108 protein-coding genes and 1 pseudogene (2 of these 109 running past the window's edge) are annotated in these 111,359 nt (G+C 68.3%); 74 read left to right on the top strand and 35 right to left on the bottom strand.

Translation table 11 applies throughout. The annotated features are described in order from the left end of the window. The 4 genes from dnaG to BM013_RS07765 form a co-directional block, all read left to right on the top strand. A protein-coding gene (dnaG, locus tag BM013_RS07780; protein ID WP_093125235.1) for a DNA primase crosses the window boundary here: on the top strand, window positions 1-2,003 show its 3' portion. Its footprint begins 22 nt before the window's first position; 2,003 of the gene's 2,025 nt are visible here — the last part of the coding sequence; the start codon falls outside the window, past its left edge; its stop codon occupies window positions 2,001-2,003. Window positions 2,004-2,301: 298 nt separating this feature from the next. Then, a complete protein-coding gene (rpoD, locus tag BM013_RS07775) occupies window positions 2,302-4,647 on the top strand; it encodes an RNA polymerase sigma factor RpoD (protein ID WP_093124892.1) in 2,346 nt (781 codons plus the stop codon). Window positions 4,648-4,754: 107 nt separating this feature from the next. Beyond that, entirely contained in the window at window positions 4,755-5,990 is a 1,236-nt protein-coding gene (locus BM013_RS07770; protein ID WP_093124890.1) for a multidrug effflux MFS transporter, read from the top strand. A 19-nt stretch (window positions 5,991-6,009) separates the two neighbouring features. Then, window positions 6,010-7,137 (top strand): HPP family protein, encoded by a 1,128-nt coding sequence (locus tag BM013_RS07765; RefSeq protein WP_093124888.1) that lies wholly within the window; start codon window positions 6,010-6,012, stop codon window positions 7,135-7,137. 51 nt (window positions 7,138-7,188) lie between these two features. Here BM013_RS07765 and BM013_RS07760 read toward each other — a convergent pair whose 3' ends face one another. The 3 genes from BM013_RS07760 to BM013_RS07750 are packed head-to-tail and all read right to left on the bottom strand — an operon-like array spanning window position 7,189 to window position 10,385. Continuing rightward, window positions 7,189-8,181 carry a Bug family tripartite tricarboxylate transporter substrate binding protein gene (locus BM013_RS07760; RefSeq protein WP_093124886.1) on the bottom strand — a complete coding sequence of 331 codons (993 nt, stop codon included), beginning with the start codon at window positions 8,179-8,181 and terminating at the stop codon, window positions 7,189-7,191. Between the two features lie 42 nt (window positions 8,182-8,223). Continuing rightward, window positions 8,224-9,426, bottom strand: a complete 1,203-nt coding sequence (locus BM013_RS07755; RefSeq protein WP_093124883.1) for a CaiB/BaiF CoA transferase family protein — start codon at window positions 9,424-9,426, stop codon at window positions 8,224-8,226. Continuing rightward, window positions 9,423-10,385: a hydroxymethylglutaryl-CoA lyase gene (locus BM013_RS07750; protein ID WP_093124881.1), complete on the bottom strand. Its 963-nt coding sequence runs from the start codon at window positions 10,383-10,385 to the stop codon at window positions 9,423-9,425. Before BM013_RS07750 ends, BM013_RS07755 begins: the two co-directional genes overlap by 4 nt. A gap of 111 nt (window positions 10,386-10,496) precedes the next feature. Between BM013_RS07750 and BM013_RS07745 the strand changes: the two genes are divergently transcribed. From BM013_RS07745 to BM013_RS07735, 3 genes and pseudogenes are all read left to right on the top strand, one after another. Then, window positions 10,497-11,399: a LysR family transcriptional regulator gene (locus BM013_RS07745; protein WP_093124879.1), complete on the top strand. Its 903-nt coding sequence runs from the start codon at window positions 10,497-10,499 to the stop codon at window positions 11,397-11,399. A 120-nt stretch (window positions 11,400-11,519) separates the two neighbouring features. Continuing rightward, a pseudogene (locus BM013_RS07740) lies at window positions 11,520-12,431 on the top strand (MBL fold metallo-hydrolase); the annotation flags it as partial. Further along, entirely contained in the window at window positions 12,425-13,099 is a 675-nt protein-coding gene (locus BM013_RS07735; RefSeq protein ID WP_093124874.1) for a DsbA family protein, read from the top strand. The pseudogene BM013_RS07740 and the gene BM013_RS07735, both read left to right, overlap by 7 nt. Here BM013_RS07735 and BM013_RS07730 read toward each other — a convergent pair. The 8 genes from BM013_RS07730 to BM013_RS07695 form a co-directional block, all read right to left on the bottom strand. After that, entirely contained in the window at window positions 13,096-13,800 is a 705-nt protein-coding gene (locus BM013_RS07730; protein ID WP_093124871.1) for an ABC transporter ATP-binding protein, read from the bottom strand. The two genes, BM013_RS07735 and BM013_RS07730, sit on opposite strands and share 4 nt — an antisense overlap. Continuing rightward, entirely contained in the window at window positions 13,793-14,554 is a 762-nt protein-coding gene (locus tag BM013_RS07725) for an ABC transporter ATP-binding protein (RefSeq protein ID WP_093124869.1), read from the bottom strand. Before BM013_RS07725 ends, BM013_RS07730 begins: the two co-directional genes overlap by 8 nt. After that, window positions 14,551-15,567, bottom strand: coding sequence for a branched-chain amino acid ABC transporter permease (locus BM013_RS07720; protein ID WP_093124867.1), 1,017 nt, complete (start codon window positions 15,565-15,567; stop codon window positions 14,551-14,553). The genes BM013_RS07725 and BM013_RS07720 overlap by 4 nt, the downstream gene beginning before the upstream one ends. Next, entirely contained in the window at window positions 15,567-16,439 is an 873-nt protein-coding gene (locus BM013_RS07715) for a branched-chain amino acid ABC transporter permease (protein WP_093124864.1), read from the bottom strand. Before BM013_RS07715 ends, BM013_RS07720 begins: the two co-directional genes overlap by 1 nt. Window positions 16,440-16,480: 41 nt before the next feature. Next, window positions 16,481-17,665 (bottom strand): ABC transporter substrate-binding protein, encoded by a 1,185-nt coding sequence (locus tag BM013_RS07710; protein ID WP_093124861.1) that lies wholly within the window; start codon window positions 17,663-17,665, stop codon window positions 16,481-16,483. Between the two features lie 169 nt (window positions 17,666-17,834). Then, window positions 17,835-18,851, bottom strand: a complete 1,017-nt coding sequence (locus BM013_RS07705; protein ID WP_093124859.1) for a PDR/VanB family oxidoreductase — start codon at window positions 18,849-18,851, stop codon at window positions 17,835-17,837. A gap of 39 nt (window positions 18,852-18,890) precedes the next feature. Then, window positions 18,891-19,664 (bottom strand): GntR family transcriptional regulator, encoded by a 774-nt coding sequence (locus BM013_RS07700; RefSeq protein WP_093124856.1) that lies wholly within the window; start codon window positions 19,662-19,664, stop codon window positions 18,891-18,893. Further along, a complete protein-coding gene (locus tag BM013_RS07695) occupies window positions 19,661-20,806 on the bottom strand; it encodes an aromatic ring-hydroxylating dioxygenase subunit alpha (protein ID WP_093124854.1) in 1,146 nt (381 codons plus the stop codon). The genes BM013_RS07700 and BM013_RS07695 overlap by 4 nt, the downstream gene beginning before the upstream one ends. Window positions 20,807-20,952: 146 nt before the next feature. On the opposite strand from BM013_RS07695, the gene BM013_RS07690 reads away from it, so the two are divergent. The 4 genes from BM013_RS07690 (at window position 20,953) to BM013_RS07675 (ending at window position 26,269) form a co-directional block, all read left to right on the top strand. After that, window positions 20,953-22,074, top strand: coding sequence for a 5-methyltetrahydropteroyltriglutamate--homocysteine S-methyltransferase (locus BM013_RS07690; protein ID WP_093124852.1), 1,122 nt, complete (start codon window positions 20,953-20,955; stop codon window positions 22,072-22,074). A gap of 36 nt (window positions 22,075-22,110) precedes the next feature. After that, on the top strand, window positions 22,111-22,800 hold the full coding sequence (locus tag BM013_RS07685) for a glutathione S-transferase family protein (protein ID WP_093124849.1): 690 nt from the start codon (window positions 22,111-22,113) through the stop codon (window positions 22,798-22,800). Window positions 22,801-22,846: 46 nt separating this feature from the next. Then, a complete protein-coding gene (locus tag BM013_RS07680) occupies window positions 22,847-24,235 on the top strand; it encodes a phospholipase D-like domain-containing protein (protein WP_093124847.1) in 1,389 nt (462 codons plus the stop codon). A 234-nt stretch (window positions 24,236-24,469) separates the two neighbouring features. After that, window positions 24,470-26,269, top strand: coding sequence for an Ig-like domain-containing protein (locus BM013_RS07675; RefSeq protein ID WP_093124844.1), 1,800 nt, complete (start codon window positions 24,470-24,472; stop codon window positions 26,267-26,269). Here BM013_RS07675 and BM013_RS07670 read toward each other — a convergent pair. Then, a complete protein-coding gene (locus BM013_RS07670; protein ID WP_256221419.1) occupies window positions 26,205-27,398 on the bottom strand; it encodes an ROK family protein in 1,194 nt (397 codons plus the stop codon). The genes BM013_RS07675 and BM013_RS07670 overlap by 65 nt on opposite strands. A 111-nt stretch (window positions 27,399-27,509) precedes the next feature. Here BM013_RS07670 and BM013_RS07665 point away from each other — a divergent pair, with 111 nt between their 5' ends. Beyond that, the gene (locus BM013_RS07665) at window positions 27,510-29,087 is read left to right on the top strand and encodes an ABC transporter permease/substrate-binding protein (protein ID WP_093124842.1); all 1,578 of its coding nucleotides are present in this window, start codon (window positions 27,510-27,512) and stop codon (window positions 29,085-29,087) included. A gap of 13 nt (window positions 29,088-29,100) precedes the next feature. Here the strand turns inward: BM013_RS07665 and BM013_RS07660 are convergent, their stop codons facing one another. The 6 genes from BM013_RS07660 to BM013_RS07635 form a co-directional block, all read right to left on the bottom strand. Next, window positions 29,101-30,537: an aldehyde dehydrogenase family protein gene (locus tag BM013_RS07660; protein WP_093124839.1), complete on the bottom strand. Its 1,437-nt coding sequence runs from the start codon at window positions 30,535-30,537 to the stop codon at window positions 29,101-29,103. 95 nt (window positions 30,538-30,632) lie between these two features. After that, complete coding sequence (gudD, locus tag BM013_RS07655; protein ID WP_093124837.1) at window positions 30,633-31,967, bottom strand: glucarate dehydratase; 1,335 nt, start codon at window positions 31,965-31,967, stop codon at window positions 30,633-30,635. An 8-nt stretch (window positions 31,968-31,975) separates the two neighbouring features. Next, window positions 31,976-32,425 carry a nuclear transport factor 2 family protein gene (locus tag BM013_RS07650; protein WP_093124834.1) on the bottom strand — a complete coding sequence of 150 codons (450 nt, stop codon included), beginning with the start codon at window positions 32,423-32,425 and terminating at the stop codon, window positions 31,976-31,978. A gap of 101 nt (window positions 32,426-32,526) precedes the next feature. After that, the gene (kdgD, locus tag BM013_RS07645) at window positions 32,527-33,438 is read right to left on the bottom strand and encodes a 5-dehydro-4-deoxyglucarate dehydratase (RefSeq protein WP_093124832.1); all 912 of its coding nucleotides are present in this window, start codon (window positions 33,436-33,438) and stop codon (window positions 32,527-32,529) included. Between the two features lie 156 nt (window positions 33,439-33,594). After that, window positions 33,595-34,611, bottom strand: a complete 1,017-nt coding sequence (locus tag BM013_RS07640; protein ID WP_093124829.1) for a Bug family tripartite tricarboxylate transporter substrate binding protein — start codon at window positions 34,609-34,611, stop codon at window positions 33,595-33,597. 113 nt (window positions 34,612-34,724) lie between these two features. Further along, entirely contained in the window at window positions 34,725-35,594 is an 870-nt protein-coding gene (locus tag BM013_RS07635) for a FadR/GntR family transcriptional regulator (RefSeq protein WP_093124827.1), read from the bottom strand. A gap of 123 nt (window positions 35,595-35,717) precedes the next feature. Between BM013_RS07635 and BM013_RS07630 the strand changes: the two genes are divergently transcribed. From BM013_RS07630 to BM013_RS07520, 23 genes are all read left to right on the top strand, one after another. Next, complete coding sequence (locus BM013_RS07630) at window positions 35,718-36,479, top strand: amino acid ABC transporter permease (protein ID WP_093124824.1); 762 nt, start codon at window positions 35,718-35,720, stop codon at window positions 36,477-36,479. Then, a complete protein-coding gene (locus BM013_RS07625; protein WP_093124821.1) occupies window positions 36,476-37,132 on the top strand; it encodes an amino acid ABC transporter permease in 657 nt (218 codons plus the stop codon). The genes BM013_RS07630 and BM013_RS07625 overlap by 4 nt, the downstream gene beginning before the upstream one ends. 64 nt (window positions 37,133-37,196) lie before the next feature. Next, window positions 37,197-37,934, top strand: a complete 738-nt coding sequence (locus BM013_RS07620) for an amino acid ABC transporter ATP-binding protein (RefSeq protein WP_305728010.1) — start codon at window positions 37,197-37,199, stop codon at window positions 37,932-37,934. A gap of 63 nt (window positions 37,935-37,997) precedes the next feature. Then, the gene (locus BM013_RS07615; RefSeq protein ID WP_093124816.1) at window positions 37,998-38,792 is read left to right on the top strand and encodes a transporter substrate-binding domain-containing protein; all 795 of its coding nucleotides are present in this window, start codon (window positions 37,998-38,000) and stop codon (window positions 38,790-38,792) included. A gap of 14 nt (window positions 38,793-38,806) precedes the next feature. Continuing rightward, window positions 38,807-39,622 (top strand): NAD-dependent epimerase/dehydratase family protein, encoded by an 816-nt coding sequence (locus tag BM013_RS07610; RefSeq protein WP_093124814.1) that lies wholly within the window; start codon window positions 38,807-38,809, stop codon window positions 39,620-39,622. A gap of 22 nt (window positions 39,623-39,644) precedes the next feature. Continuing rightward, window positions 39,645-40,535, top strand: coding sequence for an SMP-30/gluconolactonase/LRE family protein (locus tag BM013_RS07605; RefSeq protein WP_093125232.1), 891 nt, complete (start codon window positions 39,645-39,647; stop codon window positions 40,533-40,535). A 52-nt stretch (window positions 40,536-40,587) separates the two neighbouring features. Continuing rightward, window positions 40,588-41,580: a TRAP transporter substrate-binding protein gene (locus BM013_RS07600; protein WP_093124811.1), complete on the top strand. Its 993-nt coding sequence runs from the start codon at window positions 40,588-40,590 to the stop codon at window positions 41,578-41,580. A gap of 12 nt (window positions 41,581-41,592) precedes the next feature. Next, entirely contained in the window at window positions 41,593-42,087 is a 495-nt protein-coding gene (locus BM013_RS07595; RefSeq protein ID WP_093124809.1) for a TRAP transporter small permease, read from the top strand. Beyond that, window positions 42,078-43,430 (top strand): TRAP transporter large permease, encoded by a 1,353-nt coding sequence (locus BM013_RS07590; RefSeq protein WP_007836432.1) that lies wholly within the window; start codon window positions 42,078-42,080, stop codon window positions 43,428-43,430. Before BM013_RS07595 ends, BM013_RS07590 begins: the two co-directional genes overlap by 10 nt. A gap of 19 nt (window positions 43,431-43,449) precedes the next feature. After that, window positions 43,450-45,039 (top strand): galactarate dehydratase, encoded by a 1,590-nt coding sequence (gene garD, locus BM013_RS07585; RefSeq protein WP_093124806.1) that lies wholly within the window; start codon window positions 43,450-43,452, stop codon window positions 45,037-45,039. Between the two features lie 61 nt (window positions 45,040-45,100). After that, entirely contained in the window at window positions 45,101-45,862 is a 762-nt protein-coding gene (locus tag BM013_RS07580) for an SDR family NAD(P)-dependent oxidoreductase (protein WP_093124804.1), read from the top strand. A gap of 82 nt (window positions 45,863-45,944) precedes the next feature. After that, the gene (locus BM013_RS07575) at window positions 45,945-46,922 is read left to right on the top strand and encodes a tripartite tricarboxylate transporter substrate binding protein (protein WP_093124801.1); all 978 of its coding nucleotides are present in this window, start codon (window positions 45,945-45,947) and stop codon (window positions 46,920-46,922) included. An 11-nt stretch (window positions 46,923-46,933) separates the two neighbouring features. After that, window positions 46,934-48,016 (top strand): lactonase family protein, encoded by a 1,083-nt coding sequence (locus tag BM013_RS07570; RefSeq protein WP_093124799.1) that lies wholly within the window; start codon window positions 46,934-46,936, stop codon window positions 48,014-48,016. A gap of 46 nt (window positions 48,017-48,062) precedes the next feature. Continuing rightward, window positions 48,063-49,058 (top strand): Bug family tripartite tricarboxylate transporter substrate binding protein, encoded by a 996-nt coding sequence (locus tag BM013_RS07565; protein ID WP_093124796.1) that lies wholly within the window; start codon window positions 48,063-48,065, stop codon window positions 49,056-49,058. 147 nt (window positions 49,059-49,205) lie between these two features. Next, the gene (gene asd, locus BM013_RS07560) at window positions 49,206-50,057 is read left to right on the top strand and encodes an archaetidylserine decarboxylase (protein WP_093124794.1); all 852 of its coding nucleotides are present in this window, start codon (window positions 49,206-49,208) and stop codon (window positions 50,055-50,057) included. A gap of 189 nt (window positions 50,058-50,246) precedes the next feature. Continuing rightward, window positions 50,247-50,723, top strand: a complete 477-nt coding sequence (locus BM013_RS07555) for a winged helix-turn-helix transcriptional regulator (protein ID WP_093125229.1) — start codon at window positions 50,247-50,249, stop codon at window positions 50,721-50,723. Window positions 50,724-50,808: 85 nt separating this feature from the next. Beyond that, a complete protein-coding gene (locus BM013_RS07550) occupies window positions 50,809-51,159 on the top strand; it encodes an FKBP-type peptidyl-prolyl cis-trans isomerase (RefSeq protein ID WP_013540334.1) in 351 nt (116 codons plus the stop codon). A 161-nt stretch (window positions 51,160-51,320) separates the two neighbouring features. Then, window positions 51,321-51,893 carry a nucleotide exchange factor GrpE gene (gene grpE, locus BM013_RS07545; RefSeq protein WP_093124791.1) on the top strand — a complete coding sequence of 191 codons (573 nt, stop codon included), beginning with the start codon at window positions 51,321-51,323 and terminating at the stop codon, window positions 51,891-51,893. 116 nt (window positions 51,894-52,009) lie between these two features. Next, complete coding sequence (gene dnaK / locus BM013_RS07540) at window positions 52,010-53,947, top strand: molecular chaperone DnaK (RefSeq protein WP_093124788.1); 1,938 nt, start codon at window positions 52,010-52,012, stop codon at window positions 53,945-53,947. A 109-nt stretch (window positions 53,948-54,056) separates the two neighbouring features. Further along, window positions 54,057-55,202 (top strand): molecular chaperone DnaJ, encoded by a 1,146-nt coding sequence (dnaJ, locus tag BM013_RS07535; RefSeq protein ID WP_093124786.1) that lies wholly within the window; start codon window positions 54,057-54,059, stop codon window positions 55,200-55,202. 731 nt (window positions 55,203-55,933) lie between these two features. After that, a complete protein-coding gene (locus tag BM013_RS07530; protein WP_093124783.1) occupies window positions 55,934-57,856 on the top strand; it encodes a PrkA family serine protein kinase in 1,923 nt (640 codons plus the stop codon). A gap of 78 nt (window positions 57,857-57,934) precedes the next feature. Next, the gene (locus tag BM013_RS07525) at window positions 57,935-59,227 is read left to right on the top strand and encodes a YeaH/YhbH family protein (RefSeq protein ID WP_093124781.1); all 1,293 of its coding nucleotides are present in this window, start codon (window positions 57,935-57,937) and stop codon (window positions 59,225-59,227) included. After that, the gene (locus BM013_RS07520; protein WP_256221418.1) at window positions 59,224-60,795 is read left to right on the top strand and encodes a SpoVR family protein; all 1,572 of its coding nucleotides are present in this window, start codon (window positions 59,224-59,226) and stop codon (window positions 60,793-60,795) included. The genes BM013_RS07525 and BM013_RS07520 overlap by 4 nt, the downstream gene beginning before the upstream one ends. A 151-nt stretch (window positions 60,796-60,946) precedes the next feature. Here BM013_RS07520 and aroQ read toward each other — a convergent pair whose 3' ends face one another. Together aroQ and BM013_RS07510 are read right to left on the bottom strand one after the other, a co-directional pair. Beyond that, window positions 60,947-61,393, bottom strand: coding sequence for a type II 3-dehydroquinate dehydratase (gene aroQ, locus BM013_RS07515; protein WP_093124778.1), 447 nt, complete (start codon window positions 61,391-61,393; stop codon window positions 60,947-60,949). A 38-nt stretch (window positions 61,394-61,431) separates the two neighbouring features. Beyond that, the gene (locus BM013_RS07510) at window positions 61,432-62,403 is read right to left on the bottom strand and encodes a LysR family transcriptional regulator (protein WP_093124776.1); all 972 of its coding nucleotides are present in this window, start codon (window positions 62,401-62,403) and stop codon (window positions 61,432-61,434) included. A 122-nt stretch (window positions 62,404-62,525) separates the two neighbouring features. Between BM013_RS07510 and BM013_RS07505 the strand changes: the two genes are divergently transcribed. The 6 genes from BM013_RS07505 to fghA all read left to right on the top strand — a co-directional run bounded on the left by BM013_RS07505 (window position 62,526) and on the right by fghA (window position 67,881). Then, on the top strand, window positions 62,526-63,272 hold the full coding sequence (locus tag BM013_RS07505; RefSeq protein ID WP_093124774.1) for a Rieske 2Fe-2S domain-containing protein: 747 nt from the start codon (window positions 62,526-62,528) through the stop codon (window positions 63,270-63,272). Window positions 63,273-63,281: 9 nt separating this feature from the next. After that, window positions 63,282-64,148, top strand: coding sequence for an aromatic ring-hydroxylating oxygenase subunit alpha (locus BM013_RS07500; protein ID WP_093124772.1), 867 nt, complete (start codon window positions 63,282-63,284; stop codon window positions 64,146-64,148). Next, window positions 64,145-64,816, top strand: a complete 672-nt coding sequence (locus tag BM013_RS07495; protein WP_093124769.1) for a glutathione S-transferase family protein — start codon at window positions 64,145-64,147, stop codon at window positions 64,814-64,816. The genes BM013_RS07500 and BM013_RS07495 overlap by 4 nt, the downstream gene beginning before the upstream one ends. 40 nt (window positions 64,817-64,856) lie before the next feature. After that, entirely contained in the window at window positions 64,857-65,963 is a 1,107-nt protein-coding gene (locus tag BM013_RS07490; protein WP_093124767.1) for an S-(hydroxymethyl)glutathione dehydrogenase/class III alcohol dehydrogenase, read from the top strand. A gap of 122 nt (window positions 65,964-66,085) precedes the next feature. Then, window positions 66,086-67,006: an alpha/beta fold hydrolase gene (locus BM013_RS07485; RefSeq protein WP_093124764.1), complete on the top strand. Its 921-nt coding sequence runs from the start codon at window positions 66,086-66,088 to the stop codon at window positions 67,004-67,006. Continuing rightward, window positions 67,003-67,881: an S-formylglutathione hydrolase gene (fghA, locus tag BM013_RS07480; protein WP_093124761.1), complete on the top strand. Its 879-nt coding sequence runs from the start codon at window positions 67,003-67,005 to the stop codon at window positions 67,879-67,881. The genes BM013_RS07485 and fghA overlap by 4 nt, the downstream gene beginning before the upstream one ends. Window positions 67,882-67,905: 24 nt before the next feature. Here fghA and BM013_RS07475 read toward each other — a convergent pair whose 3' ends face one another. Then, window positions 67,906-68,850, bottom strand: a complete 945-nt coding sequence (locus tag BM013_RS07475) for a LysR family transcriptional regulator (protein ID WP_177225430.1) — start codon at window positions 68,848-68,850, stop codon at window positions 67,906-67,908. Between the two features lie 94 nt (window positions 68,851-68,944). Here BM013_RS07475 and BM013_RS07470 point away from each other — a divergent pair, with 94 nt between their 5' ends. From BM013_RS07470 to BM013_RS07450, 5 genes are all read left to right on the top strand, one after another. Next, window positions 68,945-69,787: an NAD(P)-dependent oxidoreductase gene (locus BM013_RS07470; protein ID WP_093124756.1), complete on the top strand. Its 843-nt coding sequence runs from the start codon at window positions 68,945-68,947 to the stop codon at window positions 69,785-69,787. An 83-nt stretch (window positions 69,788-69,870) separates the two neighbouring features. Then, window positions 69,871-70,365 carry a GNAT family N-acetyltransferase gene (locus BM013_RS07465; RefSeq protein WP_256221417.1) on the top strand — a complete coding sequence of 165 codons (495 nt, stop codon included), beginning with the start codon at window positions 69,871-69,873 and terminating at the stop codon, window positions 70,363-70,365. Window positions 70,366-70,385: 20 nt separating this feature from the next. Continuing rightward, entirely contained in the window at window positions 70,386-70,775 is a 390-nt protein-coding gene (locus BM013_RS07460) for a VOC family protein (protein WP_093125224.1), read from the top strand. Then, the gene (locus BM013_RS07455; protein WP_093124751.1) at window positions 70,772-71,215 is read left to right on the top strand and encodes a TfoX/Sxy family protein; all 444 of its coding nucleotides are present in this window, start codon (window positions 70,772-70,774) and stop codon (window positions 71,213-71,215) included. Before BM013_RS07460 ends, BM013_RS07455 begins: the two co-directional genes overlap by 4 nt. Then, entirely contained in the window at window positions 71,212-71,826 is a 615-nt protein-coding gene (locus BM013_RS07450) for a 3'-5' exonuclease (RefSeq protein WP_093124748.1), read from the top strand. The genes BM013_RS07455 and BM013_RS07450 overlap by 4 nt, the downstream gene beginning before the upstream one ends. A gap of 24 nt (window positions 71,827-71,850) precedes the next feature. On the opposite strand, the gene BM013_RS07445 is transcribed toward BM013_RS07450, so the two are convergent. After that, window positions 71,851-72,579 (bottom strand): alpha/beta hydrolase, encoded by a 729-nt coding sequence (locus BM013_RS07445; RefSeq protein WP_093124746.1) that lies wholly within the window; start codon window positions 72,577-72,579, stop codon window positions 71,851-71,853. Window positions 72,580-72,714: 135 nt separating this feature from the next. Here BM013_RS07445 and BM013_RS07440 point away from each other — a divergent pair, with 135 nt between their 5' ends. From BM013_RS07440 to arsH, 4 genes are read left to right on the top strand one after another with little or no spacing between them, the layout of a single operon-like run. Next, entirely contained in the window at window positions 72,715-73,056 is a 342-nt protein-coding gene (locus tag BM013_RS07440; RefSeq protein ID WP_093124743.1) for an ArsR/SmtB family transcription factor, read from the top strand. Further along, complete coding sequence (locus tag BM013_RS07435; protein WP_093124740.1) at window positions 73,050-74,342, top strand: arsenic transporter; 1,293 nt, start codon at window positions 73,050-73,052, stop codon at window positions 74,340-74,342. Before BM013_RS07440 ends, BM013_RS07435 begins: the two co-directional genes overlap by 7 nt. Continuing rightward, on the top strand, window positions 74,339-74,782 hold the full coding sequence (gene arsC, locus BM013_RS07430; protein WP_093124737.1) for an arsenate reductase (glutaredoxin): 444 nt from the start codon (window positions 74,339-74,341) through the stop codon (window positions 74,780-74,782). Before BM013_RS07435 ends, arsC begins: the two co-directional genes overlap by 4 nt. Further along, window positions 74,739-75,485 carry an arsenical resistance protein ArsH gene (arsH, locus tag BM013_RS07425; protein WP_093124734.1) on the top strand — a complete coding sequence of 249 codons (747 nt, stop codon included), beginning with the start codon at window positions 74,739-74,741 and terminating at the stop codon, window positions 75,483-75,485. Before arsC ends, arsH begins: the two co-directional genes overlap by 44 nt. Before the next feature lie 30 nt (window positions 75,486-75,515). On the opposite strand, the gene BM013_RS07420 is transcribed toward arsH, so the two are convergent. Beyond that, window positions 75,516-76,505: an AraC-like ligand-binding domain-containing protein gene (locus tag BM013_RS07420; protein WP_256221414.1), complete on the bottom strand. Its 990-nt coding sequence runs from the start codon at window positions 76,503-76,505 to the stop codon at window positions 75,516-75,518. 153 nt (window positions 76,506-76,658) lie between these two features. On the opposite strand from BM013_RS07420, the gene gnd reads away from it, so the two are divergent. Beyond that, window positions 76,659-78,080, top strand: a complete 1,422-nt coding sequence (gene gnd / locus BM013_RS07415; RefSeq protein WP_093124730.1) for a decarboxylating NADP(+)-dependent phosphogluconate dehydrogenase — start codon at window positions 76,659-76,661, stop codon at window positions 78,078-78,080. 16 nt (window positions 78,081-78,096) lie between these two features. Further along, the gene (locus BM013_RS07410) at window positions 78,097-78,687 is read left to right on the top strand and encodes a GNAT family N-acetyltransferase (RefSeq protein ID WP_093124727.1); all 591 of its coding nucleotides are present in this window, start codon (window positions 78,097-78,099) and stop codon (window positions 78,685-78,687) included. 3 nt (window positions 78,688-78,690) lie between these two features. On the opposite strand, the gene BM013_RS07405 is transcribed toward BM013_RS07410, so the two are convergent. Next, the gene (locus BM013_RS07405; protein ID WP_093124725.1) at window positions 78,691-79,218 is read right to left on the bottom strand and encodes a thioesterase family protein; all 528 of its coding nucleotides are present in this window, start codon (window positions 79,216-79,218) and stop codon (window positions 78,691-78,693) included. Between the two features lie 69 nt (window positions 79,219-79,287). Between BM013_RS07405 and BM013_RS07400 the strand changes: the two genes are divergently transcribed. Then, on the top strand, window positions 79,288-79,818 hold the full coding sequence (locus tag BM013_RS07400; protein ID WP_093124724.1) for a MarR family winged helix-turn-helix transcriptional regulator: 531 nt from the start codon (window positions 79,288-79,290) through the stop codon (window positions 79,816-79,818). On the opposite strand, the gene BM013_RS07395 is transcribed toward BM013_RS07400, so the two are convergent. Further along, a complete protein-coding gene (locus BM013_RS07395; RefSeq protein ID WP_256221412.1) occupies window positions 79,808-80,314 on the bottom strand; it encodes a gluconokinase in 507 nt (168 codons plus the stop codon). The genes BM013_RS07400 and BM013_RS07395 overlap by 11 nt on opposite strands. Before the next feature lie 109 nt (window positions 80,315-80,423). Here BM013_RS07395 and BM013_RS07390 point away from each other — a divergent pair, with 109 nt between their 5' ends. The 4 genes from BM013_RS07390 to BM013_RS07375 all read left to right on the top strand — a co-directional run bounded on the left by BM013_RS07390 (window position 80,424) and on the right by BM013_RS07375 (window position 87,509). Next, window positions 80,424-83,651, top strand: coding sequence for an efflux RND transporter permease subunit (locus BM013_RS07390; RefSeq protein ID WP_093124717.1), 3,228 nt, complete (start codon window positions 80,424-80,426; stop codon window positions 83,649-83,651). A 93-nt stretch (window positions 83,652-83,744) separates the two neighbouring features. Continuing rightward, window positions 83,745-85,034, top strand: a complete 1,290-nt coding sequence (locus BM013_RS07385; protein WP_093124714.1) for an efflux RND transporter periplasmic adaptor subunit — start codon at window positions 83,745-83,747, stop codon at window positions 85,032-85,034. Continuing rightward, the gene (locus BM013_RS07380; RefSeq protein ID WP_256221411.1) at window positions 85,031-86,521 is read left to right on the top strand and encodes an efflux transporter outer membrane subunit; all 1,491 of its coding nucleotides are present in this window, start codon (window positions 85,031-85,033) and stop codon (window positions 86,519-86,521) included. The genes BM013_RS07385 and BM013_RS07380 overlap by 4 nt, the downstream gene beginning before the upstream one ends. A 55-nt stretch (window positions 86,522-86,576) precedes the next feature. Then, window positions 86,577-87,509, top strand: a complete 933-nt coding sequence (locus tag BM013_RS07375) for an alpha/beta fold hydrolase (RefSeq protein WP_093124712.1) — start codon at window positions 86,577-86,579, stop codon at window positions 87,507-87,509. 31 nt (window positions 87,510-87,540) lie between these two features. On the opposite strand, the gene BM013_RS07370 is transcribed toward BM013_RS07375, so the two are convergent. Continuing rightward, a complete protein-coding gene (locus BM013_RS07370) occupies window positions 87,541-88,635 on the bottom strand; it encodes a PA0069 family radical SAM protein (protein WP_093124709.1) in 1,095 nt (364 codons plus the stop codon). A 121-nt stretch (window positions 88,636-88,756) separates the two neighbouring features. Here BM013_RS07370 and BM013_RS07365 point away from each other — a divergent pair, with 121 nt between their 5' ends. The 6 genes from BM013_RS07365 to BM013_RS07340 are packed head-to-tail and all read left to right on the top strand — an operon-like array spanning window position 88,757 to window position 92,958. Continuing rightward, a complete protein-coding gene (locus BM013_RS07365) occupies window positions 88,757-89,359 on the top strand; it encodes a GbsR/MarR family transcriptional regulator (RefSeq protein WP_093124707.1) in 603 nt (200 codons plus the stop codon). A gap of 60 nt (window positions 89,360-89,419) precedes the next feature. Further along, window positions 89,420-89,842, top strand: coding sequence for a thiol-disulfide oxidoreductase DCC family protein (locus tag BM013_RS07360; RefSeq protein WP_093124705.1), 423 nt, complete (start codon window positions 89,420-89,422; stop codon window positions 89,840-89,842). A 59-nt stretch (window positions 89,843-89,901) separates the two neighbouring features. Next, complete coding sequence (locus BM013_RS07355) at window positions 89,902-90,870, top strand: SAM-dependent methyltransferase (RefSeq protein WP_093124703.1); 969 nt, start codon at window positions 89,902-89,904, stop codon at window positions 90,868-90,870. Between the two features lie 36 nt (window positions 90,871-90,906). Beyond that, a complete protein-coding gene (locus BM013_RS07350; protein ID WP_256219792.1) occupies window positions 90,907-91,977 on the top strand; it encodes an SRPBCC family protein in 1,071 nt (356 codons plus the stop codon). Continuing rightward, window positions 91,974-92,603 (top strand): DUF4166 domain-containing protein, encoded by a 630-nt coding sequence (locus BM013_RS07345; protein WP_093124700.1) that lies wholly within the window; start codon window positions 91,974-91,976, stop codon window positions 92,601-92,603. The genes BM013_RS07350 and BM013_RS07345 overlap by 4 nt, the downstream gene beginning before the upstream one ends. Window positions 92,604-92,610: 7 nt before the next feature. After that, complete coding sequence (locus BM013_RS07340; RefSeq protein WP_093124697.1) at window positions 92,611-92,958, top strand: DOPA 4,5-dioxygenase family protein; 348 nt, start codon at window positions 92,611-92,613, stop codon at window positions 92,956-92,958. Here BM013_RS07340 and BM013_RS07335 read toward each other — a convergent pair. Both BM013_RS07335 and BM013_RS07330 read right to left on the bottom strand, forming a co-directional pair. Then, window positions 92,955-94,307, bottom strand: a complete 1,353-nt coding sequence (locus tag BM013_RS07335) for an aromatic ring-hydroxylating oxygenase subunit alpha (RefSeq protein WP_093124695.1) — start codon at window positions 94,305-94,307, stop codon at window positions 92,955-92,957. The genes BM013_RS07340 and BM013_RS07335 overlap by 4 nt on opposite strands. Before the next feature lie 22 nt (window positions 94,308-94,329). Next, on the bottom strand, window positions 94,330-95,316 hold the full coding sequence (locus BM013_RS07330; protein ID WP_093124693.1) for a tripartite tricarboxylate transporter substrate binding protein: 987 nt from the start codon (window positions 95,314-95,316) through the stop codon (window positions 94,330-94,332). 121 nt (window positions 95,317-95,437) lie between these two features. Between BM013_RS07330 and BM013_RS07325 the strand changes: the two genes are divergently transcribed. After that, a complete protein-coding gene (locus tag BM013_RS07325) occupies window positions 95,438-96,265 on the top strand; it encodes a helix-turn-helix domain-containing protein (RefSeq protein WP_093124690.1) in 828 nt (275 codons plus the stop codon). Between the two features lie 18 nt (window positions 96,266-96,283). On the opposite strand, the gene BM013_RS07320 is transcribed toward BM013_RS07325, so the two are convergent. Further along, window positions 96,284-96,940: a glutathione S-transferase gene (locus tag BM013_RS07320; RefSeq protein WP_093124687.1), complete on the bottom strand. Its 657-nt coding sequence runs from the start codon at window positions 96,938-96,940 to the stop codon at window positions 96,284-96,286. A gap of 80 nt (window positions 96,941-97,020) precedes the next feature. Between BM013_RS07320 and BM013_RS07315 the strand changes: the two genes are divergently transcribed. The 3 genes from BM013_RS07315 (at window position 97,021) to BM013_RS07305 (ending at window position 100,160) form a co-directional block, all read left to right on the top strand. Beyond that, the gene (locus BM013_RS07315; RefSeq protein WP_093124684.1) at window positions 97,021-98,241 is read left to right on the top strand and encodes a polyhydroxyalkanoate depolymerase; all 1,221 of its coding nucleotides are present in this window, start codon (window positions 97,021-97,023) and stop codon (window positions 98,239-98,241) included. 357 nt (window positions 98,242-98,598) lie between these two features. Further along, window positions 98,599-99,486, top strand: a complete 888-nt coding sequence (locus BM013_RS07310) for a universal stress protein (RefSeq protein WP_093124682.1) — start codon at window positions 98,599-98,601, stop codon at window positions 99,484-99,486. 44 nt (window positions 99,487-99,530) lie between these two features. Then, window positions 99,531-100,160 carry an N-acetyltransferase gene (locus tag BM013_RS07305; protein WP_093125219.1) on the top strand — a complete coding sequence of 210 codons (630 nt, stop codon included), beginning with the start codon at window positions 99,531-99,533 and terminating at the stop codon, window positions 100,158-100,160. Between the two features lie 5 nt (window positions 100,161-100,165). Here the strand turns inward: BM013_RS07305 and BM013_RS07300 are convergent, their stop codons facing one another. Then, window positions 100,166-101,149 carry a LysR family transcriptional regulator gene (locus BM013_RS07300; protein WP_093124681.1) on the bottom strand — a complete coding sequence of 328 codons (984 nt, stop codon included), beginning with the start codon at window positions 101,147-101,149 and terminating at the stop codon, window positions 100,166-100,168. A gap of 105 nt (window positions 101,150-101,254) precedes the next feature. On the opposite strand from BM013_RS07300, the gene BM013_RS07295 reads away from it, so the two are divergent. Next, complete coding sequence (locus BM013_RS07295; RefSeq protein WP_093124678.1) at window positions 101,255-102,376, top strand: adenosine deaminase family protein; 1,122 nt, start codon at window positions 101,255-101,257, stop codon at window positions 102,374-102,376. A gap of 8 nt (window positions 102,377-102,384) precedes the next feature. Continuing rightward, window positions 102,385-103,371 carry a Bug family tripartite tricarboxylate transporter substrate binding protein gene (locus tag BM013_RS07290; RefSeq protein ID WP_093125217.1) on the top strand — a complete coding sequence of 329 codons (987 nt, stop codon included), beginning with the start codon at window positions 102,385-102,387 and terminating at the stop codon, window positions 103,369-103,371. Window positions 103,372-103,546: 175 nt separating this feature from the next. Here the strand turns inward: BM013_RS07290 and BM013_RS07285 are convergent, their stop codons facing one another. Continuing rightward, the gene (locus BM013_RS07285; RefSeq protein WP_093124676.1) at window positions 103,547-104,002 is read right to left on the bottom strand and encodes a CBS domain-containing protein; all 456 of its coding nucleotides are present in this window, start codon (window positions 104,000-104,002) and stop codon (window positions 103,547-103,549) included. Between the two features lie 207 nt (window positions 104,003-104,209). On the opposite strand from BM013_RS07285, the gene BM013_RS07280 reads away from it, so the two are divergent. Together BM013_RS07280 and BM013_RS07275 are read left to right on the top strand one after the other, a co-directional pair. Further along, window positions 104,210-105,520 carry an O-acetylhomoserine aminocarboxypropyltransferase gene (locus tag BM013_RS07280; RefSeq protein ID WP_093124673.1) on the top strand — a complete coding sequence of 437 codons (1,311 nt, stop codon included), beginning with the start codon at window positions 104,210-104,212 and terminating at the stop codon, window positions 105,518-105,520. Between the two features lies 1 nt (window position 105,521). Beyond that, on the top strand, window positions 105,522-106,328 hold the full coding sequence (locus BM013_RS07275) for an alpha/beta fold hydrolase (RefSeq protein ID WP_093124670.1): 807 nt from the start codon (window positions 105,522-105,524) through the stop codon (window positions 106,326-106,328). Between the two features lie 28 nt (window positions 106,329-106,356). On the opposite strand, the gene BM013_RS07270 is transcribed toward BM013_RS07275, so the two are convergent. The 3 genes from BM013_RS07270 to BM013_RS07260 are packed head-to-tail and all read right to left on the bottom strand — an operon-like array spanning window position 106,357 to window position 108,432. Next, complete coding sequence (locus BM013_RS07270; RefSeq protein ID WP_256221410.1) at window positions 106,357-107,346, bottom strand: Bug family tripartite tricarboxylate transporter substrate binding protein; 990 nt, start codon at window positions 107,344-107,346, stop codon at window positions 106,357-106,359. Window positions 107,347-107,374: 28 nt separating this feature from the next. After that, window positions 107,375-108,037 (bottom strand): NAD-dependent epimerase/dehydratase family protein, encoded by a 663-nt coding sequence (locus BM013_RS07265; protein WP_093124667.1) that lies wholly within the window; start codon window positions 108,035-108,037, stop codon window positions 107,375-107,377. An 11-nt stretch (window positions 108,038-108,048) separates the two neighbouring features. After that, the gene (locus BM013_RS07260) at window positions 108,049-108,432 is read right to left on the bottom strand and encodes a thioredoxin family protein (RefSeq protein ID WP_093124665.1); all 384 of its coding nucleotides are present in this window, start codon (window positions 108,430-108,432) and stop codon (window positions 108,049-108,051) included. A 102-nt stretch (window positions 108,433-108,534) separates the two neighbouring features. On the opposite strand from BM013_RS07260, the gene BM013_RS07255 reads away from it, so the two are divergent. Continuing rightward, window positions 108,535-108,873, top strand: a complete 339-nt coding sequence (locus BM013_RS07255) for an Mpo1-like protein (protein ID WP_093124663.1) — start codon at window positions 108,535-108,537, stop codon at window positions 108,871-108,873. A 21-nt stretch (window positions 108,874-108,894) separates the two neighbouring features. Here BM013_RS07255 and BM013_RS07250 read toward each other — a convergent pair whose 3' ends face one another. Continuing rightward, window positions 108,895-110,106, bottom strand: a complete 1,212-nt coding sequence (locus tag BM013_RS07250; protein WP_093124660.1) for a YihY family inner membrane protein — start codon at window positions 110,104-110,106, stop codon at window positions 108,895-108,897. A 75-nt stretch (window positions 110,107-110,181) separates the two neighbouring features. On the opposite strand from BM013_RS07250, the gene BM013_RS07245 reads away from it, so the two are divergent. Together BM013_RS07245 and BM013_RS07240 are read left to right on the top strand one after the other, a co-directional pair. Next, window positions 110,182-110,607 (top strand): DUF2069 domain-containing protein, encoded by a 426-nt coding sequence (locus BM013_RS07245; protein ID WP_093124657.1) that lies wholly within the window; start codon window positions 110,182-110,184, stop codon window positions 110,605-110,607. Further along, on the top strand, window positions 110,604-111,359 hold the 5' portion of the coding sequence (locus BM013_RS07240; protein ID WP_093124654.1) for an FAD-binding oxidoreductase. 672 nt of this gene lie beyond the right edge of the window; the window shows 756 of its 1,428 coding nt (coding positions 1-756); the start codon lies at window positions 110,604-110,606; its stop codon lies beyond the right edge, outside the window. The genes BM013_RS07245 and BM013_RS07240 overlap by 4 nt, the downstream gene beginning before the upstream one ends.

The raw sequence follows: 111,359 nt of genomic DNA, 5'->3' as shown, positions 1-111,359 counted from the left end.
TCCAGGAACTCATCGCGCGCGCCGATGTGGTCGAGATCGTCGGCCGCTATGTGCAGCTGAAGAAGGCCGGCGCCAATTTCATGGGGCTGTGCCCGTTCCACGGCGAGAAATCGCCGTCTTTCTCCGTCAGCCCGACCAAGCAGTTCTATCACTGCTTCGGCTGCGGGGTGCACGGCAACGCCATCGGCTTTCTCATGGAGCACGCCGGCATGGGCTTCGTCGAGGCGGTGCACGACCTGGCCGGCCAGTACGGCCTGCAGGTGCCGGAAGACGACGCCTCGCCCGCCGAACGCGCCCGCGCCGCCACCCAGCGCCAGAAACAGGCCACGCTGACCGACGTGCTCGAAAAGGCCGGCGACGCCTACCGCAAGCAGTTGCGCCAGGCGCCCGGCGCCATCGAATACCTGAAGGGCCGGGGCGTCTCCGGCGAGGTGGCCAAGCAGTTCGGCATCGGCTACGCGCCGGCCGGCTGGCGCTCGCTGGCCAGCGTGTTCCCCGACTACGACGACCCGCTGCTCGCCGAAAGCGGGCTGGTGATCGTCAACAACGAGGAAGGCCAACTCAGCGAGGCCGACGCCAAGCGCTACGACCGCTTCCGCGACCGCGTGATGTTCCCCATCCGCAACGTGAAGGGCGAATGCATCGGCTTCGGCGGCCGGGTGCTGGGCGACGAGAAGCCCAAGTACCTGAACTCGCCCGAAACGCCCGTCTTCAGCAAGGGCCGCGAACTCTACGGCCTGTACGAGGCCCGCGCCGCCTTCCGCGACCGCGGCTTCGCGCTCGTGACCGAGGGCTACATGGACGTGGTGGCGCTGGCCCAGCTCGGCTTTCCGAATGCGGTGGCCACGCTGGGCACCGCCTGCACCACCGAACATGTGCAGAAGCTCTTCCGCTTCACCGAATCGGTGGTGTTCAGCTTCGACGGCGACGCCGCGGGCCGGCGCGCCGCACGCAAGGCGCTGGACGGCGCCCTGCCCTACGCCACCGACGTGCGCAGCATCAAGTTCCTGTTCCTGCCGGCCGAGCACGACCCCGACAGCTTCATCCGCGAACACGGTGCCGACGCCTTTGCGCGCTTCGTGAACGAGGCCACGCCGCTGTCGCGCTTCATGCTCGAAGCCGCCCGCGAAGGCTGCGACCTGACGACCGCCGAGGGCCGAGCCCACATGACCAGCAACGTGCGCCCGCTCTGGAGTGCCATGCCCGACGGCGCGCTCAAGCGGCAACTGCTGAGCGAGATCGCGACGCTGGTGCAGCTCGACGCGCCGGCGCTGTCGGAACTCTGGGCGTCCACGCCCGGCCCGCGCAAGGCCGGCGGCGCGCCCGCGCAGCAGCGCCACAACGAACCCGGCGGCTACAACGGAGGTGGTGGTGGCGACGACTACTACCCGGACATGCCGCCGCCGCAGGACTACGAGCCGCCGCGCTACGAAAACGATAGCAAACCGAAATTCCAGCAGCGCAAGTTCGTCAAGGGCAAGCGCTGGGGCGGCAAGTTCGAGGAGCCGATCGAGCCCCTGCGCGGCCGCGGCGCGCCGCCGAGCCGGCCCGACGTGGCGGTGCGGCTGCTGCTGTCGAACATGGCGCAATGGGAGGCGCTGTCGCACGAGCTCCACGTGATGCTGTGCGACCAGTCCGGCCCGCACGGCGCGCTCTTCACCTGGCTCGACAGCCAGCTGCACGAGCACGGCGTCCAGCCCTGGGCGGCACTGCGCGAAGGCATGCGCGGCATGGATTTCGAGGCCTTGGCCGAACGGCTCATGTCCGTCGCCGAAGCCGGCCCGGTGCCCGAGGGCGAAGAGGCCCAACACCTGGCCGAGGCGGCCCGCGAACTCTCCAGCGTGCTCGACTTCATGCTCGACGACCGCCTCAAGGTTCAGCAAAGCGAGGCCATCGCCGCCGTAGGTAAAGACCCCAAGGCCCTCGAGCGCTACAAGGCGCTGGAGACCCGGCGACTCGAATTGCGGGCCCGCATGCGCTCTTCCGGTGCAGAAACTGCTTGAAATTTTCGCAACGCGCTATAATGTAGGGCTTCGCAACTGGCGAAATTAGGCAAGAGCGACAGCAGCACCTCCGGGCCGACCCCTAGCGCAACGCACTCCAACGGTAAATTCCGGCGGAAAGGGTCAATAACCGCAAGGACTGCATACCAAATGTTCGCCCGACATCTTGCCTGTTGAGGAATTAATTCCTCTTTCCCAATTGTTTTAAGTCCGTGCCTGTGCACGGGCTGTGGTGGCGCTGTCCGTGTGACGGTGCGCCTGTGATTTCGCTTGTCTTTTCTTGTCGTAACGAGGTCGTATGCCCAGTTCAAAGAAGCCTGCTCCTTCACTTGCCAAAAGCGTCGCCACCAAGCCCGCAGCAGAAAAACCGTTGAAAGCCGGCGCTAAGCCAGCAACTAAGACGGGTGCCGCCGCGTCCAAAGCGGCAGCCGCAACGAAAGTGAAAACCGTGCCCACGAAATCGACTTCTCTCGACGATCCCAAAAAAGCAGCCGCTCCGGCCGCCAAGAAGGTCGGCCGCCCGCCCAAGGCCGCCGCTGCAGCTGGTTCAGCATCGCCCGCCACCGGCGCCAAGCGCGGCCGCAAGCCCAAGGCTGACAAGGACGCGCCCGAGAGCGACATCGACCTGTCGGACATCGAAGAGGACCTGGCGGGCGACGAACCCGCGGCCGCCACGACGACCGAGGAAAAGGTCAAGCCGCTGCGCATGAAGATCAGCAAGGCGAAGGAACGCGCCTTGATGAAGGAGTTCGGCCTCGACGAGACCGTGCTCTCCGAAGAAGACCTGGCCAAGCGCCGCTCGCGCCTGAAGACCCTGATCACGCTTGGCAAGACCCGCGGCTACCTCACGCACGGCGAAATCTCCGACCACTTGCCCGACAAGCTGGTCGACGCCGAGACCATGGAAGTCGTGGTCACCATGCTCAACGACATGGGCGTGGCGGTGTACGAGCAGACGCCCGACGCCGAAACCCTGCTGCTGAACAACACCGCGCCCACCGCCACCACGGTGGAAGAAGCCGAGGAAGAAGCCGAAGCGGCCCTGTCCACGGTGGACAGCGAATTCGGCCGCACCACCGACCCGGTTCGCATGTACATGCGCGAAATGGGCACGGTCGAGCTGCTGACGCGCGAAGGCGAAATCGAAATCGCCAAGCGCATCGAAGGCGGCCTGATGGCCATGATGGAAGCCATTTCGGCCTCCCCCGCCACCATCGCCGAGATCCTGCGCCTGGCCGCTGAAATCCGCGAAGGCAAGGTCGTCATCTCGACCATCGTGGACGGCTTCTCGAACCCCAACGAGGCCGACGACTATGTGGCCGAAGAAGACTTCGACGAATTCGACGAGGAAGACGACGACGACGGCAAGGGCGGCTCCAAGGCCCTGACCAAGAAGCTCGAAGAACTCAAGAACGAGGCGCTCGCGCGTTTCGACCGCATCGCCGGCATGTTCGAGAAGGTCCACAAGATCTACGACAAGGAAGGCTACGGCACGCCGTCGTACGCCAAGGCGCAGGAGTCCCTGTCCGAAGAGCTGATGACCATCCGCTTCACGGCCAAGACCATCGAGAAGCTGTGCGACCTGGTGCGCACGCAGGTGGACGACGTTCGCAAGAAGGAACGCGAGCTGCGCCGCATCATCGTGGACAAGTGCGGCTTCCCGCAGGACGAGTTCATCCGCGACTTCAGCGGCTTCGACAAGAACGGCAACCGCATCGCGTCGAACCTGCTGAACCTGAAGTGGGTCGAGAAGCAGGCCGCCGCCGGCAAGCCCTGGAGCGCCGTGCTCGCGCGCAACATTCCGCCGGTGCAGGAACTGCAGCAGCGCCTGGCCGACATCCAGTCGCGCGTGGTGGTGCCGCTGACCCAGCTGAAGGACATCAACAAGCGCATGAACGAAGGCGAATCGTCTTCGCGTGACGCCAAGAAGGAAATGATCGAGGCCAACCTGCGCCTCGTGATCTCCATCGCCAAGAAGTACACCAACCGCGGCCTGCAGTTCCTGGACCTGATCCAGGAAGGCAACATCGGCCTGATGAAGGCGGTCGACAAGTTCGAATACCGTCGCGGCTACAAGTTCTCGACGTACGCCACGTGGTGGATCCGCCAGGCCATCACCCGCTCGATCGCCGACCAGGCGCGCACCATCCGCATCCCTGTGCACATGATCGAGACGATCAACAAGATGAACCGCATTTCGCGCCAGCATTTGCAGGAGTTCGGCTTCGAGCCCGACGCCGGCATCCTGGCCGCGAAGATGGAGATTCCTGAAGACAAGATCCGCAAGATCATGAAGATCGCGAAAGAGCCGATCTCCATGGAAACGCCGATCGGCGACGACGACGATTCGCACCTGGGCGACTTCATCGAGGACAGCAGCAACACGGCCCCCATCGAGGCCGCGATGCAAGCCGGCCTGCGCGACGTGGTCAAGGACATCCTCGACAGCCTCACGCCGCGCGAAGCCAAGGTGCTGCGCATGCGCTTCGGCATCGAGATGTCGACCGACCACACGCTGGAAGAAGTCGGCAAGCAGTTCGACGTGACCCGCGAACGCATCCGCCAGATCGAAGCCAAGGCGCTGCGCAAGCTGAAGCACCCGTCGCGTTCCGACAAGCTGCGCAGCTTCATCGACACCCTGTAATCCGGGTTCGCTGAAGCCAAAGCGCCCGCCTTGCCCCTCACCCGGGCGGCGGGCGTTCTCTTTTTTTGCTCTCGACAACGACAAGTACCCACGGAGGCGCTGACCCCATGAATCCCGATGCAGACAAACTCTGGCAGGCCCCGCGCTGGGCGCTTGCCGTGCTGCTCGCCGTGCTGGGCATGCTCGGTCCGTTTTCCATCGACACCTACATCCCGGCGTTCTCGGGCATTGCGCAGTCGATCGGCGCGACGCCGGCCGAGATGCAGCAGACGCTGTCGGCCTACCTGTTCGGCTTCGCGTTCATGAACCTGTTCCACGGCGCGCTGTCGGACAGCTTCGGGCGCCGGCCCGTGGTGCTGTGGGGCCTGGCGGTGTTCACCGTGGCCTCGCTGGGCTGCGCGCTGTCGCAGAACATCACGCAACTGGTGCTGTTCCGCGGCCTGCAGGGCCTGTCGACCGGCGCCGGCATCGTGGTCTCGCGCGCGGTCATCCGCGACATGTTCCCGCCCGCCGAGGCGCAGCGGGTCATGAGCCAGGTGACGATCTATTTCGGCGTGGCGCCGGCCATCGCGCCCATCGTGGGCGGCTTCCTGTTCGTGCACGCGGGCTGGCACGCGGTGTTCTGGTTCCTGGTGGCGGTGGGCGTGGTGCTGTTCGCGGCCAACTACAAGCTGCTGCCCGAGACGCTGCACAAGACCCACCGCCAGCCGTTCCAGGTGCGCCACCTGCTGCGCGGCTACTGGGACCTGTGCTCCGACCCGCGCTTCCTGCTGCTGGCCTTCGCCAGCGGCGTGCCCTTCAACGGCATGTTCCTGTACGTGCTGGCCGCGCCCGCGTTCCTGGGCGACCGCCTCGCGCTGCAGCCGCAGCAGTTCTTCTGGTTCTTCCTGCTGACCATCGGCGGCATCATGCTCGGCGCGCGCGCCAGCGGCCGCATGGCCGGCAAGGTGGCGCCCAAGCGGCAGATCCGCGACGGCTTCCTGATCATGCTGGTGACCTCGGTGGTCAACGTGGTGGCCAACTTCTTCTTCCAGGCCCACGTGGCGTGGGCGCTGTGGCCGCTGGCGGTGTTCGCCTTCGGCTGGGCGCTGATGGTGCCGGTGGTCACGCTGCTGGTGCTCGACCTGCACCCCGAGCGCCGCGGCATGGCCTCGTCGCTGCAGGCCGTGATCGGCTCCACCGCCAACGGAATCGTGGCAGGCGCGGTGGCACCGCTGGTGATGCACTCCACGCTCGCGCTCGCGCTCACCTCGCTGAGCATGCTCGCCATCGGCCTGGTCGCCTGGGTCTGGCTGCACGGCCGCTGGCCCGAGATCGGGCGCATGGTGGCGCACGAAGGCTGACGAAGGGAGCGACCTTCCGATGCGCTTCGACGCCCTCTGGACCCATGCGCGCGCCTGGCTGCCGGCGCGCTCCAACGTCGATGCCCGCGAGCGCCTGCGCGCGGTGGGCGGTGCCGGGCTCGGCCTGCTGGTCGCGGCCTTGCTGTCGCACTGGCTGGCGAGCCCGCTGCATGCCAGCGTCTGGCTGATCGCGCCGCTGGGCGCCAGCGCCGTGCTGGTGTTCGCGGTGCCCGCGAGCCCGCTCGCGCAACCGTGGTCGGTGATCGGCGGCAACACGCTGTCGGCGGTGGTCGGCATCGCCGCCGCGAACTGGATTCCCGATCCCGCGCTGGCCGGCGCCGTCGCGGTCGCCGGCGCCATCGGCCTGATGTTCAGCGCGCGCTGCCTGCATCCGCCGGGCGGTGCCGCGGCCTTGCTGGCGGTGCTCACGCACACCACGCATTTTTCGTCGGCCCTCTTCCCCTTCTTCACCAATTCGCTGCTGCTGGTGCTGGCCGGCGTGGCCTACAACACGCTCACCGGCCGGCGCTATCCGCACGTGCAGGTGGCGCGCCCGCCGGCGGCCAACGCGCGCTTCAGCCAGGCCGACATCGACGCCGTGCTGGCCCGCTACAACCAGGTGCTGGACATCAGCCGCGACGACCTCGAGTCGCTGATCCAGCAGACCGAGCTCGAGTCGTACAAGCGGCGCCTGGGCACGCTGCACTGCGCCGACATCATGTCGGCCACGCCCGTTTCGGTGGAGTTCGGCACGCCGCTGCAGGAAGCCTGGGCGCTGATGCACGAGCGCCGCATCAAGGCCTTGCCCGTCACCGACCGCACGCGCCGTGTGGTGGGCATCGTGACGCAGGCCGACTTCTTCCGCCAGCTCGACCTGCAGCACCATGAAGGCATCGCGGGCAAGCTGCGCGACCTGATCCGCGCCACGCGCACGGTGATGTCGAACAAGCCCGAGGTGGTCGGCCAGATCATGACGCGCCAGGTGCGCGTGGCCAGCGCCGACCGGCCCGTGGTCGACCTGGTGCCGCTGTTCTCCGAGGGTGGGCACCACCACATTCCGATCATCGATGAAGAGAAGCGGCTGACCGGGATGATCACGCAGTCGGATTTCGTGCGGGCGCTGTACCGCGCTGTCGGCCCCGCATAGACCCCGGCCTTTGTCTTTCTCCCTCCCCTCCCGGGGGAAGGCGCAAGACCTTCACTCGATCGTGACGTTCGCCTTCTTCACCAGCGCCGCATAGCGCACAGCCTCGCTGCGGAAATACGCCGCCGCCTGCTCCGGCGTGGTGGGCCTGATGACGTTGCCCTGCTTGTCCATCGCGTCGCGCACGTCGGGGCTGGTGTAGGCCGCGACCACGGCGTCGTGGATGCGCTGCACGTCGGCCGCCGGCATCTTCGCCGGCCCGATCACCGCGAACCAGCCCTCGACCGCGTAGTTCGGCAGCCCCTGCTCCGCGATGGTCGCGATGTCGGGCGCGGCCGCCGAGCGCGTGGCGCCGCACAGGCCGATGGCGCGCAGCGCGCCGCTCTTGATGTGCTGCTGCACGGCGGGCAGCGCGACCACGCCCATCTCGACCTGGCCGCCGATCATGTCCGTCATCATCGGCCCGGTGCCCTTGTACGGAATGTGCCGCGCCTTCACGCCCGCCTCGTCCATGAACATCTCGTCGGCCAGGTGCAGGATGGTGCCGTTGCCCGACGACGCATAGTTGAACTCGCCCGGCTTCGACTTCAGCAACGCAATGAGCTCCTGCACGTTCTTCGCGGGCAGCTTGGGGTTGGCCACGAACACCAGCGGCGTGGCGCCCACCACGCAGATCGGCGTGAAGTCCTTCACCGCGTCGAAGGGCATCTTCTTGTAGACCGCCGGGTTGATGACGTGGTTGTTCGACACCATGCCCAGCGTGAGCCCGTCCGGCGGCGCCTTGGCGATGGCCGCCGCGCCCGTGATGCCGCCCGCGCCCGGCAGGTTCTCGATGACCACGGGCTGGCCCAGGCTCTTGCCCAGCGCCACCGAGGCCGCGCGCACGATGGTGTCGACGCCCGAGCCGGCGCTGATCGGCAGGATGAAGCGGATCGGCTTGTCGGAGCCCTGCGCCAGTGCGGGAAACGCCGTGAGCGCGGCGGCGGATGCGCCGAGGCCCAGCAGCGAACGGCGCGTGAGCTTCGAGGGGATGTGGATCGTGTTCATGTTCTTTGTCTCTCTTTCTTTGTTGATCTGTCGCAGGAACGTTCAGGCCACGGCGTGGGCCTCCTGCATCGCGTCCATCTGCGCGGCCTCGTAGCCCAGCTCGCCCAGCAGCTCGCGCGTGTGCTCGCCCAGCATGGGCGGATGCAGCCGCACGCCCAGCCGCTCGCCGCCCAGCGTGATGGGGAACAGCGTGGTCTGCGCCATCTCGCCCGCGTGCTCGCCGTCGGGCAGGCGGATGTCGGCCAGGCCGCCCGTGGCCTTCAGGTGCGGATCGTCGTAGAGCTCCTCGGGCCGGCGGATCGGCGCGAACGGCAGGCCGCGCGATTCGAAGATATCGGTGAGCTCCGCGGCGCTGCGCCCCGCGAGCCGCGTGCGCAGGTCGGCCAGCAGCGTGTGCCGCACGCGCACGCGCTGGTTGTTGGTGGCCAGGCCGGGGTCGGCCTTGAGGTCATCGAAGCCCAGCGCGTCGCAGAAGGTCTTCCACTGCGCGTCGCTCACCGCGGCCAGGAAGATCTGCTCGCCGTCCTTCACGGTGAACACGTCGTACAGCGCCCACGCCGAGATGCGGTCGGGCATCGGCGCCGCCGCCTGCCCCGTGATCGCGTACTGCAGCATGTGCTGGCCGACCAGGAACACGTTGTTCTCGAACAGCGCCGACTGCACCTCCTGCCCCTTGCCCGTCTCCATGCGCTGCATCAGCGCGGCGATGGCGCCGATGGCACCGAACATGCCGCCCATGATGTCGTTCACGCTGGTGCCCGCGCGCAGCGGGTCGCCGGGGCGCCCGGTCATGTAGGCGAGCCCGCCCATCATCTGCACCACCTCGTCGAGCGCCGTGCGGTGCTCGTAGGGGCCGGGCAGGAAGCCCGTATGGTTGACATAGATGAGGCGCGGGTTGAGCTTGCCCAACGCCGCGTAGCCCAGGCCGTACTTGTCCATGGTGCCGGGCTTGAAGTTCTGCGCCACCACGTCGGCCGTGGCGCACAGGCGCAGCGCGGCTTCCAGCCCCTGCGGATGCCGCAGGTCGAGCGCGATGCTCTTCTTGTTGCGGTTGAACATGGGGAAGAAACCCGCGCCGGCGCCCAGCAGGTGCCGCGTGCGGTCGCCCTCGATGGGCTCGACCTTGATGACTTCCGCGCCCAGGTCCGCCAGCACCATGCCGCAGGTCGGGCCCATGACCATGTGCGTGAATTCGACGACGCGGATGCCGGCAAGCGGCAGGCGTTTGGGTTCGGGCGTGCTCATGCGGCTGCGCCTTCTTCGGCCGCGCCTTCTTCGGCGGCGAAAGTCTTGGGAAAGCCCGCGCGCCATACCGTGCCCTGCAGGGTTTCGCCGTCGAGCCACGCGGCCACGCGCTGGCGCAGGTCGAGCAGCTTCGGCAGATCGACGCCCGTCTGCACGCCCATGCTCTGCAGCATGAAGACCAGGTCTTCGGTGTTCACGTTGCCGCTGGCACCGGGTGCGTGCGGGCAACCGCCGATGCCGGCCAGGCAGGCGTCGAAGCGCGTGATGCCGACCTCGAGCGCGGCATAGGCGTTGGCGAGCCCCATGCCGCGCGTGTCGTGGAAGTGCCCGCACCACAGGCGGTCGCCCGCGATGCGCAGCGCGCGCTCGAACAGGCTGCGCACCATCGCCGGATCGGCATAGCCCACGGTGTCGGCCAGGCTCACGCGGTCGGCACCGGCGTCCAGCAGCGCCTGCATCAGCCGCAGCACTTCGTCGGGGTCGACCGCGCCCTGGATCGTGCAGCCGAAGGCCGTGCCCACGCCGCCGTCGATCAGCGTCCTGGAGCCCGCCGCGTCGCGCGCCGCGCGGATGCGGCCGACCTCGGCCACCACCTCGTCGGGCGTCTTGCGCAGGTTGGCCAGGCTGTGCGCGTGGCTGGCCGACAGCGGCACGATCATCAGGTCGGCCTCGCCCGCGATGGCGCGTTCGGCGCCCTTCAGGTTGGGCACCAGCACCGAGGCGAAAAGCCCCGGCAGCGTCTTGGCACAGGCCAGCAGTTCGGCCGTGTCGGCCAGCTGCGGCAGCAGGTGCGCGGGCACGAAGGAGCCCACTTCGATCTCGCGCTGGCCGGCCGCGTGCGCGTCGCGGATCCATTCGAGCTTGCGTGCGGTGGGCAGCACGCGGGCAATGCTCTGCAGGCCGTCGCGCAGGCCCACTTCGCGAACGACCGCGCGGGGCGGCAGGAAGGCGTGAATCAAGACTTTGTCTCCGTCGTGAGGGGTACGGCGGAATCTTAGAATTTCCGAACTGATCCAGAAGGTATATTTTGGAAGCCAATGGCTTCCAAAACGGAACATCAAAAAAACACCATGCGCGACCTCGACCTGACCACCCTGCGCCTTTTCGTCTCCGTGTGTGAAACCCGCAGCATCGCGCGCGCCGGCGAGCAGGCCAGCCTGGTCGGCTCGGCCATCAGCAAGCGGCTGGCGCAGCTGGAAGACACGGTGGGCACGCCGCTGCTGCTGCGCAAGCGCCGCGGCGTGGTGCCCACGCCGGCTGGCGAAACGCTGCTGGAGCACGCCCGCGCCATGCTCGGCAGCGCCCACCGCATCGAGCGCGACATGGCCGCCTATGCGGGCGGCGCGCGCGGGCATGTGCGCATCCTGGCCTCGGCCTCGGTCATGGCCGAGTCGCTGGCCGAAGACGTGGCCAGGTTCCTGCAGGACCCGGCCCACCGCAACATCCGTGTCGACATGGAAGAGCGCGTGAGCCCCGAGATCGTGCGCGGCATCCGCGAAGGCGTGGCCTCCATCGGCCTGTGCTGGGACGCCGCCGACCTCGACGGGCTGGAGCGGCGCAGCTACCGCTGCGACCACCTGGCCATCGTCGCGCACCCGTCGCACCCGGTGGCGCAGCATGACGATGTGCGCTTCGAGCAGGTGCTCGACCATGAGTTCGTCGGCATGCCCGCGCTGAGCGCCGTGCAGCTCATGCTGGCGCGCGAGGCGGCGGTGGCGGGCAAGCCGCTGGTGTACCGGGTGCTGGTGTCGAACTTCGACGCCGCGCTGCGCGTGGTGCGCGCCGGGCTGGCCATCAGCGTGGTGCCCGCGGAGGTGGCGCGGCCTTTCACCGACGCCTTCGGGCTGCGGCTGATGCCGCTGACCGATGCCTGGGCACGGCGGCGTTTTGCCATCTGCTTCCGGGGCGACGCGGCGCTGTCGCCGTCGGCGCAATTGCTGGTCGCGCACCTGGAACGCTGCGCGACCGACTGACGGCTGGCGTCGCATTCGACCGGAATTCGAAACTATTCATTGCCTCGGAGCGGGTTTTTGATTCAATTCGCGCAACCTACAGTCGAAGTGTCCGTGCTGTCACCCCAACGAAAGACCCCTATGTTCCGCAGAGCCCTCCTGTCCGCCGCCGCCCTCGCCACCACGCTGAGCCTCGCGCCGCTTCTCGCGCAAGCAGCACAGGCGTCCCCGGCCGCCGCGCCGCTCCAGCTCGACGTCTACAACCCCGGCGCCAGGTCGATGTTCCCGGTGTCATCGGAAATCGTCACCGGCCAGACCGACGCCGTGCTGATCGACGCGCAGTTCCAGCGCAACGACGCGCAGGCGCTGGTAGAGAAGATCAAGGCCACGGGCAAGAAGCTCACCACGGTCTACATCAGCCACAGCGACCCCGACTACTACTTCGGCCTCGACGTGGTCCAGGCCGCCTTCCCCGACGCGAAGATCGTCGCCACGCCGCAGACCGTGGCCGCCATCCAGGCCTCGAAGGACGGCAAGCTCGCGCACTGGGGCCCGATCCTGAAGGACAACGCACCCAAGACGCTGGTCGTGCCCGAGCCGCTGACGGGCAACAGCCTCGTGCTCGAAGGCCGCAAGATCCAGGTCGTCGGCCTCGACGGCCCCACGCCCGAGCGCAGCTTCGCGTGGATTCCTTCGCTGAAGGCCGTGGTCGGTGGCATTCCCGTCTCGGCCAACATCCACGTCTGGGTGGCCGACACGCAAACGCCCGCGTCGCGCCGCGACTGGATCCAGACGCTGGGCCGCATCGAGGCGCTGCACCCCAAGACCGTGGTGCCCGGCCACTACCTGCCCAACGCCAACGGCTCGGCGCCATACTCGCCGGCCTCGGTGAAGTTCACGCGCGGCTACCTGAAGGCCTTCGAGACCGAAGCCGCCAAGGCCAAGGACTCCGCCGCGCTGATCGCCGCAATGAAGAAGCGCTACCCGACACTGGAAGACGCCTCGTCGCTGGAACTCGGCGCGAAGGTCATCAAGGGAGAAATGAAATGGCCGCAATGAACGACACGCCGGACGAACGCCAGGGCGCCACCCTGCACTACATCTTCGACCCGCTGTGCGGCTGGTGCTACGCCGCCGCGCCGCTGGTCGATGCGGCGCGCGGCGTGCCCGGCCTGCGGGTCGCGTTCCACGGCGGCGGCATGATGACCGGCGCCAACCGCCGCGCGATCACGCCGCAGTGGCGCGACTACGTGATGCCGCACGACCGCCGCATCGCCGAGATGACGGGCCAGCCCTTCGGCGAAGGCTACTTCGAGGGCCTGCTGCGCGACACCGATGCGGTGATGGACTCCGAGCCGCCGACCACCGCCATCCTCGCGGCCGAGGCGCTGCGCGAAGGCGGCGGGCTGGACATGGTGCACCGCCTGCAGCGCGCGCACTACGTCGAGGGCCGGCGCATCGCCGACGTGGAAGTGCTCGGTGCGCTGGCCGCCGAGCTCGGCTTAGACGCCAAGGCCTTCGGCGATGCGTACGTGAGCCTGTCCGGCGCGGCGACCGCGCAGCACATTGCCGCGAGCCGCCAGTTTCTCCAGCGCGCGGGCGGCCAGGGCTTCCCGACCTTCGTGCTGTCGCAGGCCGACGGCCGCGCCAGCCGCATCGACATCGGCCCATGGCTGGGCCGCGCCGAAGACTGGAAAGCGCGGCTGGCCGAGCTGGTCTAGCGTGCCACGCCCAGCAGCCGGTCGAGCACTTCCGGCTGGGTTCGCAGCGTCGCGGCGCGGTCGGTGTGCACGATGGTGCCGTGGTCGAGCACCACGGCTTCGTCGGAAATCGCGAGGATCGCCTGCGGGTGCTGCTCCACGACGATCGCGGCCAGGCCCTCGTCCTGCGTGATGCGCCGGATGGCGCGCAGCAGCTCTTCCACGATGATGGGCGCGAGCCCTTCGAGCGGCTCGTCGAGCAGCAGCAGCTTGGGGTTGAGCACCAGCGCGCGGCCCACGGCCAGCATCTGCTGCTCGCCGCCCGAAAGCTGCGTGCCCAGGTTGGTCTTGCGCTCGGCCAGGCGCGGGAACATCTCGTACACGCGCTGCGGGTTCCACTTGCCTTGCCGCTCCACGGCCGTGAGGTTCTCGTGCACCGTGAGCGACTTGAAGATGTTGCGCTCCTGCGGCACCCAGCCGATGCCGGCCGCCGCGCGCTGGTGCGGCGCCAGCTTGTGCAGCGCCTGCCCGCCCAGCGTGATGCTGCCGCCGTGCTGGCGCGTGGCGCCCGCGAGCGTGTTGATCAGCGTGGTCTTGCCGGTGCCGTTGCGGCCCAGCAGCGCCAGCGTCTGGCCCTCGCCGAGCGCGAACGCCACGTCGTGCAGCACCACGGCTTCGCCGTAGCCCGCACTCAGGTTCTCGATGCGCAGCAGCTCAGACATGGGCAGCTTCTCCGTGGCCCAGATAGACCTCTTTCACCTTCGGATCGTTGGCGATGGTTTCGGGGTCGCCCTCGGTCAGCAGCGTGCCGTTCACCAGCACCGTCATGCGGTCGGCGAAGCTGAACACCAGGTCCATGTCGTGTTCGATCAGCAGCACCGACACGTCGGCCGGCAACGCGGCCACGGTCTGCAGCAACTCCTCGCGCTCGCCGGCGGGCACGCCCGCCACGGGCTCGTCGAGCAGCAGCACGCGCGGCTCGCAAGCCAGCGCAATCGCAATCTCCAGCAGGCGGCGCTTGCCATAGGCCAGGTGCTTCACCTGCTGCTGCGCCACGTCGCTCAGGTGGAACTGCTCGAGCAGCTGCGCCGCGCGCTCGGCAATCGCCTTGCTCGCGCCGAGCGGGCGCCACCACTGCGCGCCGATGCCCTGGTGCTGCGACACGACGAGCGCCAGCGTCTCCAGCGGCGTCATCGAATCGAACAGCTGGTTGATCTGGAAGGTGCGCACCAGCCCGCGCGCCACGCGCTTGTGCGGCGCGAGCCGGGTGATGTCCTCGCCCAGCAGCGTGATGCGGCCTTCGGTCGGCGTGAGCACGCCCGTGAGCTGGTTGATGAGCGTGGTCTTGCCCGCGCCATTGGGCCCGATCAGCGCATGGCGTGCGCCGCGCTTGAGCTCCATCGTCACGTTGTTGGTGGCCGTGATGCCGCCGAAGCGCATCACCAGGCCATGGGTGGAAAGCACGGTGTCGGTCATGCCGTGCCCCCCTTCGCGCTCTTTGTCTTGCCTGTCTTCTTGCCCATGCCGAACCACAACCACGGCTTCAGCAGGCGCTCGCGCCCGGTAAGCACCATCACCACCAGGATCAGGCCGATCCAGAACATCCAGTACTGCGGCGTCACGGCCGACAGCCAGGTCTGCAGCAGCTTGAACACGATGGCACCCGCCACGCCGCCATACAGCCAGCCCACGCCGCCGATGACCAGCATCAGCAGCACGTCGGCCGAGCGGTCGAAGGCCAGCACGTCGAGCGAGGCAAAGCCGGTGGTCTGCGCCAGCAGCGCACCCGCCGCGCCGGCCACGCCGGCCGCGATGGTGTAGATGACCGCGAGGCGCGACACCACCGGAATGCCGATGGCCATGGCACGCAGCCGGTTGTCGCGAATGGCCTTCAGCGTGGCGCCGAACGGCGAATGCACCAGGCGGCGCATCAGCAGGAACAGCACCAGCATCACGGCCAGCGAATACCAGGCGGCCGTGCGCCCGTACAGGTCGAACTCGAACAGGCCGAGCACCGGCCCCATCACCACGCCCTGCAGGCCGTCGGCGCCGCCAGTCAGCCAGTCGAGCTTGTTGGCGAGCTCGAGCAGCAGCAGCGCGGTGCCCAGCGTGACCATCAGCCGCGTGAGGTCGCTGCCGCGCAGAATGGTTACGCTCGCCACCAGGCCCAGCACGGCCGACAGCACGGTCGCCACCACCAGGCCCACGGTCGGGTCGGGCATGACGAGCTTGGCGAACAGCGCCGCCGCGTACGCACCGAAGCCGAAGAAGGCCGCATGGCCCAGCGACACGATGCCGGTGTAGCCCAGGATCAGGTCGAGCGACATCGCGAACAGCGCGACGATGGCGATCTCGTTGACCAGCAGCGAATGCGACGGCATGACCAGCGGCAGCGCGAAGGCCACCGCCCAGACCACGAACTCGACCGGGTGCCAGCGCGCCTTGCGCAACAGGGCCGACTGGAAATCGGCGGAGGAAGGCGTGCCCATCAGCGGCCTCCCTTGCGCGTGAACAGGCCCTGCGGCCGCCACATCAGGATCAGGATCATCAGCAGGTAGACGGTGAACGCGCCCATCTTCGGAATGAAGTACTTGCCCGCCACGTCGGCAATGCCCAGCAGCAGCGCCGCCGCGAGCGGCCCGGTGATCGACGAGGTGCCGCCGACCGACACCACGATCAGGAAATAGATCATGTACTTGAGCGGGAAGGTCGGGTCGAGCCCGAGGATCTCCGCGCCCAGCGCGCCGCCCAGCCCCGCGAGGCCCGAGCCCACCGCGAAGGTCAGCAGGAACACCACATTCACGTTGATGCCCAGCCCCGCCGCCACGCGCGGGTCGTCGACCGCGGCGCGCAGCCGGCTGCCGAAGCGGGTCTTGGAAAGAATCAGTTGCAGCACCACGGTGAGCACCGCGCACACGCCGATGATGAACAGCCGGTAGTGGCCCATGCCCAGCATCAGCGCGCCGTCGCCGATCTCGGTGCGCCCGCGCAGCCATTCGGGCAGCTGCACGTTCTGCTGCGACGAGCCGACGAAGTAGTCGACCGCCGCCACCGCCATGAACGCGAGGCCGATGGAAAACAGCACCTGGTCCAGGTGCGGCTTGCCGTACATCGGCCGGTAGAGGGTGCGCTCGAGCACCGCCCCCGCCAATGCAACGACGATGAACGCGAGCGGCAGGCAGGCCAGGAAAGGCAGGCCCAGCTTCTGCATCGCGAACACCGTGAGATAACCGCCGGCCATGGCGAAGGCGCCGTGCGCGAGGTTGATGAAGTTCATCAACCCGAGCGTCACGGCGAGGCCGACGGCGAGCACGAACAGCAGCATGCCGTAGGCGATGCCGTCGAAAAGAATGGTCAGCATGCTGTGGTCAGGAGCTCCGTCTTCGAACGCTTGCGATGCGCTTACTTGGTCTTGCCCGGGTCCTTGACGCTCTTGATCACGTCGAACTCGACGTTGTAGAGCTGCCCGTCCTTCTTCTCGACCTTGCGCAGGTACACGTCCTGCACCACGTCGCGGGTCTGCGCGTCGATCATCATCTGGCCGCGCGGGCTCTCGAAGACCTGGCCCTTCATGGCCGCCAGCAGCGCTTCGCCGCCGCCCTGGCCCTTGGTGGTCTTCAGCGCTTCGTAGATCACGCGCATGCCGTCATAGCCGCCCACGGCCATGAAGTTGGGGCGCAGCTTGGGGTTGGCCTTCTCGAAGGACTCCACGAACTTCTTGTTCATGGCCGACGGGTGCGCCGCCGAGTAGTGGTGCGAGGTGACCACGCCCAGCGCGCCGTCGCCCATGTCGTTGAGTTGATCGTCGTCGGTCACGTCGCCGGTGGCGATCAGCTTGATGCCGGCCTTGTCCATGCCGCGCTCCAGGAACTGCTTCATCACGGCCGCGCCCGCGCCCGAGGGCACGAAGACGAACAGCGCGTCGGGCTTGGCGTCGCGCACCTTCTGCAGGAACGGCGCGAAGTCGGGGTTGCGCAGCGGCACGCGCAGCTTGTCGATGACCTTGCCGCCGTTGAGCTGGAAGCGCTCGCTGAAGAATTTCTCGGCGTCGTTGCCCGGGCCGTAGTCGGCCACCAGGGTCACCACCGTCTTGATGCCGTTCTTCGGCGCCCAGTCGCCCATGGGCACCGACACCTGCGGCAGCGTGAAGCCCGAGCGAATGATGTAGGGCGAGGCCTCCGTGATGCTCGAGGTGGCCGCGGCCATCACGAGCTGGGGCGTCTTCGACTGGGTGGCGATGGGCGCCACGGCCAGCGCCAGGGGCGTCAGGCCGAAGCCGGCGAGCACGTTCACCTTCTCGTTGACCACCAGTTCCTGCGCGAGGCGCTTGGTGACGTCGGGCAGGCCGGTGTCGTCCTTGACGATCAGCTCGACCTTCTTGCCGGCCACGGTGTCGCCGTTCTGGGCCATGTACAGGCGCGCGGCGGCTTCGATCTGGCGGCCGGTGGAGGCCGACTGGCCGGTCATCGGCAGGATCAGGCCGATCTTGAACTTGTTGTCCTGGGCACTGGCCAGCGGGACCGAAAGAACCGTGGAAACCGCAAGCGCCGACAGGGCGGCGGTCTGGATGAGATGGCGTCTTTGCATGATTTTTCCTTCAGGGACGGAACTCGAAACCGGGGCTATTTTCAACACTTTGCAACATTCGGCGGAGCAGGCAATCACCTACCCTGGGCCCCTCTCGGGCCTTTGTTGCGCGATCAATAAATGAACTGCGCGATCATCGCGCAAGGTGGCCGGCGCCGCGGCGGCGGCGTCAGCTGTCGGCGCGGTACGCGGAGTCGAGCGTGAGCGTACCCACGGCGCGTGACACACAGGCGCAAATGCGCGTGGTCGACTGCTTTTCGTGCTCGCTGAGGAACACGTCGCGGTGGTCGATCTCGCCGTCCACGGCGATCACGTCCATGGCGCACAGGCCGCACTCGCCGCGCTTGCAGTCCCACAGTGTCTGCACGCCGGCCGCGTCGAGCGCCTCGAGCAGCGTGCAGTCGGCCGGCACGGTGAGGGTCAGGTCGTGGCGCGGAATGCACACCTGGAACGACTGCGTGGCCAGGCGCCCGCTGCTGCCGAAGGTCTCGAAGCGCAGGTCCGCGATGGGGCGGCCGGCCGCATGCCAGGCGCGCTTCACGGCCTCGAGCATCGGCACCGGGCCGCAGGTATAGAGCTGGCCGCCGGCCGGCAGCGCGGCAATGGCGGCGGCGAAGTCGATGGGGGCCGAGCCTTCGTGGGCCGAGACGCCCTCGCCCAATGCGTCCCGCAGGTGCGCCAGGTAGCCGAACTCCTCGGCATTGCGCGCGCCGTAGAGCATCTTCACCGGCACGCCGGTGCGCCTTGCGTGCGCCGCCAGCCGCTGCGCCATCAGCACCAGCGGCGTGATGCCGATGCCGCCCGCCACCAGCAGGTAGCCGGGCGCCGAGAGGTCGAGCCCGAAGTGGTTCTGCGGCGCGCTCACCTGCAGGCGGTCGCCCACAGCCAGCCGCCACATCGCGAGCGAGCCGCCGCGGCCGTCGTCCAGCCGCTTCACGGCGATGCGCCAGCACCGGCCGTCGCCCTCGCCGACCAGCGAGTACGAGCGGGTCTGCAGCCTGCCTTGCGCGGTCATCACCTGCACCTGCAGGTGGGCGCCGGGTTCGTAGGCGCCGGCCAGGCCGCCCTCGCCCTCGCCCTCGCCCTCACCCTCTCGCCGGGGGCGCAGTTCGAACTCGCGCACGGTGGGCGTGACGTCGCGCAGCGCGACGACCTGCGCCTGCATCCATTGAAGATCGCTTTTCATCGGGGGAACACCAAAGGCAGGAAAGGAAAAAACGCCGGCTCAGCCGCGGCGGCGGATCAGCTGCACGCCCGGCAGCGGGCGCTGCTCGGCGGTGGGCGTGCCGTGCAGCGCCTCGCGCAGGTTGCGCCGCGCGATGCGGCTGTGCTCGCGCATCAGCGCCTCGGCGCGCGAGCCCTCGCCGGACTCGATGGCGTCGAGCACCTGCAGGTGCTGGTCCTGCGCAATGACGAGCATGTCGCGCGCGGCGGGCGAATTGGCCTGCACGATGACGAAGCCCGAAGGCGACGCGAACGGCAGGTTGACCACGCGCTCCAGCTGCTGCGCGATGACGGGGCTGCCCGCCATTTCGCACAGCAGCGAGTGAAAGCGCTCGTTGTGCGTCACGTAGCGCGAGAAGGCCGCGTCGTCCAGCGCGGGTTCGCGCAGCAGCTCGTCGATGCGCTGCAGGCAAGCGCGCGCCTCGCGCAGCACCACGGGCGCCGCGCCGCGCTCGGCCGCGAGCCGCGCGACCAGGCCTTCGAGCGTGCCGCGCAGCTCGATGGCGTCGGCCACGTCGCGCTCGGAGAACGTGCGCACCGCGTAGCCGCCGTTGGGCAGCGCCTCGAGCAGGCCTTCCTGCTCGAGCCGCATCAGCGCCGTGCGCACCGGCGTGCGCGACACGCCGAGCTGCTCGGAGATGGCCACTTCGGCAATGCGCGCGCCGCCGGGCAGCTCGCCCGCCAGGATCATCTCGCGCAGCCGCAACTGCGCCTTCACGCCTTGCGAACTGCCGCTGTCGCCGGGCTCGGCGCTGGAGACTGCCGCGACCTTCATGCGGCCTGCTTCTGGTTCTGGTTCTGGACGGTGGCCACGGCGTCCACTGCGTCCACGGGGCGGATCGGGATCGGCGCGCGCGCGGGCTTTTCCTTCTCGATCAGGCGGTCGATCAGCCGGCGCGCCCACATCGAGCCGGCGTCGATGTTGAGGTTGTAGAACTGGTGGTCGGGGTGGTCGTCCATGGCCTTCTGCTGCGCCTCGAGCACGAGCTCGTCTTCGCGGAAGATGCCGGCCACGCCCTCGCGCAGCTCGTGCGTGAGGCGCTGCTCGCCCAGGCAGTAGTTGCGCGAGAAGGCCCAGAAGTACAGGCAGGTCTTGTCGGTCTCGGGCGTGATGGTGTTGAGCACGTAGCCGTTGACGCCCTTGCTGCGGTCGCCGGGGTTGTCGCCCCGGGGCACCGCGCCGCTGCCGGCCTCGGCCACGCCGACGTCGATGTTCACCGTGCACGGGCCTTCGAAACGGATGATCTGCCAGCGGTCGACCTTGCCCGTGTAGCCGCGCGCATGGCGGATCTGGCCGCCCCAGAACGGCGGCGGGTCGATGCTCTCCATCCAGCGCGTGACGGTGGCCGAGCGGTCTCCGTGCGTGGCCACGAAAGGCGCCTCGGCCACTTCGCGGTTGCCGATGGACGAGCCGTGCACGAAGGTCTCGTGCGTCAGGTCCATGAGGTTGTCGACCACCAGGCGGTAGTCGCAGTTCACGCGGATCATCTTGCCGTCGCCGGCCCAGGCGGGGTCGTCGTTCCAGTGCATGTCGGGAATCAGCGCCGGGTCGGCCTTGGCCGGGTCGCCGGGCCAGATCCACACGAAGCGGTGCTTTTCCACGGCCGGAAAGTTGCGCACGCAGGCCGAGGGGTTGAGCGTTTCCTGGCTCGGCATGTGGGTGCAACGGCCCTGGCTGTTGTAGACCAGCCCGTGGTAGCCGCAGACCAGCTCGTCGCCCTCCAGGCGGCCCAGCGACAGCGGCATCAGCCGGTGCCAGCAGGCGTCCTCCAGCACGGCCACCTGGCCGTCGGTGCGGCGGAACAGCACCACTTTCTGGTTGCAGATGGTGCGCGGCAGCAGCGCGTGACGCACTTCGACGTCGTAGGCGGCGGCGTACCAGGCGTTCAGCGGAAAGGCGGTCGTGGGCGTTTTCATGAATACCCAATGTATACAGAAATTCGCGAATTTCCAGCCTGAAGGCGACTTTCAAGGGTAAACACCGAGTCATCTGTATACAGTCAACGGCATTCCGAAGGCGATACGATGCCCGCTCGTTCCCCCAAATCACGACGGAGTCATCCATGTCACAGCACGCCGCCTTGCCCGCCCGCTACGACCACGTGGGCAGTTTCCTGCGCCCCAAGTACCTGCTCGAAGCGCGCGAGCAGAAGGCCAAGGGCGAGATCACGCCCGAGCAGCTTCGCCTGGTCGAAGACAAGGCCATCACCGAGATCGTCCGGTTCCAGGAAGACATCGGCCTGAAGAGCATCACCGACGGCGAGTTCCGCCGCACGTACTTCCACATCGACTTCCTCGACCAGCTCGGCGGCGTGAAGACCGACATTCCAGTCACCATCCGCAAGCCCGACGGCACCGAGGAACTGGCGCCGCCCGCGATGCGCGTGATCGACAAGGTCCGCCACGTGAAGGACATCCAGCTCGCCGACTTCCAGTACCTGAAGAGCCAGGTGTCGGCCGGCAACATGCCCAAGGTGACGATCCCCTCGCCGACCATGCTGCACTTTCGCGGTGGCCGCGCCGGCATCAGCAAGGACGCGTACCCCGAACTCGACCCGGCCTTCTACGACGACGTGGCCAAGGCCTACGGCGACGAACTGCGCTCGCTCGCCGCGGCCGGCTGCACCTACGTGCAGATGGACGACACCAACCTGGCCTACCTGTGCGACGAGCACATGCGCGAAGCCGCCCGCAAGCGCGGCGACGACCCGAACGAACTGCCGCACCGCTACGCCGCCTTCATCAACAAGGTGGTGGCGCAGAAGCCGCCGGGCATGCTGCTGGCCATGCACCTGTGCCGGGGCAACTTCAAGAGCACGCACGCCGCGGCCGGCAACTACGAGCCGGTGGCCGAGGCGCTGCTCAAGGAGATGGACCTGGACGCCTACTTCATGGAATACGACGACGCCCGCTCGGGCGACTTCAAGCCGCTGCGCTACCTGCCCAAGGGCAAGACCGTGGTGCTCGGCCTGGTGACCACGAAGTTCGGCCAGATGGAAGACAAGGACGAGCTCAAGCGCCGCATCGACGAGGCCGCCAAGTACGCCTCGCTCGACCAGCTCGCGCTGTCGCCGCAGTGCGGCTTCTCCAGCACGGTGCACGGCAACAACATCGCGGTGGAAGCGCAGCGCGCCAAGCTGCGCCTGGTGGTCGAGACGGCACAGGAAGTCTGGGGCACGACCTGATGCATTGAGGGGCGGTTTCTGGTCAAGTCGGTGCCCATGACGACTCACATCTACTCCGGTCCCCTCAGCATGTTCGGCGCCAAGGTCGAGATCGCGGCACGCGAAAAAGGCGTGCCCTTCGAACTGGTCATGGTGCCCTTCACCACCGACGACGCCTACGAGCCCAAGCACCCCGAGGTGCTTCGGGTCAACCCGGTCAAGCAGCAGGTGCCGGTGCTGACCGACGACATCGACGGCGGCGTGGCGCTGTTCGACTCCACGCAGATCTCCGAGTACCTCGAAGACCGCTACCCCGGCCCCGAAAGCCTCGCGCTGTGGCCCGCGGGCATTGCCGAGCGGGCCCGCGCGCGGCAGCTGGAACAGAAGTCGGACGAGGTCTTCTTTCCCAACGTCATCCGGCTCTTCGGCCTGCAGCACGACATGAAGAGCGCCCCGGCGGTCGCGGCCTGCGCCGCCTGCGCGCGCTTCTACGAAGAGCTGGAAGGCCTGCTGGCCTCGCGCGAGTGCGAGTATTTGGCCGGCCCTTACTCCTTCGCCGACATCGCCTTCTACATGGCCCACGTGTTCGCCGACCGCAAGGGCGCCGGCATGACCGGCGCCACGCCGCGCCTGGTGGCCTGGCGCGACCGCGTGGGCGCGCGGCCCGCGGTGCGCGCGGTGGTCGACCCGATGATGCGTTTCCTGGCCTCGCAGGGGCGGGGCGTGCCGGCCTTCCTTCAGCGCTGAAGGGGTTCGCGCGCGCGGCGGCGCAGCGCTGAGGCATCATCGACCCATGCCTACTGCAAGCGTCTCGCGGTTCGACTGGCTGCCCTCCCCCTCGCAGCATTTCCTCGTCGTCACTTTCGCGCTGCTCGTCTATGTGCTGACCACCCGCGCGCGCCGCGAGCAGCGCGCGCCCACCACGGCCATCGCCTGGGTCATGGGGCTGGTGCTGATGCCCTACTTCATCCTGCCGATGTACCTGCTGTTCGGCCAGCGCAAGCTGCGCCCGGCCGGCTCGCCGCGGCCGCCGCGCTCGGTGCCGCCGGGCCACTGGGCCGCCGACCTGATCGAGAGCTTCGGCCTCGCGCCGCCGGGGCGCAGCGAGATCCGCATGCATGCCGACGGCGAGGCCGCGCGCGAGGCGCTGTGGCAGGTGATCGACGGCGCGCGCGAGCGCATCGACGTGTGCACCTTCATCATCGGCAACGACGCGCTCGGCCACGCCGTGCTCGAGCGCCTGGCCAAGCGCGCGCGCGAAGGCATCAAGGTGCGCGTGCTGCTCGACGGCTTCGGCGCCCTTTCTTTGCCGCGCCATCACTTCGACCGGCTGCGCGCGGCCGGCGGCGAGGTGGCGGTGTTCCGCCCCTTCTTCAGCCTGCGCCGCATCGGCCCGCGCAACCTGCGCAACCACCGCAAGTTCACCATCGCCGACGACAGCTGGCTGTGGTCGGGCGGGCGCAACCTGGCGGGCGAATACTTCACCGGCAACGACGCGCACCCCGAGGCCTGGCACGACCTGTCGTTCGACCTGCGCGGCAGCGTGGCCGCGGCCGCGGCGCGCCAGTTCGACCACGACTGGGCCTCGGTGCGCAGCCGCAAGGCGCGCGCCATCACCTGCGAGGACGCGCCCGAAGGACCGGGCACGGCCATGGCGCAGTTCCTGCCGAGCGGCCCCGACCAGACCGAAGACACGGCGCACGCGCTGTTGATCGACGCGTGCTTTCGCGCCGAGCACCGCATCCTGGCGATCACGCCCTACTTCGTGCCCGGCGACGGCCTGCGCGACGCGCTGCGGCTGGCCGCGCGGCGCGGCGTGCAGGTGACCATCGCGATGCCCGCGCAGTCCAACCACCGGCTGGCCGACTTCGTGCGCGCACGCGCCATGCGCGACCTGGCGCGCGCGGGCGTGAGCTTTCGCATGCTGCCGTTCATGGCGCACGCCAAGGCGGTGGTGGTCGACGGCGACCTGGCGCTGTGCGGCTCGATCAACCTCGACCTGCGCAGCCTGCTGCTGAACCACGAGGCGGCGGTGGTGTTCTACGGCGTGGACGAAATCGAATGGCTGGCCGAGTGGATCGAGACCACCGCCTCGGCCGGCGAGCCCTACCGCGCGCGGCGCCCGGGGCTGGTGCGGGACGTGGCCGAAGGGCTGCTGCTGACGGTAGCTTTCCAGCTGTAATGTTTCGTGCATAAATGCAACGCTTGTGCAACAAACAGAACGTGAATACTAAAATCTCCACCGGTTTCGGTGGTTGACACGCCAGCCTGCCGCGAGCGTAAGTCCCGGCCGGCCGCGCGAGTTCCCGGAGCCCCCTGCGTTGCGGGGCAGTCCGCCCGGGGCCCGGCACGTCGCAAGTGCCCACCCAAGGCGCCGTCCGTTCGAGTTTCACGCCCCCACGCCGGGGAACGACCGATGCGAGCCTTCTTCTCGCTGCGTGCACGGCTGAGCCCACTGACCGTGCCGATGCTGGCGACCCTGGTGAAGCGGTCGCTGCTGCTACCAGTTCTGCTCGCGCTGTCTGGAATGGCGCCCGCTTTCGCCGCCATGGACGACGTCGGCCGTGCCGCGCCCAGCGTGCACCGCCTGAAGTTCATCGCCGACCCCGAGCTGGCCGCCGACATCGGCCCCGCCGAAGCCGCCCGCCGCCTCGCGCAGTACGTGGCCGACGTCAACACCGTGTTCACGCGCGAGACCGTGCGCAGCTTCGTCTTCGACCCCAGCACCGACCTTCAGCTGGTGCCGCCCGCCGCGGCGCCGCAGTGCAGCTACAACGGCCTGGTCAACGGCGAGGTGGTGGTCTGCATCTCCAAGTCCAAACGCGGCTACAGCCACGGCGGCCTGTCGACCAGCTGGACCTTTCCGCAGAAGGGCGTGGCCTGGAACCTGAACTGGGTGGCCATCCACGACCCGCTGCGGCTGTCGCGCGCGCCCAGCGCCGCCGCGCCCGAGTCCACCGAGAAAGACTACCTCGGCCGCCAGCTGAAGACGCTGCTGCACGAGCTGGAGCACGTGTTCGGCGCCGGGGCGGGCGAGTACTACAACGGCGTTGCGGTGACCGACACCACCGGCGTCGCGCCCATCGTCGACCTGGCTCTGGCCGACGAGGGCGACCGCTACTGGTGGACGCGGCAGAACTGGCGCCTCGACCCGCTGCTGGGCACCGTGTTCGAGCAGCGCCGCGACCCGGCCGCCAACCGCATCGCCACGCTGGAAATGATCCGCTTCACGCCGGGCACCAAGGCCAGCATCGACACCGACTGGACCGACTGGCCCAAGCTCGGCAGCTCGAAGTTCATGGCCGGCACCACCGCCACGCAGGTGCGCGTGACCGACCGCGACAGCGGCGCCGCGCTGGCGGGCGCGCAGGTGTCGGTGTGGCGCAACCCGGGCGCGGGCAAGCCGCTGGTGATGCTGGTGACGGGCGTGGCCGACGCATCGGGCCGTTTCGTGTTCGACTGGGACTGCGGCTTCAGCTGCTTCGCCGTGGGCAAGACCACGCTGCTGGTGAAAGCACATGCGCCGAACCGCGCGCCGGGCGCGAGCTGGTTCACCATCTTCGACGCGTTCGAGCAGAAGGCCGTGCAGGGCTTGGCGATGTTCACCATCGCCCTGGCGCTCGGCGGCATCGACGTGACGCCGCCCACGGTGTCGCTGGCCGCGCCGTCCACGGCCACCGTGGGCCAGCCCACGCTCATCGCGCCGGCCGTGGTCGACAACGTGGGCGTGTGGGGCGTCAAGGTGCTGGGCAACGACAGCATTCCGATCTGCACCTTCACCGCCCCGCCCTACACCTGCAGCTGGACTCCGGGCAGCCCGGGCGTGCAGACGATCCGCGTCATCGGCGTGGACGCGGCGGGCAACACCGCGGTGGCGTCGGCCAACGTCATCGTGCAGCCGCCTGCCATCGCCGTGCCACCGGCCGTGGCGATGACGGTGCCGCCCGCCGCCGCGGCCAGGGCGCCTGCGCAACTAGAGGCCAATGCCTCGGCCAACGTGGCGCAGCTGAGCTTCATCGTCGACGGCAAGACCGTGTGCAGCCTGCAGGCTGCGCCCTTCTCCTGCCGCTGGACGCCGTCGGCCGCCGGCTACGCCAACATCGAGGCGCGCGCCGTCGACGCGGCGGGCAACATCGCCAGCGTGTCCGCGATCACGCGCGTGACGCCCCAGCTTTCGATTTCTTCCGCCCCGCCGCCGGCTTCTTCCCCTCTTTGAGTTCGTCCGGCGTCGGCGTGTTGCTGAAGCTCACGTTGCCCAGCCCCGTGCCGATGGTCAGCACGCCCCAGTGCTTCACGTCGCGCATGAAGGGCAACTCGCTCAGGCCCTGCACCACCGCGTCGTTGTGCATCAGCACCAGCATCGGGTCGGAGCCCAGCGTGAGCATGCGGCGCCACACGGCCGTGGGCAGGTGGAAGGCGTGGCTTTCCCAATCGCCCGGCAGGTTCTGCGCGCCGCGCGCAATGGAGCCGTCGGAGCGGATGAGCCCCGGGCAGCCGATGCCGATGAAGGGCGCGAGCCGGATCTTCTTGCGCTCGCTGTAGCGCACCATGTCCATCAGCATGTCGGCGATGTGCTCGACCATGTGGCTGCGGTTGGGGCCTTCGTCGGCATGGCGCCACTTCACGCGGCGCACCACCTCCGCGCGCGAGAAGTCGTGCGCCTTGCGGTAGCGCGTCTTCACGATGCCGCAGCGCACGTTGGTGCCGCCGATGTCCACCGCAAGAATGGCGTCGTACTTGCGCAGCAGGGCCGGCGGCGTCAGGTGCACCCAGCCGATCAGCCCGCCGTCGTCCACGTTGTGCGACAGGCGGCCCAACTGCACGTGCTGGCCCAGCTCTTCCAGGATGGCGCCGGTCTGCAGCACCGCGCGCTCGCCCACGTCGCTCTCGGGAAAACCGCCGCCGATGACGATGCGCTCGACCTTGTGCCATGAGGGCTGGCGCAGGAAGCGCTGGATCACCGAGGCCAGTTCCTCGGTGAACTCCTCGATCACGCCGTGCATCACATCGCCGGCCTCCGACGCCTTCTTCGCGCCGAGCACGCGGTCGAGCGCCTTCTTGCTGAGGTCGCGCGAGTGCAGGTCGCCCAGCGGATCCTTGCCCTTCTTGCGGCGGCGCTTGCGCCAGCGCTCGAGCAGTTCCCTGAAGGCGGTCTGGCTCGCCTGGTCGCCGACGAAGCCGTCCTTGTCGCGCAGCTGCAGGCTGTAGCCCTCGACGTGCACGCCGGGAAGGTCGCGCAGGCCGTGCACGTCGGTGGGGGGCAAGGGATCGGGCCGGTCGGCAGGGTTGGCGAGTTTGGTGCCGGCGGCTTCAGGCTTCGCAGCCTTGGAGGGAGAAGACTTCATGAAGCGGAATGATGCGCCCGCCCACCACCCCGGCGCATCGGTTGCGCGCACGACGGCGTGTAGGAGATTGGCGGGTACGCCGAATGCGGCGTTGTCTATAAACTGCCCGCGATGCACCTGCCCCGCTGCCTCCGCCTCCGTTTCTGGCGCTTCGCCTTGCTGCTCTCGCTCACGGGGTTCGGCATGGCCGGCGCCGCGCAGGCCGCGGACGACACCTTGCGCGTGGGCTCCAAGCGCTTCACCGAGTCGTACATCCTGGCCGAGCTGCTGGCGCAGACCGCAGCGCCGCACACCGCCTCTGCGCCCGTCGTGCGGCAGGGGCTGGGCAACACGGCCATCGTGTACGAGGCACTGCGCTCGGGCGCCATCGACCTCTATGCCGAATACACCGGCACCATCGCGCAGGAGATCCTCAAGGGTTCACCCGCCGACACGCGCGAGGCCATGAACGCGTCGCTGGCGCCACTCGGCCTGGGCGTGGCGATTCCCCTGGGGTTCAACGACGGCTATGCGCTCGCGGTGCGCGCCGCCGACGCCGACCGGCTGGGCCTGCGCACCCTGAGCGACCTGGCGAAGCACCCCGAGCTCAAGCTCGGCCTGTCGAACGAATTCATCGGCCGCGCCGACGGCTGGAAGGGCTTGGCCGCGCGCTACGGCTACACGCAGACGCCGAGCGGCCTGGACCACGGCCTGGCCTACGACGCGGTGGCCGCCAAGCAGATCGACGTGATCGACATCTACACCACCGACGCCAAGATCGACCACCTCGGCCTGCGTGTGCTGGAAGACGACAAGAAGTACTTTCCGCGCTACGACGCCGTGGTGCTCTACAAGCTCGACCTGCCCACGCGCCTGCCGCAGGCCTGGGCCGCGCTGAAGACGCTCGAAGGCAAGGTCGACGAGCACGCGATGATCGCGATGAACGCGCGCGCCGAGCTGCAGAGCGTGCCCTTCGACGTGATCGCGCGCGACTTCCTCGCCAGCAGCGGCAAGGACGCGAAGGCGGACCCGAACGCGCAGCGCAAGGAAGAACGGCGCGGCTTCATGGCCAAGCTCTTCGGCCCCGACCTGTGGAAGCTCGCGCGCCAGCACCTGCTGCTGGTGGCGCTGTCGGTGGGCATTGCCATCCTCATCGGCGTGCCGATCGCGATCCTGGTGTTTCCGCATGTGCGGTTGCGCGCGGTGGTGCTGGGCATGGCAAGCCTGATGCAGACCGTGCCGTCGCTGGCGTTGCTGGCGGTGCTGATCTCGATGCTCGGCGCCATCGGTGCCCTGCCCGCGTTGATTGCGCTCACGCTGTACTCGCTGCTGCCGATCATGCGCAACACGGTCACGGGCCTGACCGAGGTGCCCAACGGCTTGCGGATGGCCGGCACCGCGCTGGGCATGACCCCGCCGCAGAGCCTTCAGCTGGTGCTGTTGCCGCTCGCACTGCCGACCTTGCTGGCGGGCGTGCGAACGGCCACGGCCATCGCCATCGGCACCGCGACCATCGCCGCCTTCATCGGTGCGGGCGGGTTCGGTGAGCGCATCGTGACGGGGCTGGCGCTCAACGACCGGGAGTTGCTGATGGCGGGGGCGCTGCCGGCCGCCACGCTGGCGTTGCTGAGCGAGGCGATCTTCGAACTCATCGAGTTCCTGATGCGCCGCAGGCGGCAAGCTCCGCCGAGCTCGCTGCCTTCGCCTTGAAGACGCCTGGAGATCAGGCCAGCGTGTAGGCCGTCTTCACGGTGGTGAAGAACTCCTGCGCGTACTTGCCCTGCTCACGCGGCCCATAGCTCGAACCCTTGCGACCGCCGAACGGCACGTGATAGTCCACACCCGCCGTCGGCAGGTTGACCATCACCATGCCGGCCTGGCTGTGGCGCTTGAAGTGCGTGGCGTGCTTCAGCGAGGTGGTCGCAATGCCGGCCGACAGGCCGAACTCGGTATCGTTGGCCGTGGCCAGTGCCTCTTCGTAGTTCTTCACGCGGATCACGCTGGCCACCGGGCCGAAGATCTCTTCCTTGTTGATGCGCATCGCGGCGGCCGTTTCGCTGAAGAGCGCGGGCGACATGTAGTAGCCGTCGGTCTCCAGCTTCAGCAGCTCGCCGCCGGCGGCCAAGGTGGCGCCTTCGCCCTTGCCGATGGCAACGTACTCCATGTCCTGATCGAGCTGCGACTTCGAAGAGACCGGGCCCACGTCGGTGCCCTGCGCCAGCGCATCGCCCACCTTGATCCTGGCCATGCGCGTCTTCATCGCGTCGATGAACTTGGGGTAGATGCCTTCGGTCACGATGAGGCGGCTCGACGCGGTGCAGCGTTGGCCGGTGGAATAGAACGCGCTCTGCACGCTGAGCTCCACGGCCTGCGCGAGGTCGGCGTCGTCAAGAATCACCTGCGGGTTCTTGCCGCCCATTTCGAGCTGCACCTTCTTGTGGTTAGTGACGCACTGGATCGCGATGTTGCGGCCCACGCCCACCGAGCCGGTGAAGCTGATCGCGTGGATGCCGGGGTGCTTGACCAGCGCCTCGCCGATCACGCTGCCGCGGCCCATCACCAGGTTGAACACGCCCGCGGGAATGCCCGAGCGGCTGATGATTTCGGAGAGCGCCCAGGCGCTGCCCGGCACGAGGTCGGCGGGCTTCAACACCACGCAGTTGCCGAAGGCCAGCGCGGGCGCGATCTTCCAGGCGGGAATGGCGATCGGGAAGTTCCACGGCGTGATCAGGCCGACCACGCCCACCGGCTCGCGCGTGATTTCCACGCCGATGTTGGGACGCACCGACGGCAGCAGCTCGCCCGACAGGCGCAGGCATTCGCCCGCGAAGAACTTGAAGATCTGGCCCGCGCGCGTGGCCTCGCCGATGCCTTCGGCCTTGGTCTTGCCTTCTTCGCGCGCCAGCAGCGTGCCCAGCTCTTCCTTGCGCGCGAGGATCTCGGTGCCGATCTTGTCGAGCGCGTCGGAGCGCGCCTGGATGCTGCCCGTGGCCCAGGCCGGGAAGGCGGCGGTGGCGGCGGCCACGGCGGCATCGACGTGCGATGCGTCGCCCTGCGTGTACTGGCCGAGCACGTCGGACAGGTTGCTGGGGTTGATGTTGGCGCTGTAGCTTGCGCCGGCACGCCATTCGCCGGCGATCAGGTTGTCGAAGTTCTGCATGGGGTGTTCCTTGCTGCTCGATGGAAAGAAAGAAGCCGGAGCGTTGAGGCTCCGGCTGCGGAAAGGGGACAGGGGAAATAAGGAAGTGTGAACCTTCAGCGAACCATGCACGGCCGCTTGTTGTCGAAGGTCCAGTTGGGAATCAGGTACTGCATCGCCTGCGCATCGTCGCGCGCGCCCAGGCCGTGCTTCAGGTACAGCTGGTGCGCCTTCTCGACTTCGGCCATGTCGAGCTCCACACCGAGGCCGCCGCGCGTGGGCACCTTCACGAAGCCGCCCTCGATCTGCAGCGGCGCCTTCGTGAGGCGCTGGCCGTCCTGCCAGATCCAGTGCGTGTCGATGGCCGTCACCTTGCCGGGTGCCGCGGCCGCCACGTGCGTGAACATCGCGAGCGACACGTCGAAGTGGTTGTTCGAATGCGAACCCCAGGTCAGGCCCCAGGCCTGGCACAGCTGCGCCACGCGCACCGAGCCCTGCAGGGTCCAGAAATGCGGGTCGGCCAGCGGAATGTCGACCGACTGCAGCGACAGGCTGTGCACCATCTCGCGCCAGTCGGTGGCGACCATGTTGGTGGCGGTGGGCAGGCCGGTGGCGCGGCGAAACTCGGCCATCACCTCGCGGCCCGAGAACACGCCTTCGGCGCCGCACGGATCTTCGGCATAGGCCATCACGCCGTGCAGGTCGCGGCACAGGCGAATCGCGTCCTGCAACAGCCAGCCGCCGTTGGGGTCGAGCGTGACGCGGGCCTGCGGAAAGCGCTCGTGCAGCGCGCGGATGGCCTCGACCTCTTGTTCGCCGCGCAGCACGCCGCCCTTGAGCTTGAAGTCGGTGAAGCCGTAGCGTGCGTGCGTGGCCTCGGCCAGGCGCACGATGGCCTCGGGCGTCATGGCTTCTTCATGGCGCAGGCGGAACCAGTCGTTGTCGGCGCCGGGGTCGGTCTCGTACGCCAGGCCGGTCTTGGTGCGGTCGCCCACGTAGAAGAGGTACCCGAGCATCTGCACCGCGTCGCGCTGCTGGCCTTCGCCGAGCAGGGCCGCCACGGGGACCTCGAGGAACTGGCCCAGCAGGTCGAGCAGCGCGGCCTCCACGGCGGTGACCGCGTGGATGGTCACGCGCAGGTCGAAGGTCTGCTGGCCGCGCCCGCCGCTGTCGCGGTTGGCGAACGCGTGGCGCATGCTGTTGAGCACGGCGTTGTGCTTGCCGATGGGCTGGCCCACGATGAGGCTGCGCGCGTCTTCCAGCGTCTGGCGGATCTTCTCGCCGCCGGGCACTTCGCCCACGCCGGTGCGCCCGGCGCTGTCGGTCAGGATCAGCAGGTTGCGCGTGAAGAACGGGCCGTGGGCACCGCTCAGGTTCATCAGCATGCTGTCGTGGCCCGCGACGGGGACCACGCGCATGGCGGTGACGGTGGGGGTCTGGCTTTGGCTCATCGGATCGATCAGGTGCGTACGGCCTGGCGGGCCAGCAGTTTCCAGCTTCCGCCCTGCTTTTGCCAGACCCCGAGGATCTTCAGCGCCACCTTGCCGGGCTTGCCCGAGTCGTTGGTGTCGGCGGCGAGCGTGTGGCGCACGATGGCGGTGTTGGCGTCCACCACCTTGATGGTCTGCTCGGTGATGGCGATGGTGACGAAGTCGGACTTGCCGTCCACCAGGTCGGCGATGAAGCTAGCCTTGGTGTCGACCTTGCCGCCCGAATGGCCGTAGCTCAGGTCGTCGGCCACCAGCGCGCCGAGCGCGGCGGCGGTGGGGTCGATCATGGCGATGCGCAGGCGCTCGGCCGCGGCAGCCACTTCGGGCTGCGCCGAGGCGCCGCCGCCCGCGGGCATCATCGCGCAGCCAGAGACCATCGCGGCCGCGGCGGCCACGAGGAAGAACTTCTTGATGGGCATGGGGTCTTGTCTCCGTTGTCGTTTCTTTGCGTCCGTGCGTCCGTGCGGCCGTGCGGCCGTGCGTCCGTGCGTCCGTTCGGCCAGGGCTCCGGGTGCTCTTCTTACTGCGGGCCGAGCGCGTCGATCAGCGCCTTGAGCTCTTCCATCTCGGCGGGCTTCAGGTCGGTCAGCGGTGCGCGCACGGGGCCGGCGTCGTGGCCGACGATCTTGGCGCCGGCCTTCACGATGCTCACGGCGTAGCCCGGCACGCGGTTGCGCAGCTCGAGGTAGGGCATGAAGAAGTTCTTCAGCAAGTGGTGCTGCGTCTTCAGGTCGTCGGCGGCCACGGCCTTGTAGAAGTCCATGGCGGTCTTCGGGATGAAGTTGAAGACAGCCGACGAATACACCGGCGTGCCCATCGCCTTGTAGGCGGCGGCATACACCTCTGCCGTGGGCAGGCCGCCCAGGTAGGCGAAGCGCTCGCCCATGCGCTGGTAGATGGCGACCATGGCTTCGATGTCGCCGATGCCGTCCTTGAAGCCCACCAGGTTGGGGTTGCGCTCGGCCAGGCCGGCCAGCGTCTCGGGCTTGAGGCGGCTCGATGCGCGGTTGTAGACGATCACGCCGAACTTCACGCTCTTGCACACGGCTTCCACGTGCGCGGCCAGGCCTTCCTGGCCGGCTTCGGTGAGGTAGTGCGGCAGCAGCAGGATGCCGTGCGCGCCGGCCTTCTCCGCGGCTTGCGCGCACTGGATGGCAAAGCGCGTCGGGCCGCCGGCGCCGGCAATGATCGGCACCACGCCGCGGCAGGTGTCCACCGCGGTCTTGATGATGCCGGGGTACTCCTCGCCGGTCAGCGAGAAGAACTCGCCCGTGCCGCCGGCCGCGAACAGCGCGCTCGCGCCGTAGGGCGCCAGCCACTCGAGGCGCTTGACGTAGCTTGGCGCGTTGAAGTCGCCGTTGCTGTCGAAGTCGGTCAGCGGGAACGAGAGCAGGCCGGAGCCCATGATGGTCTTGAGTTCTTGCGGGTTCATGGGGATGAGTCCTGTGAAGATTGAAAGAGAAAGAAGAGATTCAGGAAGCAGCCATGCGGCCGCCGCCGGGCCGCCCCAAGGCGGGCCGCGCCTCCCCCTCGGGGGGTGGCGAATTGCACGGAGCGAAGCGAGTGAAAAGCCGGGGGATCAGCATGGCTAGTCGAGCTTGACGTTGGCTTCCTTGATGACCTGCGCCCAGCGCGCGCGCTCCTTGGCAAAGAACTGGTCCTGCTCGGCAACGGTCATGGTCACGACCTCCGCGCCCTGCCCCGCGAGGCGTGCACGGATGTCGGGTGTGCGGATGATGCGCACCAGCTCGCGGTTGAGCCGCGCGATCACCGCGTCGGGCACGCCGCGCGCGGCCACCACGCCCTGCCAGGTGCCCGATTCGTAGCCGGGCGCGCCCTGCTCCGCGATGGTCGGCACGCTGCCGATCAGCGGCATGCGCGTGGCCTTGGACACGGCGATCAGCTTGAGCTTGCCGGCCTGCACCTGCGGATAGGTGGCGAGCATGCCGTTCATGAGCACCTGGGTCTGGCCCGCGACGGTGTCCAGCACGGCCTGCACGCCGCCCTTGTAGGGCACGTACTCCCACTTCGCGCCGATCTTGCGCTGCAGTTCGATGCCGGCCAGGTGCGCGGTGCTGCCGCTGGCGGTGACGGCGAAGTTGAAGTCGCTTTTCTTGGAGAGTTCGACGAGCTCCTTCAGCGTGTTGGCCTGCACCGAGGGGTGCACCACCAGCAGGTGCGGCGAGTAGGCCAGCATGGACACGCTGCGCAGGTCCTTCGACGGATCGAACGGCAGCTTGGGGTACAGCGACGGGCTGATGGCCAGCGCGCCCATGTCGCACAGCATGAGGGTGTAGCCGTCGGCCGGCGCCTTGGCCAGCAGGTCGGCGCCGAGGTTGCCGTTGGCGCCCGCGCGGTTGTCGATGATGACCGACTGCCCCAGCGCTTCCGACAGCGGCTGGCTGATGGCGCGCGCGATGATGTCCGACGAACCGCCCGGCGGGTACGGAACGATGATCTTGATGGGCTTCGAGGGCCAGGTACCGGTGCCGGCCTGTGCGCCTTGCGCGGCCTGCGAGGCCTGGGCAAGGGCGCGCACAGGCAGGCTGGCGGCCAGTGTGGTGGCGAGGGCAGCGCCCAATGCGCCACGTCGGTTGATGCTCATGCTGTCTCCTGATTTGTTCGATGAAGTCGCGGCCTCGCACGCTCCGCCGTGCAAGTTATCAGTCATCGTACAACTAGAAAAACAACTTGTCCAGATCGATGGACAAGAAAAAGTCAGCGGGGGGAGTTGCCGGACGAAGGGCCGCCCTGCCCCGCGCCTGCATCGGCCTTGGCCTTCTGCTGCGCGGCCTCCTGCGCCATGCGCAGCCGCTCGCGGCTGTTGGTCAGGTGGATGCGCATGGCCGCGCGCGCCGACTCGGGGTCGCGCCGCGCAATGGCCGCGTAGATCTCTTCGTGCTCGCGGTTCACGCGGCTCAGGTACGGCGCCCCGCCACCCTCGTGGTTGCGGATGGCGCTGATGCGGGTGCGCGGAATGAGCGTGGTGCCCAGGTGCCGCATGATGTCCGCGAAGTACGGGTTGCCGGTCGACTGCGCAATCTGCAGGTGGAAGCGGAAGTCCGGCCCCACGGTGTCGCCAGCCACGGCCACGTTCTTCTCGAAATCGTCGAGCGCGCTGCGCATGGCGACCAGCTGCTCGTCGGTGCGGCGGCTGGCGGCCAGCCCCGCGGATTCGGTCTCCAGGCTGATGCGCAGTTCCAGCACGGCCAGCACGTCCACCGAGGCGGCGATCTCGCCCGGATCGAGGCGGAACACCCCGCTGGCGCGCGGCTGCAGCACGAAGGTGCCCACGCCGTGCAGCGTCTCGACCAGTCCGCCGGCCTGCAGCTTGGAGAGCGCCTCGCGCACCACGGTGCGGCTCACGCCGTAGGCCTGCATGATGGCCGACTCGGTCGGCAGCTTGTCGCCGGGCCGCAGCGACTGGTTGCGGATCTTGTCGCCCAGGTCTTCCACCAGCCCGTGCGCCAAGCCGCGTGCACGCGGCCGCGGCCGGCCCACGAAGGCAGCGCCCGCCGCCGACCCGCCCGGCGCGGTTTCCACCGGCGCTTCTGATACCAAGGGATTACCCGCACTCGACTGAACCATGGTCACGATGATAATCCCCAACTAGTTGTACGACAACAGATAACTTATCACTCAAAATTCTTGGAAGCCGCGCCGCAAGTGCCCCTGCTTCCATGGAAGCACAGCGGTCTGCACGGCACTCACATGAAGTATTCCCTCGACTTCGCTCCGTTGGCATCGTACTGGCCCGTTTTCGTGAACGGCGCGTGGCTGACGCTCAAGATGACCGCGCTGGCCGTGGTGATCGGCGTCTGCGTCGGCACGCTGGTCGCGTTCGCCAAGCGCAGCCACATCAAGCCGCTGTCCCGCGCCTGCACCGTCTACATCGAGATCGTGCGCAACACGCCGTTCCTGGTGCAGATCTTCCTGCTGTATTTCGGCCTCGCCAGCTTCGGCGTGCGCATGCCGACCTTCGCGGCCGCCGTGCTGGCCATGGTCATCAACATCGCGGCCTACGCCGCCGAGATCATCCGCGCGGGCCTCGAGTCGGTGCCGCGGGGGCAGATCGAGGCGGCCGAATGCCTGGGGCTGTCGAAGTGGCGCATCGGCTGGCACGTGATGCTGCAGCCGTCCATCGAGAAGGTGTACCCCGCCCTCACGAGCCAGTTCCTGCTGATGATGCAGGCCTCGGCCATGGCCTCGCAGATCTCGGCCGAAGAGCTCACGGCCATCGCCAACACCGTGCAGTCGGACACCTTCCGCTCGCTGGAGACCTACATCGTGGTCGCGGCGCTGTACCTGGTGCTGTCGCTGTTCATCAAGCTGGTGACCTGGGCGCTGGGCGAGTACATGTTCCGCCGCCGCCGCGTCATTCGGCGCGCCGCCGCGCAGGCCGGCAAGGTGCAACCCGCAGCGGGCGCCGACGCGTCCGCAGCCACGGTCGCCGTGCACGGGAGCGCCGCATGAGCATCGGCCACTTCACCTTCACGCACCTGATGTACTTGGTGCAGTCCATCGGCTGGACGCTGCTGCTGTCGGCGCTCGCCTTCGTGCTCGGCGCGGTCGGCGGCTTCGGGCTCATGCTCGCGCGCATCTCGCCGCGGCCGTGGCTGCGCTGGTTCGCGGTGCTCTACATCGAGTGCATCCAGGGCATTCCGCTGCTGATCCTGCTGTTCATCGTGTACTTCGGGCTGTCGGTGTACGGCCTGTCGCTGCCCTCGCTGGTGGCCGCCGGGCTGGCGATGATGATCTACGTCAGCGCCTACCTGGGCGACATCTGGCGCGGCTGCATCGAGGCCATGCCCAAGCCGCAGTGGGAAGCCGCCGAATGCCTGGCCTTCTCGCGTTGGCAGACGCTGCGCCTGGTGATCATTCCGCAGGCCGTGCGCCTGTCGCTGCCGCCCACGGTCGGCTTCCTGGTGCAGATCATCAAGATGACCTCGCTGGCCTCGGTGATCGGCTTCGTCGAGCTCACGCGGGCCGGCCAGATCATCAACAACACCATCTTCCAGCCCTTCCTGGTTTTCTTCCTGGTCGGCGCTTTCTATTTCGCCCTGTGTTATCCGCTGTCGCGTTGGAGCGAAGCGATGGAGAAGAAGCTCAATGTCGCCAATCGTTAAGCCTATGCCGGGCCGCTCCCAAGAAGGCCTGGCCTCCCCCTCGGGGGGTGGCGAAGCACACGAAGTGGCAAGCCGGGGGGCCATCGTCAAGCTGGACCACGTCTACAAGAGCTTCGGTGCCAACCAGGTTCTGAAGGGCGTTTCGTTCGAGGTCGCCAAGGGCGAGATGATCGCCATCATCGGCGCCAGCGGCTCGGGCAAGAGCACGGCGCTGCGCTGCATCGACCGCCTCGAGGTCATCGACAAGGGCACCATCGAGGTCTGCGGCATCCGCGTCGACAGCCCCGGCGTCGACCTGAAGCAGCTGCGCCTCGAAGTGGGCATCGTGTTCCAGAGCTACAACCTGTTCCCCCACCTCACGGTGCAGGAGAACATCATGCTGGCGCTGCGCCACGTGAAGAAGCAGTCGCGCGGCGAAGCAGCCGAAGTGGCCATCCGCGTGCTCGACCAGGTCGGCCTCAAAGCCAAGGCCGACGCCTACCCCGAACAACTCTCCGGCGGCCAGCAGCAGCGCGTGGCCATCGCGCGTTCGCTCGCCATGTCGCCCAAGGTGATGCTGTTCGACGAGGTCACCTCCGCGCTCGACCCGCAGCTCACCGGCGAAGTGCTGCGCGTGATGGAAGACCTCGCGGCCGGGGGCATGACCATGCTGCTGGTCACGCACGAGATGGCCTTCGCCAAGCGCGTGGCCGACCGGATCATCTACATGCACCAGGGCACGGTCTGGGAGACCGGCCCCGGCGAAATGCTCGACGCGCCCAAGACGCAGGAGCTGCGCGCCTTCCTGAACAACGGGCTGTAAGCAGGCAGCCCGGGTCATCAAAGTCATTCACCTCCCATACCAATTCACTCCAGGAGACATTCAATGAAACTCGGCAACCTCTTCACCCGTACCTGCATCGCGCTGGCCCTCGTGGGCGGCGTCGCGCAAGCGGCGATGGCCGACCAGCTCGACGACATCAAGAAGGCCGGCAAGGTGCGCGTGGCCATCGCCATGGGCACGCCGCTGTTCTCCTTCGCCGACGCCAACCTGCAGCCCACCGGCTCCGACGTCGACACCGCCACGCAGCTGGCGAAAGACCTGGGCGTGAAGCTCGAGATCGTCTCGATCACCAACGCCGCGCGCGTGCCCACGCTGCAGGCACAGCGCGCCGACCTGGTCATTGCCGACCTGTCGATCACGCCCGAGCGCGAGAAGGTCGTCGATTTCTCGGTGCCCTACGCGGTCATCAGCATCATCGTGGGCGGCCCCAAGAGCATCAAGGTGGCCGACTACGCCGACCTGAACGGCAAGCGCATCGGCCTGACGCGCGCCACCGTGAACGACACGCTCACCACGCAGCAGGCCAAGGGCGCCGAGATCGTGCGCTACGAGGACGACGCCACGCTCATCACCTCGATGGTCACGGGCCAGATCGACCTGTTCTCCAGCACGCCGTCGAACCTCAGCGAAATGATCAAGCAGGCACCGGCCAAGAACCTGGAGCTGAAGTTCGGCCAGAAGGACTTCGACCTGGGCATCGCGCTGAACAAGGAACAGCCCAAGCTCAAGGAATGGGTGAACAACTGGGTCGTCGCGAACCAGAAGAACGGCAAGCTGAACGCCATCTACAAGAAGTACCACGGCCGCGACCTGCCGGAACGCATCACCAAACTCTGAACGGACGAGCAACGATGGAAGCCTCGAACAACAAACTCAACAGGCTGCTGCTGACCGGCGCGGCCGGCGGCCTCGGCAAGGTGCTGCGCGAGCGGCTCAAGCCCTATGCCGAGGTGCTGCGGCTGTCCGACATCGCCTCGCTGGCGCCCGCCGCGGACACGCACGAAGAGGTGCAGCCCTGCGACCTCTCGGACAAGGCGGCCGTCGATGCGCTGGTGAGCGGCTGCGACGCCATCGTCCACCTGGGCGGCGTGTCGGTCGAGCGTCCGTTCGAGGAAATCCTCGAGGCCAACATCAAGGGCGTGTTCCACATCTACGAGGCCGCGCGCCGCCACGGCGTGAAGCGCGTGGTGTTCGCCAGTTCGAACCACGTGATCGGCTTCTACGAGCAGAGCGAACACATCGACGCGCACGCCGCGCGGCGGCCCGACGGCTACTACGGCCTGTCGAAGTCCTTCGGCGAGGACGTGGCGCAGTTCTACTTCGACCGCTGGGGCATCGAGACCGTGAGCATCCGCATCGGCTCTTCCTTCCCCGAGCCGCTCAACCGCCGCATGATGAGCACCTGGCTGAGCTACCGCGACCTGACCACGCTGATCGAGAAGTCGCTGTTCACGCCCGGCGTGAAGCACACGGTGGTCTACGGCATGTCGAACAACCGCGACGTGTGGTGGGACAACAGCGCCGCCGCGCACCTGGGCTTCGTGGCGCAGGACGGCTCGGAGGTGTTCCGCGACAAGGTCGAGCAGCAACCGCCCGTGGCGCCGAGCGACCCGAACGCCATCTACCAGGGCGGCGCCTTCACGGCCCAGGGCCCGTTCGGCGACTGAACGCGCCGCACCCCATCCGATGATGCAAGCCGAACTCGTTCTCGACGCGCGCAACGCCACCGGTGAAAGCCCGGTGTGGCATGCCGCGCAGCAGGCGCTTTACTGGGTCGACATTCCGGCGCGCACGCTGAACCGCTGGCACGCGGGCGAAGGCCATGCGCAATGGACGGCGAACGAGATGATCGCCTGCATTGCACCGCGTGCCGACGTGCCGGGCGAATGGATCGCCGGCATGGAAAGCGGCCTGTTCTCGCTGAAGCCGCAGGCCGACGGCACGCTGGCCGCCACGTCGCTCGCGCCCGTCGCGCACGCGGCCCCGGCCATGCGCTTCAACGACGGCCGCTGCGACCGGCAAGGCCGCTTCTGGGCCGGCACGATGCTGCTCGACATGGCCGCCGGCAAGCGCGTCGGCCGCCTCTACAGCCACGCAAAGGGCGACAGCGGCGCCGCCCTGCGCATGGACGACTTCATCGTGCCCAACGGCCTGGCCTTCAGCCCCGACGGCCGCACGATGTACCTGTCGGACTCGCACCCCACGGTGCAGGCCGTCTGGGCCTTCGACTACGACACCGGCAGCGGCACGCCAGGCAACCGCCGCCTGTTCGTCGACATGAAGCCGCTGCCCGGGCGCCCCGACGGCGCCGCCATGGACACCGACGGCTGCTACTGGATCTGCGGCAACGACGCGGGCCTGGTGCACCGCTTCACGCCCGACGGCCGGCTCGACCGCTCGCTGCAGGTGCCGGTGAAGAAGCCCGCCATGTGCGCCTTCGGTGGCCCCGGCCTCGACACCCTGTTCGTGACTTCCATTCGACCCGGCGGCATCGACCTGTCGGACCAACCACTGGCCGGCGGCGTGTTCGCGCTGCGGCCCGGCGCGCAGGGTCTCGCGGAACCCGCTTTCGGCATCTGAGCCTGTTGTTCATCCGCTGCGTTTTCTTTTCATCCACCGAGGAGCATCAAAAATGAAATCACTACAAATGAAGAAGCTGTCGGGCCTGATCGCGATCGGCCTGATCGCCCTCACGGCATCTCACGTCACCATGGCGCGGACCTTCCGATCCGCCGAGGTGCACGCGAAGGACTTCCCCACCAACCAGGCGGTGAAGTTCATGGGCGACGAGCTGTCGAAGGCCACCGGTGGCAAGGACAACATCAAGATCTTCGCGGACAGCTCGCTGGGCTCGGAGAAGGACACGGTCGAGCAGGTGAAGATCGGCGCGCTGGACATGGTGCGCGTGAGCAGCGCGTCCTTCCACGGCATCGTGCCGGAGTCGGTGATTCCGTCGCTGCCCTTCCTGTTCCGCGACATCGAGCATTTCCGCAAGGCCATGTACGGCCCGGCCGGCGACAAGGTGCTGGCCGCCTTCGAAAAGGCCGGCTTCATCGGCCTGTGCATGTATGAAAGCGGCGCGCGCTCGGTGTACGCCAAGAAGCCGATCAAGTCGGTGGCCGACATGAAGGGCCTGAAGATCCGCGTGCAGCCCTCCGACCTGATGGTGAGTCTGGTGAGCGCCACCGGCGCCTCGCCCACGCCCATGCCCATCGCCGAGGTCTACACCGGCCTGAAGACCGGCCTGGTGGACGCCGCCGAGAACAACTACCCCTCGTACGAAGAAGCCAAGCACTTCGAGGCCGCGCCGGTCTACTCGGAGACCATGCACGTCATGACGCCCGAGGTGCTGGTGTTCTCCAAGAAGATCTGGGACACGCTCACCAAGGAAGAACAGGTCGCGATCCGCAAGGCCGCGAAAGACTCGGTGCCCTATTACGTGAAGCTGTGGGAACCGCGCGAGAAGGACGCCAAGGCCGCTGTCATCAAGGGCGGCGCCAAGATCGTGGCGGCCTCCGAGATCGACCGCAAGGGCTTCGTCGAGGTCGAGAAGCCGGTGTGGGACAAGTTCGCGACCACGCCGGAGCAGAAGGCGCTGGTGCAGGAAATCGTCAACACCAAGTGACGCACGCCGGACATGAGCTTGCTTACCTCACTGAACGCACGGCTGTCGCGCTGGGCCATGTACATCGCGTGCGTGTGCCTTGTCGGCCTGCTCGGGGTCGTCGTCTATGGCGTGGTGCTGCGCTACGTCTTCAATGACGCCCCGCCGTATGTCGAGCAGGTCGCGCTGCTGCTGGTGATCTCGGTCGCCATGTTCGGCGCTTCCGCCGGCGTGCGGGACGCCGGCCACATCGGCCTGGACTCGCTGGTGAAGGCGTTGCCGCCGAAGGCGCAGTTCTGGTGCAAGACGCTTGTCTATGTGCTGACCATCGGCTTCGCCGTCGCGTTGTTCGCGGGCGGCGCCGAGATGGCCGCCTCCACGCGCGAATCGACCATTCCCACGCTGGGCATGTCGGAGGCCGTGCGCTACCTGCCGATTCTCTTCGCGGGGGTGCTGATCACCCTCTTCTCCCTCGAGCACCTGGCTGCTCAGTTCACAGGCCAGAAGGTCGTTCCATCATGGCATTGACAGTGCTGTCGCTGAGCTTCGTGCTCTTCCTGCTGCTCGGCATGCCGGTGGCCTTTGCCATCGGCCTGAGCTGCCTGGCCACGTTCGCCTACGAGGGCCTGCCGTTCGAGACCGCCATCCAGATGATGGTCTCGGGCATGAACGTGTTCTCGTTCCTTGCCATTCCGTTCTTCATCTTCTCGGGCGAGCTGATGCTGCACGGCGGCATCGCCGACAAGATCGTGGCCTTCGCGCGCAGCCTGGTGGGCCACTGGAAGGGCGGCCTGGGGCTGGCCAACGTGGTGGCCTCGACGCTGTTCGGCGGCGTCTCGGGTTCGCCGGTGGCCGACACCTCGGCCATGGGCGGCGTGATGATCCCGATCATGAAACGCGAGGGCTACAGCGCGGCCTATGCGGTGAACGTGACGACGCATGCGTCGCTCTCGGGCGCGCTGATGCCGACCTCGCACAACATGATCATCTATGCCTTCGCCGCGCAGGCCGCGGTGGGCACCATCGACGGCCACATCATCAAGGGCGTGTCCATCGGCGACCTGATGTTCGCGGGCCTGATCCCGGTGTTCTGGATCATGGTGTGCATGCTGGTGGCGGCCTACTGGCAAGCGGCCAAGCACGGCTACCCGAAGCGCACCGACGGCAGCACCATGGTCGAGCGCTTTCCGGGCTGGGGCATGGTGGCCAAGACCTTCCTGGCGGCCATTCCCGGCCTGATGGTGATCGTGATCATCCTGGTGTGCGTGATGAAGGGCGTGGCCACGGCCACCGAGGCGGCGGCCATCGCGGTGACGTACTCGCTGCTGCTCACGGTGGTGGCCTACCGCACGATGACGCGCGAGAAGCTCTTCAAGTCGCTGGCCAAGGCCTCCAAGACCACCGGCGTGATCCTGCTGCTGATCGGCGTGTCGAACATGCTGCGCTACCAGATGGCCTACCTGGAGATTCCGGACGCCATCGAGACGGTGCTGCTGGCGGCCACCTCCAGCCCCTGGCTGATGCTGCTCTACATCAACATCATCCAGATCTTCCTGGGCATCTTCCTGGACATGGCGGCGCACATCCTGATCACCACGCCGCTGTTCCTGCCGCTGGCCATCCAGATGGGCGTGGGCCCGGTGCAGTTCGGGATGATGCTGCTGCTGAACTGCGCACTGGGCCTGGTGCATCCGCCGGTGGGCACGGTGCAGTTCATCGGCTGCGCGATCGGGAAGATATCCATCGGGGAGGCGACGAAGACCGCCTGGCCCTACTATCTGGCGATCTTCATCGCCATCACCCTGGTGACCTACGTGCCGGCCTTCTCCACCTGGCTGCCCACGATGCTGACCGGCCACAAGGTGCTGTAAGCAACAAGAGGTCCTCACGATGAGCCATCCCGCCTCCGGAGCGTCGCCGCTCTACATCCGCATCCACACCGACGACAACGTGGCCATCGTCGCGAACGACGGGGGCCTGAAGGCCGGCACGTCGTTCGCCGACGGCCTCGTGCTGGTCGACAACGTGCCCCAGGGCCACAAGGTCGCACTGGCCGACCTGGCCGAAGGCGGCGAGATCCGCCGCTACAACGTGGTGATCGGCTACGCGCTGAAGGCGCTGCCGCGCGGCAGCTGGGTGCACGAGCGCGTGATGCGCATGCCCGTGGCACCCGAGCTCGACGGCCTGCCCATCGCCACCGTCAAGCCCCCTGCCCTGCCGCCGCTGGAGGGCTACACCTTCGAGGGCTACCGCAACGCCGACGGCTCGGTGGGATCGCGCAACATTCTGGCCATCACCGAGACCGTGCAGTGCGTGGCCGGCGTGATCGACTTCGCGGTGCAGCGCATCAAGGCCGAGCTGCTGCCCAGATACCCGAACGTGGACGACGTGGTGGGCCTGGCCCACGGCTACGGCTGCGGCGTGGCGATCGACGCGCCCGACGCCATCGTGCCCATTCGCACGCTGCGCAACATCAGCCTCAACCCGAACTTCGGCGGCGAGGTGATGGTGGTGAGCCTGGGCTGCGAGAAGCTGCAGCCCGAGCGGCTGCTGCCGCCGGGGACCATTCCCATCGTCGACAAGCGCGGCGAGGCCGCGAACGCCGAGGGCGCTGCCGCACTCGACGTGGTCTGCCTGCAGGACGACGAGCACATCGGCTTCATGTCGATGATCGACGCAGTCATGCGCCAGGCCGAGGAGCACCTGGTGCGCCTGAACGCGCGCCGCCGCGAGACCGTGCCCGCCAGCGAGCTGGTGGTGGGCGTGCAGTGCGGCGGCAGCGACGCTTTTTCGGGCGTCACCGCCAACCCCGCCGTGGGCTTTTGCACCGACCTGCTGGTGCGCGCGGGCGCCACGGTGATGTTCTCCGAAGTGACCGAGGTGCGCGACGGCATCGACCAGCTCACCGCGCGCGCGTCCACCCCCGAGGTGGCCGCGGCCATGATCCGCGAGATGGCCTGGTACGACGCCTACCTGGAAAAAGGCCGCGTCGACCGCAGCGCCAACACCACGCCGGGCAACAAGAAGGGCGGGCTGTCGAACATCGTCGAGAAGGCGATGGGCTCGATCGTGAAGTCGGGCTCGGCACCCATCAGCGGCGTGCTGGCACCCGGCGAGAAGGTGGCGCAGAAGGGCCTGATCTACGCCGCCACGCCGGCCAGCGACTTCATCTGCGGCACGCTGCAGCTGGCCGCCGGCATCAACCTGCATGTGTTCACCACCGGCCGCGGCACGCCCTACGGGCTGGCCGAGGTGCCGGTGATCAAGGTGGCCACGCGCAGCGACCTCGCGCGCCGCTGGCACGACCTGATGGACGTGAACGCGGGCCGCATCGCCGACGGCGACGCCACCATCGAGGACATCGGCTGGGAAATGTTCCACCTGATGCTCGACGTGGCCAGCGGCCGCAAGAAGACCTGGGCCGAGCACTGGAAGCTGCACAACGCGCTGGTGCTGTTCAACCCGGCGCCGGTCACCTGAAGCGCCCCCATACCGCACATACCGCACATACCGCGCACACGGAACCAAGGAGCACCCCGACATGGAAGACCTCAAGGACAAGACCGCCCTCGTCACCGGCGCGAGCACCGGCATCGGCGCGGCCGTGGCCGTCGCCTTCGCCGCGCGCGGCATGCGCGTGGCGGTGCACTACAACAGCTCGGCGGCCGCGGCCAACGAGGTGGTCGAGACCATCCGCGCGGCCGGCGGCGCGGCCATTGCCGTGAAGGCCGACGTGCGCGACACCGGCGCCATCCGCGAGGGCGTGAAACAGACGGTGGCCGAGTTCGGCTGCATCGATGTGCTGGTGAACAACGCGGGCAGCCTGGTCAAGCGCGTGCCCATCGCCGAATTCGACGACGCGCTGTTCGACGAGGTGATGCACATCAACGCGCGCTCGGTGCTCGCCTACTGCCGCGAAGTGGTGCCGCTGATGCGTGCGCAGGGCGGCGGCAGCATCATCAACGTGACCTCGGTCGCGGCGCGCACCGGCGGCGGGCCGGCCGCCTACCTGTACGCGGGCGCCAAGGGCTTCGTGAGCACGGCGACGCACGGCCTGGCCAAGGAACTGGTGGGCGACCGCATCCGCGTGAACGCGGTGGCGCCGGGCGTGATCCAGACGCCGTTCCAGGACCGCTTCTCGACACCCGCGATGCTGGAGAACTTTCGCGCGAGCATCCCGATGGGGCGCCTGGGCACGTCCGAGGAATGCGTGGGCGCCTTCTTGTACCTGGCCTCCGAACAGCTCTCGGGCTACGTCACGGGACAGGTCATCGAAGTGAACGGAGGGCAGTACATGCCCTGACGCGCAAGGACAGTGAGGAAGCCCACAGAGGAAGCATTCCCGGGGCTGAAGGATCAGATCAACAACGGAGACAAAAGACATCATGCAACGAAGCCAATTCGTGCGCGGCATTGCCGCGCTCTCGGCCACCGCCGCCCTCTCGCTGGGGCTGGCCGCGCCGGCCGCGGCGCAGGCCGATTTCCCCAACCGCACCATCGAGCTGCTGGTGCCCTACCAGCCCGGCGGCGGCACCGACGGCCTGGCGCGCGCCTTCTCGGAAGCCAGCCGCAAGCACATCTCGCAGAGCATCGTGATCGTGAACCGCCCCGGTGCGGGCGGCGCCATCGGCTGGACCGAGGTCATCAACGCCAAGCCCGACGGCTACAAGCTCGCGGTGCTCACGGTCGAGCTGCTGACGCTGCCGCACCTGGGCCTGGCCAAGTTCAACTACGACGACTTCCAGCCCATCGCCCAGCTCAACGCCGACCCGGCCGCGATCACCGTGAAGGCGGACGCGCCGTGGAACACCATCGAGGAGTTCCTGGCCGCCGCCAAGAAGTCGCCCGAGAGCGTGCGCGTGGGCAACTCGGGCAACGGCTCGATCTGGCACCTGGCCGCGGCGGCGCTGGAAGACAAGACCGGCGCCAGGTTCGGCCACATCCCGTTCCAGGGCGCGGCGCCCGCGGTGCTGGCGCTGCTCGGCGGCCACATCGAGGCGGTGGCGGTGAGCCCGGCCGAAGTCACCACGCACGTGCAGGGCGGCAAGCTCAAGGTGCTGATGGTGATGGCCGACAAGCGCGTGAAGGGCTTCGAGAAGGTGCCCACCGCCAAGGAGCGCGGCATCGACCTGTCGATCGGCACCTGGCGCGGCCTCGGCGCGCCGAAGAACACGCCGCCCGAAGTGATGGCCAAGCTGCGCGAGATGACCGCCAGGACCGCCGCCGAGCCGCTGATGCACGAGGTGATGGACAAGCAGAACCTGGGCTACGTCTACACCGACGGCGCCGTGTTCAAGGAGACGCTGGCCAAGGACAACGTGTACTTCAAGCAGCTGATCACCAAGCTCAACATCAAGCCCTGAACGCCGCCGCCATGAAAGCAACCACCACCATCGCGTCTGTGCTGTGCCTGGCCGCGGCCGCCGCTGCAACCGCTACGGCCTCGGCCGCGACCTGGGTCTATGTGTCCAACGCCGACAGCCAGGAGATCTCGGTGCTCGAGCTGGACCGCGCCCAGGGCGTGCTCAAGCCCGTGCAGACGCTCCACGTCGGCGGCACGGTGATGCCGATGGTGGTGAGCCACGACAAGCGCGTGCTGTACGCCGCGCTGCGCTCGCAGCCGTTTCGCGTCACGGCGCTGTCGATCGACGCCGCCACGGGCAAGCTGCAGAAGCTGGGCGAGGCGCCGCTGGCCGACAGCATGGCCAACATCGACCTGGACGCGAGCGGCAAGTGGCTGTTCGCGGCCTCCTACCAGGGCGGGAAGATCACGGTCAACGCCATCGGCAAGGACGGCGCGGTGGGCCCGGTGCACCAGCTGATCCAGACCGCGCCCAACGCGCACGCGATCCATGCCGACGCCGCCAACCGCTTCGTGCTGGCCACCAGCCTGGGCGGCGACAACGTGTCGAGCTGGCGCTTCGACGCCGAGAAGGGGCTGCTCGCGCCCAACGATCCGCCGCTGACCACGACCACGGCAAAGTCGGGCCCGCGCCACTTGACGTGGGACAAGGCACAGCGCCATGTCTACCTGCTCGACGAGCTCGACGCGGCGCTGCACGTGTTCGCATGGGACGCCGCGCGCGGCACGCTCAAGCTCGAACAGAGCACGACCACGCTGCCCGCCGGCTTCACCGGCAAGCCGTGGGCCGCCGACCTGCACCTGACGCCCGACGGGCGCTACCTGTACGCGTCGGAACGCACGTCGAGCACGCTGTCGGCCTTCAAGGTCGACGCCGCCACCGGCCAGCTGCAGCCGCTGGGCCAGACGCCGACCGAGAAGGGTCCGCGCGGCTTCGCGATCGACCCGGCCGGCCGCTACCTGATTGCCGCGGGGCAGGAGTCGCACGGCATCTCGATGTACGCCATCGACGGCGCCACCGGCGCGCTGGGCAAGCCGCAGCACCTGGACGTGGGCAAGAACCCGAACTGGGTCGAGATCGTCGACATGCCCTGACGGCGCCTCGCCACCAAACGAACGAACAAACCAAGGAGACCTTCACATGCAACGCCGAACACTCATCCGAACCGCCCTCGCCTCCTCGCTCGCCGCGGGCCTGCCCGCCGCCTTCGCGCAGGGCAGCGGCAACTGGCCCACGGGCAAGGCCATCACCTACCTCGTGCCGTTCCCGGCCGGCGGCACCACCGACGTGCTGGGCCGCCTGATCGCGCAGAAGCTCGGCACCGTGCTGGGCACGAGCGTGATCATCGACAACAAGGGCGGCGCCGGCGGCAGCGTGGGCTCCGAAGTTGGCTCGCGCGCGGCACCCGATGGCTACACGCTGGTGGGCGGCACCATCAGCTCGCACGCGATCAACGTGAGCCTGTACCCGAAGATCGGCTACGACCCGCAGAAATCCTTTGCGCCGGTGACGCTCATCGGCACCAACCCGGTGGTGCTGGTGGTGAACCAGGCCAGCCCCTACAAGACGCTGAAGGACGTGATCGCGGCGAGCAAGGCCAAGCCGGGCGGGCTGTCTTCGGCCTCGGCCGGCACGGGCACCTCGCAGCACCTGGCGCTGGAACTGATGGCCTACAAGTCGGGCGTGAAGTTCACGCACATCCCGTACAAGGGCAGCGGCCCGGCCATCCAGGACGCCATTGGCGGCCAGGTCGACATGATGTTCGACACCACGGTGGTGGCGGGCCCGCACATCCAGAGCGGCAAGCTGCGCGCCATTGCGGTCACCTCGTCGAAGCGCCTGGCCTCGATGCCCGACGTGCCGACGATCGCCGAATCCGGCGTGCCGGGCCTGCAGGACTTCGAGGTGGTGTCGTGGCAGGCGATCTTCGTGCCCGCGGGCACGCCCGCGCCGGTGGTCGACAGGCTGCACACCGAGATCCGCACGATCCTGTCCACGCCGGAAATGCAGGACAAGCTCAAGGGCTTCGGCATGGAGCCGGCCGACCTGAGCACCAAGCAGATCGCGGCGTTCCAGAAGGCCGAGGTGGAGAAATGGGCGCAGGTGATCAAGGCCGCGGGGATCAAGGCGGACTGAACGCCCGGCGCAAGAGGCGTACTGGCGTATCAGCGCCGCGCGCGAAGGCCGCGCGCGGCGCCGCAAACCGAGGGAAGCTTCCTACGCCTTCCCCGGGAAGCCCTTTATAGAATGCCCCTCCGATTCCGCATTCCAGGCCCTCCCCACGTGTCCGACCGCTCCGCAGTACTGCCCCAATACCTGTTCCCCAAACAGGCCCTGACCAATTTCGCCGGCTGGGTCGCGGGCAAGGAACGGGGCGCCGTCACGACGTGGATCATCCGGCGCTTCGTGGCCAAGTACGGCGTGGACATGGGCGAGGCGCTTGAGTCGGACATCCAGCACTACAAGAGCTTCAACCAGTTCTTCACGCGCGCGCTCAAGCCCGGCGCGCGCCCGCTCGCGCAGACCGACCTGATCTGCCCGGTGGACGGCGCGATCAGCCAGTTCGGCGCGATCCAGGGCGACCAGATCTTCCAGGCCAAGGGCCACAACTACAGCACCACCGCACTGGTGGGCGGCGACGCCACGCTGGCCGCGAAGTTCGCGCACGGCAGCTTCGCCACGCTGTACCTGAGCCCGAAGGACTACCACCGCATCCACATGCCCTGCGACGGGCGGCTGGTGCGCATGATCCACGTGCCCGGCGACCTGTTCTCGGTGAACCCGACCACGGCGCGCGGCGTGCCCGGCCTGTTCGCGCGCAACGAGCGCGTGGTGTGCGTCTTCGAGTCGGCGCGCGGGCCTTTCGTGCTGGTGCTGGTGGGTGCCACCATCGTCGGCAGCATGGCCACGGTGTGGCACGGCGTGGTGAACCCGCCGCGCGTGGGCGAACTGCGCGAGTGGAGCTACAACGACCAGCAGATCGACATCCGCAAGGGCGACGAGATGGGCCGTTTCCTGCTCGGCTCGACCGTCGTCATGCTGTTCCCCAAGCCCGCGCTGGCCTTCAACCCCGAGTGGGCGCCGGGGCGCGCCATCCGGCTGGGCGAGGCCATGGCCGATTACGCGACACTCTGAGGCGAATTTGTGAGGCTTTGTCTCACAACCCGCATGCAGCATGCCCTGACAGCTATAAAACTAGTAGCATCCTCATCCTTTGCGCTATAGTGACCGGCCCACAGAACGGTCCCTGACCAACCACAAGAACACGAGACATCGGTCGGCCCCCAGGCCGGTGGCTCGCCCAGCTTCGAGGAGATGATGTCGATGAGTACCAAGGAAAACGCAGCCGTCAGCCAGTTGCTTGCCCTGCTCGAAGCCCGTTACGCGCTGCGCGTGCTCTGGGCCCTGCGCGACGGCCATGCCCAGACCTTCCGCCTGCTGCAGGACAGCGTGGGCGGCATCACTCCCAACACGCTGAACACCCGCATCAAGGAGCTGCGCGAGGCCGGCCTCGTCGGCCACGGCAGCGAGGGCTACAGCCTCACGCTGAGCGGGCAGGACCTGCTCAAGCGGCTGTCCGACCTGCAGGCCTTCGCGGGCAAGTGGCAGCTGGGCCAGCTCAAGAAGGCGGCGGTGGCGGTGCCCGCTCCCTCAGCAGCTGCACCTGCACCGGCGGCGGCGCAGGCGGCGTCCGATGCTTCGGGCGCACCCGCCGTTGCCGCGTCTCCCGCCCCCGTGGCGGCACCCGCTTCCGCGCCGGTCCCGCCCGCGCCGTCCACGGACGACAGCAGCAAAGGCTGAGCGACGACAGGCCGCCTCGGCCGGCCTCGGTAAACTCCCCGCCTTCGATTCCATTTCACACCCATCGACGCAAGGAGCGTTTCCCATGCCTACCACTCCCTCCGGCCTGCAATACGAAGACACCGAAGTCGGCACCGGCGCCGAAGCCAAGGCCGGCCAGCACGTGCATGTGCACTACACCGGCTGGCTCTACAACGACGGCGTGCAAGGCGCCAAGTTCGACTCCAGCCGCGACCGCAACGACCCGTTCGCGTTCTCGCTGGGCGCCGGCCAGGTCATCAAGGGCTGGGACGAAGGCGTGGCCGGCATGAAGATCGGCGGCAAGCGCACGCTGATCATTCCCGCATCGCTGGGCTATGGCGCCCGCGGCGCCGGCGGCGTGATCCCCCCGAACGCCACCCTGAAGTTCGACGTCGAACTGCTCGACGCGCACTGAGCGTTCGAAACACAGGCTCCAAGGCCCGGTTTCGGGCCTTTTTCATGCCTGAGCGGCCGTTTTCCTCCGCTTTTTGCCGCATTTTTTGGCTTGAAATGCCCCCAGCCAGCCCCAAGTGGCTGGCTATCGTTTGTTTTCCGGCGCACGCCGTTCTTTGAAAAATGACTGACCCGCAACAATCCGCACAGAATTCGCAAATGCTGCAAGGCGAGCCCAGCCCCGAAGAACTGGAGGCCGCGCAAGCCGCCAACGAAGCCGATGCCCTCGCCGCCCTGGCCACGGCCCAGGCCGAACTGGCTACGCTGCAGGCCAAGAACACCGAGCTGGCCGACCAGTACCTGCGCGCCCAGGCCGACGTGCAGAACGCCCGCCGCCGCGCCGACGACGAGATCACCAAGGCCCGCAAGTTCGCCGTCGAGGCGTTTGCCGAGAGCCTGCTGCCGGTGACCGACAGCCTCGAAGCCGGCCTGGCTATCAAGGACGCCACCCCCGAGCAGATCCGCGAAGGCGCCGAAGCCACGCTGCGCCAGCTGAAGAGCGCGCTCGAACGCAACAAGGTGATCGAAGTGGCCCCGGCCGCCGGCACCAGGTTCGACCCGCACCAGCACCAGGCCATCTCGGTGGTGCCCGCCGACCAGGAACCCAACACCGTGGTGACCGTCCTGCAGAAGGGCTACACCATCAACGAGCGCGTGCTGCGCCCGGCGCTGGTGACGGTCAGCGCGCCCAAGTAAACGGCACACCCGTACACAAGATTCCCACAGGAAATCCCCGCGTCATCCCTTGAATCGCGCCGGGTTATCCACAAGTTCATAACAACATATTTTTCAGGCTTTCAGGAGTACAGAACATGGCAAAGATCATCGGCATCGACCTCGGCACCACCAACTCGTGCGTGTCGATCATGGAAGGCAACACCACGCGTGTGATCGAGAACTCGGAAGGTGCGCGCACCACGCCGTCGATCGTCGCGTACCAGGAAGACGGTGAAGTGCTGGTCGGTGCCTCGGCCAAGCGCCAGGCCGTCACCAACCCCAAGAACACGCTGTACGCGATCAAGCGCCTCATCGGCCGCAAGTTCGGGGAAAAGGAAGTCCAGAAGGACATCGACCTGATGCCCTACACCATCGCCAAGGCCGACAACGGCGACGCATGGGTGGAAGTGCGCGGCAAGAAGATGGCCCCGCAACAGGTCAGCGCCGACATCCTGCGCAAGATGAAGAAGACCGCCGAAGACTACCTCGGCGAAACCGTGACCGAAGCCGTGATCACGGTGCCGGCCTACTTCAACGACGCCCAGCGCCAGGCCACCAAGGACGCCGGCCGCATCGCCGGCCTCGACGTGAAGCGCATCATCAACGAGCCCACCGCCGCGGCCCTGGCCTTCGGCCTGGACAAGCAGGACAAGGCCGACCGCAAGATCGCCGTGTATGACCTGGGCGGCGGCACCTTCGACGTGTCGATCATCGAGATCGCGGACGTCGACGGCGAGAAGCAGTTCGAAGTGCTGTCGACCAACGGCGACACCTTCCTGGGCGGCGAAGACTTCGACCAGCGCATCATCGACTACATCATCGGCGAGTTCAAGAAGGACCAGGGCGTCGACCTCAGCAAGGACGTGCTGGCACTGCAGCGCCTGAAGGAAGCCGCTGAAAAGGCCAAGATCGAACTGTCGAACAGCGCGCAGACCGACATCAACCTGCCCTACATCACGGCCGATGCCTCGGGTCCGAAGCACCTGAACATCAAGCTCACCCGCGCCAAGCTGGAAAGCCTGGTCGACGAGCTGGTCGAGCGCACCATCGCGCCTTGCCGCCTGGCCATCAAGGACGCCGGCATCAGCGTGAGCGACATCAACGACGTGATCCTGGTCGGCGGCATGACCCGCATGCCCAAGGTGCAGGAAAAGGTGAAGGCCTTCTTCGGCAAGGAACCGCGCAAGGACGTGAACCCCGACGAAGCCGTGGCTGTCGGCGCCGCCATCCAGGGCCAGGTGCTCTCGGGCGACCGCAAGGACGTGCTGCTGCTGGACGTGACCCCGCTGTCGCTCGGCATCGAGACGATGGGCGGCGTGATGACCAAGATGATCACCAAGAACACCACGATCCCGACGAAGTTCGCACAGACCTTCTCGACCGCGGAAGACAACCAGCCGGCCGTGACCATCAAGGTGTTCCAGGGCGAGCGCGACATCGCCTCGGGCAACAAGGCACTGGGCGAGTTCAACCTCGAAGGCATTCCGCCGGCATCGCGCGGCACGCCGCAGATCGAAGTGAGCTTCGACATCGACGCCAACGGCATCCTGCACGTCGGCGCGAAGGACAAGGGCACCGGCAAGGAAAACAAGATCACCATCAAGGCGAACTCGGGCTTGAGCGAAGACGAGATCCAGAAGATGGTGAAGGACGCCGAGCTCAACGCCGAAGACGACAAGAAGAAGCTCGAGATCGTGCAGGCCCGCAACCAGGGCGAAGCCATGGTGCACAGCGTGAAGAAGTCGCTGGGCGAACATGGTGCGACCCTGGAAGCCGCCGAGAAGGACGCGATCGAAGCCGCGATCAAGGACCTGGAAGAAGCCCTCAAGGGTGAAGACAAGTCCGCCATCGAGGACAAGACCAACACGCTGATGACCGCAAGCCAGAAGCTCGGCGAGAAGATGTATGCCGAATCGCAGGCCGCGGCCGGCGCCTCGGCCGCCTCCGGTCCGGCTGGCGCGGAAGCTGCTGCACACGCGCAGGCCGACGACAACGTGGTCGACGCCGAAGTCAAGGAAGTCAAGAAGGGCTGATCTTCAGCACCTTCAGCAAGGCTGGAACACCTGAAAGGGTGCTCCAGCCTTTCTCGCTTCAAAAGTTACCGAGTTCCCGCTGCCCCTTCGAGCCCCCGACCGACCTGCCATGGCCACCAAACGCGACTACTACGAAACCCTCGGCGTCCCCAAGAACGCGAGCGAGGAAGAAATCAAGAAGGCTTATCGCAAGCTCGCGATGAAGCACCACCCCGACCGCAACCACGGCGACACCAGCAAGGACGCCGAGGCCAAGTTCAAGGAGGTGAAGGAAGCCTACGAAATGCTGTCCGACGGACAGAAGCGCGCGGCCTACGACCAGTACGGCCATGCCGGTGTCGACCCCAACATGCGCGGCGGCCCGGGTGCGGAAGGCTTCGGCGGCTTCGCTGAGGCCTTCGGCGACATCTTCGGCGACGTGTTCGGCGGCGGCGGTGGCCGGGGCGGGCGCACCAGCAGCGGCCGCCAGGTGTTCCGCGGCAGCGACCTGAGCTACGCGATGGAGATCTCCCTCGAGGAAGCGGCGGAAGGCAAGACCACCGAGATCCGCATTCCCACCTGGGACGAATGCGACACCTGCCACGGCTCGGGCGCCAAGCCCGGCACCAAGCCCATCACCTGCACCACCTGCCACGGCGCGGGCGCGGTGCAGATGCGCCAGGGCTTCTTCAGCGTGCAGCAGACCTGCCCGACCTGCCACGGCAGCGGCAAGATCATTCCCGAGCCCTGCACCGTGTGCCACGGCCAGGGCAAGATCAAGCGCAACAAGACGCTCGAAGTGAAGATCCGCGCCGGCATCGACGATGGCCAGCGCATGCGCGTGACCGGCAGCGGCGAGCCGGGCGTCAACGGCGGCCCGCCGGGCGACCTGTACATCGAGATCCGGCTGAAGAAGCACGACATCTTCGAGCGCGACGGCGACAACCTGCACTGCGTGGTGCCCGTGAGCATGACCACGGCGGCGCTGGGCGGCGAGATCAACGTGCCCACGCTCAAGGGCGCGGCGGCCATCGACATTCCCGAAGGCACGCAAAGCGGCAAGCAGTTCCGCCTGCGCGGCAAGGGCATCAAGGGCGTGAACTCGAGCTACCCTGGCGACCTGTACTGCCACGTGCGCGTCGAGACGCCGGTGAAGCTCACCGAGCACCAGCGCAAGGTGCTCAAGGAGCTCGACGAGTCGCTCAAGAAGGGCGGCGAGAAGCACAGCCCGACCGACAAGGGCTGGTTCGACAAGGCGAAGGAATTCTTCAGCTGAGTCGGTACGGGGGGCCTGTGCAACGCAGGCACCAAAGGCGGGCGAGCATCTGGTGCTCGTCCCCTCTCCTCCAGCATGTAACACCGGAGATTTCACTTCCGGTGGCAGCACCTCTCCCAGCAATGGCCGCTCAGCGGCCCTTTTTCATGGCTGGCGCCTCAAGGTGGTGCAACAAAGCCTTCCGAACCGCCACGACGCACCGCAAGGGTGTCGTGCGCCCTGTCTCGGAACGCGCCGACTCGCATCCGCGTCGCTTTCCCACGCGTACAGGCGCAAGCTGCTCATGCAGAAGTGGCGCGAGGATTGCTTTTATATTTTTTTCGGATGTGCAATAAACCAAACGAGGGGTCGCGCGTTATTGAAGGAAGGGGCTGATTTTATTGAGCACGCAGGCTCAATAGGCGACGCTTTTCCGGAGAAACGCAGAAATGGACGGTAGCCATTCGGCATAGGTATTTCACCCGGAGATTATTAAGAAAGCGAGCTTTTGAATTTAACTTGAATTTGAAAATTCGTTCTCGTTTTTTGGCGGAACTTTACTTGACGGCAGGGTTCTGAATTAAAAAATGATTCACCGGGTTCGGTCTTTGCTTTATGCTGATTGTTAGCAGAATGTTGTAAGGGGAGTTTTCCGCGGCATGCAGCCACGGGCAGGCACACCTTGAAAGTTGCGCATGCCATCGCTGCAGGCTTTCGGGCCAAAAGCCCACTGACTTGATGGAGGCGTGACCATGGATGTGATCAGCAACTTTGCCGCCCGCTACGAGCGCACTCGCGAGGAAGTCATCTCGCTGCAGGAGTACCTGGATATCTGCAAGCGCGACCCCACGGCGTATGCCACGGCTTCCGAGCGCATGCTCAAGGCCATTGGCGAACCCGAGCTGGTGGACACCCGCAACGACCCCCGGCTTTCGCGCATCTTCGCCAACAAGGTCATCAAGATCTATCCGGCGTTCAAGGAGTTCTATGGCATGGAAGACGCCATAGAACAGGTGGTGTCCTATTTCCGCCATGCCGCGCAAGGGCTGGAAGAAAAGAAGCAAATCCTTTACCTGCTGGGCCCGGTGGGCGGCGGCAAGAGTTCGATCGCCGAGCGCCTGAAGCAGCTCATGGAGCACGTGCCTTTCTACGCCATCCAGGGCTCGCCGGTCAATGAATCTCCGCTCGGCCTGTTCGACACGCTCGAGGACGGCGAGATTCTTGAAAAGGAATACGGCATCCCGCGCCGCTACCTGAATCGAATTCTCTCGCCCTGGGCCGTCAAGCGGCTCGAGGAGTACGGCGGCGACATCCGCCAGTTCAAGGTCGTCAAGCGCTTCCCGTCCGTGCTGCGGCAGATCGCCGTGGCCAAGACGGAGCCCGGCGACGAGAACAACCAGGACATTTCCTCGCTGGTCGGCAAGGTCGACATCCGCAAGCTCGAGACCTATGCCCAGGACGACCCCGACGCCTACGCCTACTCCGGCGGCCTGTGCCTGGCCAACCAGGGGCTGCTGGAGTTCGTGGAAATGTTCAAGGCGCCCATCAAGGTGCTGCACCCGCTGCTGACCGCCACGCAGGAAAGCAACTTCAAGGGCACGGAAGGCTTCGGCGCCATCCCGTTCGACGGCATCGTGCTGGCGCACAGCAACGAGAGCGAGTGGAAGGCCTTCCGCAACAACAAGAACAATGAGGCGTTCCTCGACCGGATCTACATCGTCAAGGTGCCCTACTGCCTGCGCGCCTCGGAAGAAATCAAGATCTACGAGAAGCTGGTGCGCAACTCGTCGCTGGCCCAGGCGCCCTGCGCCCCGGGAACGCTGCGCATGATGGCCCAGCTCTCGGTGCTCACGCGGCTGAAGGAGCCGGAGAACTCCAGCACCTTCAGCAAGATGCAGGTGTACGACGGCGAGAACCTGAAGGACACCGACCCCAAGGCCAAATCGATCCAGGAGTACCGCGACTACGCGGGCGTCGACGAAGGCATGAGCGGCGTGTCCACGCGCTTCGCGTTCAAGATCATCTCGAAGGTCTTCAACTTCGACAGCTCCGAGGTGGCCGCGAACCCGGTACACCTGATGTACGTGCTAGAGCAGCAGATCGAGCGCGAGCAGTTCGCGCCCGAGGTCGAGCAGAAGTACATCAGCTACATCAAGGAGTTGCTGGCGCCGCGCTATGCGGAGTTCATCGGCAAGGAGATCCAGACCGCCTACCTCGAGAGCTACAGCGAGTACGGCCAGAACATCTTCGACCGCTACGTGACCTATGCCGACTACTGGATCCAGGACCAGGAGTTCCGCGACGTGGACACCGGCGAGGTGTTCGACCGCGCCTCGCTCAACGCCGAGCTCGAGAAGATCGAACGGCCCGCCGGCATCGGCAACCCGAAGGACTTCCGCAACGAGATCGTCAACTTCGTGCTGCGTGCGCGGGCCGGCAACAGCGGGCGCAACCCGGCGTGGACCAGCTACGAGAAGCTGCGTTCGGTGATCGAGAAGAAGATGTTCTCCAACACCGAAGAGCTGCTTCCGGTGATCAGCTTCAACACCAAGAGCAGTGCCGACGAGCAGAAGAAGCACGAGGACTTCGTCACGCGCATGGTCGAGAAGGGCTACACGGCCAAGCAGGTGCGCCTGCTCTGCGAGTGGTATCTGCGCGTGCGCAAGAGTTCATAGCAAGGGTTCACAGCAACCAGGGCGCTGCGTAAAGCGCCCTGTTCTTCCCTCTTCTTTGCAAGGAGCTTTGACACCATCGTGGCCATCCTGCAGCAGATCATCGACCGCCGGCTATCGGGCAAGAACAAGTCCATTGGCAACCGAGAGCGCTTTCTCCGGCGCTACAAGGGGCAGATCCAGGAGGCGGTGCGGCGCGCGGTGAGCGGGCGCAATATCCGCGAACTGGAGCAAGGCGAAGACGTGACCCTGCCGCGCCACGACGTGTCCGAACCCGTGTTCGGCCACGCCCGTGGCGGCGACCGCGAGTACGTGCACCCCGGCAACCAGGAGTACCTGAAGGGCGACCGCATCAAGCGCCCCGAAGGCGGGGGCGGCGGCGGTTCCGGCAGCGGCGAGGCCAGCGACAGCGGAGAAGGCGAGGACGACTTCGTCTTTCGCCTGACGCGCGAAGAGTTCATGCGCGTGTTCTTCGACGACCTCGCGCTGCCGCACCTTATTCGCACGCAGATCGCCGACGTGCCCGAGTGGAAGAGCCACCGCGCCGGCTTCACCAGCGACGGCTCGCCCAACAACCTTCACGTGGTGCGCTCGATGCGCGGCGCGCTGGCGCGGCGAATCGCGCTCGGCGGCGAACCGCGCAAGGAACTCAAGCGCCTCGAGGCGCACCTCGAGCACCTGAAGCAGCATCCGCAGGCCGACCAGGCGCTGATCCAGAAGGAGATCCGCGAGACGGAAGAGCGCATCGCCGAGCTGCGCCGCACCATGCGGCACGTGCCCTACATCGACCCGATCGACCTGCGCTACCGCAACCGCGTGAAGACGCCGGTGCCCAGCGCCAAGGCCGTGATGTTCTGCCTGATGGACGTGTCTGGCTCCATGGACGAGGCGCGCAAGGACATGGCCAAGCGCTTCTTCATGCTGCTGTACATGTTTCTCACGCGGCACTACGAGACCATCGACCTGGTGTTCCTGCGCCACCACACGCAGGCGCAGGAAGTGACGGAGGAAGAGTTCTTCCACGCCACCGAGACCGGCGGCACCGTGGTGTCGAGCGCGCTGGTGCTGATGGACGAGATCATCAAGGCGCGCTACCCGAGCGGCGAATGGAACGTGTACGGCGCACAGGCCAGCGACGGCGACAACTGGCACCAGGACAGCGGCCGCTGCCGCGAACTGCTGGTCAACGACATCCTGCCGGTGGTGCGCTACTACGCGTACGTGCAAGTGGCCGAGACCGAGCAGAACCTGTGGCAGGAGTACCAGCAGCTCGAGGGCGTGCAGCCCAACTTCGCGATGCGCAAGGTGTCCGACGCGCAGGACATCTACCCGGTTTTCCGCGACCTGTTCAAGAAGGAAGGGGTCACGTCATGAGCTCCGTCATCTCCGGCATCTCCGGCATCTCCGCCCCCCCGCTGGCCAGCAGCCTGCCCCGGCTCGAGCGCCTGCCCAGCCCCTCGGACTGGACCTTCGATCTCATCGAGACCTACCACACCGAGATCGCCAAGACCGCCCGGAGCTACGGGCTCGACACGTACCCCAACCAGCTCGAGGTGATCACGGCCGAGCAGATGATGGACGCCTACGCCAGCGTGGGCATGCCCATGATCTACAGGCACTGGTCGTACGGCAAGCAGTTCATCGCCACCGAGAAGAACTACAAGCGCGGCCACATGGGGCTGGCCTACGAGATCGTCATCAACTCCGATCCGTGCATCGCCTACCTGATGGAAGAAAACACCATGGCCATGCAGGCCCTGGTGATCGCGCATGCGGCCTACGGCCACAACAGCTTCTTCAAGGGCAACTACCTGTTCCGCATGTGGACCGACGCGTCGTCGATCATCGACTACCTCGTCTACGCGCGGCACTACATCGCCGAGTGCGAAGAGCGCCACGGCCTCGACGCGGTGGAAGAACTGCTCGACTCGTGCCACGCGCTGATGAACTACGGCGTGGACCGCTATCGCCGGCCGCAGAAGCGCTCGCTGGCGCAGGAGAGTGCGCAGCGCGCCGAGCGCGAGCGCCACATGCAGCAGCAGGTGAACGACCTGTGGCGCACGCTGCCGCGGCGCAGCGAACAGGCGGCGGAGTCCGATTCGTCGAAGCGCTTCCCGTCGGAGCCGCAGGAAAACCTGCTGTACTTCATCGAGAAGAACGCGGCGCTGCTCGAGCCCTGGCAGCGCGAGGTGGTGCGCATCGTGCGCAAGATCGCGCAGTACTTCTATCCGCAGCGCCAGACCCAGGTCATGAACGAAGGCTGGGCCACTTTCTGGCACTACACGCTGCTCAACACCATGTACGACCGCGGGCAGCTGGCCGACGGCTTCATGATGGAATGGCTGAGCTCGCACACGGGCGTGATCTACCAGCCGCCCGTGGGGCACCGCGCCTACAGTGGCATCAACCCCTATGCGCTGGGCTTTGCGATGTACACCGAGCTGCGCCGCATCTGCGAGAAGCCGACCGAGGAAGACCACCGCTGGTTCCCCGATTTCGCGGGCTCCGACTGGCTCACCACGCTCGACTACGCCATGCGCAACTTCAAGGACGAGAGCTTCATCGGCCAGTTCCTGAGCCCGAAGACCATGCGCGACTTCCGGCTGTTCTCCATTCGCGACTACCAGAGCGAGTCGGAGCTGCAGGTGTCCGCCATCCACGACGACAGCGGCTACCAGTCGCTGCGCGAGTCGCTCTCGCGCCAGTACGACATCAGCAGCCGCGAGCCCGACATCCAGGTGTGGAACGTGGCCACGCGCGGCGACCGCTCGCTGACGCTGCGCCACACGCAGCGCAACAACCTGCCGCTGCACGACGGCGCGGAAGAAGTGCTCAAGCACGTCGCGCGGCTCTGGGGCTTCGACGTGCACCTGGAGAGCATCGACAACCAGGGCCGCATCAGCCGCAGCTGGAAGGCCGCGGCGCCGAAGCAGCAGTACTGACTGATCGCGCTGGTCTTCGGGGCGTCGGGTGCTCCCCGCACCGAAACAAAGGAGGAGGGGCGACGCCCCGGGGGACATTCGCGCAGGGGAGTACCCGGCGGCCTGTGCACCCGCCCTGAACAAACGGGCCCCGAACAAACGCCCCCAGAACTCAAGCCGAAGGAACCAGCGCAGCAATAGCCAGCGTGTAGCCCTTCACGCCCAGTCCCACGATGATCCCGCGCGCCGCCGGCGAGATGTACGAGCGGTGGCGGAACTCTTCGCGCGCATGCACGTTCGAGATGTGCAGCTCGATCACCGGCACGCTCGCGCCCTTGATGGCGTCGTGCAGCGCGATGGAGGTGTGCGTGTAGGCGCCGGGATTCATCACCACGCCCAGCATGTTGCCCGCCGCCACTTCGCGGCCGGCCTCCTGGATCCAGTCGACCAGCACGCCTTCGTGGTTCGACTGGCGGCATTCGATCTCGACGCCGTGCTTCGCGCCGGTTTCCTTGCAAAGCCGCTCCACGTCGGCCAACGTGTCGCGTCCGTACTGTTCGGGCTCGCGCGTGCCGAGCAGGTTGAGGTTGGGGCCGTTGAGGACGAGGATTTTCTTCATGATGGATGAGGGTCGAAGGTCTGTGCCGGGGGCGCCAATTATGGTCTCGCGACCGTCTTGCGGCGCTTGGCCGCTGACGAACCGACGTAGTAGTTGTAAGAGTCGATGTCCACCACGCAGCGCGCCATCAGGTCCACGAAGGCGCGCAGCTTCTGGCCCATGTAGCGCTGGCGCTGGTAGGCGCAGTAGATGCGCCGCGGCTCGGGCTGCCACGCGGGCAGCACCGGCGCGAGCACGCCCTGCGCCACTTCGGGCTTGACGAAGAAGGCAGGCAGCAGCGCGATGCCCAGGCCGTCGATGCAGAAGGTCTTCATGACCCAGTGGTCGTTGGTCTCGAACGCCGGCTCGGGGCGAAAGGCGAAGCTCGACGCCCCGGACACCAGCAGCACCTGCGCGGCGCCCGACGAAGGCGCCTTCATCACGATCGACTGGTGCCGCGCCAGCTCGTGCGGCGACGACGGCGTGCCGTGGCGCGCCAGGTACTGCGGGCTCGCATACAGCCCGTAGTTCAGCCGCCCCAGCAGCTTGGCCACCAGGTTCGGCGCATCGGGCGGCTCGGAGCACACGTAGCAGTCGACGTCGGCGATGCGCGCCGCGTGGAAGCCGTTGGCCACGTCGAGCTGGCAGCGCACGTTCGGGTGCGACTCCAGGAACAGCTTGACCACGTGGCAGACGAAGGAGGTGCTGAACTGCGTGTCCGACAGCAACGACAGGCTGCCCGACACACCCGTCGTCAGCTCGTGGATCTCGGTGCTCGCGGCTTCGAGCCGGCCGGTCACTTCGTCGAGCAGCCCTTCGGCGCGCAAGAAGAAGGCGCGGCCCGCCTCGGTGAGCGTGATGCGGCGCGAGCCGCGCATGAGCAGCTGCGCGCCCAGCAGTTCCTCGAGCCGCACGAGCTGCCGGCTCAGCGTGGCCTTCGAGGTGCCCGAAAGGCTTTCGGCGCGGGTGAGGCTGCCGCTCGTGGCGACCAGCACGAAGGCCTCGACCAGGACGAGGTCGATGCGGCTCATGGCGCCCAGCGTTTCAGGAATGAAAAGTTGCGTCTCTTCATGTGGCTTTCATCGGTGCGGTGGAAGCGGTACGGTATCACCGGCGCTGCGCCCCGCGGCCCGACGTTCCCCCCCCACGATCCATGAACGACACACAAGACACAGCCACCTGGCACCCCGTGGCGCCCAGCGCCGGCCTGCGCCCCGGCGCCAACATCGTCGCCGGCTTCGCCGAAGGCCAGGAGCTCGCCCTCTGGCGCGCGGCCGACGGCACGGCCCAGGCCTGGGAAAACCGCTGCCCGCACCGCAGCGTGCGCTTCACGCTGGGCCAGGTGATCGACAACCGCCTGGCCTGCGCGTACCACGGCTGGGAGTACGCGGCCGGCAGCGGACAGTGCACGCGCATTCCGGCGCATCCGGCCATGCAGGCGCCGCGCAACGTGTGCGCGAAGACCTTCGCAACGGCGGAGGCCGCGGGGATGCTGTGGGTTCGCCTGTCACCGGAGATGCCATCTGCCTCGCCCGCTCCGACCTCTCCACCTGCCCCACCTGCCCCACCTGCTCCACCGGCCCCACCGGCCCCACCGGCCCCGCCCGCACTGGCCGGCGCCGTGCCCGCCGGCTGGCACTTCTGCCGCACGCTGACCGTTCGCGCGCCGGCCGCCACGGTGCGCGAGACGCTGGCCCGGCGCGGCCTGGCCGCCGGCGAAGCCACTGGCGGCTGGCGCGGTCCGCTCGACGGCGTGGACACCGCCGCCCTGGTGCTCGACGCCCAGCCCCGCCTCGCCTTCGTCCACCTCTGGACCTGCGCAGCTCCCGGTTCCGCCGCCATGCAGGCCCTGCACACCGCCGCGCGCAGCCTGCGCGGCGACATCGAAGCCCTCGGCTGAAAGACCCCCATGCCCTTCGTCACCGACGACCCCAACATGCTGGACGACTGGCTCGTCATCGGCCCGGCCACGCCCGTGTCCGCGTCTGCGTCGGCGTCCGCACCGCGCACCACCCGCCTGCTCGGCGAAACCGTGCAGCTCTGGACCGATGCCGACGGCGCGCCGCATGGCAGCCTGGGCGGCCAGCCGCTCACCGTGCAGTCCCGCTACGGCTACCTCTGGGCCTGCCCCAGCGGCCGCCCCGCCCGCCCGCTGTTCGACTTCCCCGAATACAGCGAGCCCGGCCGACGCACCATCGACTGCGGCGGCATCGGCGTGGCGGTGTCGGGCCTGCGCGTGATCGAGAACTTCCTCGACATGGCGCACTTCCCCTTCGTGCATGCCGACTACCTCGGCAAGGTGCCGCACACCGAGGTTGCGCAGTACCAGGTGCAGGTCGAACCGGCCACCGGCGAGATCTGGGCCACCGACTGCCGCTTCTGGCAGCCGCGCGCCTCGGCCGCGCACGACTCGGGCAGCGAGGTGCTCTACAAGTACCGCGTGATGCAGCCCTTCTCGGCCATGCTCTACAAGTCGAGCTTTCGCGCGGGCGAACTCGACGCCATCGGCCTGTTCCTGCAGCCCGTGGACGAAGAACACGTGATCGCCCACACGCTGCTGGCCTGCTACGACGACGACTCCACCGACGCCGAGCTCATCGCCTTCCAGCACACCATCTTCGGGCAGGACAAGCCCATCCTGGAGAACCACGCCTTCAAGCGCATGCCGCTCGAAGGCCGCGCCGAGACGCCGACGCGCGGCGACACCTCGTCGGTCACCTACCGGCGCTGGCTGCGAGAACGCGGCATGCGCTTCGGCGTGAGGGCCGCGGCATGACGATGAAGCTCTACGACTACCCGCTGTCGGGCAACTGCTTCAAGGTGCGCCAGATGCTGGCATGGCTCGGCTTGCCGTACCAGGCCGTGCCGGTCGACTTCTTCCCGGGACGCGCCCACAGGTCGGCCGCGTTCCTGGCGAACGTCAACCCGCTGGGCCAGCTCCCGGTGATCGACGACGACGGCTTCGTGTTGCGCGACGCGCAGGCCATCCTGGTCTACCTGGCGAGCCGCTACGGCCCACCCAGCCCACCCAGCCCACCTGGCCCGCAAGGCCACTGGTACCCCGCCGACCCGAAGCTGCGCGGCCAGGTCGCGATGTGGCTGGCCACCGCCGACGAGATCACCCGCACCGCCTCGGCCGCGCGGCTGCACGACGCGCTGGGCTACCACCACCTCGACATCGAGGCCTGCCGGGCCGGCGCGCGCGCGGTGTTCCGCGTGCTCGACGACCACCTCGCGGAGCAGGCCGGCCACGGCCTGCGTTGGCTGGCCTCGGCGCCCGAGCCGACCATTGCCGACCTCGCCTGCTTCCCCTATGTCGCGCTGGCCGGCGAAGGCGGCATTTCGCTGGACGAATTTCCCGCACTGCGAAACTGGGTCTGGGATTTCCGGCACCTGCACGGGTTCATCGGCATGTCGGGTATCTTCCCTGCTGGCCCCGCCTGAGTATCCTCATCCCCTTCCGCTTTCTGAAGAACCCAACACCATGAAAACCAAAGCCGCCGTCGCGTGGAAATCCGGAGCGCCGCTCACCATCGAAACCGTGGACCTCGAAGGCCCGAAGTTCGGCGAGGTGCTGGTGGAAATCAAGGCCACGGGCATCTGCCACACCGACTACTACACGCTCTCGGGCGCCGACCCCGAAGGCATCTTCCCCGCCATCCTGGGCCATGAAGGCGCGGGCATCGTGGTCGACGTGGGCCCCGGCGTCACCACCCTCAAGAAGGGCGACCACGTCATTCCGCTGTACACGCCCGAATGCCGCCAGTGCAAGTTCTGCCTGAGCCGCAAGACCAACCTGTGCCAGCTCATTCGCGGCACGCAGGGCAAGGGCCTGATGCCCGACGCCACCTCGCGCTTCAGCCTCGACGGCAAGCCGATCTTCCATTACATGGGCACGTCGACGTTCAGCAACTACACGGTCGCGCCCGAGATCTCGCTGGCCAAGATCCGCGAAGACGCCCCGTTCGACAAGGTCTGCTACATCGGCTGCGGCGTGACCACCGGCATCGGCGCGGTGATCTTCACGGCCAAGGTGGAAGCCGGCGCCAACGTGGTGGTGTTCGGCCTGGGCGGCATCGGCCTGAACGTGATCCAGGGCGCCAAGATGGTGGGCGCCGACAAGATCATCGGCGTCGACCTGAACCCCGAGCGCGAGGCCATGGCCCGCAAGTTCGGCATGACGCACTTCATCAACCCGAAGGACACCGAGAACGTGGTCGACGCCATCGTGCAGCTGACCGACGGCGGCGCGGACTACAGCTTCGAGTGCATCGGCAACACCAAGGTGATGCGCCAGGCGCTGGAGTGCACGCACAAGGGCTGGGGCCGCAGCATCATCATCGGCGTGGCAGAAGCCGGCGCGGAAATCAGCACGCGCCCGTTCCAGCTGGTCACGGGCCGCAAGTGGGAAGGCTCGGCCTTCGGCGGCGCGCGCGGACGCACCGACGTGCCGAAGATCGTCGACTGGTACATGGAGAACAAGATCAACATCGACGACCTGATCACGCACACCATGCCGCTGGAGGACATCAACAAGGGCTTCGACCTGATGAAGCGCGGCGAGTCGATCCGCGGCGTCGTTATTTACTGACCCCCCAGGCTTCGCGCACTTCGTGTCGCTTCTCCACACCAGCGGCCCGGCAAAGCCGGTTCCGCGGTGTTCCTGGAACAGACATCAGCGCTCTCTTTGGAGGTGACCTCGTGACGCCAAGAATGGAACCCTTGCACAAGATCGAGGCCGGTGTGCTCGAAGTCGCGTACTTCGAAGCCGGCCCCGCCGACGGTGCGCCGGTGCTGCTGATGCACGGCTTCCCGTACGACATCCACACCTACGCGGAAGTCGCGCCCATGCTGGCCGAACAGGGCTGCCGCGTGATCGTGCCGTACCTGCGCGGCTACGGCGCCACGCGCTTCCTGAGCGACGCCACGCCGCGCTCGGGCGAACAGGCCGCGCTGGGCGCGGACCTGCTCGCGCTGCTCGACGCACTGGAGATCGAGCGCGCGGTGCTGGCCGGCTACGACTGGGGCGGCCGCGCCGCCTGCGTGGTCGCGGCGCTGTGGCCCGAGCGGGTGGCGGGGCTGGTGTCCTTCAACAGCTACAACATCCAGAACATCGCGAAGGCGATGGTGCCGGACACGCCGGCCAACGAGCACAGCCTCTGGTACCAGTACTACTTTCACAGCGAGCGCGGCCGCGCCGGGCTGGCGCAGGACCGCAAGGGCTTCACCAGGCTGCTGTGGAAGCTGTGGTCGCCCACCTGGCAGTTCGATGACGCGACCTTCGAGCGCAGCGCCGCCGCGTTCGACCACCCCGACTTCGTGGACGTGGTGATCCAGTCGTACCGCCACCGCTTCGGCCTCGTGCCGGGCGACCCGGCCTACGCCGACATCGAACGCCGCCTCGCGGCCCAGCCCGCCATCGGCGTGCCCACCATCACCTTCGACGGCATCGACGACGGCGTGCGCCCACCGGCGCAACCGTCGGCGCACGCGCACCGCTTCAGCGGGCCGCGCTCGCACCGCCTGGTGCCCGGCGTGGGCCACAACATGCCGCAGGAAGCGCCGCGCACCTTCGCCGACGCCGTGCTGGAGCTGGTGCCCGCCCTGCGGACGCCGCACAAGAAAACCTCATGACCGACCACACACCCAAGACCCTCTCCGAGCATCACGCCTTCGGCGGCGTGCAGAGCTTTCACGAACACGCGTCGCATGAAATCGGCCTGCCGATGCGCTTCTCGGTCTACCTGCCGCCGCAGGCCGCGAACGAGCGCGTGCCCGCCCTGCTCTACCTGGCGGGCCTGACCTGCAACGAGGAAACCTTCGCCGTCAAGGCCGGCGCGCAGCGCATGGCCGCGAGCCTGGGCATCGCGCTGATCGCGCCCGACACCAGCCCGCGCGGTGCCGGGGTCGAGGCCATTCCCGGCGCCAAGGACAGCTGGGACTTCGGCATCGGCGCGGGCTTCTACCTCGACGCGCTGGCCGAGCCGTGGGCCACGCACTGGCGCATGGAAAGCTGGATCGTGCAAGAGCTGCTGCCGCTGGTGGCGCAGCACTTCGCCATCGACGGCGAACGCATCGGCATCTTCGGCCACTCGATGGGCGGGCACGGCGCGCTCACGCTGGCGCTGCGGCATCCGGGGCGCTTCAAGTCGGTCTCGGCCTTCGCGCCGATCTGCGCGCCCACGCAATGCCCGTGGGGCGAGAAGGCATTCGCGGGCTACCTGGGCGAGCCGGGCGCCGACCGCGCGCAGTGGCTGGCGCACGACGCCAGCGCGCTCATGAAGTCGCAGGTGACGGCGCCCTACCCGCAGGGCATCCTGATCGACCAGGGGCTGGCCGACAAATTCCTGGCCGAGCAGCTGTACCCCGAGGTGTTCGAGGCCGCCTGCTTCGCCGCCGGCCAGCCGCTCACGCTGCGCCGCCATGCGGGCTACGACCACGGCTACTACTTCATCCAGAGCTTCATGGCCGACCACATCGCGCACCACGCGCAGACGCTGCGCGCCTGAACATCGGCAGGAGCGGCGGCACGCTCAGGGCTCGATGAGCCCGCGCTCGCCCACCGTCTCGGGCATCGCCTCGCGCACCATGTCCAGGAAGCGGCGCAGCCGCACCGGATAGAAGCGCGCGGGCGGATAGACCAGGTACATCGGCAGCGGCGAGGCCTGCCAGGTCGGCAGCAGGTGCACGAGGTCGCCGCGCGCGATGTCCTCGCGCAACGCCCAGGCCGACGCCACGCACACGCCGAGCCCCAGCAGCGCCGCGTTGCGCAGCGCATAGAGGCTGTCGGTCGTCATCTGCGGGCGAATGGCGATGCGGCGCTGCTCGCCGCTGCGCAGGCAGCGCAGCTCGACCTCGTCGCGGTAGTACATGCTGAGCGCCACCCACGGCAGCGAGGCCAGCGCCTCCACGTCCTTCGGCGGCGCGGCCCCGCCGAGCACCGACGGCGCCACGGCCACGATGCGCGGCACGTCGGCCAGCTTGATCGCGATGACCGAGGGGTCGGTCACCTCGCCGACCTGGATCGCGCAGTCGATGTTCTCGGTGATGAAGTCGGGCGTGCCGTCGCGCAGCATCCACTCCACGCGCACGCGCGGGTGGCGGCGCAGGAACGCCGCGAGCGGGCCCAGCAGCTGGTGCTGGCCGAACGCGTGCGGCGCCACCACGCGCAGCGTGCCTTCGGGGTCTTCGTGCGAGCCGCGCAGGTCGGACTGCAGGGCTTCCCAGTGGGCCACCATGTCCTTGGCCCGCTCGTAGCAGCGCTCGCCGTCTTCCGTCAGGTTCATCGCATGCGTGGAGCGCTGCAGCAGCTTCACGCCGAGCGAACGCTCCAGCGCCTGGAGCCGCCGGCTCACGGTGGGCTGCGTGGCGCCGATCTGCTGCGCCGCCGCCGAGAGGCTGCCCGCCTCGACGATGCGAACGAAGGTCTGCAGCAGCTCGATGCGGTCTGCGGCGGCGGTGGCCGGGGTCTTTTGCATGCGGCGAGCGTATAGCGTTTTTGCATTCGCACGCACTACCCACGCACCGTGCGCGGCGGCAGACTGGCCGGCTTTCATCGCGGAGATCAACCCAATGGACACAGCATTCATCGGCATCGGCAGCATGGGCGCGGCCATGGTGCCGAACCTCGTCAAGGCAGGCCACCAGGTGGCGGTGTGGAACCGCAACCCGGCCCCCGCCGAGGCGCTCGAAGGCGTCACGCTGCTCGACTCGCCGGCCGCGGCCTTCCAGCGCGAAGTCGTGCTCACGATGCTGGCCGACGACGCGGCCGTGCGCGGCGTGATCGTCGATTCGGGCGCCTTGCGTTCGGCGCGGCCCGGTTGCGTGCACGTGATGATGGCCACGATCTCGCCCGCGCTGGCCGAGGAACTGGTCGCCTTGCACGACGCAGCGGGCGTGGCCTACGTCGCCGCGCCGGTGTTCGGCGTGCCGGCCGTGGCGGCGGCGGCGCAGCTCAACATCGTCGCGGCCGGGCCCGCGCAGGCACTGGCCGCGGTGCGCCCGTTGCTCGACGCGATGGGCCAGCGCGTGTGGCCGCTCGGCGACGATCCGCTGCGCGCCAACGTGGCCAAGATCGCCGGCAACATGATGATCTCGCTGGCCATCGAGGCCATGTCCGAGGCCGTGGCGCTGGGCGAGTCCTACGGGCTGAAGGGCGCGGACTTTCTCGACATCGTCACCAACACGCTGTTCGCGAGCCCGAGCTACCAGCGCTACGGCAAGCGCATCGCCACGGGCGACTACGAACCCGGCTTCAAGCTCACGCTGGGGCTGAAGGACGTCGACCTGGCGCTCGACGCGGGCGCGGCAAGGCAGGTGCTGCTGCCCGCCGCGCGCATCGTGCAGCAGCGCATGCACGCGGCCATCGACCGGGGCATGGGCGGCAAGGACTGGTCGGCATTCGGGCAAGCCTGATCCGCGAGCGGGTTCACGGGGGCGCTCACGGCGACGTTCACGGAGGCGTTCACGGAGGCGTTCAGCGCCGTATCATGGTTCGCATGTCCGCCGCTCAAATCCCCGCCTTCGAACTGCGGTCGCGCGAAGGCAGCCCTGAAGAAAACATGGTGCTGGCCGGCATCTGGCGCCGCGCCTGGATCTCGGCCAACCGGGGCGCCGCCGCCATCGAGCCCATCGGCCACTGGCTGCGCCGCGTGCAGACCGAGTTCGGCCCGCCCGCCGACGTGGTGCTGGCCGAGCGCGACGGCCAGGTGCTGGCGTTCATGGTGCTGCTGGTGCGGCGCGAGTACGTGGCCCAGCTCTTCGTCGAGCCCCACCTGCGCAACCAGGGGCTGGGCAAGGCCCTGCTCGACGAGGCCTGCGTGCGCATCCCGACCGGCTGGCGGCTGCACGTGGCCACCACCAACGCCAGCGCGCAGCGCTTCTACGAACGCTACGGCCTCGAGCGCGGCACGGTCGACCGCCACCCGACCAGCGGGCGCGAACGCATCGCCTACCATTGGTCGCCCTCGCGCCCGCCGTGGCGCGTGGGCTGAACCCCACCTGCATTCGCCCCATGCGCATCGACCACATCGCACTCTGGACCACCGACCTCGAACGCTGCAAGCGCTTCTACGTCGACTACTTCGGCGCCACCGCCGGCACCGGCTACACCAACCCGGCCAAGGGCTTCGCCTCGTGCTTCCTGAGCCTGGGCGACGGCGCGCGCATCGAGGCCATGACCACCCGCACGCTCGAGCCCGTGACGGCCGAGGCCGGCGCGCAGCGCATGGGCTGGACGCACCTGGCCATCAGCGTGGGCTCCGACGCGGCGGTCGACACCCTCACGCAACGCCTGAAGGCCGACGGCCATCCGCTGCTCGACGGCCCGCGCCGCACGGGCGACGGCTACTACGAGAGCGTGGTGCTCGACCCGGACGGCAATCGCATCGAGATCACGGCATGAGCGCGTTCGTCGACAGCCTGCACGAGATCTTCGAGCGCTTCGGGCGCATCACGCCGCGCCGCATGTTCGGCGGCCACGGCATCTTTCATGAAGGCCGCATGATCGCGCTGGTCACGGGCGACACGCTGTACCTGAAGTCCGACGCCGAAAGCGCGCCGTACTTCGACCGGCAGAACCTGCCACCCTTCACCTATGTGCGCCAGGGCAAGTCGATGCCCATGTCGTACCGCCAGGCCCCGGCCGACCTGTTCGAGGACCGCGAAGAGGCCGCGCTCTGGGGCCGCCGCGCCTACGAATCCGCGCTGCGCTCGGGCCAGCCGCCCAAGCCCAGGAAAACACCCGCTGCGAAAAAGGCAGCGGCCCAAAAGACTCCCGCCAGGAAGGCGCCCGCAAAGAAGACCGCAGTGAAGAAAAAGACAACGAAAGCAGCCTCCCGGTGAGCGAGCACAACCGCACGCTCCCCCCCTTGCCCGAGCGCGAACAGATCGCGCTGCTCGAACCCTTCGACGGCCTCGGCCTGAAAGACATCGTGGTCGTCGCCACGCTGCAGGACGCCGAGCGCGCCGCCGCCACGCTGCTGGCGGCCGGCATCGCCGGCTTCGACACCGAGTCCAAACCCACCTTCGCGAAGAACGAGGTCTCGGGCGGTCCGCACGTGGTGCAATTTTCGACGCGCGACACGGCATGGCTGTTCCAGCTGCACCGCACCGAGTGCAACCCGGTGGTGGCCGCGCTGATCGCCTCGACCGAGCTGCGCAAGGTCGGCTTCGGCCTGTCGGGCGACCTCACGCTCATTCGCAACCGGCTCGGCATCGAGCCGGGCGCGGTGTTCGACATCGACGACGAATTCCGCCGGCGCGGCTACCGCAAGTCGGTCGGCGTGAAGGCCGCGGTGGCGCTGGTATTCGATCGCCGCTTCATCAAGTCGCGCAAGGCGACCACTTCGAACTGGGCCAACAAGCAGCTCACCGAGGCGCAGCTGCGCTACGCCGCGAACGACGCCTACGCGTCGATCCGCGTGTACGACGCGCTCTTCAGCCGCAGCAACTGAACGACCGCCCCGGTCGTCACCCGGTCAGTCGCGCCCCGCCTCGACGATCGCCTGCGCGAGCCGCCCAGGGTTCGAGAAGAACATCTCGTGGCTGCCCGGGCACGCCACCAGCCGGAACAGGCCCAGCCGCTCCGACAGGCGCGGATGCCACGGCAGGCCGTGCGGCAGCGCCGTGTCCTGCAGGCAGTTGACATACGACTTGCCCAGCGCCAGCGCCGCCAGCGGCTGGCTCAGCCTGATCTTGTCGGTGAAGGTGCGGTACGGGTGCGGGTTGAGCTTGTCGTACGCGGCCTGCGCGGTCGGCAGGTCGGCGTCGTTGATGAAGGCCTCGCGCCAGACCTCGAACGGCAGGCTCACCGCGTTGGCATTGGCCGCGGCCACGGCGTCGAACATCGCCACGTAGTGCGGCGGCACCATGTCGTTGAGCGACTCGCCGTCCAGCGGCACGAAGGCGTTGATGTACACCAGCCGCTTCAGGCGCGGCGCAATGCGGTCGGCCACGCCCGAGATCACCATGCCGCCGTAGCTGTGGCCCACCAGGCGCACCTGCGTGAGGTTCTTCTGCTCGATGTAGCGCACGGCCGAGTCGATGGCGTCTTGCAGCGTGGTGGTGGCGCGGTCGTCGCCGGGCTTGTTGCCCGCGAGCGTGGGGCAATGAACCGTGTGGCCGGCCGCGCGCACGCCTTGGGCCACGGCTTCGATTTCAGCGCCGGTGTGCCAGGCGCCATGGACGATGACATAGGTGTCGGACATGGAGGTCTCCTTCGTTGGGATGGAGAACGACTGTAGGAACGGCGGCCCGCGCCGGATGGCCGATGCCCGCCAGCCCGATGGCCGATTCGCGCCAGGCGGCTTGCATTCATTCAATACTTCAAACATACTTGAAATATGGAAGAAAACGACGTCGTCCGCTCCCTGGCCGCACTGGCACAGCCCGTTCGCTTGCGCGTGTTTCGCGCACTGGTGGTGGCGGGCTCCGCCGGCCTGACGCCCGGCACGCTGACCGAATCGCTCGAGGTGTCGGCCACCAGCCTGTCGTTCCATCTCAAGGAACTGATGCATTCGGGCCTGGTCTCGCAGGAGCGCCAGGGCCGCAACCTCGTCTACCGCGCGGCGTTCGAGCAGATGAACGGCCTGCTCGCCTACCTGACGGAGAACTGCTGCCAGGGCGAACCCTGCGCCGCGAGCTGCACCGCAGACGGCACTGCAGGCTGCGCCCCCGCATGCTGATCGCGCTCGCGATCTTCGTCTTCACGCTGGTGCTGGTCATCTGGCAGCCGCGCGGGCTGGGCATCGGCTGGAGCGCGTCGCTGGGCGCCGCCATGGCGCTGCTGCTCGGCGTGGTCCACGCCGCCGACATTCCGGTCGTCTGGGGCATCGTGTGGAACGCGACGGCCACCTTCATAGCCGTGATCGTCATCAGCCTGCTGCTCGACGAGGCCGGCTTCTTCGAATGGGCAGCCCTGCACGTGGCGCGCTGGGGCGGCGGGCGCGGCCGGCTGCTGTTCGCGCTCGTGGTGCTGCTGGGGGCCGCCGTGTCGGCGCTGTTCGCCAACGACGGCGCCGCGCTGATCCTCACGCCCATCGTGATGGCCATGCTGGCGGCGCTCGGCTTTTCGCCCGCGGCAACGCTCGCGTTCGTCATGGCGGCGGGCTTCATCGCCGACACGGCCAGCCTGCCGCTGATCGTGTCGAACCTGGTGAACATCGTCTCGGCGGATTTCTTCCACATCGGCTTCGGCGCGTACGCCTCGGTCATGGTCCCCGTGAACATCGCGGCGGTGCTCGCCAGCCTGCTGGTGCTGGTGCTCTACTTCCGCCGCGGCATTCCGGCGCGCTACGACGCGGGCCAGCTCAAGGCGCCGGCCGCTGCGGTCCGCGACCCCGCAACCTTCCGCGCCGGCTGGGTGGTGCTCGTGCTGCTGCTCGCCGGCTTCTTCGGGCTGGAGCCGCTGGGCGTGCCGGTCAGCGCCGTGGCGGCCTTCGGTGCGGTGGTGCTGCTGGCCGTCGCGGGGCGCGGCGGGGTGATCGGCATCGGGCGCGTGCTGCGCGGCGCGCCATGGCAGATCGTGGTGTTCTCGCTGGGCATGTACCTGGTGGTGTACGGCCTGCGCAACGCGGGGCTGACCGGCCACGTGGCGTCGCTGCTGAACGTCTTCGCGCAAGGCGGCGTGTGGGGCGCGGCGCTGGGCACGGGCCTGCTCTCGGCGCTGTTGTCCTCGGTGATGAACAACATGCCCACGGTGCTGGTCGGCGCGCTGTCCATCGACGCGTCGGGCGCCACCGGCCTCGTGAAGGAGGCCATGGTCTACGCCAACGTGATCGGTTGCGACCTCGGCCCGAAGATCACGCCCGTCGGCAGCCTCGCCACCCTGCTCTGGCTGCACGTGCTCGCCAAGAAGGGCATGGCCATCGGTTGGGGCTACTACTTCAAGGTCGGCATCGTGCTGACGCTTCCCGTGCTGTTCGCGGCCCTCGCCGCCCTGGCACTTCGACTGAGCCTCCCGCTTCCATGAACGGCATCACGATCTATCACAACCCCGCCTGCGGTACCTCGCGCAACGTGCTTGCACTGATCCGCAACACGGGCGACGAGCCCACCGTCGTCGAGTACCTGCAAGACCCGCCGGACCGCGCCACGCTGGAGCGGCTCATCGCCTCGATGGGCATGGCGGTGCGCGACCTGCTGCGCCGCAAGGGCACGCCGTACGACGAGCTCGGCCTCGACGATCCGAAGTGGAGCGACGAACAGCTGGTCGGCTTCATGCTGCGGCACCCCGTTCTCATCAACCGGCCGATCGTGGTGACGCCGCTCGGCACGCGCCTGTGCCGCCCGTCGGAAGCGGTGCTCGACATCCTGCCGCGCGCGCAGCAAGGCGCGTTCTCCAAGGAAGACGGCGAAGCCGTCATCGATGCAAGGGGTCAGCGTGTCGCAAAACCAAACCCCAAGCCCTGAGCTGCCCCACGTCGACGCCGCGCATTTGCGCCGGCCCGACCCGCTGCAGCTGGCGCCCGCGCAGCGCGCCACGCACGCGCCGCGCATCCTGCTGCTGTACGGTTCGGTGCGCGAGCGCTCGTACAGCCGGCTCCTCACCGAAGAGGCCGCCCGCCTGCTGCAGGCCATGGGCGCGCAGACCCGCATCTACGATCCGCGCGGCCTGCCGCTGCCGGACGACGCGCCCGAAGACCACCCGAAGGTGCGCGAACTCCGCGAGCTCGCGCAGTGGTCCGAAGGCATGGTGTGGTGCTCGCCCGAGCGGCACGGCGCCATGACCGGCATCATGAAGGCGCAGATCGACTGGATCCCGCTGGCCGTCGGCTCGGTGCGCCCCACGCAGGGCAAGACGCTCGCGGTGATGGAGGTGTCGGGCGGCTCGCAGTCGTTCAACGCCGTGAACCAGTTGCGCGTGCTGGGCCGCTGGATGCGCATGATCACCATCCCCAACCAGTCGTCGGTGGCCAGGGCCTTCATGGAGTTCGAGGAGGACGGCCGCATGAAACCCTCGCCGTACTACGAGCGCGTGGTCGACGTGATGGAAGAGCTGCTGAAGTTCACGCTGCTCACGCGCGACTGCGCGGGCTACCTGGTCGACCGCTACAGCGAACGGCGCGAGAGCGCGCAGGCGCTGTCGGAGCGCGTCAACCTGCGCAGCATCTGAGCGGGCCGGGCGCCGGCGCTGGGCATGAGCTCAGTTCAGTCGCCCGCGCCGCAGCTCGCCCGGCGTCGCGCCCAGGTGCCGGCGGCACAGCCGCACGAAGTGCGACGCATCCGCCAGCCCCACGCGAAAACCGATCTCCGCGATGCCCAGCCGGTCGAAGCGCGCGTCGCCGAGCATGCGCCGCGCCGCCTGCATGCGCACGGCCGTCAGCGCAGTGGCGAAGGTGGTGCCGCCATCGCCATCGCCATTGCCATCCCCATCTCCCTGCCCGCCGGCCAGGCAGCGGTGCAGGCCGCGCTCCGAAATCCCCAGTCCGCGCGCCACGGCCGTGGCCGTGAGCCCGGGCTCGGCATGGCGCTCGCGCGTGGCGTCCAGCACGCGGCGGCGCAGCGCGGCGCGGCCCTCGCCGGGCGCCTGTGAAACACCATGCCCCAACGCGAGCGCCAACAAGCCGCCCAGCTGGTCGGTCAGCAGTTCGGCCGGCACCGGCGGCCGGCTGGCCATCTGCGGCGACAGCTGCCTGATGAAGCCGCTCAGCACGCCGCCCCAGCCGGACTGCCCGTCAATGCGCCGCGCCACCCGGTCGCCGGCGTCGGGGAGCCAGGCGTCGACCCAGGCGGTCGGCAGTTCGAGCGACAAGGTCTCGGCCGACTGCAGCAGATGGAATTCGTAGAGGCGGCGCGAGTCGACCAGCACCGCGTCGCCCGGCAGCAGCCGCGCGCTGCGGCCGTCCTGCACGGTGACCCAGGCCGAGTCGGTCTTGCACAGCAGGTAGTAATAGTTGTGACGGCTCTGGGCAATGGCGCGGCGCGTGCGGTACACGGCCTGCGCGCTGCCGCGCACCTGGTTGACCACGATGGGCCCGAGCGGCGCCGACTCCAGCGTGGCGGCGAAGCTGCCGCCCGCGCAACTGGTGACGTCCATCTCCAGGAAGCCCTCGCAGACCGCGCCCACCCAATAGTCCAGCCGCTGCGCGGGCGGCACGGCGTCGGTGGACCAGCGGTGGATGGCTTCATTCATGCGCGCCAACATACCCAAGCCGGGCCTGCTTGCCAAGCGGGAATAGCCCCTCTCCCACGGCGCGGCGCGGCCGACACCGGCAAAATGGCCCGCGAACCAACCCGTGCGCGGGGCATTCCGGCGCACGCACATGAAAGAAGGGCAAGACGGGTCATGAGAAACAAAAGCGATTTCGGACTGATCGGGCTGGCCGTGATGGGCCAGAACCTGGTGCTGAACGTGGAGAGCCGCGGCTTCCAGGTCAGCGTGTACAACCGCACCGAAGCGACCACCGAAGCCTTCATTGCCGAGAACCCCGGCAAGAAGCTGGTCGGCGCCAAGACGCTCGAGGCGTTCGTGCAGAGCCTGGCCAAGCCGCGCAAGATCCAGATCATGGTGAAGGCCGGCGCGCCGGTCGACCAGGTGATCGAGCAGCTCATCCCCCTGCTGGACAAGGACGACATCGTCATCGACGGCGGCAACAGCCTCTACACCGACACCGAGCGCCGCGACGCCTACCTGAGCAGCAAGGGCCTGCGCTTCATCGGCGCCGGTGTGTCGGGCGGCGAGGAAGGCGCGCGCAAGGGCCCGTCGATCATGCCGGGCGGCCCGCTGTCCACCTGGGAGGTGATGAAGCCGATCTTCGAGAGCATCGCGGCCAAGGTGGACGGCGAGCCCTGCGTGATCCACATCGGCCCGGGCGGCGCCGGCCATTACGTGAAGATGGTGCACAACGGCATCGAGTACGGCGACATGCAGCTCATCTGCGAGGCCTACAGCCTGTTCAAGGCGGCCGGCTTCAGCACCGACGAGATGGCCGCCATCTTCAACGAGTGGAACGACGGCGAACTGCAGAGCTACCTGATCCAGATCACCGCCAAGGCGCTGGAACAGAAAGACCCGGAAACCGGCAAGCCGATCGTCGACGTCATCCTGGACAAGGCCGGCCAGAAGGGCACGGGCCAGTGGACGCTGATCAACGCGGCCGAGAACGCGGTGGTCATCAGCACCATCAACGCCGCCGTCGAGGCGCGCGTGCTGTCGTCGCAGAAGAAGGCGCGCGTGGGCGCGAGCAAGCTGCTGCAGGGCCCGAAGATCGAGCTCTCGCTCGAGAAGAAGGCGCTGGTGGCCAAGGTGCACGACGCGCTGTATGCCTCCAAGGTCATCAGCTACACGCAGGGCTTCGACCTCATCAAGACGATGGGCGACAAGAAGGAATGGAAGCTCGACCTGGGCGGCATCGCGTCCATCTGGCGCGGCGGCTGCATCATTCGCGCGCGCTTCCTCAACCGCATCACCGACGCCTTCCGCACCGACCCCGCGCTGGGCAACCTGATGCTCGACCCCTTCTTCAAGGACCTGCTGAACCGCACGCAGCAGAACTGGCGCGAAGTGGTGGCGCTGGCGGTGAGCAACGGCATTCCGGTGCCGGCGTTCAGCGCCTCGCTGGCCTACTACGACAGCTACCGCACCGAGCGCCTGCCGGCCAACCTGCTGCAGGCGCAGCGCGACTTCTTCGGTGCCCACACCTACGAGCGCACCGACAAGCCCGAAGGCCAGTTCTTCCACACCGACTGGCCTGAAGTGATCGGCTGACCGATCGAATGAGGCCATGCCAGCCCTCGACTACCCCCGCCACCTGGTCGAGGACTGGCAACTGAGCGACGGCACGCCGGTGCGGATCCGCCCGATCCGTGCCGACGACCTGGATCTGCACTCGGCCTTTGTGGCGGGCCTGTCGAACGAAACGGGCTACCACCGCCTGCTGTCGCCGCGCAAGCCGCAGCCCGACGAGCTCTGGCGCATGACCCACATCGACTACGACCGCGAACTGGCGCTCATCGCGACCACCGAGGTCGGCGGCCGCGAGCAGCAGATGGGCGTGGTGCGCTACGTGCGCGGCGACACGCCCGAGACGGCGCACGTTGCCGAGTTCGCCGTGGTCATCGGCGATGCCTGGCAGCGCCACGGCGTCGCGGCCAAGCTGCTGCGCAAGCTGATCGACGCGGCCGCGCAGGCCGGCGTGAAGCAGCTGGCGGACATCACGCTCTACGACAACACCGGCATGCTGGCGCTGGCGCGCAAGCTGGGGTTCAGGCTGCAGCGCGACCCGGGCAACCCGAACGTCACGCGGCTGCGGCTGGTGCTCGATGCGCCTGCGCCGCCTGCGCCACTGTCGACGCCCTCGCCGCCCTCGCCCTGAGCTCTACCAGGCAGCGCTCATCACGCCCTGCTCGGCAGCGATCCAGTCGCGCACCGGCGCGGGCAGCGGATGCGCCGGCGGCACCAGGCCCATGGCCGCGTACGAATCCTGGTTGGGCACCAGCCCGCCGCGGCCCACGGCGGCGCCCTTCATGTAGCCGGCCGCGCACACGCGATCGCCGCGCACGAACTCGAAGCGCATGTAGTTCCAGTGCTGGTCGGTGGCGTCGAGCCGGAAGCGCAGCGTGTAGGCCTGCAACGGGCTCAGGCCGCGCCGGTAGCTGATGAGCGAACCGCCCGACATCGGCCGCCAGCCCTGGCGCAGCATGGTCGACGCAAAGCCGGTGCGCACGAAGTACTCGACCAGCATCAGGTCGATGATGGTCAGGTAGCGGCCGTTGTTCATGTGGCCGTTGATGTCGAGGTCGTTCGGCAGCACGCGCAGTTGCCGCTCCAGCGTGTCGCCCGGCACGAGGCGCGGCGCGCGCCAGGCGCGCAGCAAGGTCATCAGGAGGCGCAGGTAGAGGTTCATCGACAGCCTAGAATTGGTTCAATCTAGAACATTCTAGTTCAATACTGAACCATTTCAAGCTTCATCGCCATGCCCACCGCGAAGTCCAGCAAGCCCCGCAAGCGGCCGGTTGCCGCCGCCCCGGAACCCGCAGCCTCACCCGAACGCGCGCCGTCGTCGCCTCACGGCACCGCCGCCTGGCTGGCCGTGGTGCGGGCCTACAACCTGTGCGACGCGGTGATGACCGGAAGGCTTGCCGCCATCGGCCTGCGCGTGGGCGAACACGAGGTGCTGGCCACCGTCGCAACCACGCCGGGCATCACCCAGCAGGCGCTGGCGGCGCGTTGCTTCGTGGCGAAGAGCGGCGTCAGCATGCTGCTGTCGCAGATGGAGGCCAAGGGCTGGGTGCGGCGCGACAGCGACGGCGCCGACGCGCGGGTGCGGCGCCTCACGCTCACCGGCGACGGCATGGCGGTCGCGCAGCAGTGCCTGGCCATCCAGGCCGAGGTGGTCGAGGCCATGGTGGCGCCGGCCAGCGCGGGCGAACTCGCCACCCTGGCCGAACTGATGAACCGCGCGTCGGTGGTGCTCGAGGAACTGCGCGCCGGGCTCAGGAACTAGCGAGCCAGTCTTTCACGCCGGCCACCGACTGCGCCAGCGGCGCCGTCGCGTCCACCGCCAGCACGCCGGGCTCGCCCACCGGCGACTCCAGCGTGGCGAACTGGTTGGCCACCAGGCTGGCCGGGAACATGTGCTCCCCGGCACCGGCCCGCGCCGCCACCCGGCGCTCGGACTCGGCCCGCTCGATGGCCATGAACACGAAGCGCAAGCCGGGCACCGCCGCGCGCAGCTGCTCGCGGTAGATGCGCTTGAGCGCCGAGCAGGTCAGCACCGCGCCCTGCGGCGCGTCGGCCAGCGCGCGGCCCAGCGTGGCCAGCCAGCCGGCGCGGTCGGCGTCGGTGAGCGCAACGCCCCGGCTCATCTTCTCGACGTTGGCCTTCGGGTGGTGGTCGTCGCCTTCTATGAGCGGCAGCCCGAGGGCCGTGGCCAGCGCCGCGCCCAGGCTCGATTTGCCGCAACCCGACACGCCCATCACTACCAGCCAAACCCTGTCCATATGCATCCCTTTGGTAAAGCGCCACACCGTGTTTCACGGCACCAGCAAACTTAAATCTACTTCCTTATGATGCGAAACCTTTTTCCGTCGGAAGCAGAGAGTCCTCTCCATGGTCCAGCTTGCGTTGCGTCGTCCGTACACCTTCATCGTCATGGCGATGCTGATCGTGCTGGCCACGCCTTTTGTCCTCGCGCGCATGGCGACCGACATCTTCCCGGAAATCAACATCCCGGTGGTCAGCGTCATCTGGAACTACACCGGCCTGCCGGCCCAGGAAATGGGCCAGCGCATCTCGGGCCAGGTGGAGCGCGGGCTGACCACCACGGTGAGCGACATCGAGCACATCGAGTCGCAGTCGCTGGCGGGCGTGTCGATCATCAAGGTGTTCTTCCAGCCGACCGCCAACATCGAGATGGCCATCTCGCAGGTGGTGGCCTCGATGCAGGCGCAGGTGCGCCAGCTGCCGCCGGGCATCACGCCGCCGCTGGTCATCAAGTATTCGGCCTCCAGCGTGCCGGTGGTGCAGCTGGCGCTGTCCAGCCCCACGCGCTCGGAGAACTCGCTGTTCGACGCCACCGTGAACCAGCTGCGCCCGCAGCTCATCACGGTGCCGGGCGCGGCCATTCCGTTTCCGTACGGCGGCAAGAACCGGCTGATTTCGGTCGACCTCGACACCCAGGCGCTGCAAGCGCGCGGCCTCTCTCCGGCCGACGTGGTGAACGCGGTGAACACGCAGAACCTGATCCTTCCCTCGGGCACGGCCAAGTTCGGCGCCACCGAATACAACGTGCGCATGAACGGCTCGCCCGACGCCATCTCGGGCCTGAACGACCTGCCGATCCGCACCGTGAACGGCGCCACCACCTACCTGCGCGACGTGGCCTACGTGCGCGACGGCTTTTCGCCGCAGACCAACGTGGTGCGCCAGGACGGCGTGCGCGGCGTGCTGCTGTCGGTGCTGAAGAACGGCGGCGCCTCCACGCTGGACATCGTCTCCAACATCCGCGCCATGCTGCCCATCGCCGCGCAGACGCTGCCCGAGGACATCAAGATCACGCCGCTGTTCGACCAGTCGGTGTTCGTGAAGGCGGCCGTGAAGGGCGTGGTGTTCGAGGCCATCCTGGCCGCCGCGCTGACCGCCGCGATGGTGCTGCTGTTCCTGGGCAACTGGCGCAGCACGCTGATCATTGCGCTGACCATTCCGCTGTCGATCCTGGCGTCGATCCTGGTGCTGTACGCGCTGGGCGAAACGCTCAACCTCATGACGCTGGGCGGGCTGGCGCTGTCGGTGGGCATCCTGGTGGACCAGGCGATCGTGACCATCGAGAACATCGAGCGGCACCTGCACATGGGCACGCCGCTGAAGGAGTCCATCGAGGTCGGCGCGGGCGAGATCGGCTCGGCCGCCTTCGTGTCCACGCTGTGCATCTGCATCGTGTTCGTGCCGATGTTCTTCCTCTCGGGCGTGGCGCGCTTCCTGTTCGTGCCGCTGGCCGAGGCGGTGGTGTTCGCCATGCTGGCCTCCTACCTGCTCTCGCGCACGCTGGTGCCCACGCTGGTGATGCTGCTGATGGGCAACTCGCACGGAGGCGGCCAGGAACAGGTCGCCAACGCCAAGCCAAGCGCCCTGCAGCGCCTGTACCGCGCCTTCGACCGCCGCTTCGAGCGCGTGCGCCGCGCCTACACGCTGGTGCTGTCGGCGGTGCTCTCCAAGCGCGCCGGCTTCATCGGCCTGTTCCTCGGCTTCTGCCTGCTCTCCTGCCTGCTGTACCCCGCGCTGGGCCGCGACTTCTTCCCCACCGTCGATGCCGGCCAGATCCGCCTGCACCTGCGCGCGCCCACCGGCACGCGCATCGAGGAAACCGCGCGCCTCACCGACCGGGTGGAAGCCGCCATCCGCGAGCTGGTGCCGCCGGACCAGCTCGAGACCATCCTGGACAACCTGGGCGTGCCCAACAGCGGCATCAACCTGTCGTACAGCAACGCCGGCACCATCGGCACCTTCGACGGCGAGCTGCTGCTGTCGCTCAAGGAAGGCCACAAGCCGACCGAGCACTTCGTGTCGATCCTGCGCGCCGAGTTGCCCCGGCGCTTTCCGGGCACGGAATTCTTCTTCCAGCCGGCGGACATCGTCACGCAGATTCTCAACTTCGGCCTGCCCGCGGCCATCGACGTGCAGTTCAGCGGCAACGACCTGGCCGGCAACGCGGCGCGCGCGGCCGAACTGACCAAGGCGATCCGCCAGATCCCGGGTGCGGTCGACGCCCACGTGCACCAGCGCCTGGACGGCCCCGCGCTCAGCCTGCAGATGGACCGCACGCGGCTGCAGCAGTACGGGCTCACGGCGTCCAACGTGGGGCAGAACGTGCTCATCGCGCTGTCGGGCAGCTCGCAGACGGCGCCGGCCTTCTGGCTCAACCCGGTGAACGGCGTGGTGTACAGCATCGCGGTGCAGTCGCCGCAGTACGTGGTCGACTCGCTCGATTCGCTGCTCAACATCCCCGTGGGTGCGGGCGCGGCGGCCGGCACCACGGGCTCGCAGCAGCTGCTGGGCAACCTGGTCGACGCGCAGGCGGCGCGCCAGCCGGCCGTGATGTCGCGCTACAACATCGCGCCCGTGATCGACGTGTACGTGAGCGTGCAGGGCACCGACCTGGCCAGCGTGGCCTCGAAGGTGCAGAAGCTGGTCGACGAGATGCGCCCCAAGCTCTCGCGCGGCAGCCGCGTGGAGATCCGCGGCCAGGTGCAGACCATGCAGTCGTCGTTCATCGGCCTGGGCGTGGGCCTGGCGATGGCCATCGTGCTGGTGTACCTGCTGATCGTGGTCACCTTCCAGTCGTGGCTGGACGCCGCCATCATCATCACCGCCCTGCCGGCCGCGCTGGCGGGCATCGCGTGGATGCTGTTCATCACCGGCACCACGCTGAGCGTGCCGGCGCTCACGGGCGCCATCATGACCATGGGCGTGGCCACGGCCAACTCCATCCTGCTGGTGTCGTTCGCGCGCGAGCGGCTGCAGGCGGGCATTCCGCCGCTGTCGGCCGCGCTGGAAGCCGGCGCCACCCGCATCCGCCCGGTGCTGATGACGGCGCTGGCCATGATCATCGGCATGATCCCGATGGCGCTGGGCCTGGGCGAAGGCGCCGAGCAGAACGCGCCGCTGGGCCGCGCGGTCATCGGTGGCCTGATCTTTGCCACGGTGTCGACATTGTTTTTCGTACCCGCGGTGTTCGCGGGGGTGCACAGTCGGCTTGCACACCGCCGGGCGGCGCGTGAAGCCGCGCAGCAGCAACACGCGCAACAGCCGCCCGCCGGCGCAGCGCCCCAGGAGAACTGAAGTCTTGACCCCCACGCTCATTCACTTTGTGTATTCGCTGCCCCCTGACGGGGCCGCAGCTCGCCTTGGGAGCGGCCCGGCGCCGAGCGGGTCATGACGGAGCAACGCCATTCGGCATTGGCCATCCACCCCATCGCCGTCGAAGAGGGCGAAGGCGAGTTGCTGCGCCGCCGCCAGATCGTGCGGCGCACGCGCTGGCTGGTGCTGGTCGTGCTGGTGCTGCTGGCGCTGGGCGCCGCGCGCACCGTGTTCGTGCGCATGGCCAACGCGCGTGCGCTCGAAGCGGGCACCAGCGAGCGCGCCAGGCAGTACGTGCAGACCGCCCTGCCCCGCACGCCCACCACCGGCCAGACGCTGTCGCTGCCGGGCACGCTGCAGGGCTTCGTGCAGTCGCCCATTTCGGCGCGCGCCAGCGGCTACCTGAAACGCTGGACCAGGGACATCGGCAGCCGCGTCGAAAAGGGCGATCTGCTCGCCGAGATCGAGACGCCCGAGATCGACCAGCAACTCTCGCAGGCCGTGGCCGCGCGCGCACAGGCGGCCTCGGGCCTGGAGCTCGCACGCAGCACCGCCGATCGCTGGGAGGCGCTGCGCAAGAAGGACGTGGTTTCGCAGCAGGACCTCGACGAACGCCGCAGCGCGGTGGCGCAGGCCACGTCGAACGTGGCGGCGGCCGACGCCAACGTGCAGCGGCTCAAGCAGACCGAAGGCTTCAAGCGCGTGGTGGCGCCGTTCGCGGGCGTGATCACGCGGCGCAACGTCGACACCGGCGACCTGATCGACGCCGGCGCGGGCGGCGGCGCTGGGCGCGCGCTGTTCATGCTGGCGCAGACCGATCCGCTGCGCGTGTACATCAACGTGCCGCAGGCCTACGCCCAGCTCGTGAAGACCGGCCAGCCGGTGGTGGTGACGCAGGCCGAGCTGCGCGGCCAGACCTTCAAGGGCCAGGTGGCGCGCACCTCGGGCGCCATCGACACGACCACGCGGATGATGCAGGTCGAGGTGTCGCTGCCCAACAAGGACGGCGCGCTGCTGCCCGGCGCCTACGTGCAGGTGTCGCTGCCGCTGGCGGCCAGCCGCACGCTCACCGTGCCGTCGAACGCGCTGCTGTTCCGTGCCGAGGGCACGCGCATCGCGGTGGTCGACGCGCAGGGCCGCATCAACCTGCGCCCCGTGACGCTGGGCCGCAACTACGGCGAGAACGTCGAGGTGGTCGACGGCCTCGAAGGCGCCGACCGCATGGTGCTGAACCCCTCCGACTCGCTGGCCGAAGGCGACGTGGTGGCGGTGGCGCCCGAGGCGCCGCCGGCCGCGGCCAATGCCGGCCCGGGTGCACCGGCCGCACCCGCCGCGCCTGCCGCCGCCAAGAAGGAACCCGCGTGAAACTGCGACCGCCGGTTGCCCCGACGGCCGTCGCCGTGCTGGCGCTCCTTGCTCTCCTCTCGGGCTGCGCCGTCGGCCCCGACTACAAGACCCCCGACACCGCGCTGCCCGTGAGCTGGAAGCTCGAGGCGCCCTGGCGCGTGAGCGCGCCCAGCGACAGCATCGACAAGGGCCCGTGGTGGAAGCGCTTCGACGACGCCACGCTCGACACCCTGCAGGCACAGGCCCTGGCCGGCAGCCCGACGCTGGTGATCGCCAACGCGCGGCTCGCCCAAGCGCGCGCCTCGCTGGCCGCCAGCTCGGCCAGCCTGTACCCGCAGCTGGGCCTGGGCACGCGCGCCTCGCGCCTGAAGATTTCCGCCAACCGGCCGCTCACCAACTATGCGAGCGCCAACGCGTCGACCGTGCAGAACGACTTCGCGCTGTCGCTGAACGCGAGCTACGAGGTCGACCTGGCCGGCCGCGTGCAGCGCAGCGTCGAGGGCGCCTCGGCCTCCGCCGAGCAATCGGCCGCCGACCTGGCCAACACGCGGCTGCTGCTGAGCGCCGACGTGGCCAACAACTACTTCAACCTGCGCTCCAGCGACATCGAGCTCGACGTGCTCTCGCGCTCCATTGGCCTGCAGCGCCGCGCGCTGGAGCTGGTCACGGCGCGCCACGACCTGGGCGCGGTGTCGGGCCTCGACGTGGCGCAGCAGCAGGCGCTGCTGGAGACCACGCTGACGCAGGTCGACGTGCTGAAGAAACAGCGCGCGCAATACGAACACGCGCTGGCCACCCTCACCGGCACGCCCGCGCCGAACTTCGCGCTGCCGGTGGACCTGCGCGAGATCCGTCCGCCGGCGGTGCCGCTGGGCGTGCCGTCCGAGATGCTGCAGCGCCGGCCCGACGTGGCCTCGGCCGAACGCGCCATGGCCTCGGCCAATGCGCAGATCGGCGTGGCCACCGCGGCCTTCTACCCGAGCTTCATCATCTCGCCGACCGTGGGCGTGGACAGCCGCACCATCGAGACGCTGTTCAACGGCCCCAGCCTGCTGTGGTCGGTGGGCGTGTCGGCCACGCAGGTGCTGTTCGACGGCGGCCGCATCCGCGCCAACGTCGACTTCGCCAAGGCCGGCTACGACGCCACCGTGGGCAACTACCGCCGCACCGTGCTGGGCGCGATGCAGGAAGTCGAGGACGGCATCACCGGCTTGTCGGCGCTGGACAGCGCGACCACGCAGGCGCAGTCGGCCGTGACGGCGGCGCGCCGCGTGCTCGACATGGCGACCAGCCGCTACGAGGGCGGCGCCTCGACCTACCTCGACGTGATCACCGCGCAGCAGTCGCTGCTGACGGTCGAGCGGCAGGCCGCGCAGCTGCAGGGGCAGCGGCTGCTGACCTCGGTGTTCCTGGTGAAGGCGCTGGGCGGCGACTGGTGCGCGGCCGACGACGCGGCCGCCGGTTGCCGCGCGCAGGGGATGGTGGGCCTGGCGCAAAGCAAGTAGCATCGCGCACCCTCCCGCGTTCGCCTCGGACGCTGCCTTCAACGAAAGAGCGACGATGCGACGACGGACTCTGGCCTTGCTGGCCACGGCACTGGTTGCGACCACGGCCCTTGCGCAGACCCACCAAGGCCTGCCGGCCTTCTCCCCCGCATTCAAGACACGCGAGATCGCCGTCGACGGCACCACGCTGCACGTGCGCGTGGGCGGCACCGGCCCGGCCGTCACGCTGCTGCACGGCTTCGGCGAAACCGGCGACATGTGGGCCACGCTGGCGAACGACCTGGCGCGCGACCACACGGTGGTGGTGCCCGACCTGCGCGGCATGGGCCTGTCGGCGCGCGCCACCAGCGGCTTCGACAAGAAGACGCAGGGGCAGAACATCGCCCAGCTGCTCGACAAGCTCGGCGTGGCGAAGACCCAGCTGGTCACGCACGACATCGGCAACATGGTCGGCTACGCCTTCGCGGCGCAGTACCGCGACCGCGTGACGAGCTTCGTGCCCATCGACGCGCCGTTGCCCGGCGTGGGCCCGTGGGAAGAGATCCTGAAGAGCCCGCTGCTGTGGCACTTCCGCTTCGGCGGGCCCGACATGGAAAGGCTGGTGGCGGGCCGCGAGCGCATCTACCTCGACCGCTTCTGGAACGAGTTCTCCGCCACGCCCGCGCGCTTCGGCGAGGCCGCGCGGCGGCACTACGCGCGCCTGTATGCGCGGCCCGGCAACATGCACGCGGGCTTCTCGCAGTTCGGCGCGTTCGACCAGGACGTGATCGACAACACCGCGTTCATGGCGCAAGGCAAGCTCGAGATGCCGGTGCTGGCGCTCGGCGGCGAGAAGTCGTTCGGGCCGATGATGGCCACCGTGATGCGCGCCGCGGCCAGCAACGTGACCGAAGGCGTCGTGCCGGACTCGGGCCACTGGATCATGGAAGAGAACCCCAAGGCGACCACCGCGATGGTGGGCGACTTCCTGCGCCGGCAACCAGGCTGACGGGCTGACGGGCACAGGCCCGGGAAAAAGCCTAGAACAGGTTGCCCTGCCCGGCCGCGCCCGGCGGCCGGAACGCGGTGACGTCCAGCGGAATGCGCTCGCGGTTGTAGCCGATGCGGTTCGCGGCCTTCACGAAGCGCTGGTGGATCAGATCGGCCCACAGGCCCGAGCCCTTCATGCGCGTGGCGAAGTCGGCGTCGTAGTCCTTGCCGCCGCGCATCTCGTGGATGCGCGCCATGATCCGGTCGGCGCGCTGCGGGTAGTGCAACGCCAGCCACTCCTTGAACAGCGGCGCCACCTCCCACGGCAGCCGCACCACCGTGTAGAAGGCGCTGCGCGCGCCGGCTTCCCAGGCGGCTTCGAGCACCTGCTCCATGTCTTCGGTGACGAACGGAATCTGCGGCGCCACGCTCACGCCCACCGGCACGCCCGCTTCGGTGAGCGTGCGGATGGTGCGCAGCCGCCGGTGCGGCGCCGCGGCGCGCGGCTCGAGCTTGCGGGCGAGCTCGCCGTCGAGCGTGGTCACGGTGACGTACACGGCGGCCAGGCGGTCCGCCGCCATGGGCCCGATCAGGTCGAGGTCGCGCTCGATGGCGCTCGACTTGGTGACCAGCGCGAACGGGTGCCGCGTTTCCTGCAGCAGTTCGATCACCGAGCGCGTGAGGCGCAGCTCGCGCTCGATGGGCTGGTAGCAGTCGGTGGCGGTGCCGATGGCGATGTAGCTCGGCCGGTAGCTCTTGCGGCCGAGTTCGGCGCGCAGCACCTCGACGAGGTTGCGCTTGGCGATCAGCTTGGTCTCGAAGTCGAGGCCGGGCGAGAGGTTGAGGTAGCTGTGCGTCGGGCGCGCGAAACAATAGATGCAACCGTGCTCGCAGCCCCGGTACGGGTTGAGCGAGCGGTCGAAGGAGATGTCGGACGACTCGTTCTCGGTGAGCACCGACTTCACGTCTTCGAAGCGCACCTCGGTCGCGAGCGGCTGCAGCTCGGCGGCCTCGGCCACGCCTGCCTCGAGCGTGCCCCAGCCGTCGTCGTAGGCGGCGCGCTCGTCGCTGGAGAAGCGGTGCGCCAGCCGCGTGGCCGCGCCGCGGCCCTTGATGGCGTGGACGGGGATCTGGGCAGCGGGCATGGCGAGTCCTTTGCTAAGGCATTTACTGTTCATGCATACAGTATTCCAGTCGCTCTGGCTTGTCCACGGATTTTTCTATTTCTCTATTGACAGAAATTTCGCAAATCCTAAACTCGACGCCATGGAACTCACCGACATTCAACGCAAGTTCGTCCTGCACTGGGGCGAAATGGGCTCCATGTGGGGCGTGAACCGCACCGTCTCGCAGATCCACGCGCTGCTCTTCGCCCACGGCAAGCCCATGAACGCCGAAGAGCTGTCCGACACGCTGGGCGTGGCGCGCTCCAACATCAGCAACAGCCTGAAGGAACTGCAGGCCTGGAACCTCGTGCGCGTCACCCACACGCTGGGCGACCGCCGCGACTACTTCGAGACCAGCGTCGACGTGTGGGAGCTGTTTCGCACCGTGGTGCGCGAGCGCAAGGAGCGCGAGTTCGACCCCACCGTGCGCGTGCTGCGCGAACTGGTCTCCAGCCCCGACTTCCAGAAGGAACCGGCCGACGCGCAGGACCGCATCCGCTCCACCATGGAGCTGATGGAAAAGCTCGCCACCTGGGCCGACGAAATGCTGCGGCTGTCGCCGGGCACGCTCGACAAGGTGCTGACGCTGGGCGCGAGCGTGCAGAAGTTCGTGCGCGGCGATGGCGCGCCAGCCGGCAAGGGCGACAAGAGCGACAAGGGCGAAGACCCCGACGCGCACCACGCCAGCCTCCCCATGATCTGAGTCTCCTTTTTTTGCCCTTTCGTTTCTGTTTTGACAGAAATATCGATAAACAAGAACGCCATGAACGCCGCCGCCTCGCCCGCCTACCCGCTCACGATCTATTTCGACGCCAGCTGCGCGATCTGCGCGGCCGAAATGCGCCACATGAAGTCGCGCGACGCGGCAAGCCGGCTGCACCTGGTCGACTGCTCGCCGGCCGCGTTCGACGACGGCCCGGCCCCGCGCAACGCGCTGATGGCGGCCATCCATGTGAAGGACGCGCAAGGCGAGGTGTTCGTCGGCGTGCCCGCCATCCGCCTGTGCCGCAGCGCGGTCGGGCTGTCGAGCGGCAGCGTCCTGCTCGACCTGCCGCTGGTTGCACCGCTGGCAGATCGCGCCTACGCGCTGCTGGCGCGCAACCGCTACCGCATTCCGCGCTGGCTGGCCGCGAGGCTGGCGGGGCGCGTCGCGCCTTCGTGCGACGACGGCCAGTGCCGCCTGTGAACGCTGCGAGCGCAGCAAGCGTCGTGAGCATCAAAGAACAACCAACCGAGGGAAGAGCCATGCCCACCGTTTTCCAGCCCGACTTCCGCATGCCGCATGAAAGCGCGCCGCACACCGCAACCGGCGCCGCCACAAACCCCGCCGGCGCCCCCATCACCACCCGGGACACGCAGCACTACTTCACCGAGGTCGCGGTCGACTACAGCGCCTGGAGCCCCAGCTACAACATGCACTTCGGCTTCTGGCGGGCGGGCCTGAACCCGTTGCGGCGCGAAGGCATGCTGGTCGAAATGAACCGCGCGATCGGCCGCGCCCTGCAGCTGGGCACCGCACCGGCGGACGCCACGCAACGCCGCTGCGTGCTCGACCTGGGCTGCGGCGCCGGCGCCACCGCGCGCACGCTGGTCGGCGACGACCCGTCGCTCTGCGCCATCACCGTGACCAACGTCGCCGTGCAGAACCGCATCGCCGCCAGGCTCGACGCAGCCGCCGGCGTGGCCGACCGCATGGCGCACATCGAAGCCGACTACACGCGCACCGGCCTGCCCGCCGCGCAGGCCGACGGTGCCTGGGCCGTGGAGAGCGCCTGCTACGCCGGCGGCACCGACAAGGGCGACTTCATCCGCGAGGCCGCGCGCTTGCTCAAGCCCGGCGCGCGCCTGGCGGTGGTCGACGGCTTCCTGCTGCGGCGCGCGCCGGGGCGCATGGCCCAGTGGCTGCACCGCCTGTGGGCCGACAGCTGGGCCGTGCCCACGCTGGCGGTGCGCGACGAATTCGTGGCCGCGCTCGAGCGCAACGGCTTCGAGGACATCGAGGTGAAGTCGCTGCGCTGGCGCGTGGCGCCGAGCGCGCTGCACATCCCGGTGCTGGCCACGCGCTTCACGCTGGCCGAACTCTGGAAGGCGCGCGGCAAGCTCAGCCCGTGGCGGCGCAAGCACATCGTGGCCAGCTACTGCGCGCTCGCGCTGGGCATGTTCTGGCGCGACTTCGACTACTGCATGGTCACGGCGCGGCGGCGCGCCGACTGAGCGAACAAGACAACACAACGAGGAGAAGAGGTTCCCATGCGCAACGACTCCGAAGAACAGCAACAGACGGAAAGCTGGTTCGCCGATCTCGCCCGCTTCAACGGCGGTCCGGACCAACCACCCCAGCCGCCCCCGCGCCGCATGCCCTTCGCCTGGTTCTGGCCGATCCTGGCGGGCGCGGCCATTGCGCTGGTGCTGCGCATCGTCTTCAGCGGCGGGCCCGGCCACCGCTTCTCGGCGATGCTCGGCTCCTTCGTGTACTTCGTGCCTGCGGTATGCGGCGCGGTCACGGTGTACATGGCCGAGCGCATCGAGCGGCGCAGCTGGGGCTACTACCTCTGGGCGCCGTGGGTGGCGACCGCGCTGTTCGTCATCGGCACGCTGGCGGTGTTCATCGAGGGGATCATCTGCGCCATCGTCATCGTGCCGCTGTTCGGGGTGATGGGCAGCGTCGGCGGCCTGGCGATGGGCATCGTGTGCCGCATCACCAACTGGCCCAGGCAGGCGGTCTACAGCTTCGCGCTGCTGCCGCTGGTGCTCGGCGCCATCGAGCCGCAGCTGCCCAACCCCGACCGGTTTTCCCACACCTCGCGCACGCTCTTCATTGCGGCGCCGGCCGAGCGCGTGTGGCACTCGCTGAACGAGGCGCGCGACATTCGTCCCAGCGAAGTCAGCGGCATGTGGGCGTACCGCATCGGCGTGCCGATGCCGGTGTCCGGCGTGACGGTCGACACGCCCGAAGGCCGCGTGCGCCAGGTGCAGTGGCAGAAGAACGTGCACTTCGAGGAAATCGTCACCGACTGGCAGCCCAACCGCCTGCTGAAGTGGCGCTACCGCTTCACGCCGGACTCGTTTCCCGCGGGGGCGCTGGACGACCACGTGATGATCGGCGGCCAGTATTTCGACCTGCGCGACACCACCTACACGCTGACCCCGCGCGACGGCGGCACCGACCTGCGCATCGACGTGTCGTGGCGCCTGAGCACGCGCTTCAACTGGTATGCCGACCGCGTGCTGCAGGCCTTGCTCGGCAACGGCTCGGAGAACATCCTGCGCTTCTACAAGGCGCGCAGCGAAGCCCCGGCCACGGCCACGGTCGCCGGATGACGCAGCCACCGGTCTTCCAGCAGGCACTCGGCCCCGCGTGGGAGCGCCTCGGCGAGGTCGTTCGCCGGCACTACGCGATGGCGCCGTTCTCCGACGACCAGGTGTGCGTTCGCGGCGTGATGAGCGAGGTCTGGCACGCGCCCTGGGCCACGCTGCTGATGCCCTTCGGCCGGCTCTTCGGCGCGCTGGTGCCGCACACCGGCAGCCACGTTCCGATCGAGGTGCACTACAGCTGCCGCCCGGCCAACGCGCACCTGTACTGGGACCGCGTGTTTCATTTCCCGGGCAGGCCGCTCTTTCACTTCCGCTCGCACATGGAGCACGAAGCGAGCAAGGGCGCCGAAGTGATCGAGTACGTGCGCCTGGGCATCGGCATGCGCCTGGCGGTGAGCGCCGAAGACGGCGCGCTGGTGTTCCGCGACCTGGGCTACGTGTGGCGCATTGCCGGGCTGCGCATTCCGCTGCCGCTGGGCCTGTTGCTGGGCACCGCCTACGTCGAGGAACGCCCCGACCCCGGCGACGCCGACCGCTTCACCATGCAGATGCGGCTGCGCCACCGCTGGTTCGGCGATGTGTTTCGCTACAGCGGGCGCTTTCACCTGCCCGCACGGTTGGGGCCACAATGAGCGCACCATGCCACGCCGCCCCGAAAACCTCTACGCCCAGTACCACGCCCACGTCTATTTCGCGCCCGACACCGTGGCGCAGGCGCGCACCCTCTGCGAACGCGCGGGCCACGAGCTGATGGTGGTGGTCGGCCGCGTGCACGAGCGGCTGGTGGGGCCGCATCCGCACTGGAGCTGCCAGCTCGCCTTCGACGCCGCCGAGTTCGACCAGGTCATCGGCTGGCTCGAGGCCAACCGCGACGGGCTCGACGTGTTCGTGCACGGCGTGACGGGCGACGGCTTTGCCGACCACACGGCGCATGCCATGTGGCTCGGCGAGGAAAGCGCGCTCGACCTGCGGATGTTCCGGCACTAGGCTTCCTTCGCGATGCCCTCCACCTCCTCGCCCTCCACGCCCTCCTCGCTCCCCGCGCCGTGCACCTTGAAGAAGGTCGCACCCTCCACCTTCTGGCCGATGGCCTTCTCGTAGGCCGCGCGCACATCCTCAGGCTGCCCCGCCTGCCCGAAGAAGTCCTTCAGGTACGGCCCCAGCAACGGGTGCGCGGCCAGCGCCTTGCGCGGCAGGCCGTTGAGCATCTCGTCTCTGCAGGCTGACGGCAGGAACACGTCGCGGTTCTTCTGCGCATCGCGGATCAGCCCCTTGGGTTCGTGCGCCGGGTCGGCCTGCATCGCCTCGATCTCCTCGAAGAAGCGGCGGCGCATCATCACGATGCCCTTGTCGCTCTGGCCCAGCTTCTCGCGCGTGCGGTCGGTGACGGCGCCCTGCCCCACCCACACCACGAAGTCCTGGTTGGCGACGTGGCTGGTGATCCAGCGGCCGGTCACCGGGTCCTTGATGGGGCCGTACCACGAGGGAATGCGCTCCTGCACATAGGGCTCCTGCTCGGCGGGCACGCGGCTGAGCACCCACAGCACGCTCAGCGTGTGGTGGTCGTCGATGGGCACGCGCCATTCGAAGTGGTGGCCCAGGAAGAAGCCGTTGGGCCACAGCGTGACGCGCCCGGTGGTCCACATCACGTTGTCTTCGTGCTCACCGTCGCGCAGGCGCTTGTAGACGAAGCCGTGCTCGAACTCCTCGAAGGCCAGCTTCAGGTGCGTGGGCACATAGGGCCCTTCCTCGCCCTGCAGGCGCGTGGTCCAGTTGTTGTGCGTCCACTCGAAGTGCACCGGGTCGATGGAGTTCTCCTGGCACTGGAACCAGTTGCACGGGATCTCCGCGAACACCGCCTGCGCGAAACCGTTCCTGTAGTTGAACAGCTCCCAGTCGGGCAGCAGCGGCGCGGGCTGCGGGCCCATATAGGCCCACAGCAGCCCGGCCTTCTCCTGCACCGGGTAGGCCTTGATCTTCGTGTTCTTGCGCATGCGCGCGCCGGGGTCCAGCGTTTCCTCGAAGGGCTGGTGAATGCACTGCCCGCTCGGGTCGTACTGCCAGCCGTGGTAGCTGCAGCGCAGGCCGCACTGCTCGACGTAGCCGTAGGACATGTCGGCATTGCGGTGCGGGCAACGCCGGTCGACCAGGCCGTAGTTGCCGCTCAGGTCCTTGTAGAGCACCAGGTCTTCGCCGAGGATGCGCAGCGGCTTCACGGCCTTGTCGTCGAATTCGCTCGCGCCGGCGATCGGGTGCCAGTAGCGGCGCAGGTAGTCGCCCATCGGCTTGCCCGGGCCCACTTCGGTCAGCAGGCGGTTCTTTTCTTCGCTCAACATGCATCGTCTCCTTGGGGGGTTTTCAATCGGCGCGAATGCCGAACTCGCGCACCAGCTTGCCGAAGCGCTGGTCGTCGTCTGCAATCTGCTGCGCCAGCACGGCGGGCGCGCCGCCCACGGGCTCGATACCGAGCGCGGCCATCTTGGCCTGCACGTCGGGCATGCGCAGGATCTCGTTGAAGTGCCGGTTGAGCGCCTGCACCACATCGCCCGGCATGGCCTTGGGGCCGAGCAGGCCCATCCACGCGCTCACGTCCATGTCCTTGTAGCCCAGCTCGATGAAGGTGGGCACGCCGGGCATCAGCCTCGTGCGCTGGCGTTCCGCCACGGCGAGCGGAATGAGCTTGCCCGCGGTGATGTGGCCGGCCACCGCGCCGGGCGTGATCCAGCCCACGCTGATGTGGCCGCCCAGCGCGTCATTCACCACCGGCGCCACGCCGCGGTACGGCGCGTGCGTGGCCGAGATGCCGGCGTCCTTGTTGAGCAGCTCGCCCGCGATGTGCATCGGCGAGCCCGCGCCGGGCGTGCCGTAGGTGACGGTCTTGCCGGCCTTGGCGCCGGCCACCAGCTGCGCCACGCTCTGGATGCCGGTGGCCGGCGCGGTCACCAGCAGCAGCGGGATGTTGCCGGTCTTCACGATGGGCGTGAAGTCCTTCACCACGTCGTGCGCCACGCCGGGGCCGGTCTTCAGCACGTGCTGTGCAATGGGAAAGGTGCTGGGCGTGAACAGCAGCGTGTAGCCGTCGGCGGGCGCCTTGGCGACCCACACGTTGCCGATCATGCCGCTCGCGCCGGGCCGGTTGTCGACCAGCACCGGCTGGCCGACGCGCTGCGAGAGCTTCTCGGCGTAGGTGCGCGCGATGGCGTCGGTGTCGCCGCCCGCGGGGTAGGCGACGACGATGGTGATCGGCTTCGAGGGCCAGGCCTGCGCCATGGCCGCTGTCGCGGCACAAAGCGAAAGAATGGCTCCTGCAGCGGCACGGGCCGCGTTTCGGTGGTGAAACATCATGCTCTTTTCCTTCAGTGGGGACGACGTTGGGGGTCGACCGCACTGTAGGAACGCAGCCGCGAAGCCAGAAGATATAGTTTCACCCAGTGAACCAAATCAGCCACCGCCTCAGGGAAAGCACATGCCGGACACCACGGGCGCGCAGAGCGTGAAATCCATCGATGCGCTGCGCCGCGGGCTCGACGTGATGCTCGCCGTGCAGCGCTCGTCGGCCGTGACGCTGCAGGAGCTGCACCGGCAGACGGGCCTGTCGAAGGCCACGCTGCTGCGCATCCTCAAGACGCTGCAGCAGGCCGGCTGGGTCGAGCGCAGCGAGCACGACAAGCGCTACGTGCCGGCCTCGGCCACCGGCCAGTCGGGGCCGGTGGCGGCGTGGCGCACGCGCCTGTCGGCAATGGCGGCGGCCTCGCGCGCCACCTTGCAGCGCGTGGTGCCCTGGCCCATCGACCTGGGCGTGCGCGACGGCACGGCCATGCTGATCCTCGACACCGACCGGCCGCGCAACGGCCTGGCCGTGAACTACCGCGCGCTGGGCTTTCGCCCGCCGATGCTGCTGTCGTCGCTGGGGCGCTGCTACCTCTCGTTCTGCCCGGAAGAAGAGCGGCGCGGAATTCTCGCGGCGCTGGCGCGTTCGCCCAACGACTTCGACCGCAGCGCGCGGCGGCCCGAGAACATCCGGCGCATGGTGGCGCATGCGCGCGACCTCGGCTACGTGGTGCGCGACCCCACCGCGACCAGCCTGGATTCGCCCGACCGCTTCGGCGCGATGTCGGTGCCGCTGCGGCACGCAGGCCTCGTGGTGGGCTGCCTCAGCTGTGCGTGGCTGCCCGCGGTGAAGAGCGAGCGCGAGATCGTCGCGGCGCACCTGGGCGACCTGCAGCAGGCCGCCCAGAACATCGAGCGCAAGCTGGCACAGGCCGGCTTCGAGCCGCCGCCCGCGAGCGCATGAAACCGAAACACGCGGGGTTCAGAACTCCGCGTCGAGCTCGTCGATCTCGTCGGGTTCCTGCTTGGCGGCAGTGACCCATTCCTTCATGGCCGGCAGCTCCATCACGCGCTTGCAGTAGGCCGCGCACGCGCTGTCGAGCGCCACGTCGTAGCTCAGGAAGCGCGTGACCACCGGCGCATACATCGCGTCGGCCATGCCCGGCTGCTTGCCGAACAGGAAGGGCCCGCCGTAGGCCTTCAGGCATTCGCGCCAGATGGCGACGATGCGGTCGATGTCGGCCTGCGCGCGCGACCACACCTTGAAGTTCTTGAAGTGGGCCTTGATGTTCATCGGCAGGGCGCCGCGCATCGAGCCGAAGCCCGAGTGCATCTCGCCGCAGATGGCGCGGCAGTGGGCGCGCGCGGCCACGTCGTCGGGCAGCAGGCCGGCCTTGGGCTTGATCTCGTTGAGGTACTCGCCGATGGCCATGGTGTCCCACACCTTCACGCCGCCGTGCTGCAGCGAGGGCACCAGCATGGAGGACGACAGCAGCAGCATCTCGGCCTTCATGGCCGGATCGTCGGGCGGGATGATCTTCTCGCTGAAGTCCAGCCCGGCCAGCCTGCACATCAGCCAGCCGCGCAGCGACCACGCGCCGTAGTTCTTGCTGCTGATGGTGAGAACGGGTTTGGCCATCGGGTCGCTCCTTGTGGGTAACCCGGTGCGTGCAAGCGCCATGCCATCCGGCTGGCCCGCAACTTGCCTGCTGCAACGTCATGCTGTACCGGGCCTACCAGAACCAAGCCGACCTGCTCTCTCCGGCGCGGCTCGCGGCGCAATACCTGGGCAAGGCCCTGTGGCAGGACGGCACCGAGCGCACCATGGTGCGGCGCATGGCCGCCCAGTTCGAGGTGTTCTCGCGCATGCGGCTCACGCACACGCGGCCCGACTACGGCATCGCCAGCGTGCCGGTCGACGGCGTCGAGGTGGCCGTGCACGAGGAAAAAACCCTCGTCTCGCCCTTCGGCACGCTGCTGCATTTCCGCAAGGACACCGATGCGGTGCACCCGCCCGTGCTGCTGGCCGCACCACTCTCGGGCCATTTCGCCACGCTGCTGCGCGAAACCGTGCGTACCCTGCTGCGCGACCACGACGTGTACCTGACCGACTGGCACAACGCGCGCGACGTGCCGCTGTGGGAGGGCAAGTTCGGCCTGGACGACTACACACTGCAGCTCATCGAGTTCCTGGAGGCCGTGGGCCCCGGCGTGCACATGGTGGCGGTGTGCCAGCCCTGCGTGGCCGCGCTGGCCGCCACCGCGCTCATGGCCGAAGACGACAACCCCGCCACGCCGCGCAGCCTGACGCTCATGGCCGGCCCGGTCGATTGCCGCATCAACCCGACGGGGGTGAACGTGCTGGCCACCAGCAAGCCCATCGACTGGTTCCGCCGCAACCTCATCAGCCACGTGCCGTGGCCGCACGCGGGCATGATGCGCCGCGTGTACCCCGGCTTCCTGCAGCTCACGGCCTTCATGAGCATGAACCCCGAGCGGCACAAGAAGCAGTTCCAGGACATGGTCACGCACCTGGTCGAAGGCGACCTCGAGAAGGCCCGCACCATCGGCACCTTCTACGACGAGTACCTGGCCGTGAACGACCTGCCGGCCGAGTTCTACCTGGAAACGGTGGAGCGCGTGTTCCAGACCTACGACCTGCCGCGCGGCGTGCTCACCGTGGGCGAGCGCACCGTGAACCCCGGGGCCATCCGCCGCACCGCGCTGCTGACGGTGGAAGGCGAGCGCGACGACATCTGCGCCGTGGGCCAGACGGTGGCGGCGCAAGACCTGTGCACCGGCATCCGGCCCTACCTCAAGGCGCACCACCTGCAGGCCGGCGTGGGGCACTACGGGGTGTTCAGCGGCAGCAAGTGGAACGCGCAGATCTACCCGCGCGTGCGCGAAACCATCCACGCGGCGGCCGAGCTGCACGGCTGATCAAGGCCCGTCAATCCGGCAAGGGTCGTGAGGCCTTTGTTTGCCTTGGCGCGCAAGGCTTCCTACACTCCGGCCCCATGCAACGCCAGGCTTTCATCCGCAGAACATCGCGCGCAGTCTTCACTGCGCGGATGGCTGCAGGGTCGCACCAGACCCTCGCAGACCTCTGAGCCCGGCGGTCAGCCTCCCCCCTCTCTTTTTCTCAGCATTTCATCGACCGCCGGGCCCAAGCCCCGCGCGGTAGCGCGCCCGCTCGGGCACGCCGCGCTTTCCCCAGCTGATTCCCTCGCTTGCCGCCGCCCGTCGCTTCGCCGCGACCGGGGCGGTGGCCGGCTTTGCCATGCGGAAAGAACCCTGATGAACATCCAATCGATCCTGGCGGTGACGGACCTGTCGGCCCAAGGCCGTCGCACGGTCGTGCGCGCGGCTTCCATCGCGGCGGCGCACGGCGCGCTGCTGAAGCTCATGTACGCACCGGCCGCCTTCGCTGGCGCTGCGGGTGCCGATGCCGATGCCGCGCAAGGCCTCGGCGCGTTGTGCGTCGAGGTGGCCGAGCGCTTCGGCATCCTCGTCAAGAAGATCGACGACACCGGCGGGCGCCTCGAGAGCGCCGCGCAGGAGGCGCGGTGGTGCGACCTCGTGGTGATCGGCGGCGAGCCCGACCGCCGCGTGGCGGCCTTCTTCCACGGCCAGCCCGCCGAACAGCTGCTGCGCGCCGCGCAGCGCCCGGTGCTGGTGACGCGGCTCGATGCGCGGGAGAGCGGCTACAGCCGCATCCTCGTGGCGGTCGACCTCATGAACGAATCGCGGCCGCTGGTCGACCTGGCCTGCGCCTTCGACAGCGCGGCCGAGATCGAGCTGTTCCACGCCTTCACGGCCATGCACGAAGGCAAGCTGCGCTATGCCGACGTGTCGGCGCACATCATCGACGCCTACCGCCACGCCTGCGCCCGCCATGCGCGCGAACGCATGCTGTGGCTGTCCGACCCGTCGAGCGCGCGGCGCAACCGCGTGGTGTCGTCGATCGGCCGGGGCGACCCGGCGCGCCAGGCGGCCGTGCAGCAGCAGTACACCAACGCCGACCTGCTGGTGGTTGGCAAGCGCAAGCGCTCGGCGCTCATGGACTTCCTGTTCGGCAGCGTGGCGCTGCGCGCGCTGCGATGGTCCACGGGCGACGTGCTGGTGGTGCCGCATGGCGCGCTCGCCGAATGGCAGGGGCGCCGTGCGGCGGCGCTGGCACCATGACGTCGGTGATGACGTCGGTGATGACGTCGGTGATGGCGCACGGCATGGCGCCGGCAGCGCCCTTCTCCTTTGCGGCGCTGCCCCGCTGGCTGCTTCGCCCGGCCGAGCTGCGCATCGACGTCGATCCCCGCAAGGCCAGGCCCGCCGACACGCTCCTGCCGGTGCACGAGCGCATGCGCGCAATGGACGACCGGCTGCAGCAGATGCCGCACTTCGTGCTCGACGACCCCGGCCTGCGCGCGCGCTACCGCGAGGCCGACGGCGAGCTGTACGTGTACATCGAGGACGTGCGCCGCGGCTGCCTGGTGGGCTACACCGTGTTCAACCGGCTCATCGAGCTCGACCGCCGGGCCGACCGCCACATCCGCGCGCCGCATTCGCAGTACGACCCGGCCTACCAGCGGCGCGGGCTGGCGTCGGCCGTCTACCGCTGGGCGCTGGACCAGGGCATCTGCCTCATGAGCGGCGCGCGCCAGTCGCCCGGCGCGCATGCGCTGTGGCAGAGCCTGTCGCGCCAGCACGAGGCGGGCTTTGTCGACCTGCGCCACAAGCGGCTGAGCTACCTCGGGCGCGAGGTGGCGGCCGCCACGCTGGCCGAGCTGCACACCCGCATGTTCCTGCTCGGCGACGGCTGGACGCTGGCGCGCTTCAGGCGCGATGTGCGCATGGACTGAAGCTGTCAGCGCCGCGCCCGCGTGCCCTTGCTGCTGACGCGCCGCACCTTCGCCTCGCCGATCTCGCCGGCCTCGCTTGCTTCCCTCGCTCGAGGCAATTTTTCGCGCAGGAACGCGATGAGCTCCTGCGCCACCACGTTGCGCATCGGCCCCGGCAGGTAGGCCAGCACCACGCGGCGCTCGACGCGCGGCTTCAGCAGCGGCAGCACCACCAGCTCGGGGTCGCGCAGCGACGAGGTGTACAGGCGCGGCATGAGCCCCAGCGCCTGGCCGCTGCGCACCAGCGCGTAGAGCGTTTCCGAATAGCTCACGCGGTACGGCTCGGCGCCCTGCGCGAACTGCGCGCGCGCCGGGTTGCCCAGCGCGGGCATGCTGCCGCTTTCGAACAGCACCAGCCGCTCCTTGCCGATGGCCTCCCAGCTGGCGTCGCCGGCCGCGGCCAGCGCGTGGTCGCGCCGCACCACCAGCACCAGCGGATCGCGGAACAGGTCGATGCAGGCCAGCCCGCCCGGCGGCTCGGTGATGGCGGCCACCGCCATGTCGATCTGCCCGCTGCGCAGCTCGGCCAGCAGCGTGTTCGACGGCGCGTCGCGCCAGGCCAGCTCCACGTCGCGCCGGCCGCTCCCGAGGAACTCGCCGGCCGCGGCCGCCACCCGCGCGGCGGCCGAGGGAATGACGCCGATGCGCACGAAGGCCCGCCCGCGCTGCACGATGCTCTCGATGTCGCGCAGCGCCACCTCGAAGGTGTTGACCAGGAAGTCGGTGCGTGCCAGCACCTCGGCGCCCACCGGCGTGAGCTCCAGCCGGTGGGTGGAGCGCGTGAGCAGCTCGGCGCCGAGCAACTTCTCCATCTGCTTGATGGCATTGCTCAGCGCCGGCTGCGTGATGGCCAGCCGCCGCGCCGCGCGGCCGAACTGGCCTTCTTCCACCAGCACCGAGAAGAACTGCAGCTGGCGCAGGGTGAGCGCACGCAGGGGCAAGGCGGCCATGGGCAACTCCCGGTTGGGTTCGGTCAGGTTGGTTATTGATTCAGTGAATCAAATTATAGAAATTCAAAATTTTCCTTATGGGAAGGTGCTCACTAGACTGCGCGCATGAACAGCCCCACGAGCCCTTCGGCGAACCACACGCCCGCGCCAGTGTTCACGCTGGAAGCGATGCTGCGCGCGATCCCCAAGGTCGAGCTGCACTGCCACCTGTTCGGCACGGTGCGCCACGAGACCTTCAAGCAACTCAACCTGCGCGCCGGTGCGCCGCTGGCGGCCGACGAGATCGAAGGCTTCTACACGCGGGGCGAAAAGCCGGTCGGCGTGCTGCGCGTGCTGCGCGCGCTCGACGCCCAGCTGGTGCGCAGCGCCGGCGACCTGTACCAGCTGACGCTCGAATACCTGCAGGACGCGGCCTCGCACAACGTGCGCCATGCCGAGTTCTTCTGGAACCCGACCGGCACGGTGCACGGCTCGGGCATTGCGTACCCGTTGGCGCAGAGCGCCATCGTCCGCGCGATCCACGACGCGCAGAAGGAGTTCGGCATCGCCGGGCGCCTGATCGCTGCCATCGACCGCGAGGCCAGCGCCGAGGCGGCCGTGGAGATGGTCGAGTGGGTCAAGGCGCATCGCTGCGACGAGGTGATCGGCATCGGCATCGACTACCGCGAGAACGACCGCCCGCCGGAACTGTTCACGCAGGCCTATGCCAACGCGAAGAAGGCCGGCCTGAAGACCACCGCGCATGCCGGCGAGTTCGGCATGCCCTGGACCAACGTGCGCACCGCGCTCGACGTGCTGCAGGTCGACCGCATCGACCACGGCTACACGGTGGTCGACCAGCCCGACTACGCGCGCGAGTGCGCCGAGCGCGGCGTGCTGTTCACCGTGGTGCCCACCAACTCGTACTACCTGCGCACCCTGCCGCCCGAGCGCTGGGCGCTGGACCACCCGATTCGCCGCATGCCCGGCCTGGGCCTGCGCATCCACCCCAACACCGACGACCCGACGCTGCACAAGGTCACGCCCACGCAGGCCTGGCTGATGATGGTGCGCGACTTCGGCTTCGGCCTGGACGACCTGCGCGGCTTCATGCACAACGGCCTCGACGGCGCATGGATCGACGACACCCAGCGCCGCGAATGGCGCACGCAATGGAGCGATGCCTTCGATTCCCTGCGCGCGCGCCTGCCCGAAGACCCCGCCCCTTCCCAAGATCACCAAGGATGAACCCCGCCATGCACACGCCCCGCCGCCTGCTTCTTTCCACCGCAGCCGCCGCACTCTGCGCGGCACTGCCTTCGGTGACCCTCGCGCAGGCGTGGCCCGCGGCCAAGCCCATCACGCTGATCGTGCCGTACACCGCCGGCGGCAGCGTGGACGTCAACGCGCGGCTGGTGGCGCAGCGTCTCGGCGAGCGGCTCAAGCAGTCGGTGGTGATCGAGAACGTGAGCGGCGCGGGCGGCGCCATCGGCGTGGCCAAGGCGGTGAACGCCACGCCCGACGGTTACACGCTGGTGGTGGGGCCCGACAGCGCCATCGCCATCGGCAAGCTGGTCAACCCGACGGCCTTCCGCTTCGATCCGCTGAAGGACCTGGCGCCGGTCGGCCTGCTGAACACCGCGCCCATGGTGCTGGTGGCGCGCCCCGGCCTGGAGGCGCAAACCTTCCCCGACTTCGTGAAGCTCGCCAAGGCCAGGCCCGGCAAGTACAACTACGCCACCTCGGGCGTGGGCACGGTGCTGCAACTGGCCATGGAACTGCTGAAGGAGCGCAGCGGCATCTTCGTGACGCACGTGCCCTACCGCGGCGGCGCGCAGATTGCCACCGACGTGATCGGCGACCAGGTCGACCTGGCGATGCTGGTGAGCACCAGCGCCATTCCGCATGTGAACGGCAAGCGCCTGAAGGCGCTGGGCATCACCAGCAGCAAGCGGCTGCCTTCGCTGCCCAACGTGCCGACCTTCGACGAGATGCCGGGCCTGAAGGGTTTCGACATGGTGAGCTGGACCGGCATCTTCGCGCCCGCGAAGACGCCGCCGGCCGTGGTCGCGCAGATCAACCAGGAACTGAATGCGGTGCTGCAGGAGGAAGGCGTGCGCTCCAAGCTGATGGAGCAAGGCGCGCTGCCGGGCAGCGGCACGCCGGAATCGTTCTCGAAGTTCGTTCAGGCCGAATACGCACGCAACCAGAAGATCGTGCAGACCGCGAACATCAAGGAGTAGCCAGGCTCGCCCCAGGCTGCGCGCACTTCGCATCGCTTCGTGCCGCTTCGCCAGCCCCTGCCGGGGGCGACACCCGAGGCCCGAGGCCCGAGGCCCGGCAGAGCCCGTTCCTCGGCGTCTCTCGGTGTCTGGGTGCTCTTGCATGAGGCCGGGCCTTGCGCCCGGCCGTCTCGGCTCAGCCGGTGCTGCTCTCGTCTTCCGCCGGCCAGTCGCGGATGTAGGCCTTGAGCATCTTGTTCTCGAAGTTCTGGCTGTCCACCACGGCCTTGGCCACGTCGTAGAAGCTGATCACGCCCATGAGCATGCGCTTGTCCATCACGGGCATGTAGCGCGCGTGGCGCTCCAGCATGATGCGGCGGATCTCGTCGAGGTCGGTTTCCAGCGTGCAGGTGACGGGGGCGTCGTCCATGGCCTTGCGCACGAGCGTGGTGCCGATCTGGCCGCCGTTGTTGACGACGGCGACGATCACCTCGCGGAAGGTGAGCATGCCGACGAGGTCGCCGTGTTCCATGACCACCAGCGAACCGATGTCCTTTTCCGCCATGGTGTTGGCGGCCTCTGCCAGCTGGTCGTCTGGCGTGATGGTGAAGAGCGTATTGCCCTTGACGCGAAGGATGTCGCTGACTTTCATCGTGTGCTCCTCTCGGGACTCAATCTCGGCTCGCTGTGAGCAATCTCTGGGCTATGTCTGAAGCGGTGTCGGCGGGGTGCCTTTTTTGAATATAGCCCACAATCGACGCCGACCTGCACGCCCCTGTCGCGCACGCATGATTTGCAGACGTAACGGGGCATTGCGAAGCGACCCAAGAGACAACCGAGAAAATTGAGAAAGGCCCCAATGCCCGGATATTCCGACCCCGGTTTCGACACCCTCGCGCTGCACGCCGGCGCCTCGCCCGACCCCGCCACCGGCGCGCGGGCGGTGCCGATCCACCTGACCACGTCCTTCGTCTTCGAGTCGAGCGACCACGCCGCGGCACTGTTCAACCTGGAGCGCGCCGGCCACGTGTATTCGCGCATCAGCAACCCGACCAACGCGGTGCTGGAGCAACGCGTGTCGGCGCTCGAAGGCGGCATCGGCGCCATCGCCACCGCCAGCGGCCAGGCCGCGCTGCACCTGTCGGTGGCCACGCTGATGGGCGCGGGCTCGCACATCGTGGCCAGCACAGCCCTGTACGGCGGCTCGCAGAACCTGCTGCACTACACGATGCGCCGCTTCGGCATCGAGACCACCTTCGTGAAGCCCGGCGACCTCGACGGCTGGCGCGCCGCGGTGCGCCCCGAGACCAAGCTGTTCTTCGGCGAGACGGTGGGCAACCCCGGCCTGGACGTGCTCGACATTCCCGCCGTGAGCGACATCGCGCACGAAGCCGGCGTGCCGCTGCTGGTCGACTCGACCCTCACCTCGCCCTACCTGATCAAGCCCTTCGACTGGGGCGCCGACCTGGTCTACCACTCGGCCACCAAGTTCCTGTCGGGCCACGGCACCGTGATCGGCGGCATCGTGGTGGACGGCGGCAGCTTCGACTGGGAGAAGTCGGGCAAGTTCGCCGAACTGACGCAGGCCTACGACGGCTTCCACAACATGGTGTTCAGCGAGGAAAGCACGGTCGGCGCGTTCCTGCTGCGCGCGCGCCGCGAAGGCCTGCGCGACTTCGGCGCGTCGATGAGCCCGCACACGGCCTGGCTGATCCTGCAGGGCATCGAGACGCTGCCGCTGCGCATGGAGCGCCACATCGACAACACGCAGAAGGTGGTCGAGTTCCTGGCCACGCACCCCTTCGTGTCGCGCGTGGGGCATCCGCTGATCGAGTCGCACCCGAGCCATGCGCTCGCGCAGAAGCTGCTGCGCCACGGCGCGCGCGGCGCGGGCGCGGTGTTCAGCTTCGACATCAAGGGCAGCCGCGCGCAGGGCAAGGCCTTCATCGAGACGCTCAAGCTGTTCAGCCACCTGGCCAACGTGGGCGACTGCCGCAGCCTGGTGATCCACCCGGCCAGCACCACGCACTTCCGCATGACCGACGAGGCGCTGGCGGGCGCGGGCATCTCGCAGGGCACGATTCGCCTGTCGATCGGCCTGGAAGACCCGGCCGACCTGATCGACGACCTGAAGCGCGCCCTGAAGGCCGCGGAAAAGGCGGGTGCCTGAGATGAACTACAGCGTCAACGGCCACACCACCTACTGCTACACCGGCGGCAAGACCTTCGATGCGGCCAAGCCCACGGTCGTGTTCATCCACGGCGTGCTGAACGACCACAGCGTGTGGATCTTGCAGAGCCGCTGGTTCGCCAACCACGGCTGGAACGTGCTCGCGGTCGACCTGCCCGGCCACTGCAAGAGCGCCGGCGCGCCACCGGCCAGCGTGGAAGAGGCGGCGCAGTTCGTCATTGCGCTGCTCGACGCGGTGGGCGTGCACAAGGCCGCGCTGGTCGGCCACAGCTTCGGCTCGCTGATTGCGCTGGAAGCCGCGGCGCGCGCGCCGGACCGCATCACGCAGCTCGCGATGGTCGGCACCGCCTACCCGATGGTGGTGTCGCCCGCGCTGCTCGAAAGCTCGGTGAGCGACCCGCAGCGCGCGATTGCCATGGTCAACACCTTCTCGCACTCGCTGCTGGCGCCGCCGCCCTCCTCGCTCGGCCCGGGCACCTGGCTCTACGGCAGCTCGCGCGCGCTGATGCGCCGCGTGCTGGCGAGCAACCGCGAGGCCAACGTGTTCCACATCGGCTTCAAGGCCTGCAACGACTACGCCAACGGCGAAGGCGCGATGGAAAAGGTGCAGTGCCCCGTGCTGTTCCTGCTGGGCGACGCCGACCAGATGACGCCGCCGCGCGCCACCAAGGCGCTGGTGGCCAAGGCGCGCAACGCCAAGGTGGTGACGGTGCACGCCGGCCACGCGCTGATGAGCGAGGCGCCCGACGAGGTGCTGTTCGCGCTGCGCGACTTCATGACCTTGTGAGTGCCCGGGCCCCAAGAGGCCCTGGCTTTCAGTCCAGCGAGATGCCGGCCCGATCGGCCTCGACGCGGTAGCGCGAGATCTCGCGCTCCGCCTCCTGGCGAAAGGCCGCCGCGCCGACCGCCACGGGCTCCATGCCCTGCGCGCGCAAGGCCGACTGCACACCGGCGTCGCTCGCGGCCACCGCCACGGCACGTGAGAGCCTGTCGAGCACGGGTGGCGGCGTGCCGGCCGGCGCGGCCAGAGCGAACCAGGCCTCGAAAGTGGCCTCGCGCAGCCCGTGCTCGGCCAGCGTGCGCACCTCGGGGAAGACACGCGAGCGCTCGCTGCCCAGCACCGCGATCGCGCGCATCCTGCCGGCCTGCACCTGCGGCGCGAGCGCCCCGGCCACCTCGATGCCCAGGTCGACCTCGCGGTTGGCCAGGGCCACCACGAGCTGGCCGGTGCTGCGGTACGGAACGTCCTGCAGGCGCACGCCCGCGGCCGTCGCGAGCATCTCGCCGGCCAGGTGGGGACCCGAGCCGGGGCCGAAGGTGCCGTAGCGGATGCGCCCGGGGTGCGCCCTGGCGGCCGCGATCACCTCGCACAGCGAGTGCCAAGGCGCCTTCTGCCCCACCACCAGCGCGAGCGAGGTGCGCGCGACGATGGCAATGGGTGCCAGGTCGCGCGACGGGTCGTACGGCAGCTGCTTGCGCAGCGCGGGGTTGATGCTGAAGCTGGTGGAGGCGGACAGCAGCAGCGTGTGGCCGTCGGGCACGGCGCGCACGACCGACTGCGTGCCGATGACGGTGGCCGCGCCGGGCTTGTTCTCCACCACGATCGGCTGGCCGAACTGCGCCGACAGGCTTTGCGCGAAGGCACGGGCCACCATGTCGCTGCCGCCGCCGGCCGAAAAGGGAACCACGATGCGGATCGGCCGCTGCGGCCAGGTGTCGTTCACCGGGGCCTGCGCACGGGCCTGGGCCTGCGCGTGGGCGCCCGGCGCCGCGCAGGCGCCCAGGACCAGCAGGCTGGCCAGCAAGCAAAGAAGATTTGCCCGCGGACGCAACTCAGCCCAGCGCGTTGATGTCCGCCGGGTCGAGCACCACTTTCGGCGCGCCCTTGCGCGCCACGGCCAGCATCGCGCGGCCGAGCTTCTCGGTGGTCGTCACCCTGTGGGGCCACCACCGGTAGGCCAGCCCCAGCACCGGCTTGAGCACGACGATGGCCGCGTCGTACAGCGGGGTCTTGGAGCGCACGCCGTGCAGCGGCTGGATCATGCCGGGGCGGAACATGTAGGCCGCCTTGAACGGCAGGCGCAGCAAGGCGTTCTCGGTGGCGCCCTTCACGCGTGCCCACATGCTGGCGCCGCGCTCGCTGCTGTCGGTGCCGGCGCCCGTCACGTAGGTGAAGGTCATGCCGGGGTTGAGCCGCGCGAGCACGGTGGCCGCGGCCAGCGTCAGGTCGTACGTGATGCGCTTGTACTCGGGCTCCTTCATGCCGACGGACGACACGCCCAGGCAGAAGAAGCAGGCGTCGAAGCCCTGCAGCTGCGGCTCGATGGCGCTGTAGTCGTACATGTCCTTGTGCACCAGGTCGCGCAGCTTCGCGTGCTGCTGCCCCGTGGGGTTGCGGCCGACCGCGACCACGCTCTGCACATCGGGCGCCAGCAGGCACTCGCGCAGCACGCCCTGGCCCACCATGCCGGTGGCGCCAAAAATCAGGATTTTCATGAAGGTTCCGGTCAGACCGCGAAGACGGTCGGCTTCTTGTCGAGCACCGCCAGCAGCAGATCGACGTCGAGGCTCGACGGCTTGGGCGGCTGCAGCGCACCGAGCATGCGCGAGAGGGTTTCCGCATGCGGCAGCAGCGGGCCGAGGAAGCGGGTGCCCTCGGCGCCCGCCACCAGCAAGGTGGGGAAGGTCTCGACGTCGAAGGCGTCGGCGATGTCGGCGTGGTCCTCGATGTCGACCCAGGCGAAGCGCAGCTGCGGATGCGCGCGCGCCACCTGCTCGAGCAGCGGCCGGTAGTCGCGGCAGGTGCCGCACCATTCGGCGCACAGGCACACGACCCACAGCGCGTCGCTGGCGGGCCCGGCCGATTCGGTGGTACTCAGGAGTGCGCTCAAGGTCGATGCGTCGAAGGTGGGAAGGAAGGGCCGGATGGTGCCATCGGGACGTCGTGGCTATTATGGCCAAGCCCTCCTGAAAGGGCACAGGAGGCTCGCACCATGAACACCACGACCGCCCCAGGATCTGCAGTCGATCCGCGACGTTTCAAGAGCTTTGCGGAGTTCTATCCGTTCTACCTGACCGAGCACGCCAACCGCACCTGCCGCCGGCTGCACTTCGCGGGCTCGACGCTGTCGCTGCTGTGCCTGGTGGCGCTGGTGGTCACGCTCAACCCGTGGTGGCTGCTGGCCGGGCTGGTGGCGGGCTACGGCTTCGCCTGGGTCGGGCACTTCGGGTTCGAGAAGAACAAGCCGGCCTCGTTCAAGCGGCCGCTGTACTCGTTCATGGGCGACTGGACGATGTACCGCGACATCTGGCTCGGCCGGGTGAAGATCTAGCCGCCGCCCGCTCATTCGCTCCTAGATCAATAGCACGTCACCCAGGCGCAGCGTGCGCAACGGGCCTTTTTGCCAGAGGTCTTCGAGCGGCTCGGCCCGCGGCATCATCAGTTCCTTGAGCAGCGGCTCGATCGAGGTCGACGGGTCGGCGAGCAGCACGTAGCGCGGGTCCTCGTTGGCGGGCTCTTCGGCCAGCGGCCCGATCCAGTCGAGCGCCACCAGCGTCTCGAGCACCGGCGCCAGCTGCAGCGCGTCGACCCGCATGCGCGTCACCAGTTCGGTCGCGCCCATGCCCTTGGCCGGCGTGGCCTGCGCGCGGGCCAGGTGCTGCAGCGTTTCCATGGCCAGCTGCAGCGGCCAGCCCGCCGCGCCGCCGCGCCGCGCCACGCCCGTCAGCAGGCTCGGCAGGTAGGCCGCAATCACCGCGCCGAGCAGCACGATCACCCAGGCCACGTAGATCCAGACCAGCAATATCGGGAAGGTGGCGAACGCGCCGTACAGCACCGAATAGGTCGGCACCAGGCTCAGGTAGTAGCCCAGCACGCGCTTGGCGATCTCGATGGCCGCCGCCACGAAGATGCCGCCGGCCCAGGCATGCGACCAGCGCACGTTGGTGTTGGGCACGTAGTGGTACAGCGACGCCATGCCCACCGCCAGCAGCGCGAACTCGAAGGTGTCGAAGAACAGCTTCACCATGCCGCGCCCCACCACGTCGCTGGTGGCCGAGACCACGTACGAGGTGGTCGACAGGCTCACCGCCAGGATCACCGGCCCCAGCGTGATGGCTGCCCAATAGATGAGCACCCGCTGCGCGAAGGGCCGCGGCGTGCGCACGCGCCAGATGTTGTTGAGCGTCTTGTCGATCGTGAGGATCAGCGCAATGGCCGTGATCACCAGCACGACCAGGCCCGCAATGCCCAGCCCGCTGGCCTTGCTCGCGAACTGGTTGAGGTAGCCCAGCACCTGGCGCGAGATGTTCTCGGGAATCAGGCTCTCGATGAGCCAGCGTTGCAGGCGGCCCTGCATCTTGGCGAACATCGGGAACACCGTGAACAGCGCCAGCGCCACGGTGAAGAACGGCACCATCGCAATGGTCGTGGTGAAGGTCAGGCTGCTGGCCGTGAGGCCGAGCTTGTCTTCGCGAAAACGCTCGCCCAGCACCGCTGCGGTGTTGCGCCACGGAAAGCGCGAAAGATCCCTCCAAAGCTGCCGACGATTCATGGCCGGTATCATGCCATCCGCTCTTTTCGTCGCGCCCGGCACCGACCGCCGGGCGCGCCTCTCTTTCCTCGCTGTCCACTCCCCACCGTGCCCGACACTCCTCTCCCGCCCTCCTCCGTACGCGCGACCCGCTGGGCCGCCGTGGGCAGCGTGCTCGGCCTCATCGTGCTGGGCCTGGCCTGGGAGTTGTGGCTGGCGCCGCTGCGCCCCGGCGGCTCGCTGCTGGCGCTGAAGGTGCTGCCGCTGGTCATTCCGCTGGCGGGCCTGTGGAAGAACCGCATGTACACCTACCGCTGGGTCAGCCTGATGGTCTGGCTCTATTTCACCGAGGGCGTGGTGCGCGCCTGGAGCGACATCAACCGCACGGGCCAGGCGCTCGCGCTGGTCGAGGTGCTGCTGTGCCTCGTGCTCTTCGCCGCCTGCGCATGGCATGTGCGGCTGCGCCTGCGCCATGCCAAGGCGGCCGCGGCCACCGCTGCCGCGGCCCGACAACTGGAGGCTTCTGCCCAATGACCACTTCTTCCGACCTGATCGACCAACTGCGCGCCATCGTCGGCGCCGCGCACGTACTGAACGAGGGTGACCTCACGGCCTACGAGCAGGACTGGCGCAAGCGCGCGCGCGGCAAGTCGCTGGCCGTGGTCCGCCCCGGCACCACGCAGCAGGTGGCCGACGTGGTCAAGGCCTGTGCCGCTGCCGGCACGGCCGTCGTTCCGCAGGGCGGCAACACCGGCCTGGCGGTCGGCTCGATTCCGGACGAGAGCGGCACGCAGGTGGTGCTGAGCCTGCAGCGCCTGAACACGGTGCGCACCATCGACGGCGCCAACCTCACCATGACGGTGGAGGCCGGCTGCATCCTGCAGACGCTGCAGGAGACGGCAGAGAAAGCCGGCTTCCTGTTCCCGCTGAGCCTGGCGGCCGAAGGCAGCTGCACCATCGGCGGCAACCTGGCCACCAACGCGGGCGGCACGCAGGTGGTTCGCTACGGCAACACGCGCGAGCTTTGCCTGGGGCTGGAAGTGGTCACGCCGCAGGGCGAGATCTGGGAAGGCACCAGCGGCCTGCGCAAGGACAACACCGGCTATGACCTGCGCGACCTGGTCATCGGCAGCGAAGGCACGCTGGGCGTCATCACCGCGGCGACCATGAAGCTCTACCCGCTGCCCGCCGCGCAACTCACCGCCTGGGCCGCCGTGCCCTCGCTCGACCATGCGGTGACGCTGCTGGGCCTGGCGCACAAGCACCTGGGCTCGGGCCTCACCGGC

This window comes from Variovorax sp. OK605 (assembly GCF_900115445.1).
GTDB lineage: Bacteria > Pseudomonadota > Gammaproteobacteria > Burkholderiales > Burkholderiaceae_C > Variovorax.
The sequence above is the reverse complement of the archived record's forward strand: the minus strand, read 5'-3'. Positions and strand labels throughout refer to the sequence as shown.

Bases quoted from the DNA above. Each gene is read 5' to 3' on its own strand.
- fghA (WP_093124761.1), top strand. From the start codon at position 67,003: ATGACCGACCACACACCCAAGACCCTCTCCGAGCATCACGCCTTCGGC.
- BM013_RS07590 (WP_007836432.1), top strand. From the start codon at position 42,078: ATGGCATTGACAGTGCTGTCGCTGAGCTTCGTGCTCTTCCTGCTGCTC.
- BM013_RS07465 (WP_256221417.1), top strand. From the start codon at position 69,871: ATGTCCGCCGCTCAAATCCCCGCCTTCGAACTGCGGTCGCGCGAAGGC.
- BM013_RS07640 (WP_093124829.1), bottom strand. From the start codon at position 34,611: ATGAGCATCAACCGACGTGGCGCATTGGGCGCTGCCCTCGCCACCACA.
- BM013_RS07300 (WP_093124681.1), bottom strand. From the start codon at position 101,149: ATGGCCGCCTTGCCCCTGCGTGCGCTCACCCTGCGCCAGCTGCAGTTC.
- BM013_RS07500 (WP_093124772.1), top strand. From the start codon at position 63,282: ATGCCCTTCGTCACCGACGACCCCAACATGCTGGACGACTGGCTCGTC.
- gudD (WP_093124837.1), bottom strand. From the start codon at position 31,967: ATGAGCCAAAGCCAGACCCCCACCGTCACCGCCATGCGCGTGGTCCCC.
- BM013_RS07735 (WP_093124874.1), top strand. From the start codon at position 12,425: ATGGCCGCAATGAACGACACGCCGGACGAACGCCAGGGCGCCACCCTG.
- BM013_RS07575 (WP_093124801.1), top strand. From the start codon at position 45,945: ATGCAACGAAGCCAATTCGTGCGCGGCATTGCCGCGCTCTCGGCCACC.
- BM013_RS07320 (WP_093124687.1), bottom strand. From the start codon at position 96,940: ATGGCCAAACCCGTTCTCACCATCAGCAGCAAGAACTACGGCGCGTGG.
- BM013_RS07770 (WP_093124890.1), top strand. From the start codon at position 4,755: ATGAATCCCGATGCAGACAAACTCTGGCAGGCCCCGCGCTGGGCGCTT.
- BM013_RS07340 (WP_093124697.1), top strand. From the start codon at position 92,611: ATGCCACGCCGCCCCGAAAACCTCTACGCCCAGTACCACGCCCACGTC.
- BM013_RS07285 (WP_093124676.1), bottom strand. From the start codon at position 104,002: ATGAAAGTCAGCGACATCCTTCGCGTCAAGGGCAATACGCTCTTCACC.
- BM013_RS07315 (WP_093124684.1), top strand. From the start codon at position 97,021: ATGCTGTACCGGGCCTACCAGAACCAAGCCGACCTGCTCTCTCCGGCG.
- BM013_RS07650 (WP_093124834.1), bottom strand. From the start codon at position 32,425: ATGCCCATCAAGAAGTTCTTCCTCGTGGCCGCCGCGGCCGCGATGGTC.
- garD (WP_093124806.1), top strand. From the start codon at position 43,450: ATGAGCCATCCCGCCTCCGGAGCGTCGCCGCTCTACATCCGCATCCAC.
- BM013_RS07595 (WP_093124809.1), top strand. From the start codon at position 41,593: ATGAGCTTGCTTACCTCACTGAACGCACGGCTGTCGCGCTGGGCCATG.
- BM013_RS07710 (WP_093124861.1), bottom strand. From the start codon at position 17,665: ATGCAAAGACGCCATCTCATCCAGACCGCCGCCCTGTCGGCGCTTGCG.
- BM013_RS07675 (WP_093124844.1), top strand. From the start codon at position 24,470: ATGCGAGCCTTCTTCTCGCTGCGTGCACGGCTGAGCCCACTGACCGTG.
- BM013_RS07400 (WP_093124724.1), top strand. From the start codon at position 79,288: ATGCCCACCGCGAAGTCCAGCAAGCCCCGCAAGCGGCCGGTTGCCGCC.
- BM013_RS07670 (WP_256221419.1), bottom strand. From the start codon at position 27,398: ATGAAGTCTTCTCCCTCCAAGGCTGCGAAGCCTGAAGCCGCCGGCACC.
- BM013_RS07265 (WP_093124667.1), bottom strand. From the start codon at position 108,037: ATGAAAATCCTGATTTTTGGCGCCACCGGCATGGTGGGCCAGGGCGTG.
- BM013_RS07510 (WP_093124776.1), bottom strand. From the start codon at position 62,403: ATGAGCCGCATCGACCTCGTCCTGGTCGAGGCCTTCGTGCTGGTCGCC.
- BM013_RS07565 (WP_093124796.1), top strand. From the start codon at position 48,063: ATGCAACGCCGAACACTCATCCGAACCGCCCTCGCCTCCTCGCTCGCC.
- BM013_RS07335 (WP_093124695.1), bottom strand. From the start codon at position 94,307: ATGTTGAGCGAAGAAAAGAACCGCCTGCTGACCGAAGTGGGCCCGGGC.
- BM013_RS07255 (WP_093124663.1), top strand. From the start codon at position 108,535: ATGAACACCACGACCGCCCCAGGATCTGCAGTCGATCCGCGACGTTTC.
- BM013_RS07745 (WP_093124879.1), top strand. From the start codon at position 10,497: ATGCGCGACCTCGACCTGACCACCCTGCGCCTTTTCGTCTCCGTGTGT.
- BM013_RS07685 (WP_093124849.1), top strand. From the start codon at position 22,111: ATGACGACTCACATCTACTCCGGTCCCCTCAGCATGTTCGGCGCCAAG.
- BM013_RS07730 (WP_093124871.1), bottom strand. From the start codon at position 13,800: ATGTCTGAGCTGCTGCGCATCGAGAACCTGAGTGCGGGCTACGGCGAA.
- BM013_RS07310 (WP_093124682.1), top strand. From the start codon at position 98,599: ATGAACATCCAATCGATCCTGGCGGTGACGGACCTGTCGGCCCAAGGC.
- BM013_RS07440 (WP_093124743.1), top strand. From the start codon at position 72,715: ATGGAAGAAAACGACGTCGTCCGCTCCCTGGCCGCACTGGCACAGCCC.
- BM013_RS07475 (WP_177225430.1), bottom strand. From the start codon at position 68,850: ATGCAAAAGACCCCGGCCACCGCCGCCGCAGACCGCATCGAGCTGCTG.
- BM013_RS07375 (WP_093124712.1), top strand. From the start codon at position 86,577: ATGCGACGACGGACTCTGGCCTTGCTGGCCACGGCACTGGTTGCGACC.
- BM013_RS07600 (WP_093124811.1), top strand. From the start codon at position 40,588: ATGAAATCACTACAAATGAAGAAGCTGTCGGGCCTGATCGCGATCGGC.
- arsC (WP_093124737.1), top strand. From the start codon at position 74,339: ATGAACGGCATCACGATCTATCACAACCCCGCCTGCGGTACCTCGCGC.
- BM013_RS07355 (WP_093124703.1), top strand. From the start codon at position 89,902: ATGCCCACCGTTTTCCAGCCCGACTTCCGCATGCCGCATGAAAGCGCG.
- BM013_RS07615 (WP_093124816.1), top strand. From the start codon at position 37,998: ATGAAACTCGGCAACCTCTTCACCCGTACCTGCATCGCGCTGGCCCTC.
- BM013_RS07420 (WP_256221414.1), bottom strand. From the start codon at position 76,505: ATGAATGAAGCCATCCACCGCTGGTCCACCGACGCCGTGCCGCCCGCG.
- BM013_RS07765 (WP_093124888.1), top strand. From the start codon at position 6,010: ATGCGCTTCGACGCCCTCTGGACCCATGCGCGCGCCTGGCTGCCGGCG.
- BM013_RS07570 (WP_093124799.1), top strand. From the start codon at position 46,934: ATGAAAGCAACCACCACCATCGCGTCTGTGCTGTGCCTGGCCGCGGCC.
- BM013_RS07760 (WP_093124886.1), bottom strand. From the start codon at position 8,181: ATGAACACGATCCACATCCCCTCGAAGCTCACGCGCCGTTCGCTGCTG.
- grpE (WP_093124791.1), top strand. From the start codon at position 51,321: ATGACTGACCCGCAACAATCCGCACAGAATTCGCAAATGCTGCAAGGC.
- BM013_RS07435 (WP_093124740.1), top strand. From the start codon at position 73,050: ATGCTGATCGCGCTCGCGATCTTCGTCTTCACGCTGGTGCTGGTCATC.
- BM013_RS07350 (WP_256219792.1), top strand. From the start codon at position 90,907: ATGCGCAACGACTCCGAAGAACAGCAACAGACGGAAAGCTGGTTCGCC.
- BM013_RS07365 (WP_093124707.1), top strand. From the start codon at position 88,757: ATGGAACTCACCGACATTCAACGCAAGTTCGTCCTGCACTGGGGCGAA.
- BM013_RS07460 (WP_093125224.1), top strand. From the start codon at position 70,386: ATGCGCATCGACCACATCGCACTCTGGACCACCGACCTCGAACGCTGC.
- BM013_RS07395 (WP_256221412.1), bottom strand. From the start codon at position 80,314: ATGGACAGGGTTTGGCTGGTAGTGATGGGCGTGTCGGGTTGCGGCAAA.
- BM013_RS07555 (WP_093125229.1), top strand. From the start codon at position 50,247: ATGAGTACCAAGGAAAACGCAGCCGTCAGCCAGTTGCTTGCCCTGCTC.
- BM013_RS07635 (WP_093124827.1), bottom strand. From the start codon at position 35,594: ATGGTTCAGTCGAGTGCGGGTAATCCCTTGGTATCAGAAGCGCCGGTG.
- BM013_RS07660 (WP_093124839.1), bottom strand. From the start codon at position 30,537: ATGCAGAACTTCGACAACCTGATCGCCGGCGAATGGCGTGCCGGCGCA.
- BM013_RS07530 (WP_093124783.1), top strand. From the start codon at position 55,934: ATGGATGTGATCAGCAACTTTGCCGCCCGCTACGAGCGCACTCGCGAG.
- BM013_RS07665 (WP_093124842.1), top strand. From the start codon at position 27,510: ATGCACCTGCCCCGCTGCCTCCGCCTCCGTTTCTGGCGCTTCGCCTTG.
- BM013_RS07715 (WP_093124864.1), bottom strand. From the start codon at position 16,439: ATGCTGACCATTCTTTTCGACGGCATCGCCTACGGCATGCTGCTGTTC.
- BM013_RS07445 (WP_093124746.1), bottom strand. From the start codon at position 72,579: ATGTCCGACACCTATGTCATCGTCCATGGCGCCTGGCACACCGGCGCT.
- BM013_RS07550 (WP_013540334.1), top strand. From the start codon at position 50,809: ATGCCTACCACTCCCTCCGGCCTGCAATACGAAGACACCGAAGTCGGC.
- BM013_RS07345 (WP_093124700.1), top strand. From the start codon at position 91,974: ATGACGCAGCCACCGGTCTTCCAGCAGGCACTCGGCCCCGCGTGGGAG.
- BM013_RS07705 (WP_093124859.1), bottom strand. From the start codon at position 18,851: ATGAAAAGCGATCTTCAATGGATGCAGGCGCAGGTCGTCGCGCTGCGC.
- dnaK (WP_093124788.1), top strand. From the start codon at position 52,010: ATGGCAAAGATCATCGGCATCGACCTCGGCACCACCAACTCGTGCGTG.
- dnaJ (WP_093124786.1), top strand. From the start codon at position 54,057: ATGGCCACCAAACGCGACTACTACGAAACCCTCGGCGTCCCCAAGAAC.
- BM013_RS07405 (WP_093124725.1), bottom strand. From the start codon at position 79,218: ATGAACCTCTACCTGCGCCTCCTGATGACCTTGCTGCGCGCCTGGCGC.
- BM013_RS07325 (WP_093124690.1), top strand. From the start codon at position 95,438: ATGCCGGACACCACGGGCGCGCAGAGCGTGAAATCCATCGATGCGCTG.
- BM013_RS07390 (WP_093124717.1), top strand. From the start codon at position 80,424: ATGGTCCAGCTTGCGTTGCGTCGTCCGTACACCTTCATCGTCATGGCG.
- BM013_RS07485 (WP_093124764.1), top strand. From the start codon at position 66,086: ATGGAACCCTTGCACAAGATCGAGGCCGGTGTGCTCGAAGTCGCGTAC.
- BM013_RS07370 (WP_093124709.1), bottom strand. From the start codon at position 88,635: ATGCCCGCTGCCCAGATCCCCGTCCACGCCATCAAGGGCCGCGGCGCG.
- BM013_RS07305 (WP_093125219.1), top strand. From the start codon at position 99,531: ATGGCGCCGGCAGCGCCCTTCTCCTTTGCGGCGCTGCCCCGCTGGCTG.
- BM013_RS07470 (WP_093124756.1), top strand. From the start codon at position 68,945: ATGGACACAGCATTCATCGGCATCGGCAGCATGGGCGCGGCCATGGTG.
- aroQ (WP_093124778.1), bottom strand. From the start codon at position 61,393: ATGAAGAAAATCCTCGTCCTCAACGGCCCCAACCTCAACCTGCTCGGC.
- BM013_RS07280 (WP_093124673.1), top strand. From the start codon at position 104,210: ATGCCCGGATATTCCGACCCCGGTTTCGACACCCTCGCGCTGCACGCC.
- BM013_RS07410 (WP_093124727.1), top strand. From the start codon at position 78,097: ATGCCAGCCCTCGACTACCCCCGCCACCTGGTCGAGGACTGGCAACTG.
- BM013_RS07755 (WP_093124883.1), bottom strand. From the start codon at position 9,426: ATGAGCACGCCCGAACCCAAACGCCTGCCGCTTGCCGGCATCCGCGTC.
- BM013_RS07610 (WP_093124814.1), top strand. From the start codon at position 38,807: ATGGAAGCCTCGAACAACAAACTCAACAGGCTGCTGCTGACCGGCGCG.
- BM013_RS07250 (WP_093124660.1), bottom strand. From the start codon at position 110,106: ATGATACCGGCCATGAATCGTCGGCAGCTTTGGAGGGATCTTTCGCGC.
- BM013_RS07625 (WP_093124821.1), top strand. From the start codon at position 36,476: ATGAGCATCGGCCACTTCACCTTCACGCACCTGATGTACTTGGTGCAG.
- BM013_RS07505 (WP_093124774.1), top strand. From the start codon at position 62,526: ATGAACGACACACAAGACACAGCCACCTGGCACCCCGTGGCGCCCAGC.
- BM013_RS07695 (WP_093124854.1), bottom strand. From the start codon at position 20,806: ATGAAAACGCCCACGACCGCCTTTCCGCTGAACGCCTGGTACGCCGCC.
- BM013_RS07295 (WP_093124678.1), top strand. From the start codon at position 101,255: ATGAACAGCCCCACGAGCCCTTCGGCGAACCACACGCCCGCGCCAGTG.
- BM013_RS07690 (WP_093124852.1), top strand. From the start codon at position 20,953: ATGTCACAGCACGCCGCCTTGCCCGCCCGCTACGACCACGTGGGCAGT.
- BM013_RS07455 (WP_093124751.1), top strand. From the start codon at position 70,772: ATGAGCGCGTTCGTCGACAGCCTGCACGAGATCTTCGAGCGCTTCGGG.
- BM013_RS07290 (WP_093125217.1), top strand. From the start codon at position 102,385: ATGCACACGCCCCGCCGCCTGCTTCTTTCCACCGCAGCCGCCGCACTC.
- BM013_RS07490 (WP_093124767.1), top strand. From the start codon at position 64,857: ATGAAAACCAAAGCCGCCGTCGCGTGGAAATCCGGAGCGCCGCTCACC.
- gnd (WP_093124730.1), top strand. From the start codon at position 76,659: ATGAGAAACAAAAGCGATTTCGGACTGATCGGGCTGGCCGTGATGGGC.
- kdgD (WP_093124832.1), bottom strand. From the start codon at position 33,438: ATGAACCCGCAAGAACTCAAGACCATCATGGGCTCCGGCCTGCTCTCG.
- BM013_RS07495 (WP_093124769.1), top strand. From the start codon at position 64,145: ATGACGATGAAGCTCTACGACTACCCGCTGTCGGGCAACTGCTTCAAG.
- BM013_RS07700 (WP_093124856.1), bottom strand. From the start codon at position 19,664: ATGAAGGTCGCGGCAGTCTCCAGCGCCGAGCCCGGCGACAGCGGCAGT.
- BM013_RS07385 (WP_093124714.1), top strand. From the start codon at position 83,745: ATGACGGAGCAACGCCATTCGGCATTGGCCATCCACCCCATCGCCGTC.
- arsH (WP_093124734.1), top strand. From the start codon at position 74,739: ATGCAAGGGGTCAGCGTGTCGCAAAACCAAACCCCAAGCCCTGAGCTG.
- BM013_RS07520 (WP_256221418.1), top strand. From the start codon at position 59,224: ATGAGCTCCGTCATCTCCGGCATCTCCGGCATCTCCGCCCCCCCGCTG.
- rpoD (WP_093124892.1), top strand. From the start codon at position 2,302: ATGCCCAGTTCAAAGAAGCCTGCTCCTTCACTTGCCAAAAGCGTCGCC.
- BM013_RS07360 (WP_093124705.1), top strand. From the start codon at position 89,420: ATGAACGCCGCCGCCTCGCCCGCCTACCCGCTCACGATCTATTTCGAC.
- BM013_RS07330 (WP_093124693.1), bottom strand. From the start codon at position 95,316: ATGATGTTTCACCACCGAAACGCGGCCCGTGCCGCTGCAGGAGCCATT.
- BM013_RS07580 (WP_093124804.1), top strand. From the start codon at position 45,101: ATGGAAGACCTCAAGGACAAGACCGCCCTCGTCACCGGCGCGAGCACC.
- BM013_RS07275 (WP_093124670.1), top strand. From the start codon at position 105,522: ATGAACTACAGCGTCAACGGCCACACCACCTACTGCTACACCGGCGGC.
- BM013_RS07605 (WP_093125232.1), top strand. From the start codon at position 39,645: ATGCAAGCCGAACTCGTTCTCGACGCGCGCAACGCCACCGGTGAAAGC.
- BM013_RS07720 (WP_093124867.1), bottom strand. From the start codon at position 15,567: ATGGGCACGCCTTCCTCCGCCGATTTCCAGTCGGCCCTGTTGCGCAAG.
- BM013_RS07725 (WP_093124869.1), bottom strand. From the start codon at position 14,554: ATGACCGACACCGTGCTTTCCACCCATGGCCTGGTGATGCGCTTCGGC.
- BM013_RS07630 (WP_093124824.1), top strand. From the start codon at position 35,718: ATGAAGTATTCCCTCGACTTCGCTCCGTTGGCATCGTACTGGCCCGTT.
- BM013_RS07680 (WP_093124847.1), top strand. From the start codon at position 22,847: ATGCCTACTGCAAGCGTCTCGCGGTTCGACTGGCTGCCCTCCCCCTCG.